We start from the raw sequence: 115343 nt of genomic DNA, 5'->3' as shown, positions 1-115343 counted from the left end.
GCGGGCGAATCTGCAGGTAATCAGCGCTGGCTTCTCAGCCCCACAGACTCGCTCGCGACGACGCTTTTTCAAATGGCCGATGCATGGTGATCCTGGACGAACGAGTAACGCGTTCGGCTCGACTGCTGTGACGGTTTCAGGAAACCAAGCAGGGCATTCTGGCTGTCACGGCAAGCCGCCTTGTGCTCCATGTCGAGAAAATGCCCGGTGGCCTGCAGCGTGGTGAAGGTGCTTTGTGCCACGTGGTTGCCGAATATCCGTGCGTCTTCGGCGGCGGTGTACTCATCCCATTCGCCGTTGAGGAACAGCACCGGCACGTTGATCCTTTTCGCCGCATTCAGATAGCACTGACGATCACTGTGCAACACGTCGTTGATGTGAAAGTGCATCTGCCCGTATTCGTGCTCGGCCAGACTGCTGACGTGGCGATAGTTGAAGCGCTTGAACAGTGACGGCAGGTGTTTGCCGATGGTGTTGTTGACCAGGTGCCCGACCCGGTCGCCGTCGCGCTGGCCGAGGTAATCGACACCGCGCTCCAGGTAATCCAGCATGTGCGCGTTGATCACCGGCGAGAACGAGCTGATCACGGCTTTTTCGATGCGCCGCGGCTGCTGGGCCAAGGCGACCAGGGTGGCCGCGCCGCCCCAGGAAAACGACAGCACGTGTTCGGCACCGAAATGGTCGATCAGCTCCAGCAGAATCTGCCCTTCGACTTCCTTCGTCAGATGTTTCTCGTGGCGGTTGTGGATTTTTGACCTGCCCGCGTAGGGCTGGTCGTAGCAAACCACGTTGAATTGCGGGTGCAGATTTTTCACGGTTTGAGCAAACGACGCAGTCGTGGCCATCGAGCCGTTGACCAGGATGATGGTCTTTTCTGCGGCGTCTGCGCGATAGAACTCCGTGTAAACCCGATACTGACCCTGTATATCCAGCACAGCGATTTCTGGCCTCATGTCATAAGACTCCTGGCAAGCAAGCGGGTATGCGCGCAAATAGAGATTGCACGAGCTTTGTGACAGGTAGGCATACGCCTGGAGTTTGGGGCCCATGTCGATCCGGAACGGCAGGTCGACGGGTATTATTATTGGCGGGCAGTCTGCCGGGGGAGGTGGAGCCTTTGAGGCTCTCTACCGGCAAAAAGGTTGCTTGGGTGTACTGCGTGACTCATCGGTCACAATTTGGCCGACGTCCTGATTCAAGCAGGGGGATCAGGATCGCGCAAGTGCCGTTGGTGAATTGTTCGACAACTTCTGCTGAGCGGTCGCCGGCTTAGAACAAATGGATCTCTTCGGTGCGCAATGTTCGGTACTCGCCCGGTTTTAGCGCGTTATCGAGCAACAGCGGGCCCATGGATTCGCGGTGCAGGCGCAACACTTTGTTGTTGAAGTGACCAAACATGCGCTTCACCTGATGGTATCGACCCTCGACGATGCTCAGACGCGCCGCCCTCGGGCCGAGCACTTTGAGTTGCGCCGGTTGCGTGGTCAGGTTTTCGAAGGCGAAGTAGATGCCCTCGGCAAACGTGACTGCATACTCCGGCCCGATCTCCTGTTCGGTCTCGACGTAATAGACCTTCGGCAGTTTGGTCTGCGGTTGGGTCAGGCGTCGCGACCAGCCGCCATCGTTGGTGATCAGCATCAGCCCGGTGGTGTTGAAGTCGAGGCGACCGGCGATGTGCAGGTCGTCCTTGTCCGGCTCGTGGATCAGATCGAGCACGGTCGGGTGCTGCGGATCGCGGGTGGCGCTGACGCACCCCGGCGGTTTGTGCAGCATGAAGTAGCGCGCCGGTTTACCCGGTTGCAGCAACTCCTCATCGACTTCGACGCGGCTGAATTCCAGCACTTCGCTGTGCGGGTCGCTGACGACTTTTCCGTCGATCCGCACACGCTTTTCCACCAGCAACAGGCGAACCTGCTGACGGTTGTAGCGGGGCAGGTTGCTGAGGAAACGGTCGACGCGCATGGTCAGGAATCGGCGGATAAAGGGGCGCGTATCTTACGGGATCGGCCGCCCCGCTGCTTGCAGTTGCGCCTCGACCTGCGCGCAGCGCGGGCACAGGCAGGATTTATTGCGCAGTTCGGCCGGCAGGGCTTCGAGCACTGCCGGGTCGATGCTCACGCCATAGCACCAGCAAGCCTGGTCGGCGGTGCGCGGGTCGGCCAGGGTGCAGTCGTTGCGGGCGCCGCAGGCCGGGCAGAGGTCGGGTTTAGCGTCGGTATCAGGCATAAGTCGAATGAGGCATTTCCACGCAGGTGCGGTTACGGCCGGTTTGTTTGGCTCGGTACATCGCATGATCGGCCCGGGACAGCAGCGTGTGCAAGGTGTCATCCGCTTGCAGGGTGGTGGCGCCGATGCTCACGGTCAGACTCAGGCTGTGGCCATCGTAGGAATACGCCTGTTGTTCGACGTGTCGGCGGATCTTCTCGGCAATCTTCTGACCGGTCTCAGCGTCGGTGTCCTTCAGCAATACGATAAATTCCTCACCGCCCCAACGGCAGACAATGTCGGAATGGCGCAGGCAACTTTGCAGGTCGCGGGCGAAGCCGATCAGCACCTGATCGCCGGCCATGTGCCCGTAGGTGTCGTTCAATGTTTTGAAGTGATCCAGGTCCAGCAACAGTGCCGTCAGGGGCTTCGGCTCGCGTTGCGCTTCGTGCAGGGCCTGCACGGCGAGCAGGTCGAAGCCGCGGCGGTTCGGCAATTCAGTGAGGCTGTCGAGCGTGGCCTGCGTCTGAATCTTGCGCTGATAACGCCGGATCACCCGATTGAGCAGGGCCAGCACGCCCAGCGTCACCAGCAGGCAGATCAGCAGATTGAGGTACAGCGACTGACGGATGTCACTGAGCGCGCCGTCCTCGCGCTTGTCGACGAACAGATACCAGTGCAACTCCGGGATGTAACGTACGTTGAGAAAATGTCCCTGACCGTGGGCGGAATATTCGTAACTGCCGCTGTGGGGCTTGGGTAACTGGCTGATCAGGCTTTTCATACTGGCGAGTTCGCTGAGGCTTTGCCCGATGTGCGCACCTTCCGGGCCGCCGCTGGCGCCGGTGAGCACCAGTCGCCCGAAGGCATCGACAAAGTAGACGCTGCGTTGATAACGCTGCTGGTACTTGTCGATGAGCTTGATCACCGCGTCCACCGTCAGGCCTACGCCCGCGGCACCAATGAAGCGGTTGTCGTAGTCGTAGACCTTGTAGTTGATGAAGAAAGTCAGGTTGTCCTTGTTGGCCAGATCCGGGTCGACGTTGATCTCGTACGGGTCTTTCATGTCGCGCACGCGGAAGTACCAGGCGTCGCGCGGCTCATCGATCCTGACCTGCTTGAGCACGCCTTTGGCGTGGTAGTACGTGTGGCTGCTGTCGGAGACGAAGAACGCGGTGTAGGCGCCGTAGTGGGTCATGACCTCGTCGAGGTAGCGGGTCATTTTTACCGGGTCTTTTTCGCCGTTCACCACCCAGTCGCGCATGAACGTATCGCGGGACATCATCGAGGAAATCAGGATCGGTCTGACGAGGTCTTTCTGGATTTCCGAATAAACGGTGTCGGATGTCAGCGGCAGTTCGGTGTTGACGATGCTGTCGCGGATCGACGCCCGTGAGGCGTAATAGCTGAGCAAGGAAGTGGCGAGGAAGCCGGCACCAAGCAGTGCGACCAGAGTCAGCACCAGCGAGCGTTGGGAGTACAGCGCAGATCTGTGCGGCATGGGCGGTTCCGTTGGCAGATGAGCCGATGGCAGCATTCTAGTGGCACTGCCGGGAAATAACTGCTCCATACGCGGCGCAAATGGTCGTTCCTGTATTTCCGGGCATTTGCACCGTTCAACGGTGGGGGCGGGCTTGCTCGCGAAGGCGGTTTTCCAGACACATGAATGTTGATTGGCCCACCGCATTCGCGAGCAAGCCCGCTCGCACAGGGGGATTCTCAGGGGGAGTGACACCGCTGATCTGAAGCTTGTCCGAGTCCGGCACTTGCCCCGGGCCTGACAGTCAAAACTGTGTCGGCTGCGCTGTCCTGCTGCGGTCGTGGGTCTTTCAGGAGGCCGTCATGCGTGTTCAGAAACTGTTTCGTCGAGTGTTGCTCGGTGCAGTGCTCGGGCTTGGGCTGTCCGGATGTTATTACTACGGGCCTCCCGCCGATGTTTACTACGCCGCTCCCTACTACTATCCCGGCTACTACTCACCTTATTACTACGGCGGATATTACGGCCCGCGCTACTACGGAGGCGCCCGTTACTATTACGGTGGTTACGGCTATCGCGGTGGTTATGGTCGCGGTTACCACGGCGGCGGCTATCACGGTGGACACCACTGAGCGACGGCTGAATGACAGTGTTTTGCAAATGAACAGGATTTCATCAATCACATGTTTCAACTTGTTACGGAAGCGCACCAGATTCGGAAAACGCTGTCAGATCATTCGTCAGTCACCGAATAACCGACTGATGCCTGCCAGCGTCGCTGGTGTGGCTCACTCGCGGTCCAGGAGGCCGCCATGTATCGACGAATTCTACTGCTTGCTGCGATGATGTTTTCCGTTGCCGGTTGCGCTCCCTACTCCTACGCAGATAGCTATTACAGCTCGGAGGTCTACACCTCACCCGCTCCGGCCTACTACAACACTGGTGGCACGTATTACAGCGGTGGCAGCACATATTACTCGGCACCGCGCTACTATCAGCCAGCGCCGCGTTACTACCAGCCCGCGCCAAGGTATTACTCGCAACCGCGCTACTACCAGCCGGCCCCGCGCTATTACGAGAGCCGTCGCTGGCACGACAATGATCGCGGGCGCTGGGACGGCCACCGCGGTGGTGGTTGGGACCGTGACCGCGGCGGCCGAGATCATCACGGTGATCGGGGTGACCACGGCGGGCGAGGCGGTCGCTGGTAATCATCCGCAAACAAAAAAGCGGCGCATTGAGCGCCGCTTTTTTTGTACCTGTTGAAAATTCGTATGTTGCTCCATCTCCTAGGAAGTTCTCGGAAGCCTCCTACAGTTTTATTTCTGAATAATTGTTAGCGTTTGTATGCGCCTATTGAAGCTGGAAGCTTTCAATTTACGGAGCTATATAAACACGGAAGTTTTTCAGGCATGCATTTACTTATCATTCATCAAAATTTTCCCGGTCAATTTCGCCATGTTGCATTGGCGGCGCGTCGAAAGGGTTTCAAAGTACTTGCAATTGGTCGTGATACGGCACCGGGTATTGCCGGGGTGAAACTGCTTCGGTATCGGTCCTCAATAAGAGACTCGAATAGTAGCCATGCTTATTTGCATGGATATCAAACGGCTGTGTTGGATGGGCAGCGTGTTTTGGTCTTGTTGAAGAAACTCAAACAACAGGGTTATCGACCCGATGTGATTGTTGCTCATCCCGGGTGGGGTGAAACGTTATTTATCAAGGATGTATATCCGGATGCACCACTGATTCACCTCTGTGAATATTATTATCGAGCGCAGGGGGCAGACTCAGGTTTTGATCCTGAATTTCCCCGTGCGTCGGACGCTTCCTCAAAATTAAGAATTTTGAACTCAATGCATCTGTTGAATCTGGAACAGTCTGATATTGGAATTGCCCCAACAGAGTGGCAACGAAGTCTTTTTCCGAAAAGCTATCAGTCCAAAATTCGCGTGATTCATGAAGGTGTCATCCAAACGCCTCATGCCGAGAAAGTTAAGGCTGTAACTTTACCCAGTGGCTGTGTACTTAAGGCACATCAGCCAATAGTGACGTACGTTGCCAGAAACCTTGAACCCTATCGTGGATTTCATACATTTATGAGGTCCATCAGCCATATTCAGGCTGAGTGTCCGACCGCTCAAATAGTCATTGTGGGTGGAGATGAAGTCAGCTATGGGCGGTGGCCTGTTGGGTATGAGAATTGGCGAGACAAGATGTTATCGGAGGTGGATTGCGATGTTTCCAATGTGCATTTCACCGGGAAGCTGCCTTACCAGAAATATAGAGCTGTTCTGCAAGTTTCAATGGTGCATGTTTACTTGACGTATCCGTTCGTTTTGTCTTGGTCCTTATTGGAGGCCATGTCGGCTGGCTGTGTGGTAGTCGCTTCTGATACAGCTCCGGTGAAGGAGGTCGTTGTTCACGGGGGTAATGGGATTCTTGTCGATTTTTTCCAGGTTGAATCAATAGCTGCCAATGTATGCAGCGTTTTAAATTATCCCGGTGATTTTGAATCTATCAGAAAAGCTGCGCGGCTAACGGCAAACAGTTTTGATGTCAGTGCTGGTCTGAAGGGCTATTTTCAGGTTTTTGAAGATGCGATGGCAGGTCGATTCTAACTAGAGTTTTCGTCATTTTAAAAGGGAGATTTGAAATGTTCAAAATGTCACGCAAGGAAGCCTTTAGACGTTGTAAAGCCTTACTGAAGTATGGTCTGGTTTTGCTGGTGTGCTATTGGGTGGTGGGTTTTTATATTGAATGGGAGGAGGCGGCAGAACGCAGGGCGATTTACCAAAAGGAACAAGGTGACTGCAGTAAAAAACTGGCGGGTATGGAACAGGTGCCAATACCGGGCGGGAGTCTTCTTGATCGGAGTCGGATACCCGGATTTTATTTCGGATCGAATTTGAGAAGTGACGGGTCATGTATTGCCGATACTCTCGAGGGTTCATTTTGGTGGACGGGTACCGAACTTCGTACGGAGTATGAGATGAGCGGGATAGAAAAGCCTTCCAGTTGGGGGTATTTCCGGCTTGCGGCGAGACTCTACACGCGGAAGGAGCGCACTGAGCCGCACAGGATGGGGTATCGACATGCAGATTGGCCGGATGATCTGATTGTGGAACTAAAAAATTATCCAGGATTAGAGCTTTGGCTTAATGCTCCTCCGCCTCATTTCAAGAATGAGTTTTCCATTACCACATTTGTTATGCGTAATTGGCGCCGGCATGACGGAACACCTCGGACGATAAGTTGTGATGGATTGAATCATCCTGGCGACAAGATTCAGGCCGCTGGTTTGGGCAAACAAGACTTGTTGAAGCTTAACAAAGAACAGTTGGAAAGTTTGGACTTTGGAGTGTTACAGACCTACTGCACAGTCGAGCTCTACAGTTTTGATTTCGCAGGTGGGGACGGACGTATCGGGCTGGACACAAGTTCGTTACTAGGTGCGCCTGAAGCGATTAAATTTGTAAGCGACTATCTTTCACGCTCCATAATTACAGGGAAGTAACTATGAGTTGTGTTTTTGATGATTTAGAAAAGTCAATGGTGCTACAGGTTGCGAATACTTCTGAGGGGATGTGGTTTGATCAGGATGCTGAGAGGTATATAGCATCTGAGGAACAGGGGCGAAACTGTGCTTCCTTTTATCGGGTGTTATCTAAAATCATTGGCGAAAAATTTTCTGAGGATATTCTCTTTGAGAAAGATGTAATTGATGTTTTGAAGAGTGCCAGACTTTGGCTTGATGTCGCAATTGATGCTAATGGTGGGCAGGGGGCTTACTCCGCTTTGATTCGCGCCTACACCATGCGGCAAGGAGAACTTCGATTACGTAAGAGGTTTACAGAATCGAAAATGCAGGCCTCCTCAAATCAGGTTGCAGTAAATTTCATGAATATACTGTTATATGGATCGGTTAAGGGCGATTTGGCTCCTTGGACAGTGCCCTCAATCAGTCAAATCGCAGGTATTGATGCGAGCGCTATTGGAGAGGTTTTATTCCTTGATGATCTTGGCAAAGACGATACCGCTACAAGCCGTAACGCAGGTTGGTCTGGAACCATCGGTTTCAGCCTGTTAGGTGGCAAACCCCCGTATGAAACCTGGAGATTGATTTCCGCAGGCGACCCTGGCTCAGAAATCAAAGGTAATCATGAACTGGCTAAAGCTAACAGGCTCGATGATTTCAAGAATATTCTATTTGCCATTGACTCATACAGTGTCGGCCTACGCGCTGCGGTCAATAACTTTGGTGTCAATGTGCTTGAGAGCGTGTTTTCGGTAGTGCCTGAGCAAATCAAAATTGCAATGGCCAGTGGAAACACCAATCCCTTGATCCAGTACGTGGTGAAAGGCACACCTGTTTCGCCTATCGTTGATCTGATCTTGCGATATGGCGTAAATGTTTTTTTTGACATGTTCAAGCGAACATACGACGGCGACTCTAATGCCGCGCCCACCACCGAGGAAACGTTTGCGTCCAATGTGTACGCATTTTTCTCAGCGTTTACACCAATTCAATCCCAAAGCATCGTTACCAAGACCATCAGCGAATATGGCAGTGCTACAGCATGGGCCAAGCTCGCCGCGCAAGACACACCGGTTGGCTTGGCTTTGCGCAATTCTCTGAAACAGCTAAGTGAAATAGTCATAGAAAAAGATGACGGTTTTCCCGGTCGTGGCTTGGAACTCTATGATCCTGCCACGGGTGAAGGCTTTATTACTGAGCAGTGGATTTTTGATCGCGCAGAAATGTTGGCCCGGTTGATATCCAGAACCCATGGTTCGTTCGGAGAAAACACACTGCAGAAGTTTTCCTATTCGGATATAGGCTCAGGCAAACAAGCGCCCATGACGACTGGCGTATCCAATCCGCTGGTGATGTTCGGTGACGACGGAGGGCGATCTTTCGGTGGTGCGATAAATGCCGATCATCTGTATGGCGGTGAGGGCAATGACTCGATCAGTGGACTGGCAGGTAATGACGTTATTGAAGGTGCTCGCGGTAACGACTCGTTAAGCGGTGGCGACGGCAATGACGCGCTATACGGGATGGCGGGTGATGATGTTTTGATCGGCGGCAAGGGTAACGATTCTCTGACCGGTGGCGAGGGTAATGATCGGTACGCGTTTTACAGTGGTGACGGAATCGATGAAATTTTCGATGCAAATGCTGATGGGCAGTTATTGATAAATGACCGTCCGATTCCCGCCCTCAAACGCAGTGCTCTTCTGAGCAACACATGGTTCACGCAAGACCGATCCATAACGTTGACGCTCATTGAAGAACTCACGGAAAACACACTGAACATCCGCTACGGCCAGGGCGATCTGATCGTAATCAAGCACTACAGGCCGGGAATGCTGGGTGTTCAGCTCCCCGACTTCGATGGCCACACCTTTTCAACACCCGATCTGGTTATCCAGGGTGACTGGAGAGCCGCCGATACGGACCCCAGTGTTCCCGGTGATCAGCTTTCCTACGATGACTTGGGTAACGTTGTGCTGTTGCCAAATGTAAAACAGAGGAATAAGGCCGACGCACTTTACGGATCACCCAAAGACGACATCCTCCTTGGGCTTGGCGGCTCCGATCGACTGTTCGGGCAAGCTGGAAACGATCAATTGTTTGGAGACAAACAGTCAACCCTTGAAAAAGCTCTGGCTGATGGTGTCGCCAAGGGGAAGGTCGGTCGTGGCGATTGGCTGGATGGTGGGCAGGGCGATGATCTGCTGGTGGGTACTGCCTCTGGAGACGTGCTGCTCGGTGGCAACGGTCGAGACACACTGGCTGGGGGGGCGGGTGATGACTTCTTGCACGGCGACGATACGACTGGGGTACTGGAGCAAAACTGGAAATATAAACGACATGAAGTCGTTCTTGCCCAAGGCGTCATCAGCTTGCGCACCACCTTCGACAAATCCTCCGTGAAAGATGCATTGGAAGGAGGCAACGACGTTCTGTACGGCCAAGGCGGGAGAGATGTTCTCTGCGGCGGTTGGGGCGAGGATGTGTTGGATGGCGGAACAGAAGATGATCAGCTGAGCGGCGACGGGGGCGACGACACCCTGACGGGCGGCAGTGGCAACGACACATTGTTCGGAGACAACCTTGATTGGGGTGGAGGACTCCAAAGCGGACACCATGGCAACGATCTGCTGGAGGGAGGCAGTGGCGACGACGCTCTCGCTGGCAACGGCGGTAGCGACGTCTTGTATGGCGGCCCCGGCAATGATGCCCTGAAGGGGGATGACGACGTATTGGATGGTGTGGCGGGTGACGCTAGTCATTTCTTCGGACGTGACTTTCTGGACGGTGGTGCGGGCGATGACACCCTTTGGGGCGGCGGTGCTGATGATTTGCTGTTTGGTGGGGCAGGAAATGACGAGTTGGTTGGCGATTACTACGACCATCCGATTCGCCACCACGGTGATGATTTCCTTGATGGCGGTATGGGTGACGACACGCTCCGAGGATTGGGTGGCTCCGACACTCTGATAGGCGGGCCGGGCGCTGATGCTCTGGATGGTGACCAGCCAAACCTGCAATCCGGCGGCACCAATGATGACCTCGTTCGAGGCGGTGCCGGAAACGACACCCTTTGGGGGGGCTTGGGCGCCGATACGCTTTACGGCGGTGATGACGATGACTTGATGTCTGGCGACTACGAGCAGACGCCTGAAAGCGAACAGGGTGCAGATTATCTGGACGGTGGTTCAGGCAACGACACGTTGCTGGGCGGCGGTGGAAACGACACGTTATTTGGCGGGGAGGGTGTGGACTACCTGCGCGGTGACTCAGGAAATAATGTGTTTGATGGCGGGGCCGGTAACGACTACCTGGAAGCGGGGGACGGGGATGATATTTACTATTTCGGCGCCGGTGATGGGCTTGATGTAGTTGTAGACGCCGGTGGCAACAATGTCATGAAGTTCGGAGCCGGTTTTTTTGCGGACAATCTGAAGATTGAAATTATCGATATTGAAATCGGTCTGGTATTGCGGCTGGCCAACGGAGTGGGTGACGCCGTTCTGATAAAAAATCACGAGACGTGGCGAGACTCAACTTTCAGTTTCAGTGATGGAGTGGTCTTGAGCTATCAGGATGTCATCAAAAAAACGCTTGCTCCGGTAGTTGTGATCGAACCGCCGGTAATGGAAGTGGTGGACAAGGCAGACATAGAAGAAACAGAAGACACGAGTGAATACAGCGGTATCGCAAGCGTTCCCGTCGAGTCAGCCATTGATGTTTCGAGCGAAGGAAATGAGGCTGAATTGGGTAATGGCATTGAAGGGGTGGAAAAATTCCTTGGGGAAATTCAAGGAAGACGTTCGAAAAACAGGCAAGCCACGGGTTTCACACTCAATGATCAAGGTGTCTGGGTCAGAAATCACATTTTCACGACTGATACGGGTTTCATCACTTATTCCGACTTGATTGACGAAAGCATCGAAAACGGATCCTTGTCTGACACACCGCAGTGGATGAACGCTCCATCTGGCAGAGCTGTGTACAGCGACAGGCAGACGAGCTCTGCATCCCACTCCTATTTCAAAAATACAAAGGTTGAGGGGGCAGCAAACCCATCGAACCATAAACCTCAATATTATCGATCTGGTTCGGGTAGCGGTTTTTCGTTTAAAACAGGAGACGTGCTGGTAGAGGATAGAAACAAGTCAGGGACTATTGAAGGTTGGTACATCTATCCTGCAGCAAGCTTCAACTCTGGCGAAACTGTCCGTAAAGAATTTCGCCGGGATGTAAAGACCGAAACCATCAAGCACAAGACTGTACAAGGTGACGCCGGCGGCGGACGAGTGAACCTGGAAGTCGGGAATACCTTTCATGGCGGTAAGGGTGATGACCTGGTAGTCGCTTATGCGCTTACCCCACTTGATTATGGTTCGGTAAATGACAGATTACCGGGGGCCATACTATCGGCTGGAGCGGGCAACGATACGCTGCTCGGATCCGAGGGGGCCGATTATTTAATCAGCGGTTCAGGGATTGATTGGCTCTACGGTGAAAATGGTGCCGATACCTACACTGTGCAAGCACACGCTGGCGCAACGACCATTATTGCGGATGTACTGAGTCCTGTTTTTCACCGCCCGGAAGTGGGTGTGACGGGGTGGAAAGACGAGTATGGGCTGATCGATCAAGATGTTGTCATTCTTCCAGATGGGGCAAGGCTGGAAGAGCTGCAGTTAAGTTGGGGGGCGGTGTTGATTGAAACAGTCAATATCGAATTGGCCCCCAATCCGTCACGTGACAACTATCGCCATCCACCTCGGGCGAAGATGCTCTATTCGACCCTCGATATCAAATGGGGGACTCAGCAGGTTCGTATCGTTTTACCCAATGCAGGGGATCTCCAGGGCTCCGGGATCGAAGTCATTAGGTTTGCCGACGGCACCAGCGCCAGCCTGAAGACTCTTCTGGAGTCTAGTCAACTGGGCCCTGCCCCGGATACTTACCATAATGCCGTCGTCATTGATAATGCGACGCCCGCCCAATCTATTCGAGATGCTCAAACGCTGCCGCTGGTGGGCGGTCACGGTAATGATTTGCTAACTGGTAGCTCTGGCGAGGATGTGCTGCTGGGTGGGCCAGGTAATGACACGTTGTCGGGCGGGGCGGGCGATGATGTTTATAAATATGATGGTCTTGGCAGGGACGTGATTGATAACTCGGGCGGTGGTATTGATGGAATCGATTTTTCAGATGTTGACTTGAATATCGGGCAATTGAAATTCCATCGCGAAGGTGATGATCTGGTAATAGTTGTGAATTACGGTGTTTCACCGAAGATGCGAGTGGCCAATCATTTTTCTGCAGGGGAAAGCGCCATCGGCTATATAAGGGTTAGAGGCGAAGGTAAAGCGACTCAGGACTATACTGCCACTGAAATTGCTGAACGTTTGCATCCTCTTCCTCCGTTAAGAGATGTGGAGGATATCTTGATTAAGAATAACGAGGAGTCGTCAATCGCTATTGCGGAAATAGTTAAGTTTTACGAGTTGAATGTTTAGGTTTAATACGGTCAGTTAAAGCTTGCCCGCGATAGGCGACAAGCGGGACTATCGCGGGCAGTTGCCAATTAATACTGCGACAGATCCGCCAACGGATGCCGACCTTCCCAGACCTTGTGAAAGTGCGCTTCCACCACCGCGTCCGGCACGGTATTGATGTCCGGCCAATGCCAGTGCGGTTTCTGATCCTTGTCGATCAGTCGCGCCCGCACCCCTTCACTGAATTCCGGATGCCGGCAGCAGTTGAGGCTCAGGGTGTATTCCATCTGAAAGACTTCGGCCAGCGACAGGTGGCGCGCACGGATGATTTGCTCCCAGACCAGGTGCGCGGTCAGCGGCGAACCCTCGCTCATGGTTTTCGCAGCACGGGCGATCAGCGGGTCGCTGCTGTCACGTTGCAGGCTGATGGCTTTCCAGGCGCAGGTGACGTCGCTGACGTCGAGCAGTTCGTCGATCTGCCGGCGGCGCGGCAACCACTGCGCCTCGGGCATCTGCCCCACGGCTTCCTGTTGCAGGGCCTTGAGCAGACTGTTGAGCTGCATGTCGGTCTGTTCTTGCCAGTTGAGTTGCAGCAGGCCTTCGATCAGCTGTGGTTGCTGCTCTTCAAGCAGAAAGCGGTCGGCCAGATCGAGGTCGATCGCATCACGCCCGTTCATGTGCGCTCCGGTCAGACCGAGGAACAAGCCGAGCTTGCCCGGCAACCGTGACAAAAACCAACTGGCCCCGACGTCCGGATACAGACCGATGGTGATCTCCGGCATCGCCAGGCGACTGCTCGGTGTGACGATCCGCGTGCTGGCGCCTTGCAACAGGCCCATGCCGCCGCCGAGCACGTAACCGTGGCCCCAGCAGATCAGCGGTTTGGGATAGGTGTGCAGGCTGTAGTCCAAGCGATATTCGGCGGCGAAAAACTGCGCGGCCAGCGGTGGGACTTCACCGGGATGGGCGCGACAGGCTTCCACCAGGCTGCGCACTTCGCCGCCGGCGCAGAACGCCTTGGCGCCGTTGCCGCGCAGCAATACGCAGACGATTTGTGGATCCTTGGCCCAGGCGTTCAACTTGTCGCTCAGGGCGTTGATCATCGGCAAGGACAGCGCATTGAGCGACTTTTCAGCGTCCAGGCTGGCGATCCCGAGGCGGGCGCCGTCGGTGCCGGTGAGTTCTTCGAAGTGCAGATTCATCGTGACCTCGATCGGGAATTTGAACGATCAGTATGATCGCTGTGTGGGAAAGTGCCGGATCTGCGTCAGATCAATTGACAAGCGTGGTCGGCTTTCCTAGGGTTCGCCCCATTGTTTTTGCCGGGTATGACCATGACTGCTGACGACCGTATCAAACTCGAACCGAGCTGGAAGGAGGCACTGCGTGCTGAGTTCGACCAGCCATACATGGCAGAGTTGCGCACTTTTCTGCAGCAGGAGCGGGCGGCCGGCAAGGAAATCTATCCGCCGGGACCGCTGATTTTCAATGCGCTGAATTCGACGCCGCTGGATAAAGTCAAAGTGGTGATCCTCGGCCAGGACCCGTACCACGGCCCGGGCCAGGCCCATGGCCTGTGCTTTTCGGTGCAACCCGGCGTGCCGGCTCCGCCGTCGCTGGTCAACATCTATAAAGAGTTGAAACGCGACCTGAACATCGACATTCCCAACCACGGCTACCTGCAGAGCTGGGCCGATCAGGGCGTGTTGATGCTCAACACCACAATGACCGTCGAGCGGGCCAATGCCAACGCGCATAAGGACAAGGGCTGGCAGTTCTTCACCGACCGGATCATTGAAGTGGTCAGCGAACGCCAGCCGCATTTGGTGTTCATGCTGTGGGGCGCGCATGCGCAGAGCAAGCAGAAGCTGATCGATGCGACCAAGCACCTGGTGCTGACGTCGGTGCATCCGTCGCCGTTGTCGGCTTATCGAGGCTTCCTGGGGTGTGGGCACTTCAGCCGGACCAACAAGTTTCTTGAGCAGAATGGTGAGGCGCCGATCGAGTGGCGGTTGCCGCCGGTTTGATCGGCTGAGTAAATCTGTGGCGAGGGAGCTTGCTCCCGCTCGGCTGCGCAGCAGCCGCAAAACCTGTGATTTCGGTGTGCCAGAAGCACCCGGTTCAAGGATTTCGGGTCTGCTGCGCAGCCCAGCGGGAGCAAGCTCCCTCGCCACAGTGACTCGGTGTTACTCGGGATTACGGTTCCAATACTTGAACAACGGCTCCGCCAGAAACAGCACAAACAGCAACCGCATTACCTGCATCGCCGTCACCAGCGGTACCGACAGTTGCAGGGTCTCCGCCGTCAGGCTCATTTCGGCGATTCCGCCGGGCATCATGCCCAGCGTCAGCGAACGCAAATCCAGGTGAGTCAGGGCACTCAGGCCCAACGCCGCCAATGTCGCGATCAACATGGTCAGTGCCGTGCCGATCAGCGTACGTCCCATGAATGACGGCGCGCGGCGGAAGAACTGTCGGTTGAAGTGACAGCCCAGCCCGCTGCCGATCAGCCACTGGCCGATCTGGCTGCCGCCATCCGGCAGGCCGATGTGCAAATCCCAGGCAATGCTCACCGTGGCACTGACCAGCAGCGGCCCGAACAGCCACGGATTGGGTTGACGCAAGCGTTGCCAGAGCCAGGCGAGCAGGGCGCCCGTGGGAAACAGAATCGCCAGCCAGCGCCAATCGACGTTGCCGGCGTGGGAAATTGGCGTGCCGTCGCCCAGCAGATACTTGAACGCAGCCGGCACGCACAGCACCACCACCAGCACCCGCAGACTTTGCCCCGCCGCCACATGGCTGAGCAGCGCGCCATTGCGTGCGCCGAGGTTGACCATCTCGCCTGAGCCGCCGGGCATGCTCGAGAAAAACGCCGTGGCACGATCCTCGCCGGTACGGCGCATCAACCACACGCCGACCACCGCCGACAGACTGGTGACCAGCGCACCGAAGAAGATCAAACCGAAGTGACTCAGCACCTGCTCCATCACCACCGGGGTGAAGTGCAGGCCGATACCGATGCCGACAATCCATTGGCCGCATTTGCGCCCGCCAGGGATCTCGGTCAATTGCCAGGGTGTCAGGCAGCGCACCAGGATGATCGCCAGCAGCGAGCCGACCATCCACGGCAGTGGCCAGCCGATCTGGCTGGCGATAAAACCGCCAAGCAGACCGACCAGCGGGGTGGCCCACCAGCTTCTGAGGGAAGAGCGATCAAACATCGGCGATGGCGCGTTGCGCTGCCGAGCGTTTGCGCCAGATGCGCAGCAGCGGCATCAGCAACATGATCGCGGTCAGGACCCAGACACCGAAGGTGATCGGGCTCGACCAGAGGATTTCCAGCGCACCGTTGGAGATCGACAGCGCACGACGCAGGTTCTGCTCCATCAGCCCACCGAGAATGAACCCGAGCAGCACCGGCGACAGCGGGAAATCCAGCTTGCGCAGGATGTAACCGAAGATGCCGATGCCGACCATCAGGAACAGGTCGAAGGTGGTCGCATGCACCGCGTACACGCCGATCCCGGTGATGATCGCGATCACCGGCACCAGTGCCCAGTTCGGCACGGCGAGGATGCGGGTGAAGATGCGGATCATCGGGATGTTGAGGATCACCAACATGATGTTGGCAATGAACAACGAGGCAATCAGGCCCCAGACGATGTCCGGTTGTTGTTGGAACAACAGCGGCCCTGGAGTGATGTTGTACAGCGACAGCGCGCCGATCATCACGGCGGTAGTGCCGGAACCGGGTACGCCGAGGGTCAGCATCGGCACCAGCGCGCCACAGGCCGAAGCGCCGATCGCGGTCTCCGGAGCGGCGAGGCCACGGGCGTCACCCTGACCGAATTTGCCGCCGGCACCGGCGATGCGTTTTTCGGTCATGTAGGCCACGGCACTGGCCAGCGTCGCGCCGGCGCCCGGCAACACGCCCATGATGAACCCCAGCAAGCCGCAACGGATGTTCACCACGAACACCGACGCCGCTTCCTTGAAGTTGAACATCATGCGCCCGGTGGCCTTCACCGCTTCCTGACCGCGATGGGTTTTTTCCAGCAGCAGGAGGATTTCACTGACCGAGAACAGACCCAGCACCAACACCACGAACTGGATGCCGTCGGTCAGGTGAATGTTGTTGCCGGTGAAGCGGTACACGCCGCTGTTGGCGTCGATGCCGACGGTCGACAGGAACAGCCCGATCAGCGCCGCAATAAAGGTCTTCAGCGGTCGATCGCCGGCCATGCCGCCGAGGCAGACAATCGCGAACACCATCAGCACGAAGTATTCCGCCGGGCCGAAGGCAATCGCCCATTTCGCCAGTAACGGGGCGAACAGCACCATGCCGCAGGTGGCGATGAACGCACCGATGAACGAACTCCACGCCGACAGCGACAGGGCGACACCGGCCAGACCCTGACGCGCCATCGGATAACCGTCGAGGGTGGTCATCACGGTGGAGGCTTCGCCCGGAATGTTCAGCAGGATCGAGCTGATCCGCCCGCCGTATTCGCAGCCCAGATACACCGCCGCCAGCAGAATCAGCGCCGACTCCGGTGGCAGGCCAAGGGCGAACGCGATCGGGATCAGCAGGGCCACGCCATTGATCGGACCCAGGCCCGGCAACAGCCCGACCACGGTGCCGATCAGCGTGCCGGTCAGGGCCGTGACCAGGTTGTACGGACTCAGCGCGACGCCGAAGCCCTGACCCAAGTAACCGAGAGTATCCATATCAGTTCTCCAGAACGTCGAGCAGGCCCAGAGGCAGCGGAACGTCCATCAGACGGTCGAACAGCAGGTACAGACCGATGGCCATCAACGTTGTCACCACGATGCTGGGCAGCCAGCGACCGCCGTACAGGCGCGCCATCGGGATGCCGATCAGGATGCTGCTGAGGATGAAGCCCAGCGGTTCGAACAGGCCGGCGAACACCAGCAGCAGGACGACGCAGATGCCGATCTTGGTCAGGGTTTGGCGATCCAGCGGTGGCTCGTCTTCGCTGTGTTTGATCGGTGCCGGGCGGAACACCATGTACAGCAGCGCCACGCCCATCAAGCCGAGCATCAGCAGGGGAAAGGCGCGCGGGCCGACCGGTTCATAAGAAAAAGCCGCTTGATACGGCCACGCCATCAGCGCCAGGCCGACGCAGGCCAGCAATAGCACCGAGGCGAAAATGCGTTGTAAGAGCATGGGAAACTCCTGTGCCGAGGCCTCGATGCGCGAGGCCACGGCGGCTAGAGAGAGACGATCACTGAATCAGGCCGAACTCTTTGGCCAGCACTTTGTAGTCCGCCACCTGTTTCTTCACGTAGGTGTCCAGCTCCGGGCCGGTCATGGCGAACGGGAACAGTTCACGTTGATCGCGCAGCTTGGCGAAGTCGTCCGAGGCCAGCAGTTTGTCGAAGGCGTCTTTCCACCAGGCGTAGTCTTCGTCGCTGACTTTTGGCCCGAGGTAGAAACCGCGCACCACCGGCCAGACGATGTCGTAGCCCTGCTCGCGAGCGGTCGGGATGTCTTTCATTTCCGGTTCGTCGATGCGTTTATCGGCGAACACCGCGAGCAGACGCATGTCACCGCTCTGGATGTGCGGCATGGAGTCGGAGATGTCGGTACTACCCACCTGGATGTGACCGCCAAGCAGCGCGGTGGCAATTTCGCCGCCGCCTTCGAGGGCGACGTAACGCAGGTCTCGCGGGTTGATTCCGGCGGCCTTGGCGATCAGTGCGGTCTGCATCCAGTCCTGACTGCCGACCGTACCGCCGGAACCGATCACCACTTTGCTCGGATCTTTCTTCAGCGCCTGAACGAGATCGTCGAGGGTCTTGTAGGGCGAATCGCTTTTCACCGCGATGGCGCCGTAACTGGTGCCGACGGCGGCCAGCCAGCGCACATTGGTTTCATCGAAACGACCGAACTTGCCTTGCGCCAGGTTCAGCAACGAACCGCTGGACCATGCCACCAGCGTCCCGGCGTCGGCCGGGCGCTGGGCCACCACCGCGTTGTAGGCCACCGCGCCGACACCACCGGGCATGTAGGTCACGCGCATCGGTTTGGTCAGCAGTTTTTCGTTGACCAGCGCGCTTTGCGCCAGTTTGCAGGTCAGGTCGAAACCGCCACCGGGAGAGGCCGGTGCGATGCATTCGGGGCGTTTTGGTTCGGCCATCAGTTGGCCGGCGAACAGCATGGCGCCGGCGGCTAGAGCAACTTTACGCAGTGATAAGTTCATCTATGTCTCCTTGGGAGTTGTTGTTATGGACGTACTGAATTACCAAAGGGCAACGCTATAGCTCACCAGCAGCCGCACTTCATCGGCATCGCGAGCGGAGTAGTTGGAACGGTAAGTGGCATTGCGCAGACGCACGGCAACATCCTTCAGCGCGCCGCTTTGTACTACATATTTGATCTCGGTGTTGCGCTCCCACTCTTTGCCTTCGTCGCCATTCTTGAGCTTGATGTTGTCACCGCTCAGGTAACGGCTCATGAACGACAGGCCCGGGATGCCGAGGCGGGCGAAGTCGAAATCGTAACGCGCCTGCCACGAGCGTTCTTCGGCGCCGGCGAAGTCATTGATCTGCACGAAGTTGACCAGGTACGGGTCGCTGCCATCGACATACGGGAACGCGCTGTCGCCGGACATGTGCTGATAACCGGCAGTGAACTTGTGGCCGCTCAGCGCATAGCTGACCAGACCGTTGAGCGAGCGGTTGTCGATCTCGCCACCGCGGGCCGCGCCCTGATCGTCACTGACCGCAAAGCGCAGGTCGGTGGCAAACGTGCCCGGCCCCATCGGCCGCGAGGCGACCAGACCGAAGAAGTGCTGGTTATAGACTTCGTCGAGCTGGGCGAAGTGGTAACTGCCGGTGATCTTGTCGGTGAACTTGTAGTCCACGCCGGCGAAATCGAAATGTTTGCCGGCCACGGTGCCAGCGAAACGGCTGTTCTTGTTGTTGAGGGCGATGTCCTCGAAATCGGTGCTGTCGCGATCCTTGGCTTTCTCCAGACGCCCGCCGGTGAAGGTCAGGTTCTTGATCTCTTTGGAGGTCAGCAAACCACCTTCAAAGGTCTGCGGCAGGATGCGTCCGTCATTCGGTTTGAGGATCGGCAGTTCCGGAATCAGGCTGCCGATTTTCAGTTCGGTGGCGGAGATTTTCACTTTGCCGGTCAGGCCGACTTTCGAATATTCGTTCGCCGCGCGTCCGTCATCGTGGGTCGGCAGCAGGCCGGTGCCGGTGCGATCCGGGCTCGAATCAAGTTTGACTCCCAACATGCCCAGCGCATCGACACCGAACCCCACGGTACCGTTGGTGTAACCCGATTGCAGATTGAGCATGAAACCCTGCGCCCATTCATCGCGCTTGGATTGCTGGGCACTGGTGCCATCGCGAAAGTCGCGGTTGAAGTACATGTTGCGGGTTTCGAAGGTGGCGGAACTGTCTTCGATGAAGTCGGCGTAGCTCAGCGGTGAAAAACCGGCGAGGGCAGCAGTGCTGGCGAGGGTGGCGTGGCGCAAACGAGAAGGACGAACAGGCTTGAGAGCCTTGGTCTGCAAGGACGGCATGCGGGTGTACTCCGTTTATTGTTCTTATTGGTCGAAAACGCATCGGGGCGTTTTTCGTATCGCTGTGTGGCAGCAGCGACGGCAGTCGGAACTGTCCGTGGGCGGACTCTAGCGGGCTAACCTTTCACTAACCTTTCAGCCGGATTTCGCGGTTTTCGGGCTTCACAGCGGCGGTTGCGGCTGTAAACTCCGCGGCAAAGAATGGCGTCGGCCATCCGTGAATGAGGTAACGATCCATGCGTGTCCTGCTCGTCGAAGACCATCTGCAACTGGCCGAAAGTGTCGCTCAGGCGCTCAAGAGCACCGGTCTGACCGTGGACGTATTGCACGATGGGGTGGCCGCCGACCTGGCGCTGGGCAGCGAGGAATACGCGATGGCGATCCTTGATGTCGGTCTGCCGCGCATGGACGGTTTCGAGGTGCTGGCGCGCTTGCGCGCACGCGGCAAGAACCTGCCGGTGTTGATGCTGACGGCGCGCAGCGATGTGAAGGACCGGGTCCACGGCTTGAATCTCGGCGCCGACGATTACCTGGCCAAACCGTTCGAACTGACCGAGCTCGAAGCCCGGGTCAAAGCTCTGCTGCGGCGCAGTGTGCTCGGTGGCGAGCGTCAGCAGCGTTGCGGCGTACTGGCCTACGATCTCGACACCCGGCGCTTCAGCCTCGGCGAAGAACTGCTCACGTTGACCTCTCGCGAACAGGCGGTGCTCGAAGCGTTGATCGCCCGCCCGGGACGGGTGATGAGCAAGGAGCAACTGGCCGCACAGGTATTTGGTCTCGACGAAGAAGCCAGCCCCGACGCGATCGAAATCTACGTGCATCGCCTGCGCAAGAAACTCGACGGTCAACCGGTGGCGATCGTGACTTTCCGTGGCCTCGGTTACTTGTTGGAAAGCCGCGATGCATAAGCCCAGCAGCCTGCGCTGGCGGTTGCTGTGGAACCTCGCGTTGTTGCTGGTGGTGTTGATGCTCGCCAGTGGTTTGAGCGCGTACTGGAACGGGCGCGAAGCCGCCGACACGGCCTACGACCGAACCCTGTTGGCCTCGGCGCGAACCATCGCCGCCGGCCTCTCGCAGCGCGACGGCACGCTCAGCGCCGACGTGCCCTACGTGGCCCTCGATACGTTCGCCTACGACAGCGCCGGGCGGATTTACTACCAGGTCAACGACATCCATCAGAAGCTGATTTCCGGCTACGAAAACCTCCCCGGGCCGCCACCCGGCACCCCGAGAACCGACAGCTATCCAGCGCTGGCGCGTTTCTATAACGCGACGTATCGCGGGCAGAACGTGCGTGTGGTCAGTCTGCTCAAGGCCGTCACCGAACCGAACATGAATGGCATGGCGGAAATCCGTGTCGCGGAAACCGACGAGGCGCGAGTCGCCATGGCTCGCAGTCTGGCGGCTGATACGCTGCTGCGCCTGGGCATGCTCGCGATCGGCGCCTTGTTGCTGGTGTGGTTTGCAGTGAGTGCGGCGCTACGTCCGCTGGAGCGTTTGCGCACGGCGGTGGAAGAACGACAGTCGGACGACCTCCGGCCGCTGCCGCTGGTGGAAGTGCAGCGCGAATTGTGGCCGCTGGTGCGTGCACTCAACCATTTCACCGAGCGTTTGCGCGGGCAGTTCGAACGGCAGGCGCAGTTCATCGCTGATGCCGCACACGAACTGCGTACGCCGCTGGCGGCGTTGAAGGCGCGGCTGGAGTTGGGGCTGCGTTCGACTGAACCGCAAACCTGGCGCAGTACCCTGGAATCCTCTGCGCAAAGCACCGATCGCCTGACCCATCTGGCCAATCAACTGCTGTCGCTGGCTCGCGTGGAAAACGGTGCCAGGGCGATCGCCGAGGGCGGCGCGCAACTGCTGGATCTGAGTCAATTGGCCCGCGAATTGGGCATGGCCATGGCACCCTTGGCGCATGCTCGTGGGGTCGCGCTGGCGCTGGAGGCGGATGAGCCGGTTTGGCTGCGGGGTGAACCGACGTTGCTCAATGAACTGCTGAGCAACCTGGTGGACAACGCGCTGGCGCATACGCCACCGGGCGGCAATGTGATTCTGCGGGTCGCGGCACCGGCGGTGCTTGAGGTTGAAGATGACGGGCCGGGGATTCCGCTGGAGGAGCGTGATCGAGTGTTTGAACGCTTCTACCGGCGCAATCAGCAAGTCGCAGGTTCAGGGTTGGGGCTGGCGATTGTCGGGGAAATCTGCCGGGCGCATCTGGCGCAGATCACGTTGCATGATGGCGAGCAGGCCGGTTTGAAGGTTCGAGTGAGTTTTATTGCCGGGTAAATGTGGTGTTGGTGCGGGCCTCTTCGCGAGCAAGCCCGCTCCCACATGAGATTTGTGTACGACGCAGAACCCATGTGGGAGCGGGCTTGCTCGCGAAGGGCGCGCCGCGGTTCCCAATCAGTAAAACATCGTCCGCGACTCTTCCAGATCCGCGCACAATTGCTTGTTCTCCGGATCGATCCCCAGTTTCCTGAACGCCGGCACACTGAGCGGATCAATCCGTGAAATCGGATGATCGCTGTCTTTGTGGCAATACAGACTCGCCACCTGCACCAGATCGACGTAATCGATGTGCGCCGAGTCGCGTTTGAAATCCAGGTACAGCCCCGGCAACGCCACCAGTTGCTCGGGAAACTCCCAGACCCGCAACAATTTGTCGCCCAACAGTGGATGAATGTGGTCGATCACATGGTTGAGGCTGACCGGGTCCGACAGCAGTTCGTAGTGATCTTCGGCGTAGGTCAGGATCGGCAGCACGCCGATCTGATGCACCAGTCCGCCGAGCGCTGCCTGATCAGGCTTGAGTTGGGTATGCCGACGGCACAACGCATAGCTGACACCGGCGATTTCCAGACTCTTGCGCCAGACTTCGCGCATCTTCTGTTCGACCACTTCGGAGCGGGCGTGGAAGATCTGTTCCATCACCAGACCGATCGCCAGGTTGCTGCTGTAGTTGACCCCCAGCCGGGTGATCGCGGTGTGCAGATCGGTGACTTCCTGGGTCGCGCGCAGCAACGGGCTGTTGACCACTTTGATCAGGCGCGCCGACAGCGCCGTGTCGCGGCCAATCACTTTGCTCAGGGTGCTGACGCTGATTTCCGGGTCTTCGGCGGCCTTGCGAATTTGCAGGGCCACTTCCGGTAACGTTGGCAGAACCAGGTCATCGTTATCGATGGCCTCAACCAAATCCTGTTGGACCTTATCCGCCAGCTCGCTCATGTGGACTCTCTAGGGTGTTGCAACAAAAGCTGCGATCAGCGCTGGATTTCGCGGTCGCGATCCAGTTCGTAGGGCAAGTCGAGCAAATGCAGGGCTGGCCCTTCGAGGGCGCCCAAGTGCAAATCACCCGCTTCGGCAGCTTCGGCCTGCAACACCGCCAGCAGTTCAATTTTTTCTTCGGCGTGGGCAGCAATCACCACTTCGCCGATGGCGCTGCCATGGCTTGGGGCGAATAGCGGGGTGCCCGGCTCCGGCAGTTCGCTCGCGTCCAGCTGCACGCGGTAGAGACGACGCTTGAGCTTGCCGAGGTACTGCATGCGCGCGACGATTTCCTGGCCGGTGTAGCAGCCTTTCTTGAAACTCACGCCACCGACGGCCTGCAGGTTGAGCATCTGCGGGATGAACAGTTCGCGGGTGGTCGGCATGACCTGGCCGATACCGGCGCGGATCTGCCCCAGCAGCCATTGGTTCAACTCGCCTTCAGACAGGGCGGCGGCCAATTTGGCCTTGATGGCATCGGCTTGATCGGCCGGTACCCAGAGTTCGGCGCGATCCGGCGAGACGCGAATCGCGATCAGGCCTGCGTTGCGCACCACGCTGTCGGTTTCGCCTGGCAGGTTCAGACCCAGGCTGGCCAACGCAGCGTCGCCGTGCTCCAGGCCAAAACGCACCCAGGCGGCGCTTTCGTCGGTCAGTTTGGATTTGGAGAACACCGCGTACTTTTTCAGATCCGCCAGTTGTGGCTCCAGCAGTTCGCTGGCCATCGCCAGCAGCACGCCGTCACCTTCGAGCAGAATGCGGAAGCTCGACTGCATCCGGCCTTTTTGCGTGCAGCGCGCGCCCAGGCTGGCCTGGCTGTCGCTGAGGTAATTGATGTTGCAGGTCAATTGGCCTTGCAGGAATTTGCCGGCATCCACGCCGCGAACCGCGAGTACGCCTTCATGAGACAGGGTGCAGAAAAAAGCAGAATCGGCCATGGGTCATCGCAGGGTAAAAAGTCTGGGGCACATCATAAGGGCGCGTTGTTGAAATGGGTAGTTGATAAAGGATCGGTGGTGCCCGACCAAAGCCGACTGTGCGACCCGCGTCGGGGCTGTATACTGCGCGCCTATTTGAGGAGGGCTCCATGGTCGAACAAGTTGAACTCAATCGCCTCTTCTGGCACAGCCGCCGTGGCATGCTGGAACTTGACGTGCTGCTGGTGCCGTTCGTGAAAGAGGTCTATCCGCACCTCAACCAGGTCGATCGCGACTTGTATGTCCGTCTGCTGACCTGTGAGGATCAGGATATGTTCGGCTGGTTCATGGAGCGCAGCGAGTCCGAAGACCCTGAGCTGCAGCGCATGGTGCGGATGATCCTGGACCGTGTTCAGCCCAAGTAACACGTTCGAATGCCGCTGGCATGCCTCACGGCAGTTGCTGGCGGCGTATCTGTTGGCCCAGGCGTTCGCTTTGGGTGCCTTGTTTCTTCTGTCGATTCCACTCTGGGCCAGTCTGCTCGGGGCTTTCGCCTGTCTGCTGCATGCCGCTTGGGTGGTGCCACGGCAGATTCTGCTGAAGCATCCGCAGGCTTTTTGCGGATTGCGCCGCGACGCCGATGGCTGGCAGTTATGGAATCAGGCGGGTGGCTGGCAAGCGGTTCAGTTGCGCCCCGACAGCCTGGCGTTGCCACTGATTGTGGTGCTGCGTTTTCGTTTGCGCGGGGAGCGGCGGGTGCGCTCGATCTGCGTGCCGCGAGACTCGCAGGCAGCCGATGTGCATCGACGCCTGCGGGTGCGGCTCAAGTTCAGCCGGCGTAGGTGGGCGGCACCAGAATAGTGTCGAGCGCCTCGGGCAGCAGGTTCGGGTAGTCGAGGGTGTAATGCAGTCCACGACTTTCCTTGCGTTCCATGGCCGAGCAGATCATCAGTTCGGCAACTTGCGCCAGATTACGCAGCTCGATCAGGTCGCGGCTGACTTTATAGTTGCTGTAGAACTCGTCGATCTCGTCCAGCAACAGACGCACGCGGTGCTGAGCCCGTTGCAGGCGCTTGTTGGTGCGCACAATGCCTACGTAGTCCCACATGAAACGACGCAGCTCGTCCCAGTTGTGGGCGATGATCACGTCTTCGTCGGAATCGGTCACCTGGCTGGCGTCCCACTCAGGCAGGGCGTTCGGCGCGGCGACGTCATCCAGTTGCGCAAGAATGTCCGCTGCCGCCGAGCGGGCATAGACGAAACATTCGAGCAGCGAGTTGCTGGCCATGCGGTTGGCACCATGCAGACCGGTGAAGCTGGTTTCGCCGATCGCGTACAGCCCCGGCACGTCGGTACGACCGTGCTGGTCGACCATCACCCCACCACAGGTGTAGTGCGCTGCCGGTACGACCGGGATCGGTTGCTTGGTGATGTCGATGCCGAAACCCAGGCAACGTTCGTAGACAGTCGGGAAGTGGCTTTTGATGAACGCTTCAGGCTTGTGGCTGATATCGAGGTAGACGCAGTCGACGCCCAGACGCTTCATTTCATGGTCGATGGCCCGGGCGACGATGTCGCGTGGCGCCAGTTCGGCACGTTTATCGAAACGCGGCATGAAACGTTCGCCGTTGGGCAGCTTCAGGTGCGCGCCTTCGCCACGTAGTGCTTCTGTGATCAGGAAGCTCTTGGCTTGCGGGTGATACAGGCAAGTGGGGTGGAACTGATTGAATTCCAGGTTCGCTACCCGGCAACCCGAGCGCCATGCCATGGCGATGCCATCACCGCAGGCGCCGTCGGGGTTGCTGGTATAGAGGTAGACCTTGGCCGCGCCGCCGGATGCGAGGATCACGAAGCGCGCGCCGTAGGTGTCGACTTCGCCGGTCGCGCGATTCAGCACGTATGCGCCGAGGCAACGCTCGCCGTCCATGCCCAGACGGCGTTCGGTGATCAGATCAACGGCAACCCGTTGCTCAAGCAACTCGATATTGGCGCGCTCTCTGGCCTGGGCGAGGAGGGTGGTGAAAATCGCTGCACCGGTCGCATCGGCTGCGTGGATGATGCGCCGATGGCTGTGACCGCCTTCACGGGTCAGGTGGAATTCGAAACCGCCGTCTTCGGTGCCGGACTGTTCGTCGCGGGTGAAGGGCACGCCCTGGTCGATCAGCCACTGGATGGCTTCGCGGCTGTGCTCGACGGTGAAGCGCACTGCGTCTTCATGGCACAGACCGCCGCCGGCGTTAAGGGTGTCGTCGACGTGGGATTCGACAGTATCGGTATCATCCAGCACGGCAGCGACACCGCCCTGGGCCCAATAGGTCGAGCCGTTGGCCAGATCGCCTTTGCTCAATACGGCAATGCGCAAGTGACCCGGCAGGGTCAGCGCGAGACTCAAACCGGCAGCGCCGCTGCCAATGACCAGAACATCGTGTTGAAACTGTTGGCTCATTTCAGGATTCCGCTCAAAGCGACCCGGATCGGGGGTGGCGCCAGACAGCTGGATCGGCGAGTCAAGACAGCCACACAGCCCACTAGTATATAGAGGGGGGGAGCGGCACAATAGCCGGGCTCGTATGGCATTGTGAAACTACTGTGACGACAAAAGCTTGACGCTTCGTCGGACGTTTTTTTCCGTCGTTTTGGGAAAAGGCGACTGTATCGAGGATGAAACAGGCTTTTTCCGCGCACGGTCGCTCAATGTCGCTTGAGCGCGGCTATAAATAATTGGAACTTTTGCCAGAGGCCCAAGATCAATAGTCCGTTGCCTGAAGCACGGGACAGTGTCGGCTTCAATGCAAAACCTGCGAATTGGGTTTTGCCGGCGAACCGATGACAAGATTATTCGCGCAGCCGGTTTATCCCGCGCTGCGTTTTTCGTGCGTGCCAAATCAGAGCCCGCAGGAAACTTGCCTGGAGGGGGAGAACTTTTGCGAAAAGCCCGAGTCTATGTTTGCAAGTCTGGTCGTTTAGTTATGCAAGCCTCCTCCATGCTTATCGAGGAGTGTTCATGCTAACCCAGGAAGAGGATCAGCAGCTGGTCGAGCGCGTTCAGCGTGGCGACAAGCGAGCTTTCGATCTGCTGGTGCTGAAGTATCAGCACAAAATTCTCGGGTTGATCGTGCGTTTCGTGCACGACACCCATGAAGCCCAGGATGTGGCTCAGGAAGCCTTTATCAAGGCCTACAGAGCGCTAGGAAACTTTCGCGGAGACAGCGCGTTCTATACGTGGCTTTACCGCATTGCCATCAACACGGCAAAAAACTATCTGGTTTCACGCGGCCGCCGGCCGCCGGATAGCGATGTAAGTTCTGAAGATGCGGAGTTCTACGACGGCGATCATGGCCTCAAGGATCTCGAATCACCGGAGCGCGCATTGCTGCGGGATGAGATCGAAGGCACCGTCCATCGAACCATTCAGCAACTGCCAGAGGATTTACGTACGGCTTTAACTTTACGTGAATTCGATGGTCTGAGTTACGAGGACATTGCGAGCGTCATGCAGTGTCCGGTGGGTACCGTGCGCTCCCGGATTTTCCGCGCCCGGGAGGCCATCGATAAAGCCCTGCAGCCGTTGTTGCAGGAAAACTGAGACAGCGGCGACAGCCAAGAGAGGAACGCCATGAGTCGTGAAGCCCTGCAGGAATCGCTGTCCGCAGTGATGGATAACGAAGCGGACGAACTGGAATTGCGTCGAGTGATCAATGCACTGGACGATGTTGAAACCCGTGAGACCTGGGCTCGTTATCAGATCGCTCGGGCAGCGATGCACAAGGATCTGCTACTTCCGCGTCTGGACATTGCTGCGGCAGTTTCTGCTGCGCTGGAAGACGAAACGGCTCCAGCCAAAGTATCCCGTGGCCCATGGCGCAATCTTGGCCGTCTGGCCGTTGCAGCGTCGGTGACTGTTGCGGTGCTGGCTGGTGTGCGCCTGTATAATCAGGACGAAATCGCTGGCGTCGAGCTGGCCCAGCAGTCCAATCAGCCTTCGCTGGTTGCGCCTCAGGTTAAAGGCCCGGCTGTTCTGGCAGGCTACAAGGAAAGCTCGGAAACCACAGGCCCGATGGCCAACGGCGTACTGCAAGGTCAGCCAGGCTGGCACGATCAGCGTCTGCCAGGCTATCTGCGTCAGCATGCCCAGCAGGCTGCACTGAAAGGTACTGAAAGCGCACTGCCTTATGCGCGTGCAGCAAGCATGGAAAACCGTTAAGGAGGATCATGCGCGCCATACCTCTACTTTCGCTTCTGCTTGGTGGCTGGTTCGTTGTTCCAGCCCATGCCGACGAGGCTCAGGACTGGTTGACCCGCCTGGGCCAGGCCGAGCAGCAGCAAAGCTTCCACGGCACTTTCGTATACGAGCGTAACGGTAGTTTTTCTACCCACAACATCTGGCATCGTGTCCAGAATGGCCAGGTCCGTGAGCGTTTGCTTCAGCTCGATGGCTCGGCTCAGGAAGTCGTGCGCGTTGATGGACATACTCAATGCGTCAGCGGCACCCTGATTGCGGGGTTGGGAGACTCACCCAACTCGAACGCTCGTTCGCTTGATCCCCAAAAGCTGAAAAACTGGTATGACCTTGCTGTCATCGGCAAGTCGCGCGTGGCCGGGCGTGATGCGGTCATCGTATCGCTTACGCCTCGTGACCAGCATCGCTACGGTTTCGAACTGCATCTGGATAAACAGACTGGTTTGCCACTCAAGTCGTTGCTGCTCAATGACAAGGGGCAGTTACTCGAGCGCTTCCAGTTCACCAGCCTTGATACCGCGGATGCCCCTTCTGACAAAGATCTGCAACCTGGCACCGAGTGCAAGGCAATCACCCTCGACAGTGACAAGGCCTCCGCCGTGAAGACGGCCCAGGTCTGGCATTCGGACTGGCTGCCTCCGGGGTTTGTGCTGACCAGCAGTACCTCGCACAAAGACCCGGAAACCAAGACTCAGGTCAGCAGCCTGATGTATGACGACGGGCTGGCGCGGTTTTCGGTGTTTCTCGAGCCGTTGAACGGCGCGACAGTCACCGATACCCGCACACAGCTCGGGCCGACCGTCGCTGTTTCCCGCCGCCTGACCACGCCTGAAGGCGAAATGATGGTGACGGTGGTCGGTGAAATACCCATTGGCACGGCCGAACGGATTGCCCTGTCGATGCGCAACGATGGCGCTGCAACCAGCAAGCAGTGAGCTGATTTCAGTCATTTCCACTTCTTCTTCGAGACGTAGATGAAATGTTTGCTCAGCATTTTCATTTGCAAATCACCCGAAAGTTTTTTATAGGTCAGAGCCTCACGGCTCTGGCCTTGTCTGTTGTTCCCGGAACAAAAATGCCGGCCCGCGGTTCCCGGTGTTCCTTGCTCCATATCGCTTAACCCTGCTCGTCGTAACGGGAGCTGTATGTCGATACTTAGCTTGAAGTCTTATCTCTCCATTTTCGCCACCGTGCTGGTGCTCGGTCAGGCCGTTCCCGCTGCCCAGGCGGCCGACTTGCCGGACTTCACCCAACTGGTTGAACAGGCCTCGCCTGCGGTGGTGAACATCAGTACCACGCAGAAACTGCCTGATCGCAAAGTGAACCAGCAGATGCCTGACCTGGAAGGCTTGCCGCCGATGCTGCGCGAGTTCTTCGAGCGTGGCATGCCGCCTCAGCAGCGTTCGCCACGCGGTGATCGCCAGCGTGAAGCGCAATCGCTGGGTTCGGGCTTCATCATTTCCTCGGATGGCTACATCCTGACCAACAACCATGTGATTGCCGATGCCGACGAAATCCTCGTGCGTCTGGCTGATCGCAGTGAAATGAAAGCCAAGCTGATCGGCACCGACCCGCGTTCCGACGTGGCCCTGCTGAAAATCGATGGCAAGGATCTGCCGGTGCTCAAGCTCGGCAAGTCCCAGGACTTGAAGGCTGGTCAGTGGGTCGTAGCGATCGGTTCGCCGTTCGGCTTTGACCATACCGTGACTCAGGGCATCGTCAGCGCCGTCGGCCGTAGCCTGCCGAACGAAAACTACGTGCCGTTCATCCAGACCGACGTGCCGATCAACCCGGGTAACTCCGGTGGCCCGCTGTTCAACCTGAATGGTGAAGTGGTCGGGATCAACTCGCAGATCTACACCCGTTCCGGTGGTTTCATGGGTGTGTCGTTCGCCATCCCGATTGACGTAGCCATGGACGTTTCCAATCAGCTGAAAAGCGGTGGCAAGGTCAGTCGCGGTTGGCTGGGTGTGGTCATCCAGGAAGTAAACAAGGATCTGGCGGAGTCGTTCGGTCTTGATAAGCCGGCCGGTGCGCTGGTTGCGCAGATTCAGGATGACGGTCCGGCAGCCAAGGGCGGCCTGCAAGTGGGTGACGTGATCCTGAGCATGAACGGTCAGCCGATCGTCATGTCCGCCGACCTGCCACACCTGGTCGGTGCGCTGAAGGCTGGCGCCAAGGCCAACCTCGAAGTGATTCGTGACGGCAAGCGCAAGAATGTCGAGCTGACAGTCGGCGCAATTCCGGACGAAGACAAAGAGCTGGCATCGCTACCGAAATCCGGCGCGGAAAGCAGCAGCAACCGCCTGGGTGTGTCGGTGGTCGAATTGACCGATGAACAGAAGAAAGCCTACGACCTCAAAGGCGGCGTGGTCATCAAGGACGTCCAGGATGGTCCTGCAGCCCTGATCGGTCTGCAGCCGGGTGACGTGATCACTCACCTGAACAACCAGGCCATCGGCTCTACCAAGGAGTTCGGCGAGATCGCCAAGGCGCTGCCGAAGAATCGTTCGGTGTCGATGCGCGTTCTGCGTCAAGGCCGGGCCAGCTTCATCACCTTCAAACTGGCTGAATAATCCGGTTGCAGTGAAATAAAAAACCGCCTCGAAAGAGGCGGTTTTTTTATGCCTGAAACAATGTTTCGAGGACGAAAACTCAGCCCATCATGTCCTTGATCATGCGCTCCTGCTCCATCAGCTCACGCTGGCGTGCATCGATCCGCGAGGACAGCGGGAAGTTGCTGCCAGCCTTGCGTTTGGCAAAATCGAGCTGCTGGATCGCCTGACGATAATCACCCACCAGCGCAAAGTATTCGGCGCGAGCCTGATGCAAGCCGATGATGTTCCCTGACAAGCCACGGGTTTCGGCAACCTGGTACCACACGTCCGGATCGTTCGGGCGGGATTTGAGCAGGCCTTCAAGGGCTTTCTCCGCGTCGGCGGTGCGATTCTGTTTCAGTAGCAGATCGACGCGAACCTGATTCAGCGGGTAGTTGCCCGGATATTGCGTGAGCATCCGGTCAACCCGCGTTTGCGCATCCGGCAGGCGGTTGTTGGTGATGTCCAGGTCGATCTGCGCGAGGTTGTAGATGATCTCGTTCGGCGACTTGGCCAGCAACTGCTTGAGATTCTCCCGCGCTTCATTGAGCTGAGCGCCTTTGATCTGTGCGATCGCCAGGCCATAGCGCGCCACGTCGTTTTTCGGGTTCTCGTCCAGTTGGGCGCGGAAGCGCTTGGCGCCCAGCCCCGGAGTTTCTTCATAGATCAGTTGGACGCGGGCACGAATCAACTGATAGCGCATGCTGTCTTCAATACCGCCCTGTGGTGCCTGCTCGGCGCGGTTGCGAGTGTCGGCGATACGCGATTCGGTGACCGGGTGAGTCAGCAGAAATTCCGGCGGCTTGGCGTCGAAGCGATACTGGCGCATCAGGCGCTCGAACATGGTCGGCATCGAACGTGGGTCGTAGCCGGCCTTTTCCAGGTTGAGAATGCCGATGCGGTCGGCTTCCTGTTCGTTCTGGCGCGAGAAGGTGCGTTGCGATTGAATCGCCGCGGCCTGAGTGCCGGCGATGGTCGCGATCCCGGCATCACCGCCCCCGGCGGCGGCAATCACGATCCCGGCGAGCAGCGCCGCCATCATCGGCACCTGCATCCGCTGCGAAGCCTCGACGCCGCGCGCGAAGTGGCGTTGCGACAAGTGAGCCAGTTCGTGGGCCAGTACCGAAGCGTATTCGCCTTCAGTCTGCGCGTTGAGGAACAGCCCGCCGTTGACCCCGACCACGCCACCCGGCGCCGCGAAGGCATTGAGTTGCGGGCTGTTGATCAGGATGAACTCCAGACGGCGGTCAGTCACCTGGCTGGTTTCCACCAGCTTGTAGACGCTGGACTCGACGTAGTCCTTGAGCTGCGGGTCGTTGAGTTGTGCAACCTGGCTGCGCAACATGGCCAGCCAGGCGCGGCCGAGCTGGTATTCCTGTTGCGGTGAGACAATGGCAGAACTGGCGTCGCCAAGTGACGGCAGATCGTCGGCAAAGCCTGGTGAGGCGAGCAGGCAAGCGAGCGTCAGCAGGGTAGGGCGCAGAAATGTCATGCACAAAGCCTTAGAAGACAAAGACCTTACTGTAGCCGGACACCGGGCTTGCGACCAGATATTCTAGGCAGCTCAATTACCCGAACCGGAGTGACGCGATGACCGACCCTGTAGCCCATGACTGTGAACTGGACGCCAGTGGTCTGAATTGCCCGTTGCCGTTGCTCAAGGCCAAAATGGAACTCAACAAGCTGCCCAGTGGCGCCGTGCTCAAGGTGATCGCCACGGATGCCGGCTCGCAGCGCGACTTCCGCACCTTTGCCCGTCTGGCCGGTCATACGCTGCTGCGCGAAGAAGACGAAGCAGGCGTCTACCGTTATTGGTTGAAGAAAGCCTGACACCGACAGCGTAAAAGACCTAAGGATTATTGATGTTCAAAGTGTTACGCGACTGGATTCAGCGCTACTTTTCCGATGAAGAGGCGGTGGTGCTGGCGGTGCTGCTGTTTCTCGCCTTTACCGCGGTGCTTACCCTCGGAGGGATGCTCGCGCCGGTATTGGCCGGGATGGTGCTGGCGTATCTGATGCAGGGGCTGGTGCTCGCTCTTGAGCGCATGCGCTTGCCTGGTGCGGCGGCGGTGGGGCTGGTGTTCGCGCTGTTCATGGGCGTGTTGCTGGTGTTCATCGTGGTGGTCTTGCCGCTGCTGTGGCATCAGTTGATCACGCTGTTCAACGAACTTCCGGGCATGCTCGCCAAGTGGCAGTCACTGCTGTTGCTGCTGCCGGAGCGCTATCCGCACCTGGTCTCCGACGAGCAGGTACTGCAGGCCATCGAAGCGGCGCGTGGCGAGATCGGCAAGTTCGGCCAATGGGCGCTGACCTTCTCGCTGTCGAGCCTGCCGCTGCTGGTCAACATCATGATCTATCTGGTACTGGTGCCGATCCTGGTGTTCTTCTTCCTCAAGGATCGGGCCATGATCGGCGAGTGGGTGCGCGGCTATCTGCCCCGTGAGCGGGCGCTGATCACCCGCGTGGCGCAGGAAATGAACCGGCAGATTGCCAACTACATTCGCGGCAAGGTCATCGAGATCGTGATCTGTGGCGGTGTGACCTACATCGCGTTCGTCGCCCTTGGCCTTAACTATGCGGCGCTGCTGGCGTTGCTGGTCGGGGTGTCAGTGGTGGTGCCGTACGTCGGCGCGGTGGTGGTGACCGTGCCGGTGCTGCTGATTGCCTTGTTCCAGTGGGGCTGGAGCGATCAGTTCATCTATCTGATGGCGGTCTACGGGATCATTCAGACCCTGGATGGCAACGTGCTGGTGCCGTTGCTGTTTTCCGAGGCGGTCAACCTGCACCCGGTAGCGATTATCTGCGCGGTGCTGTTGTTTGGCGGACTATGGGGATTCTGGGGAGTGTTCTTCGCGATTCCGCTGGCGACGCTGTTCAAGGCAGTGCTGGATGCCTGGCCGCGCAAGGAGCCGGTTGTAGCTCCGTTACTGTAAAGCCGGATTATTCTTTGAGGCTTATGGCCCCTTCGCGAGCAAGCCCGCTCCCACAGTTGACCGAGGTCTATGTGGGAGCGGGCTTGCTCGCGAAAGCGTCAGTGAAAACGACGCAGAAATATCAGGCCTTATTCAGGGCCTGAGCCGCAGCCAGCACCGCATCAACATGCCCCGGCACTTTCACGCCGCGCCATTCCTGACGCAGCACACCGTTCTTGTCGATCAGGAACGTGCTGCGATCAACGCCCAGGTATTCCTTGCCGTACAGCTTCTTCAGCTTGATCACGTCGAACAGTTGGCAAACGGCTTCATCCTTGTCGCTGATCAGCTCGAACGGGAATTCCTGCTTGCACTTGAAGTTCTCGTGGGATTTCAGGCTGTCGCGGGAAATACCGAAGATTTCCGTGTTGGCAGCCTGGAACGCCGCGTACTGGTCACGAAAACCCTGGCCTTCGGTGGTGCAGCCCGGGGTGCTGTCCTTCGGATAGAAGTAGATCACCACTTGCTTGCCCTTCAGGGCGGACAGGCTGACGGTCTGCCCGCTGGTGGCAGGTGCTTCGAAATCCGCAACCGGTTGGTCGATGACAACGGCCATGAAAGCTTCCTTACATTGGGTTTTGTGGGCGCCAAGGTTCGATCAGCGCATCCAGGTTCATCGCGTCGGCGAAGTCCAGGAACTGGTCGCGCAGCCAGCTGATCTGGGTGCCGGCCGGCAGCGTTACGGTGAACGTGGCGTTGAGCATGGTGCCGCCAGTCTGCGGGGCCTGATAGGTATCGCAGGTCAGGTTTTCCAGCTCGACGTTGTGATCCATGAAGAACTGGCACAACTCGTTGATGATGTCCGGGCGATACGCCGAGCTGACATAGGCCACGTACGGCAGGGCCTGTGGGCGATTTTCCAGCGCGGCACTGCGCACCACGTTGACGGTAAAGGCGTGGCGCTTGGCCAGGCCCGACAGGCTGCCTTCGAGACGGGCCAGGGCGTCCCAACTGCCGGAGATTTCCAGCACCAGGGCGCTGCATTCGCCATGGCGAGTCAGACGGGAGGTGACGACGGCGCAGCGATTTTCATGGCTGGCGCGGCACAGGACGTTAGTCAGCTCCATGGGGTTGGCGCCAAGGGCACTGATGACAAGGAATTGTTCGCGAACTGTGGGGGTGGACATGCAGCATTCCTAAAGCGATGAGCGGTCGGTAGGTCGATGGGCGTTGGCCGTCGGGATGCGTCTGCGCGTGCCGATTCAGAAAGCCCCGGGCCATGGCTCGCAATTCGCTCCAATATAGGCAGAGCGTGCAGCAGCGACACTGGAACGGGGCCTGGGTGGCCGACAGGGGAGGCTGGAGCCCGACGTACAAGCTGATCTGTACCGATCAAAGTCTGAAGGGTAGCGAAAACCGACGCCAAGGGGAATGGCGGCGCAGTACTTCGCTTGTGCAAGCATCTTGGCGCCAGTACCATTACCGCTCTCTTTTTCCGGCAGGAGCGGTTTCATGATTGCGGGCAGTATGGTGGCACTGGTCACTCCCATGGATGCACAAGGGCGTCTTGACTGGGACAGCCTCAGCAAACTCGTGGACTTCCATCTCAAGAACGGCACCCATGCCATTGTCGCGGTCGGTACCACCGGCGAGTCGGCAACCCTTGATGTAGAAGAACACATCGCCGTCATCAAAGCCGTGGTCAAACAGGTTGCCGGCCGTATCCCGGTGATCGCCGGTACCGGCGCCAATTCGACCCGCGAAGCCGTCGAACTGACCCGCAACGCCAAGGAGGCCGGCGCCGATGCCTGCCTGCTGGTGGTTCCGTACTACAACAAGCCGACCCAGGAAGGCCTGTACCAGCACTTCAAGCACATTGCCGAAGCGGTCGACATTCCCCAGATTCTCTACAACGTTCCCGGCCGCACCTCCTGCGACATGCAGGCCGAGACCGTGATTCGCCTGTCCACCGTGCCGAACATCATCGGCATCAAGGAAGCCACCGGCGACCTGAAACGCGCCAAAGCCATCATCGACGGCGTGAGCAAGGACTTCATCGTGCTGTCCGGCGATGATCCGACTGCTGTCGAGCTGATCCTGCTGGGCGGCAAAGGCAATATCTCCGTGACCGCCAACGTCGCCCCGCGCGAAATGGCTGATCTGTGCGAGGCTGCGCTGAATGGCGACGCCGACACCGCACGGGCAATCAACGAAAAACTGATGCCGCTGCACAAGGACCTGTTCATCGAAGCCAACCCGATTCCGGTGAAGTGGGCTTTGGTTGAAATGGGCCTGATGCACGAAGGCATCCGCTTGCCGCTGACCTGGCTGAGCGCTCCTTGTCATGAAACGCTTCGCACGGCCCTGCGCCAGTGCAGCGTCCTGGTTTAATTGAGGAAGTACAACGCATGAAGCGAATGGCCGGACTTTCCGCACTTGCCTTGATTATCTCCAGCACCAGTGGCTGCGGATGGGTCTGGGGCCCGGAAGGTTATTTCCGTGACCGTGGTAGCGATTACCTGGAAGCGCAACAGACTCCACCGATGCAACTGCCACCGAATGTCAGCACCTCCAAGCGTCTGGATCCGCTGTTGCCGATCCCGCGCAACGTGGCTGATGACACCGCCAAGGGCGAGTACGTGGTGCCGCGTCCACAACCGCTGTCGGCGATTGCCGACGCGACCGACTACTCGTTGCAGAAGAGCGGCGACTCGCGTTGGGTCATGGCCCAGCATCAGCCGGCCGAAGTCTGGCCAGTGGCGGTGCAGTTCTTCCAGGACAACGGTTTCCGTCTGGATGAACAGCGCCCGCAAACCGGCGAATTCACGACTAAATGGCAGCATTCCGACGAACTGTCCGCCGCCATGGCCAAGCGCCTGAGCGCAGCCGGTGTCGGTGCCGACAGCGAAACCCGCGTGCGGGTGCGTATCGAGCCAGGCGTGCAGCGCAACACCAGTGAGATCTACGTGGTCAGCGCCGAGCGTCCTGCCGGCAGCACCGCCGATGTCGATTTCACCAACCGTTCGGTCAACACTGGCCTGGACGCCGCGCTGGTCGACGACATGCTCGCGAGCATGAGCCGGATCTCCGAGAAGGGCGGTTCGGTGTCGATGCTGGCTTCTCGTGACTTCGATACCCCAAGCCGTGTCAGCCTCAGCGAAGACGGCAGCGGCAACCCGGTACTGAACGTCGGTCCGGACCTGGATCGTGCCTGGTCGAGCGTCGGTCGTGCGCTGGAGCAAGGTCAGTGGCGCGTTGAAGACATCAACCGCAGCCTGGGCCTGTACTACATCAACCTGGCCGAAAAAGCCGAGAAGAAAGACGACAAGCCTGGTTTCTTCAGCAGCCTGTTCGGCAGTGCGCCGACCAAGGAAGAAGTTGAAGCCCGCGCCGAGCGTTATCAGGTTCGCCTGAGCAAGGTCGGTGAAAACGTTCAGGTGACCGTCGAGAAGAACATCAACACCGTTGCGCCTGCCGATGTAGCGCGCAAAGTGTTGAGCGTGATTCAGGACAATCTGGGCTGATCACATGCGCTTTGCCGTTCTCGGCAGCGGTAGCCAAGGGAACGGCACGCTGATCGCCAGCGCTGATACGTATGTGCTGGTGGATTGTGGTTTTTCCCTGCGGGAAACCGAAAAACGCCTGTTGCGCCTGGGTGTGAACCCGGCGCAACTGAGCGCGATACTCGTAACCCACGAACATGCCGACCACGTGCATGGCGTGGGTTTGCTGTCTCGGCGCTACAATCTTCCGGTCTACCTCAGTCGCGGCACACTGCGCGGGATGCGCAAACCGATCGAACCCGCAGGCTTTCTGGCCGGCGGCGAGCAACTGCAGATCGGCGCACTGAACATCGGGGTCATTGCCGTGGCCCATGATGCGCAAGAGCCGACACAGTATGTATTCAGTGATAACGAGCAGCGGCGCTTCGGCCTGCTGACCGACCTGGGTTCCTACTGCGAGCGGGTGCTGGACGGCTATCGGGATCTCGATGCGTTGATGATCGAGTCCAACCACTGCCGCGACATGCTGGCCCGTGGTCACTATCCGTACTTTCTCAAGCAACGGGTGGGCGGCGAGCTGGGACATTTGAACAACCATCAGGCGGCATTCCTGGTGGCCGAGTTGGGGTGGCAGGGCTTGCAGCATCTGGTTCTCGCCCACCTGAGCAGCAAGAACAACCTGCCGCAGCTGGCCCGGCAATGTTTCGTCGACACCCTCGGGTGCGACCCGGACTGGCTGCAACTGGCCGATCAAGATTCAGGGCTCGACTGGCGCCATATCGCCTAGCCCATCTACTTAGCAAGCGGAGCCCATCATGGAAAAACGTGAAGAACTCTACCGCGGCAAAGCCAAATCGGTTTACAAGACCGACGACGCTGACCGCTTGATCCTGCTGTTTCGCAACGACACCTCGGCGTTCGACGGCAAGCGCATCGAGCAGCTCGACCGCAAAGGCATGGTGAACAACAAGTTCAACGCCTTCATCATGCAGAAACTCGAAGCGGCCGGCATTCCGACCCAATTCGACAAACTGCTGGGCGACAACGAGTGCCTGGTGAAGAAACTCGACATGATCCCGGTCGAGTGCGTCGTGCGTAACTACGCCGCCGGCAGCCTGGTAAAACGCCTGGGCGTCGAAGAGGGCATGAAGCTCAACCCGTACACCTTCGAACTGTTCCTGAAGGACGACGCCAAGGGCGACCCGTTCATCAACGAATCCCACGTCGTGGCATTCGGCTGGGGCACCGCCGAGCAACTGGCGCGCATGAAAGAACTGTCGCTCAAGGTCAACGAAGTCCTGAGCAAACTGTTCGACGACGCCGGCCTGCTGCTGGTCGATTTCAAGCTTGAGTTCGGCGTGTTCAGCGACGGCTCCATCGTCCTGGGCGACGAGTTCAGCCCGGACGGCTGCCGTCTGTGGGACAAGGACACCAAGAAGAAAATGGACAAGGACCGCTTCCGCCAGGGCCTCGGTGATGTCATCGAAGCCTACGAAGAAGTCGCCAAGCGTCTGGGTGTACCGCTTTAATCGACGCAAGCATCTGATAGCACGGAGAAAATTTGCGAAAGAGGGTTTGCTTTCCGCAGAAGTGTTGTTATGATGCGCGCCGTTGGAGAGATGCCAGAGTGGCCGAATGGGACGGATTCGAAATCCGTTGTACCTTCACCGGTACCTAGGGTTCGAATCCCTATCTCTCCGCCATACATAGAAAAAGCCCCGTAGCTGAGAAGCTGCGGGGCTTTTTTGTAACTGCGGGTTTTATCGAGCACCCGCCTCAGTCACTCACGGTTGCGAGTGCCCCAGCTTCTGTTTGATCAGGTCATACACTTGCTTGTGCGTCGAGTTGCGCAGGGTGTTGTCCTTGCAAGCCGAGGCCAGGAAGGTTTTCACTTCGTCCCTGGCGTGCGGATAGAGGCTGGCGACGTAGTCGGCTTCGTGCGTTTGGGTGCAGTTGAAGTGCTTGTCGTCTTTCGCTTTGTCTCTAGCCATGGTGCGGCTCCTTTTTTGAGTTGAATGTCATGTGGCGGAACAGGGCTGGATCGCCCCATACGCTGAAGAGCGTAGGGGCGCAAAAGTGCTTCGCCAGTGGGTCGGGCAAAAAAGGAAGACGCTGTAGGAAGCGGCGCCATATCGGCTGGCGGGTCAGATCTCCTTCACCGGTGTCTCCGCCTGCACACCCTTGATCAATTCGATCACATGTAAACAATCGGCCTTGTTCACATACGACTCGCCACTGGCGATCGTCTCGTGGTTGCCCGCCCGCAGCCTCCAGCGCCATTGGCCTTTGCCGGTGCTCGGGGTGCCTCTGGATTGGCGGTAGATCTCGAAATACATTCAGTTCGCTCCTTGCGATGGTGTTTGCGACAACCTGTGTGGCGCATCGTCGCAAGCCTAGCGGAGCGAGTTTTTTTCGCTATCGGGCATTTGTTTCCAATCGTTGGCAGATGTTTCTGAAGAGTGCGGACTAGAGCGCACGCATCGGCGTCTGGATTGGCCAAAATGTCGCCAATTCCACCTTGCAAGGCTATCGGCGCTACTGCTTAATACGGGACGGCTCATGGCGTCGAAAATCTTCGACGACCGACAATCACTATAAAAAGAGCACTCCATTGACTGAGCACGGAACGCCACAGGCCACACGGGTCAGATTATCGCTGGTTGTCCCCGTTTTTAACGAGGAGGACAGTCTCAATGCATTCATCCTGCGCATTGACGAAGTGTTTCAGCATCAGCCGTCGATCGAGCTGGAGCTGGTGTTCGTCAATGACGGCAGCACTGATGCCACGCTAGAGCGGCTGCTGGAGCGTCAGCAGCACGACGCGCGTCTGCGGATCGTCGATCTGAGCCGCAATTTCGGCAAGGAGGCGGCGTTGTCCGCTGGCCTGCAGACTGCCTCCGGGCAAATCGTCGTCCCCATCGACGCCGACTTGCAGGACCCGCCCGAAGTCATCCTGCAAATGATCGAGCGTTGGCGCGAAGGCTATGAAGTGGTGCTCGGTCACCGCATCAGCCGCCGCAGCGACACCTGGGCCAAGCAGACTTCGGCGCACTGGTTCTATCGCCTGCACAACAAGATCGCCGAGCAACCGCTGCCGGAAAACGTCGGTGATTTTCGTCTGATGGATCGTTGCGTGGTCGATGCCTTGCTGACTTTGCCCGAGTCCCGGCGCTTCATGAAGGGCCTGTTCGCCTGGGTCGGTTTTCGGACTACCCACGTTGATTACGAGCGGCCCGAGCGCGTGGCGGGGCAGAGCAAATTCAACGGCTGGCGGCTGTGGAATTTTGCCCTGGAAGGCATCACCAGTTTCAGTACCGAACCGTTGCGGATCTGGACTTACATCGGCGCCGCGGTATCGCTGGTGTCCTTCGCCTTTGCCAGTTTTATTGTGCTGCGCACATTGATCTATGGTATCGACATGCCCGGTTATGCCTCGCTGATGGTGGCCGTGACGTTCCTCGGTGGCCTGCAATTGATTGGCATCGGCGTACTCGGCGAGTACCTCGGCCGCACTTATATCGAATCCAAACGCCGGCCGGTTTTTCTGGTGCGTCGCGTCTACGACCCCAAGGACTGAAACATGGATCTCAAGGAAACCGATATCCTCGGCGACAGCATCGGTGAGCATTGGTATTACTGCTCCAAAGCGGCGGCGACTCGGCGTCTGCTCGGTGATGCACCGATCACACGGATTCTCGACGTGGGTGCCGGCTCGGGTTTTTTCTCCCACCACCTGCTGACTCGAACCGCTGCGCGCGAGGCGTGGTGCGTCGACATCAGTTACCCCTCCGATTCCGATGCGACCACCGCCGGCAAACCGGTGCATTACCGCCGCGACATCGAAGCCGTCGACGCTGATCTGGTGCTGCTCATGGACGTCCTGGAGCATGTCGATGACGACCGCGGTCTGCTCAAGGCTTACGTCGACAAGGTGCCGTCCGGCAGCCGTTTTCTGATGACCGTGCCGGCCTTCCAATTCCTGTGGAGTGGTCACGATGACTTTCTCGAGCACAAGCGCCGTTACACCCTGCCACAGTTTGAAACCCTGGCCCGTGACGCCGGTTTGAGCGTGCAGCGCGGTGCCTACTATTTCGGCGCGGTGTTTCCAATCGCGGCGGCGTTGCGCTTGCTGCCCAAAGGGCCGCAGGCCGCAGCGCCGCAGTCTCAGCTCAAGCGCCATCATCCGCTGGTCAACGGCGTGCTCAAGACGCTGTGCAGTCTTGAACTGCCGTTGATGGGCCACAATCGTCTGGCCGGCCTGAGCGTGTTTGTGCTGGCGCAGAAACCGTGACCTCAAGCGACAGGAAAGCGCTGATCCAGCGCGGTCTGCGCTTTGCCGTGACCGGTCTGTTCGTCACCGCGCTGCATGCGCTGGTGGCGGTGCTGTTCATCAATTTCGTTGCGCCTCAACCGCCGCTGGCCAACGGTGTGGCGTTTGCCGTGGCGACGGTGGTGTCTTACGTGATCAACACCACCTGGAGTTTCTCGGCCCGACTGCACGGCAGAACATTGCTGCGATTTTTATCGGTATCGGCGTGCGGTTTTCTGATGGCGATGTTTGTCGCCTGGGCCGCGCAGATGGCCGGGTTGAATTATCTGTTGGGCATCGTCGCGGTGGCACTGACGATTCCAGCGTTCACCTTCGTCTTGCACAATTTCTGGACCTATCGATGAGCCCCGCGCCAAAGCATTCGGTACTTTCTTTACTGCCGCTGATGTTTGGTGCGCTGATGTTTTTTGTCGTGATCGGGCCGCAGGCGCTGGATCCGCAAAACATTGCCTGGCTGGAGCAGGGCGATCCAGCGACGCATTATCTGGGTTGGGAATTCTTTCGGCATTCGCCCTGGACGTTTCCGGTCGGACTCAACCCGTTCTATGGGCTGGAACTGGGCAGTTCGATTATTTTTTCCGACTCCAATCCGCTGTTGGCGCTGCTGTTCAAACCCTTCAGCGCATGGCTGCCGGAGACCTTTCAGTATTTCGGAATGTGGCTGCTTGCGTGTTTTGTACTGCAAGCCTGGTTCGCCTGGAAACTGCTCGGGCTGATAACCGCCCAGCCGCTGATTCGCTTGCTGGGCACCGCGTTGCTGGTGTTTTCGCCGCCAATGTTCCTGCGCATGGGCGGACACCTTTCCCTTGCCGGACATTTTCTGATCCTCGCCGCACTGTATCTGGCCCTCCTGCCGAATCTGCATCGTCGCCGTCTGGCGTGGGGCACGCTATTGGCGGTGACAGCGTTGGTGCATGCGTACTTGCTGGCGATGGTCGCGCTGATCTGGGTGGCGGATCTGCTCGGCAAGACGTTCAGCCAACAATTGACCCGTCGCCAGAGTCTGATTGAAGGTGTGACGCTCTTCGCCCTGGTGAGTGTGTGTTGCTGGCAGGCAGGCTACTTTGCCATTGCCGATGGCGCGGCCTCCGGAGGTTTCGGTCTGTACCGAATGAATCTGCTGTCGCCCGTCGACCCGGCGGGCTGGTCGTTGATCCTGCCTGATCTGCCGAAGGCCAGTGGCGACTACGAAGGTTTCAATTACCTCGGCCTGGGCGTGCTGTTGTTGGCGCCGCTGTCGTTGATTGCCTGGCTGAGGAACAGGCAGGCCGTGAGCAATGAACTACGTGCCAGGCCCTGGCTGTTGCTGGCATTGTTTGGCCTGTTCCTGTTTGCCCTTTCAAACCAGATCGGAGTCGGCGCATGGACGGCTCACTACCCGCTGCCGAAAAAAATCATCGGCCTGGCGAATATCTTTCGTGCGTCGGGACGAATGTTCTGGCCCGTGTTCTATGCGCTGAGCCTGGCCCTGATTTTCCTGGTGGTGCGCGGTTATCGTCCGCGCGTGGCCATCGCTTTGCTGGCGTTGGCGGTGACGGTGCAAGTGGTCGACACCCGTAACGGCTGGATGGGCCTGAGGCAGGGCAAAACGGTCGCGCCAGCCTCGGTCTGGAGCACGCCGATGCAGGATCCATTCTGGGCCAGCGCGGCTGCGCATTACGCCAAGGTGCGTATTCTGCTGCCGCAGAATCAGCCGGATCGCTGGCAGATGGTGGCCGGTTTCGCAGCCACCCACGGCATGAAAACCGACGCAGTCTATCTGGGGCGCATGAGTACATCGGCGACGGCCGAGGCCCAACAGAAGGCTCGAGGCATGCTTGAGTCAGGTCAGTACGACACGGACTCGCTGTACATCCTCGACGATGAGGTGGTGCAGGCAGCCGCCAAAAGCATCAACAGCGACACCGACCTGCTGACACGAGTGGATGGCGTGGTAGTGCTCGCACCTGGCTGGAAACGTTGTGCGCAATGCCTGTCCGTCCATGATGAAGGACGGCAGATGTCGCTGATTCCACTTCTTCAACCCGGGCAGGCGCTGACGTTCAATCATAAAGCGCGGCAACTGGCCGACGGCTGGTCGACGCCGGAGAACTGGGGCACATGGTCACAAGGGCAGCGGGCGCAAATCGTTTTGCGGGTGTCGCCGCAAGCGCGTTCAATCGTCATCGATGCGTTGGCATTCATCCAGCCACAACACCCTGGCCAGCGGGTCATTGTGAGCTTGAATAGCCAGCAGGTGCTGTCCACGCAACTGACGCAATTCCAGGCTAACCGTCTGGACATTCCGATCAGTGCTGCGCTCAGTCAACGCCTGAAGGACGATGATCGACTGACGATCGAGCTGCAACTGCCGGACGCCATCAGTCCGCAGCAGTTGGGGCTCAACGACGATACAAGGGTCATGGCCCTTGGCATCAGGCAACTGACGGTAGATTGAGCCATCGTGGTGATGGACGCCGTACCCAAGGCCTTTCTACACTGCCCTCCAGTCTGGGACCGGGGGGCAATGGATGAATCGAAATGAATTACGCAAGGCCGACATCAACCTGATGGTGGTGTTCGAGACCTTGATGCTCGAACGCAACGTGACCCGGGCGGCGGAAAAGCTGTTTCTCGGCCAGCCGACCATCAGTTCGGCGCTCAATCGCTTGCGCGCGATGTTCAACGATCCGCTGTTTATCCGCGTCGGCCATCGCATGGAGCCGACTGCCCGGGCCGAGGAACTGTTCAAATACCTGTCGCCGGCCCTCGACTCACTGTCTGTGGCCCTGAGCCTGACCCACGACTTCGATCCGGCCGTGAGTAACATGACGTTTCGCATCGGCCTGTCCGATGACGTCGAGTTCGGTCTGTTGCCTCCGTTGTTGCGGGCGCTGCGCCAAGAGGCACCGAGCGTAGTGTTCGTGGTGCAACACGTCGACTACTGGCGCATCCCCGACCTGCTGGCCGCCGGCGACATCACCGTCGGCATCAGCCAGACCCGGGGCCTGCCGGCCAATGCCAAGCGCAAACTGCTGCGGCATATCCAGCCGAGCATCCTGCGCGCCGATGCCTCCGATTCGCCGCTGACCCTCGATGAATACTGCGCACGTCCGCACGTGCTGGTGTCGCATACGGCCAACATCAGCGGCTATGCCGATGAATGGCTCGCGGAAATCGGTCGTACCCGGCATGTGGTGTTGTCGGTGCCGCAATACAGCGCGCTGCCGGCGTTGCTGGCCGGCACCGACTTGATCGCCAGCCTGCCGGACTACACCGCCGAAGCCATGGCTGCCTCCGGGCTGCTGTTCAAGGAACCGTTCCCGTTCAAAACGCCGATGCTGGATCTGTCGATGGTCTGGCTCAGCCATGTCGACAGCGATCCGGCCGAGCGCTGGCTGCGCTCGCGGCTTGAGGCGTTCATGAGTGAACGGCCACTGACCGCGCCCTGACCCCCAACACAAATCTCTTGTAGGAGTGAGCCTGCTCGCGATGAGGGGGTGTCGGCCGACATTGCTGTTGTCTGACACCACGCCATCGCGAGCAGGCTCACTCCTACAAGGGTTTGCGTTCGTCCGGTCCGCCTGCTTTGCTCAATGGCAATGACCTCGGCTGGAGGCTTGTCCGATGAGCATTTCCCGTTCGTTGCTGCGTGGGCGCGGCAGTCTCGACAGTGGCAAGGTCGGCATGGTCGAGCTGTTTTTCGATCTGGTGTTTGTGTTTGCCGTGACTCAGCTCTCGCATTCGCTGCTCGCGCATTTGTCGATCCTGGGCGCGGTGCAGGTGGCGCTGTTGATGGTCGCGGTGTGGTGGGTGTGGATTTTTACCTCGTGGATCACCAACTGGCTCGACCCGGAAAAGTTGCCGATTCGCCTTGGCCTGTTCGGGCTGATGATCGCCGGTCTGTTGCTGTCGTCCTCGATCCCCAAGGCCTTCACTGAGCGCGGGCTGATGTTTGCCGCGGCGTTCGTGTTCATGCAGGTCGGGCGCACGCTGTTTGCGATCTGGGCGGTGCGCGGCGAGTCGTTGAGCATGACCCGCAACTTCCAGCGAATTCTGGCGTGGTTGATGCTTTCCGCAGTGTTCTGGATCGCCGGAGCCTTTCTCGACGGACAGCAGCGTCTACTGTGCTGGACGCTGGCGCTGTTGATCGAGCTGATCTCGCCTTCGCTGTATTTCTGGGTGCCGGGACTGGGGCGTTCGTCGTTGAGCGACTGGAACGTCGAAGGCAACCACATGGCCGAGCGTTGCGCACTGTTCGTGATCATCGCTCTGGGCGAGTCGTTGCTGGTCACCGGTGCGACTTTTGCCGAACTGACGCTGAGCCTCACCGGGGTCATCGCGTTTCTGGTGGCGGTACTGGGCAGCATCGGCATGTGGTGGGTGTACTTCGACAGCGGCGCCGAGCGCGCCCATCACCGCATCGCGCATTCGAGCGACCCGGGGCGCCAGGCGCGCATCGCCTACACCTACCTGCATGTGCTGATTGTTGCCGGGGTGATTGTCAGTGCGGTGGCCGACGAACTGGTGCTGGTGCATCCGGATCACGCCAGTGACGCCGGGATCCTGGTGATCGTGGGCGGGCCTTGGCTGTTTCTGTTGGGCAATGCGCTGTTCAAGTGGGTCATGTCCGACCGGCCGCTGCCGCCCTTGTCGCATGTGGCGGGGCTGGTGTTGCTCGCGCTGGCACTGCCGCTGGCGTTGCACCAATGGGTTTCGGCGTTGATGCTCGGGGCGCTGACCACGGCGATCGTGGTGCTCGTTGCGCTGTGGGAAAGCCTGGCATTGCGTCAGACACCGGCCTCGATAACCGCAGAAAAAGCCGCAGGAGAGTAGGGCGGTGCTGTGGTATACGTACGACCTTTCTGCCGACTGACTGGAGCACTTGAATGCCACACCTGCATTTGGAATACACCGCCAATCTGCCGCAACTCAATGCCGACATGGCGTTGATCCGGCTCAACAATACGCTGGTGGGTTCTGGTCAGTTCGCAGCGGAATTCGACATCAAGAGTCGCGCAGTCAAAGTCGAAACCTTCAAGGTCGGCACCGGTATGGGCGAGCGCGCCTTCGTTCATGTGAAGCTGGCGCTGCTCAGCGGTCGTTCGCCACAGGTCAAGAAGCAGCTCTCGGAGAGCCTGCTGGCGGTGTTGCAGGATCTGTGCGAGTGGCCGGCCGGGGTCGAAGTGCAACTGTGTGTGGAGTTGCTCGATATCGACCGCGATTCCTACACCAAGACCGCCATCGGCGTGTAGGAATCAGGCCGCTTCCAGCTCACTGCACACCTTGATCACCTGCTCGCGCAGCCAGACGTTGGCGCTGTCCTGATCGGCGCTCTGGCTCCACTGCATGTCGAGGGTGAACCCCGGCAGGCCGTTTGGCGCCTCGCAGTGATTGAACACCGCGTCGTTGGTCAGCAGGCGCTGGATGCGCCGGGGTAGGGTGAGGATGAAGTCGGTCCCGGTAATCATCTTCAATGCCGCGCTGTAGCTGTTGGAGCGCGCGACGATCTGCCGCTTTTGCGCCTGACGCGCCAGCCAGCCGTCGACCATGTTGGTGGTGGAGGTCCACGGTGTCGGGAACACGTGCCGCCGTTCGGTGAAGGCCTGCAGACTCAGCCGCGGTTCCAGCGGCGTGGCGCGTTTGTCGGAGACACAGACCAGATCATCTTCCAGCAGCATTCGCGACTTGAGGTCGGTGTGGCTGCGGTGGAAGTTGGGACCGAAACAGATCACCAGATCGAGGCTGCCGTCGCGCAATTCGTCGGCAGGCACGTCGGTCTCGAACTTGTGCATGTTGACCACCACCGGCAAATCGTCGAAGTCGAAACGCTTCAACAGGCGCGGCAACACCAGTTGCTCGAAGTATTCCGGGGCGCAGATATTGAAGGTCACCGCTTGCCGGGTCGGATCGAAGACCGGGGCGCCGGCGTGGCACAGGTTGATGCTTTCGAGGATCTTCTGCACATGGCCGTACATGGTGCCGGCCTTGTAGGTAGGACGCATGCCCGTGCGGGTGTTGATGAACAGCTCGTCTTCGAAACTGGTGCGCAGTTTTTTCAGGCAGTAGCTGACAGTGGACTGGCTGACGCACAGTGTCTCCGAGACATCCGTGACGCTGCTTTGCTCATACACGGCGATAAACACCATGAGGTCCTGCATGTCGAGCTTTCGAAGCAAGTTACTGTTCAGCATCCGTTCCGTCTCGCTGTGCTCCTTGCGCTGAATCCGCGCAAACGTGTGCGCATGATCGTAGCGGAACGATGGTGCCAGGACAAAGCCCTGTAGGACGTTTCAATGTCGCCAGTGGGACAGAAACTTTTAGCAACACGACGTCGGCAAATAAACCGCAAAAAGATGGCAACAGGCCTCTAGCCCGGCGATGGCATTTGGTTCAGCGGATGTGTCGGGCGTAGTGCCGAGGGTCAAAGCGCAGGACTATCAGCAACATCATCACCATCACTGCAGTCAGCGACCACCAGGCCCATTCGAAGCTGCCGAGCTGGTCGCGGATCATTCCGGCCAGCAGCGGCGAAAGCCCGGCGATCAAGTAGCCGATGCCTTGCACGAACGCGGTCAGGCTGCCGGCACGCTGCGGGTGGTCGAGGTGATCGAGCGAGACGATCAGGCTCATCGGAAACAAGCCGCCAATCCCCAGCCCCAGCAGGCACGGCCACAGCAGGCTGAGGTGTTGCGGGCTGAGGATCAGTCCGCAGAAGCCGCCGATGATCAGCAGCAACAACCCTGCCAGAACTGCCCGTCGATCACGGCTGCGGTTAGCGATGGCCGGCGTCACCAGCCCGGAAATCACCTCCATGGCCGTCAGAAAACCCAACAGCAAACCGGCGTGCTGTTCGCTCCAGCCTTGTTCCACGTAGTACGGCGCCAGCCAGGCGAGTACGCAGGTGTAGGACGCCGTGCCGAGGCCGAAGAAGATAGCGAGCAGCCAGGCGCGGGGATTACGCGTGAAGGATTGTTTTCCTACAGGGGTGTTCTGGATGGATGACGGGGGCGACTGTGTCCACCAGACCAGCAACGCGAGCAAGGCCAGTGCTGCCCAGATCGCCAGGCCTGTGCGCCAGCTGCCGGTCTGCACCAGCACCAGTGGCGAAAATGAGGCGGCCAGCGCGGCGCCGCCCATGATCGACGTGACATACAGGCCCATGCACAGCGCCACGTGGTCAGGGAAACGTAATTTGATCAGCGCGGGCATCAAGGCCTGAATCAGGGCGATACCCATTCCGGCCAGCACCGCGCTGCCAATCAACTGCGGTGCCGAATCGAGCACCAGTCGCGACAGTGTCGCCAGACCGATAATCCATAGCGACACGATCACCGTGCGTTGCTCGCCCAGCCGGCGGCTGATGCCGATGCCGAAAAACATCGCCAGCCCCATCGCCATCACCGGCAGCATGGTCAGCAGCGAAGCGACGCTGAAGCTCAGCGGGATATCGCCGCGAATCGCCGACAGCAACGGCCCGACGGCGGCCATGGAGGGGCGCAGATTGAGCGCGACGAGGATGATGCCGATCATCAGCCAGACAGCGGGACGGGAGGTAGCGCGGACGTTTTCCATCGGTAGACTCTGGATTGCGGAGGCTATCGATTAGGCCGCGGCCACGCGGTGCGGACAAATCAGATTTCCCGAGTGTTATTTAAAAACTAAATACTGCTCTCCTGGTAACGCGACATGGATCGTTACGCTCGGATTAATCTTGCGAACCTCGCTGTAAGACTATTCTTTCTCTCTGGCAGGACATTTCGTTACAGCTCTGGCCCAGCGCAGGCGCGTAAAACGCCGGCGGCGATATATACTGCGCGCCATTCTTCAAGGGAGAGCCGTGTGGCCATCGATATTCACTGGATTCGCGACAACGAAAGCCTCGCGCAGTTTTGCGCCGAGTGGCAGCAGCTGCCGTTCGTTGCCCTCGACACCGAATTCATGCGGGTCGACACCTTCTACCCGATTGCCGGTTTGTTGCAGGTCGGCGACGGCAAACGCGCCTACCTGATCGATCCGCTGACCATCGACGCCTGGCAACCGTTGGCGGCGTTGCTGGAAAATCCGGCGGTGCTCAAAGTCCTGCACGCCTGCAGCGAAGACCTCGAAGTGCTGTTGCGTCTGACCGGCAGCCTGCCGGCGCCGCTGTTCGATACTCAATTGGCAGCGGCCTACCTGAACCTCGGGTTCTCGATGGGCTATTCGCGGCTGGTGCAGGAAGTGCTCGGTATCGAGCTGCCGAAGGGCGAAACCCGTTCCGACTGGTTGCAGCGCCCGTTGTCCGACACTCAAGTCAGCTACGCCGCCGAAGATGCGGTGCATCTGGCGGAAGTTTTCGTACAGCTGCGACCGAAACTGTCCGACGACAAATTCGCCTGGGTGCTGGAGGATGGCGCCGAACTGGTGGCTAACCTGCGCCGCGAGACCGACCCATACGAGGTCTATCGCGAGGCCAAACTGGCGTGGAAACTGTCCCGTGCGCAACTGGCTGTGCTGCGTGAGCTCTGCGCCTGGCGTGAGCGTGAAGCCCGCGCGCGCAATCTGCCGCGCAACCGCATCGTCCGTGAACATTCGCTGTGGCCGCTGGCCCGCACGCAGCCGGACAACCTCGCCGCGCTGGGCAAGATCGAAGACATGCACCCGCGTACCGTGCGTCAGGACGGCGAATTTCTGCTTGATCTGATCAAGCGCTCTGGCAGTGTGGGGCCTGATCAATGGCCGCCAGCGGTGCCGGAGCCATTGCCGGTCGAAGCGGCGGCGCTGATCAAGCAACTGCGCGCCCTCGGCCAGGCCGAGGCCGAACGCCTGGGCATCGCGCCGGAACTGATGCTGCGCAAGAAAACCCTCGAAGCGCTGGTCAAAAGCGGCTTCCCCGAGGGCCCTTATCAATTGCCTGAGTCGCTGCGTGGCTGGCGCCGCGAACTCATGGGCCAGAAGCTGCTGGACAGCCTGGCCACCGCCGGAGAACAGCCTTGAAACGTATTTGCTCCATTTACCAAAGCTCGAAGAAACCCGGGATGTATCTTTACGTGCTCAAGAGCGATGCTCTGGAGCGCGTGCCCGAAGCGCTGATGGCGGCCTTCGGCAAGGCGAAGCATTCCTTTGACCTGGTGCTGACCCCTGAGCGCACGCTGGCGCGCGAGGACATCGTCGTGGTCCTGGAAAACCTCGACAAGCAGGGCTATCACCTGCAAATGCCACCGGCCGAGGACGAGTACATCGAACACCTGCCCGAAGAGTTGCTGCGACGCAACGACCCGGTCTGATCTGCGAGGCCCTGTTCTGGGCCTCTTGCCACCCTGGAACTGATTTTACGGCGACGACCGCCACGAAGGAGCACGGCTCTTTCGGCGGTTGCCTGCACGGTTTGCGAAAGGTTTGAAGATGCGCGTTCTGATTGCTGAACACGACCACGCGGTGTACGCCCGGCTGCTGCGTCAGGCGGCCCCCGAACTTGAAGTACTGACCAGTGGCGACTCTGCCGAACTGGCCCGTCAGGCTGCCGATTGCCCGGTGTGGCTGGGGCAGCCGGATCTGCTGGCGACCCTGCTGCGTCAGGGCCACCAGCCGCAATGGCTGCAATCGACCTGGGCCGGCATCACGCCGCTGCTCGCCGACGGCTTGCGCCGCGATTACCGCCTGACCCGTGCGGTGGGAATCTTCGGTCAGGTGATGGCCGAATACGTGCTGACCTACATGCTCGGTCACGAGCGGGAAGTGCTGGCGCGCCTGGTCAGCCAGGTCGAGCGCAAGTGGGACAATCGCACCGGCCAGAGTCTGGTCGGGCGCAAGGTGCTGATCGTCGGCACCGGCGATATCGGCCAGAGCGTGGCGCAGTTCCTGTTGCCGTTTGGCGTCGAGCTGTACGGCATCGCCAGCAGCGCGCGCGAGCAGGCGCCGTTCGTCGAGGTCGGCTCGATGGCGGATCTGCCACGGCTGGTGGGCGCGGTCGATTACGTGGTCAATCTGCTGCCGAATACCGAGCACACCCACGACATTTACGACGCGGCGCTGTTCAAGCAATTCAAGCCGACCGGGCTGTTCATCAACGTCGGACGCGGCGTGGCAGTGGTTGACGCGGATCTGGTGGAAGCCTTGAAGGAAGGGCATCTGGCGGGCGCAGTGATCGACGTCTGCCGTCAGGAGCCGTTGCCGCAACGCCATCCGTTCTGGACCGCCTGGGGCTTGTTGCTCACCGGGCACAGCTCGGCACCGACGTCGCCGGCGTTGATGGTGCAATTGTTTGTCGAGAATCTGAAGGCGTATCAGGCGGGTGAAGCGTTGCGCGGGGAAGTGGATTTCAACCGCGGATATTAAATCCACCGCGATACGTGTAGGAGTGAGCCTGCTCGCGATGAGGGTGTGTCAGTCGACATTGATGTTGTCTGACACACCCTCATCGCGAGCAGGCTCACTCCTACAGTGGTTTTTGCATGCTGGCTTACAGGGTGAAGTTGCCTTCAGCCACCAACTCGCTCAGCGGACGACGCGGGCTCGGCGTTTCACGGGCCTGCAGGTACTCGGCCAGCGTTGCCTTGTCGCCCAGCTTGCCGACAGCGACCGCCGCGTGCAGCGCATAACCTTCCGGAATATTCAGCTCCTTGCGGGTCAGCTCCTGATCGAAACCGGCCATGCCGTGGGTGTGCCAGCCGCTGATGCTCGCTTGCAGCGCCAGGTGGCCCCAGGCCGAACCGGTGTCGAAGGTGTGCCACAGCGCCGGGGTTTCTTCGCTGGCGCCGGGGGCGGTGAAGGTGGTTTTCGAAATCACGATCACCAATGCCGATGCGTGCTGCGCCCAGCTGCGGTTGAACTCGTTCAGCAGACCCAGGAAGCGCTCCCAGTTCGGCGTATCCCGACGCGCGTACAGAAAGCGCCACGGCTGCGAGTTGTAGGCCGATGGCGCCCAGCGTGCGGCTTCGAAGAAGCTCAGCAGGGTTTCTTCCGGGATCGCTTCGCCGGTGAAGGCGCGGGGCGACCAGCGCTCGGTGAACTGCGGGTGAATGGCGTAATCGGCAACGCGAGGGTTGGCACTCATCGAAAGATTCCTTGCTGTGTTTGAGTCATGAATTCGTGGCAAAACCCTACTGGGCGGCGATTCGCCTGACAAGCGGGATTTACCGACAGTCGCCAGCGCTTGGCCCGCAAGGCCGTGGGCACTAGACTGGCGGCCTTTACACCACCTGATGTTGATGCTTGAGCCATGGCCGCCAAAGTCGAACCGTTCTGGAAACGCAAAACCCTCGATCAACTGGATCACGAGGAATGGGAATCGCTGTGCGACGGCTGCGGTCTGTGCTGCCTGCAGAAACTCGAGGATGAAGAAGACAACAGCGTCTATTACACACGCATCGCCTGCAAACTGCTGGACCTGAAAACCTGCCAGTGCAGCGATTACCCGAATCGCATCAAGTTTGTCCCGGACTGCATCCAGCTCACTCCGGGCCAGGCCGAAGAATTCAAATGGCTGCCGCCGACCTGCGGTTATCGCCTGGTCAGCGAAGGCAAGGACCTGCCGCTGTGGCACCACCTGGTGTGCGGCGACCGTGACGCGGTGCACCACGAACGGATTTCCCAGTCCGGGCGCATGCTCGCCGAAGGCAGCGTGCCGGAGGATGACTGGGAAGATCACCTGATTTTCCGCGCCGGTTAAGCACCAAGGGTTCCAGGATTCAACAAGGAGTGTGTATGGCTGGGGGATTGCTGCGGGCATCGCTGATCGGTCTGCTGGCGCTAAGCGCGCCAGTGTGGGCGGCAAAGAAAGTCGATCTGGATTACCACGTACGCCTGCTGCCGCAAAGCGATCAGGCCGAAGTACGACTGACCCTGGCGAAAGGCGAAGCGGTGCGCAGTCTCGATTTCGACCTCGGCGACGGCAGCCACTACAGCGACTTCAAGGCCGACGGCCAGTGGCAGTTGACCCCGGGCAAGCAGGCACGTGGCCTGTGGCGTCCGAGCGGCGACAAGGCCAGCCTGACTTACCGCGTCAGCATCAGCCACGGCCGCAAGAGCGGCAGCTTCGACACGCGCATGACCCCGAACTGGGCTTTGCTGCGCGGTGATGACCTGGTGCCGCCGGCCAGGCTCGATCAGCAGGATGGCGTCGAGCTGGTGTCGCGCCTGCAATTCGAACTGCCCAACGGCTGGCAAAGCGTCGAAACCGCCTGGCCGCGTATCGGCAAGAACAAATTCCGCATCGACAATCCCTCACGGCTGTTCGACCGCCCGACCGGCTGGATGCTCGCCGGGCACCTCGGCAGCCGCCGCACGCGCCTGGGCGAAACCGAAGTCACCGTGGCCTCGCCGCAAGGGCAGGGCATGCGCCGCATGGATGTGCTGACCTTGCTGACGTTCGTCTGGCCGCAGGTGCAAGCGGTCTATCCCCGGCATCCGAAAAAACTGCTGATCGTCGGCGCCAACGACCCGATGTGGCGCGGCAGTCTCGGTGCGCACGAATCGATCTACATCAACACGCGGCTGCCACTGGTCAGCGAAAGCGGCAGCAGTGCGCTGGTGCGTGAGCTGGCGCAGGTGTTCGGCCGGATCAGCGACGAGCATCGCAGCGACTGGATCAGTGAAGGGTTTGCCGAGTATTACGCGATCGAACTGGTGCGCCGTGCCGGTGGCATGAGCGATGAGCGCTATCAGGCGTTACAGGAGAAATTGATTAGGGAAAGTCAGAAAGTCACGACCCTGCGCGGCGAGCAGATCAGCCCGGCGCAAGTTGCCAAAGCGGTGGTTGTGCTGCAGGAACTCGATCGCGAGATTCGCTTGAAGACGCGCAACAAGCGTTCGCTGGATGATGTGTTGCGCGGGGCGATGCATCTCGGGACTGTTGACACCAAGGCATTTGTGCAACTGGCCGAGAGTGTTCTGGGCGAATCCTCGAAAGTTCTCGATAGCGCATTGCTTCAGTAATACCGCCTTCGCGAGCAAGCCCGCTCCCACATTTGATCGCATTCCAACTGACGGAATCCGGTTCAATGTGGAAGCGGGCTTGCTCGCGAAGAGGCCGGAAGCCTCAACGAAAATCTCGAATCAACCCCCGGCTTTTGGTGATTTCACCGATGATCGCATTCCAACTGACGGAACCCGGTTCAATGTGGGAGCGGGCTTGCTCGCGAAGAGGCCAGAAGCCTCAACGAAAATCTCGAATCAAACGCCGGCTTTCGGTGATTTCACCGATGATCGCATTCCAACTGACGGAATCCGGTTCAATGTGGGAGCGGGCTTGCTCGCGAAGAGGCCAGAAGCCTCAACGAAGATCTCGAATCAAACCCCGGCTTTTGGTGATTTCACTGAATCATTACCAGTCACTGTGACCGTGCTGGTCGCTGCCTCGGCATTGGCCTTGAGCTTGCTCAGTTCTTCCCCGGCCCGTTCGATCTTCGCCCGGACGTTGTTCATGTCCTCGCGGCTTTTTTCCAGCAGGCTTTTCATCGAGCTGTGCCCGGTGATGCCACGGGCCATTGCCACGCCGCCAATCGCCACCTGAATCAGACCGAACAGGCCGCCACGGCGCAGGCCCTTGCCGACCATGATCACGCCACCGGCCAGCGAGCCGATGCGCTCCCAGCCCTGTACGTTCTGCTCGGTCGGGCTCTGGAACGGGGTGGAATCGATACGTTGGACGCGTTTGAGTTCGGTCATGATCTGTCTCCCAGGCAATGTGCAATAGATAGATAAGCTGACTGCCGCAGCGGCCGGCTCGTTCCATCGAATGTGCGACGTTTCAGCGGAATTTCGGCCCGGAGCGAGTATTCAGGCCCTTGGCCATGCGGTCGTAGAGCACGACGTTGACCGTGGCCGCCAGATTCATGCAGCCGGTGGTCGGGATGTACACGACGTCTTCGCACCAGTCGCGGATCTCTTTATCCAGCGAGCCGTCTTCCGGGCCGAAGATGTACAGCGCGCGATCCGGATGGGTGTATTCCGGCAGCGGGCGGGCGCCCTCGACCAGTTCCACGGCGACCGGGACGCAGTTGAGCGGAAGGATCTTTTTCAGATCGTCGATGCCGATCAGCGGGATGTCGTAGTGCACGCGCTTGGTGTCGGTGACGAAATCGGCGGCGCGTTCATAACGCTTGCCGGTGTAAAACACCGACGCCACGCCGTAACAGCCTGCGGCGCGCATCACCGAACCGACGTTCTCCGGTGATTTGGGGTTGTACAAACCAATGCAGCTGTAACGTTTGTCTGCCACGAGCGGGGTGCCTTCGGGAAAAAGAGGGCGATTATACGGGGATTGGGCAGTTGTGGTCAGATCAAGGATTACCGGTGCCCGAACGGCCGCCTTCGCGAGCAAGCTCGCTCCCACAGTGGTTTTGTGTATGACACCGATCCAGTGTGGGAGCGAGCTTGCTCGCGAAGGGGCCAGTCGGGCCAATGAAGAACTTTAATCTTCTTTCTTCATCAGCCCGGCGAGGGCGGCAAAGGGGTTATGCGTGGCCTTGGCGATTTTTGGCGTGCTCAGCGAGCCGTCGCCGAAATATTGCTGGTCGGTGTACCGCGAGTGTTCGTTGTCGTGGCAATACAGGCACAACAGTTCCCAGTTCGAGCCATCCTGCGGGTTGTTGTCGTGGTTGTGATCGCGGTGGTGCACGGTCAGTTCGCTCAGACGCTTGCCGGAAAACTCACGGGCGCAGCGGCCGCAGACGTGCGGATACATCTTCAGGGCCTTGTCGCGGTAGCCCATTTCCTTGTCGCGCTGGTTGTCGGCAAGGATGCGATCGAGCTTCGACGTGTTGGTCGGGGTGGACGAACTCATGGGTTCACCTTTGTAAAAAAGACTAATGACGGTTATGTGCAGAGTTTAGCTCAGCCCTTAAGCTTCTCGGCAATCCAGATCGTGTGGCGGGTGCCCTTGTTGCCGTGGGCGAAAACCTGCACTTCCTCGGCCTTGAAACCGGCCTTCTTCAATTTGTCGGAAAACTGCCGGTCGGCGCTGGCCGACCATACCGCCAGCACGCCCTTGGGCCGCAAGGCTTTGGCGCAGGCGTTAAGACCAGCGGCCGAGTACAGCCAGCTGTTGGCCTTCTGCGTCAGGCCTTCGGGGCCGTTGTCGACGTCGAGCATGATCGCGTCGAAGCCGTTCGGCTCGCTTTGCAACACTTTGGCCACGTCGTCCTGACGGATCACCGTGCGCGGATCGAGCAACGGTCGCCCGGACTTTTCACCGAGCGGCCCACGGTTCCACTCGACCACGCCGGGCACCAGTTCGGCGACCACCACTTCGGCACCCTTGCCCAGATGTTTGAGCGCCGAGGCAAGGGTGAAACCCATGCCCAGACCGCCGATCAACACTCGCGAATTCGGCCGGCCGGCGACCTTGCGGCAAGGGATCTCGGCCAGTGCATCTTCCGAACCGTGCATGCGCGTGTTCATCAATTGCCCGCCGTCGCCGCCCTGAATCTTGATGACAAAATCCTCGCCATACTCGAACAGGCACAGAGCGCCACCGTTGTCAGGGATCGGCGTGGTGTCGAGCAGAACGAAACGTTTCATGGAAATCTCTACAAAGGGGAAGGCAAGCAGGCCCGTTGGGAGTAGCCTGAGCGCAGACTAAAGGCCAAACGGAGCCCTTGATGAAGCGCACCATTCTAACGGTCATTGCCCTGGCCGCGCTCTCGATTACTGCAGTGCAGGCGCAGCAGACCATTCCGGTCAGCCCGACGCCGCAACCCGGCTCACCCGGCACCGCCACGCCGACGCCGTATCCGCAAATCACCCCGATCAGCGCACCGAAGGCCGGTGCCGGCAGTGGCAGCCCGCCGCTGGTGCCGATCGAAATGCCTAGCCCGCCGAGCAAGGATCAAGCGGTGCAGGGCATCGAACCGAGCGGCACCAAGGTCAAATCCCCGGGCGGTTAAATCTGTTGCGCCGCGAGTTGGCCGTCAGCCATGCGCAGGCGCTTGGACAGGGACACGGCAAGGGCGCGGATGATCTTGGCGGCGATCTTCGGTGCGTCGTTGAGCATCTTTTCCAGCGAATCCTTGCCCAGGTTGAGCAACTGACAGTTGCTCGCCGCGACGCAGGTCGCCGAACGGCGCTCACCATCCAGCACCGCCATTTCACCGAACGCCCGACCGCTGCGCAGGGTGGCCATGGTGATGACCTGACCGTCGGGGCCAGTCTTCTGCACGGCGACCTGACCGGTGTGGAGGATGCACATGAAACTGCCGGCATCGCCCTCACGGAAAATCGCTTCGCCCTCCGCCACGGTACTGATGCTGAAGTAGCCCGAGGCTGCGGCAAAGTCCGCCAGTTGCAATTGATCGAACAGGCCACAGTCCATCAGCCAGTCGCGAATTTCGTTGTTCAGCAGGGTGGGTTCTGACATGTCATTGCGGTCTTTATTGTTTTCACTGATTCCAGGCTTACACCGTCCCCTGTAGGAGCTGCCGCAGGCTGCGATCTTTTGATTTTGATTTTTGAAAGACAAGATCAAAAGATCGCAGCCTGCGGCAGCTCCTACAGGGGTTCATAGGTATCGGCCCCCTGGGTCTGGAGTTAAGACCCAAGTGACCGACGGAGTTCCTCAGGCCAGGCCCAAAACCTTGAACACAAACGCATATTCGAGCGCTACGTCACGTAATCCCTGATAACGCCCGCTCATTCCGCCATGCCCGGCACCGAGTTCGGTCTTGAGCAGCAGCAGATTGTCGTCGGTCTTGGTCGCGCGCAATTTCGCCACCCACTTGGCCGCTTCCCAGTACTGCACGCGACTGTCGTTGTAGCCGGCGATGACCAGGGTTGCCGGATAATTCTGCGCGGTGACGTTTTCGTACGGTGCATAGGCCTTGATCCGCTCGTAGACGTCCGGCTCTTCGGGGTTGCCCCACTCGTCGTATTCAGTGACGGTCAGTGGCAAGTCCGGGTCGAGCATGGTGTTGAGCACGTCGACGAACGGCACTTCGGCAATCGCCACGCCGAAGAGGTCCGGACGCTGATTCAGCACCGCGCCAATCAACAAGCCGCCAGCGCTGCCGCCGCTGATGGCCAGTTTTTCAGCGGTGGTGATGCCGTTGAGAATCAGGAATTCGGCGCAGGCAATGAAGTCGCTGAAGGTGTTGTGCTTGTGTTCCTGCTTGCCGGCGCGATACCAGGCTTCGCCCAGCTCACCGCCGCCACGCACATGGGCGATGGCGAAGGCCATGCCGCGGTCCAACAGGCTGAGGCGTGCGTGGGAGAACCACGGATCGAGGCTGGAACCGTAGGCGCCATAACCGTACAGATACAGCGGCACCGGTTTGCCGAGCATTTCGCGTTTCATCACCAGACTGATCGGCACCTGCGTGCCATCCGGCGCGGTGGCCCACAGGCGTTGGCTGATGTAGGCGTCGACGTCGAACGGACCGAGCACCGGGGTTTCTTTCAGAACGGTTTGCTCGCCGCTGGCCAGCAGCAACTGCCGAACCTGCGCCGGACGGTTCAACGCCTCGTAACGCAGACGGATGCGGTCGCTCTCGAACTCCAGACTGTTCTGCACATAGAGGCTGTAGGCCGCGTCCGGCAGTTGCACGCGATACGGCGTCTGGCCTTGCGGGTGAACTTCGATGATCGGCAAACCGCCTTCGCGCAGGCTCAGGGTCATGGCCGCGGTGTTCAGCGTCACGCCGTCGAGCATCACCGTGTCGCTGTGCGGGATCAGGTTCTGCCAGTCGGCTTCGCTCGGTACCGCACCGGTGTCCGGCGCCTGATACAGGGCGAAGTTGATGCCGTCGCGGTTGGTGCGGATGAACCAGGTCCACACGCCATCCAGCGCACCGTGGTCGACGTCGTATTCGTGATCCTCGACCCGTGGCGCCAGACAGGTGAAGGGCAGGTGCGGCTGATGCGCATCCAGTGCCCAGACTTCGCTGGTGGTCTTGCTGCCCAGGGTCAGCAGCAATTGCTGCTCGGAACTGGAGCGGTAGCAATGCAGGAAGAAGCGCCCGTCCGGTTCATGGAACACCTCTTCGGCGGCTGTGCCGTCGAGGCGATAGCGATACAGTTTGTGTGGGCGATGAGTGTCGTCGAGCACGCCAAAGAACAGCGTCAGGCTGTCGTTGGCCCAGGTCATGCTGCCGTCGCAGTCTTCGAACTCCAGTTCGCTGACCTTGTCGTTGGCCAGTTCCTTGACGAACAGCGTGTAGATCTCGTCGCCCGAGGCATCGACGCTGTAGGCCAGGCGCTGGTGATCCGGGCTGATGCTGAACGCGCCGAGCGAGAAGAAACCGCCATTGGCCAGCACGTTCGGGTCGAGCAGCAGTTGTTCGCGGCTTTCATCGAGGGTCAGGCTGTCGTCAGCCGGACGCGGGCAACGGTAATGCCGGGCGTACTCGTCACCCGCCGTGGTGCGGGTGTAATACAGATACGGCCCCCAGGGCGAGGGCAGGGACAGGTCGGTCTCGAGGATCCGGCCCTTGATCTCTTCGAACAGGCTTTCGCGCAGGCCGGCCTGATCGGCGGTCTGTGCTTCCTGATAGGCGTTTTCAGCCTTGAGGTAGTCGAGCACCGCGTCGGTGTCGCGTTCCTGCAGCCAGGCATACGGGTCGGCACCGGCAGCCTTGTGGGCGATCGGGGCGCGGAGGACGTGGGCGGATTCGGGCATGGAAGGCTCTCGGGCAATGTTCGGAATAAAGGTTTTCGCAGCTCTTGAAACCATCGCACTTCCCTGTGGGAGCGAGCTTGCTCGCGAAGGCGTCCTGTCAGATGACATTTGTTTCACTGACCCAACGCTTTCGCGAGCAAGCTCGCTCCCACAGGGTTTGCTGTTGGCCGTCTGGCATTGGGACAAGCCTGACGGGCGAAAAGTCGTTACTATAAGCGCCTCTTTGCCTGCCTTGCCATGGACACCATGACCGAGAACGACTATCTGATCGCCTGGGGCCTCTACGCCTTTGCCGCTGTGGGCTGCCTGTTGGTATGGATGCGCCTGACCCGCTGGATGTGGCGCTGGCTGCGCGAGCCGCTGCGGGTGCTGATGGCGGTGTTGCTGTTCAGCCCGACCATCATTGACCCGGTGAAAGCCAAGGTCGCACCGTCGATCGCCATTACCGCGCTGGATCTGGCCTTCAAGGTCGGCAACAACGCCTGGCGAGCGATTTCCGATCTGTTCATGTACGGCATGATTGCGTTCGGCATCTACCTGATTTTCGTGCTGATCCGCTTCCCGATCGAGCGTGCTTCCCGAGCGCGCCGCGAACAGGCCGAAGCCGCCAAGGCCGCGGCCCGTGCTGATGATCGCGACGACGATCAGCCGTTCGGTGGTGCCGGAGACGACCGTTACGGTCGCCCGCCGTTGCCGAACAATCCGCAACGCATGCGTGTCGAGCCGCGTCTGTAATCACGAGAGTCAGCACATGTGTGAACTACTGGGCATGAGTGCCAACGTGCCGACCGATATCGTGTTCAGCTTCACCGGCCTGATGCAGCGCGGCGGGCGCACCGGCCCGCACCGCGACGGCTGGGGCATCGCTTTCTACGAAGGTCGCGGCTTGCGCCTGTTTCAGGACCCGGCCGCGAGTTGCGAGTCGGAAGTCGCCAACCTGGTGCAGCGCTATCCGATCAAGAGCGAAGTGGTCATCGGCCATATCCGCCAGGCCAACGTCGGCAAGGTCTGCCTGTCCAACACCCACCCGTTCGTCCGCGAACTGTGGGGGCGTAATTGGTGTTTTGCGCACAACGGCCAGCTCGCCGACTTCACCCCGATCAAGAGTTTCTACCGCCCGGTGGGCGACACCGACAGCGAAGCGGCCTTCTGCGATTTGCTCAACCGCGTGCGTGCCGCATTCCCGGAACCGGTCGATATAGAAGTGCTGCTGCCCGATCTGGTCGCCGCCTGCGCCGAATACCGTAGCAAAGGCGTGTTCAACTGCCTGCTCAGCGATGGCGACTGGCTGTTCTGCTATTGCTCGACCAAACTGGCACAGATCACCCGGCGCGCACCGTTCGGTCCGGCGCGGCTCAAGGATGTCGATGTGATCGTCGATTTCCAGGCAGAAACCACGCCCAACGATGTGGTCACGGTGATCGCCACCGAGCCTTTGACCGAAAACGAAACCTGGACCCGTTACGAACCGGGCCAATGGAGCCTGTGGCGACGCGGCGAATGCGTCAGCCAGGGCACGACCGAATAAAGGATCTCTCCTCGATGTTGCTCAGTTATCTACGGCTGGTGTTGTTTGCGGCGGGCCTGTTGATCGGTGTCCAGGTGCCGGGGTTCATCAACGATTACGCCAAACGTGTCGAAGCCCATCTGATCGAAGCGCAGACCGGTTTGCGCGGTTTCCAAGGCACCGCCGAGCAGTTCTTCAAGGGCGACTTGCAGGCGCTGGTTGCACATTACCGCGCCAGTGACGATCCGGTGTTTCGCAGCGATGCCGACAGCCTGAGCACTTTGCTCGACCGGCAGTTGGCGCTGGATAAACAGTTCCAGGCCATGCAGGGCCCGTGGTACATCCGCTTCCTGCAAGTGGTGCTGGCCGCCGACCCGGACATTCGCAAGGAAACCTGGAACGGCTACAGCTACCAGATCCTGCTGACTCCGGAAGCGATGATCTGGGGCATGAGCGGCGCGTTGTTGCTGTCGTTCGGCATCGAGTGCCTGATTCGTCTGATTGACTGGGTGGTGCTCGGTGGCCGGCGTTTGCGCCAGAGCCGGCCGATTGAAGACCGCGACGTGCGCGGTCTTTAAGGACCGCGCGATCACTGTGGCGAGGGAGCTTGCTCCCGCCCGGCTGCGCAGCAGTCGTAAACCTATGAACTCAATTGTCCTGGATGATTAGGGTGTCTGGTTTTGGGCCTGCTTCGCAGTCCAGCGGGAGCAAGCTCCCTCGCCACAGGGTGTCAGGCACTCAAGACGATGTAGTTTTCACCAACCTTGCGCGCATACCCCTCCAGCACCTGCTGACACAACGTCACCATCTCCTCGACCCACTCCACGCCCACTCGCCACGACACCACCACTTGCAGATTCGGCGGCCGTTGGTCGATGTCGAGCAAGGTCAGTTCACCCCGCGCCAGTTCCTCGGCCACCAGCACCGGTGGCAGTACGCCAATACCAAAACCATCGCGCAGCAGCCGGGTAATCGCCGACACCGAGTTCACGCAGTTAAGCCGCGGCGCCAGCACACCGTTGGTCTGCATCAATGCCAGCAGATCCTGATGCGGTCGGGAGTTCTTCGAGTAGGTGATGATCCGTTCCTGCGCCAGTTCGCCGAGGTCGGCGTACTCGCGGTTGTAGATCGAATTGCTGGCGACGATCCAGCCCAGCGGATGGCTGGCCAGCTCCAGACTGCGCACGCTTTCGTGACGCACCAGATCGGTTTGCAGAACGATGTCGAGAAAGCCTTTTTGCAGCTGATCGCAGAGGTTCAGCGAGGTATCCGCCACCAGCTCGATTTCCACCCGTGGATACAAATCGGTCATCTGCGCCACCAACGGGCTGAGCCAGGTGTGGATCACCGTGTCCATCACGCCGATGCGCACCCGGCCAACCTTGCTCGAGCGGGTCTCGATCGATTGCTTCAGGGCTGACATCGTATCGAGCATCTGCTCGGCATAATCCAGCACTTTCAGGCCTTCGGGCGTCAGGCTGACGCCGCGTGAATCACGCAGAAACAGCTTCACCCCCAGTTCGCCTTCGAGCACCGCGATGCGGCTGGAAATCGACGCCTGGGTGGTGAACAGCTTGTCGGCGGTCAGGCGAAAACTCTTCAGCCGGGCGACCCAGACAAAGGTCTCGAGAAACTTCAGGTTCATGGCAACGGCTCGGGTGACAAATTTTTCTTATGCCTAAGGCGGGTTTTTATTCGTTGGACGCAGCAGGGCCGGGCGACGAAAAATCGGCGCATCCGGTTCCCACGATAGGCGTCGTCGGAACTTCGAACAAGACCAATAAAAGCCTGCGGAGACTTGCCATGCGTGCGCCCGACACCCTCGACCTCCCCAAGAGCACGGCCCGCCCCGGACCGTTCGACTGGTATCGCAACATCAATCAGCAGGAACGTCGCACCTTCTGGAGCTGCAAGATCGGCTATGGCCTGGACGGCATGGACACGCAAATGCTCAGCTTCGTGGTGCCGACCCTGATCGCCATGTGGGGCATCACTACCGGGCAGGCCGGGCTGATTCACACCAGCACCCTGATCGCCTCGGCCATTGGCGGCTGGGTCGCGGGGATTCTCTCCGACCGTATTGGCCGCGTGCGCACCCTGCAACTGACGGTGCTGTGGTTTGCCTTCTTCACCTTCCTCTGCGGTTTCGCGCAGAACTACGAACAGTTGCTGATCGCCCGGACCTTGATGGGCTTCGGCTTCGGCGGCGAATGGACCGCCGGCGCGGTGCTGATCGGTGAAGTGATCCGCGCCAAGGATCGCGGCAAAGCGGTGGGCATGGTGCAATCCGGTTGGGCGCTGGGGTGGGGGCTGACGGCGATTCTGTATGCGCTGCTGTTCTCGGTGTTGCCGCCGGAAGATGCGTGGCGAGCGCTGTTCATTCTCGGCATCGTCCCGGCAATTTTCGTGATCTTCGTGCGGCGTCTGGTGAAGGACCCGGAGATCTATCGCGAAGCCAAGGCTGCGCAAACTCCGCAGAACCCGGCGAAGTTCTACGAGATCTTCGCCCCCGGCATGCTGTTCACCACGTTCCGTGCGTCGCTGCTGACCACCGGTGCACTCGGCGGTTACTACGCGATCACTTCGTGGCTGCCGACCTTCCTCAAGAACGAACGCGGTTTGAGCGTGCTCGGCACTGGCGGGTATCTGGCGATGGTGATTGTCGGGTCCTACGTCGGCTATGTGATCAGCGCTTATCTGACCGATCTGCTCGGGCGTAAAAAGAATTTCATCCTGTTCGCGGTCGGCTCGTTCACCATTGTTCTGCTGTACACGCAGATGCCGGTAAGCAACGGGGTGATGCTGTGGCTGGGCTTTCCGCTGGGCTTCTTCGCTTCGGGAATTTTCAGCGGTATGGGCGCGTTTCTCACCGAGCTGTTTCCGACGCGGATTCGCGGTTCGGGGCAGGGCTTCTGCTACAACATCGGCCGGGCGCTGGCGGCTTTGTTTCCGCTGCTGATTGGCCTGCTCAGCCAGACAGTGCCGTTGAGCGTGGGTATCGGTGCGTTCGCGGCGGTGTCCTACGGCGTGGTGATTCTCGCGGCGTTGAGCCTGCCGGAGACCCGTGGCAAGCAACTGGATGCGCAGTAACTGATAACCTGCCGGGCAAGCGTCCTACAGACAAAAAGACAAGAAGCTACAGGAGTGTTCACCGTGAGCCGCCTGCTATTGAATTGCGACATCGGCGAGAGTTTCGGCAGCTGGACCATGGGTCTGGACGCCGAGGTCATGCCTTTCATCGACTGCGCCAACGTGGCCTGCGGCTTCCATGCCGGTGACCCGAGCATCATGCGCAAGACTGTCAGCCTGGCCCTGAGTCACGGCGTGCAGATTGGCGCGCACCCGGCCTATCAGGATCTGGTCGGTTTCGGCCGGCGTTCCATGGCCTATTCCGCTCAGGAACTGCAAGACATCCTGCATTACCAGATCGGCGCGCTCGACGGCATTTGCCGTGCGCAGGGCGGGCGGGTCAGTTACGTCAAACCCCACGGCGCGATGTACAACGACATGATGGCCAACCCGGCGCAATTGCGCGCGGTGATTGAGGCCGTGGCGGCTTACGATCGCAGCTTGCCGCTGATGTTGATGGCCACCCGCGATAACGCGGCGGCGCAGCAACTCGGTGACGAATACGGCGTGACCCTGTGGTTCGAAGCCTTCGCCGACCGCGCCTACGACAGCGCAGGTCGACTGGTTTCGCGGCAACTGCCGGGCGCGGTGCATCACGAGCCAGAAAAAATCATCGAACAGGCCCTGACCATCGCCCGTGGCGGTGACCTCGTCGCCAGTGACGGCAGCACGCTGCACCTGCAGGCCAACACCTTGTGCGTGCATGGCGACAACGCCAGTTCGGTGGCTGCCGTGAAGCGCATTCGCGAGGCCCTGAATCAGCAGAGCGCGCCATGAACCCACGGATTGAAGTGGTGGCCCTGGACTGCCTGATGCTGCGCCTGTTCGATGAAATCGCCGAAACCAACATGCCGTGGATGCTCGCTGCCAGTGAGCGCCTGCGCACGGTATTTGGCGCGCAATTGATTGATCTGGTGCCGTCCTACACCACGCTGATGGTGCATTACGACCTGACGGTACTGAATCCGAATCAGGCCCGTGAATTGATCGCTGAAGCGTTGATCGACCTGTCGCCGAACGCTCGAACCAGCGGCCAGTGCCATGTGTTGCCGGTCTGGTACGACCTGAGTGTCGGCCCCGAACTGAGCCTGCTGGCGCAGCGCAGCGGGTTGGCGGTGGAGGAGGTGATTCGTCGGCACAGCGCTCGCGAATATCAGGTGTTCGCCCTTGGCTTCGCGCCGGGATTTGCCTTCATGGGGCTGGTGGAAGAAATCCTCGCCGCGCCACGCCTGGACACCCCACGCAAGAAAGTCGCGGCCGGCAGCGTCGGTATCGCCGAGCGGCAGACCGCGGCTTATCCGGTGGTGTCACCCGGTGGCTGGAACCTGATCGGCCGCACCCCGATGAAACTGTTCGACCGCCTTCGCGACGGCTACAGCCTGATGCAACCCGGCGACACCGTGCGTTTCGAAGCGGTGAGCCATGCCGAGTTCATCAACCTGGGCGGCGATGACACGCCACTGGAGGCGCTGGCATGAGCCGACTGACGATTGAGGCCAGCACGCCGCTGTGTTTGTTGCAGGACGCCGGGCGTTTTGGCGTGCGCCATTTGGGCGTGACCCAGGGCGGCGCCTCGGATTGGAGTTCGATGAGTTGGGGCAATTGGTTGCTCGGCAATGCGCTGGATCTGCCGGTGATCGAAATCACCCTCGGCGGGTTTGCCGTAGTGGCGCAGCAAGATTGCCTGCTGGCGTTGGCCGGGGCGGATCTCGGCGCGCAGATCGATGGGCAGGCGCTGGCGCCGTGGCGCAGTTTCAAGCTCAGCAAAGGGCAAACCTTGAAGTTCAGCCAACCGCTGCTCGGCGCCCGGGCGTATCTGGCGGCGCCCGGCGGTTTCGACGCGCCGCAGGTGCTGGGCAGCAGTGCCACGGTGGTGCGCGAAGAACTCGGTGGATTAGATGGTATGGGGTTACCGCTGACCAAGGGCGCGACATTGAGTTATCGCGGTGCGGCTCTGCAGGTGCGTGAAGTGCCGCTGGCGCATCGACCTGATCTGCGCCTCAATGCGCCGCTGGATCTGGTGCTCGGCGCACAGATTGGTCAGTTCAGCGGGCAGAGTCTGTTCGATGTGTTCAACAGTCCGTGGACGCTCGACAGTCGCGCCGACCGCATGGGCATTCGCTTGTTGGGCAAGGCGTTGCAGTATCAGGGCCGGCCAATGATTTCCGAGGGCATTCCGCTGGGCGCGGTACAGGTGCCGCCGGATGGGCAGCCGATTGTCTTGCTCAATGATCGGCAGACGATTGGTGGCTATCCACGTTTGGGAGCGCTGACGCCGTTGGCGCTGGCGCGATTGGCGCAGTGTCTGCCGGGGGCGCAGGTACGGTTGAGGCCGGTGGTGCAGGACGTGGCGCACCGGGAGCATGTCGAGTATTTGCGGCGTTTTCGAAATAGCTGAGAGCTTCGCGAGCAAGCCCGCTCCCCCAGGGGAATGCATTCCAAATGTGGGAGCGGGCTTGCTCGCGAAGGGGCCATCACGGCTAACGAAGATTATTTCGACAGAAACCGCATCCCTTCCTCAAGCCCGCGCAGGGTCAGAGGATACATTTGATCCTCGATCAAATCGCGCACGATATTGGTCGACGAGGTATAGCCCCAGGTGTCCTTCGGATACGGGTTGATCCAGATGAGCTTCTTGTACTTTTCCATGAAGCGCTGCATCCACACGTAGCCCGGCTCTTCGTTCCAGTGCTCGACGCTGCCGCCGGCCTGGGTGATTTCGTAGGGCGCCATGGCGGCGTCACCGATGAAGATCACTTTGTAGTCGGCGCCGTACTTGTGCAGCAGATCCTGCGTCGAGAAACGCTCGGACGTGCGGCGCATGTTGTTCTTCCACACCGACTCATAAATGAAGTTGTGGAAGTAGAAGTACTCCAGATGCTTGAACTCGGTCTTGCAGGCCGAGAACAATTCCTCGCAGATCTTCACGTGCGCATCCATCGAGCCGCCGATGTCGAACAGCAGCAACAGCTTTACCGTGTTGCGCCGTTCGGGGCGCATCTGGATATTCAGCAGGCCGGCGTCCTTGGCGGTGTGGTCGATGGTGCCGTCGATATCCAGCTCTTCCGCCGCACCCTGACGGGCGAACTTGCGCAAGCGACGCAGGGCGACCTTGATGTTGCGCGTGCCCAGCTCCACCGAATCGTCGAGGTTCTTGTACTCGCGCTGATCCCAGACCTTGACCGCTTTGCCCTGACGCTTGCCGGCGTCGCCGACGCGGATGCCTTCCGGGTTGAAGCCGCCGGAACCGAATGGGCTGGTGCCGCCGGTACCGATCCATTTGTTGCCGCCGGCGTGACGTTCCTTCTGTTCTTCCAGACGTTTCTTGAACTCTTCGATCAGCTTGTCCAGGCCGCCGAGGGACTGGATCGCCGCGCGTTCCTCGTCAGTCAGCGAACGCTCGAATTCCTTGCGCAGCCAGTCTTCGGGAATCAGCGCCTGCAAGTGATCGTCGAGTTTTTCCAGGCCATTGAAGTAGGCGCCGAACGCACGGTCGAACTTGTCGAAATGCCGTTCGTCCTTGACCAGAATCGCCCGCGACAAGTAGTAGAACTCGTCCATGTCGGCGAAGGTCACGCGCTGTTTCAGCGCGTTGATCAGGTCGAGCAGCTCGCGCACCGACACCGGCACCTTGGCGGCACGCATTTCATTGAACAGGTTGAGCAGCATGACGATGCCCTTATCGAGAGCCGCGACGGCTCATGAACGCCAGGCGCTCAAGCAACTGCACGTCCTGCTCGTTCTTCACCAGCGCACCGGCCAGCGGTGGAATGGCCTTGGTCGGATCGCGTTCGCGCAGCACCGCTTCGCCAATGTTGTCGGCCATCAGCAGCTTCAGCCAGTCGACCAGCTCCGAGGTCGACGGCTTCTTCTTCAGACCCGGCACCTTGCGCACGTCGAAGAACACGTCCAGCGCTTCGCTGACCAGGTCCTTCTTGATGTCCGGGTAGTGCACATCGACGATTTTCTGCAGGGTGCTGCGGTCCGGGAAGGCGATGTAATGGAAGAAGCAGCGGCGCAGGAAGGCGTCCGGCAGCTCTTTCTCGTTGTTCGAGGTAATGATGATGATCGGGCGCTTCTTGGCCTTGATGGTCTCGTCGATTTCGTAAACGTAGAACTCCATCTTGTCGAGTTCTTGCAGCAAGTCATTGGGGAACTCGATGTCGGCCTTGTCGATCTCGTCGATCAGCAGGATCACCCGCTCTTCGGACTCGAAAGCCTCCCAGAGCTTGCCCTTCTTCAGGTAGTTGCGCACGTCGTGGACTTTTTCGTTGCCCAGTTGCGAGTCGCGCAGACGGCTGACCGCATCGTACTCGTACAGGCCCTGATGGGCCTTGGTGGTGGACTTGATGTGCCAAGTGATCAGCTTGGCGCCGAACGATTCGGCCAGTTGCTCGGCGAGCATGGTCTTGCCGGTGCCCGGTTCGCCCTTGACCAGCAGTGGCCGCTCCAGGGTGATGGCGGCGTTGACCGCCAGCTTCAGGTCATCGGTGGCGACGTAGGCCTGGGTGCCTTCGAACTTCATCTGCTAATCCTCGAACGGTAACGCCGACCTGCACGGGCAGGGCGGGGCGAAAAAATCGGATGCCCCGACTATAACGCGCAGCCCGGTCGACTGTGAACGCAGACGGCTTATTCAGTCTCTGAATGGAGCGTCACATGTTGACTCAGTTTCGGCCGATAGCCAGCATTCAGGGCTTGCTGATTTAGCGATAGCCTCCAGGATGCCCACTAAATCTGTGGCGAGGGAGCTCGCTCCCGCTGGGCTGCGAAGCAGCCCATTATCTGATGAAGGACGTGCATGATGTTACCGATGAAACGCCCCCGCCTGTCGGCGGTTCGTGTCTGGTCTGATTTTTGTCTGGAACTGACCTTTATCGATGATCAGCGATGGGTGGTCGATTTGAGTCAAGATCTTCAAGACGGTCCAGGACTCCAGCCATTGCTGGACCCTGAGATATTCGCCTCTGTAATCCTGGGCGATCACGGCTGGAGTGTGGAATGGCCGGAACCGGATATTCAGATCGGCGCAGATACACTCTATTTGGAAATGCTGGCGCAGCGCTCTAGCCCGCATCCGGCTTAGGCCGCTCATACCGCGCATTGAAAGCCTGAATGAAGCCATTGCGTAAAATCTGCAAAAACGCTTCGAACGCGCTGATATTTTGCTGGTGCACGTTGCCACTGAGTTCGACCTTGGTGGCGAACTGGTTTTTGGCCTGGTTCTTCAGCACGGTTTCCGTGCCGCCGACGATGGCCTCCCAGACTGAGCGGAAGATGCTCTTGTCCTTGTTCTCCACGTCTTGCTGCCAGTTGAAGACTTCGACGTCGCGCAGCAGCGGCTTGATGTAGCCAGTGACCTGGGCTTTTTTCGCCTGGGCTTCGATGACCACGTCACCATGCCCGGCGTTGAAGTCGAACTTGCCGTAGGCCGAGGCGAAGTCGTTCAAGCGCTTGAGTTCGATGTCGCGGGCACGCAGGCGGAACTGGAAGTCCTCGAAATTGCTCAGCGGATCGAAAGTCGCCGTGGTTTCCAGCGGTGCCTGGCCGAGCAGTTTGGCCTTGCCTTCGAAACGGGCGTCGCGTTTACCCTGTTTGTCGACCACGTTGGTCAGGTTGTAGATGCTCGCTTCGACATTGCTGGCGTTCATGTTGACCGGCGGTTTGGAATTGAAATTGCGGAAACTGATCTTGCCATCGTGGATCTGTACTTCGTCGAGGGTGATCGGCAGCAGCTTGCCCAGTTGTGCCCGCCAGTCAGTGCCTTTACCGGTCTGTGAATTCTGTTTGTTGGGGCCGCCATCGACGAAGTTGATCTCGGGATTGAAGAATTGCACCTGCGCTACCACGGCATGGTCGTACCACAGCGAGTGCCAACTGACCGCCAGATCGATCACGGGCGCGTTGACGAACGGCACCGGTACCTTGCCGTCGACCTTGACGATTTTCAGGCCGTTAATCCGGTAGGCGCCGCGCCACAGGGCCAGATCGACGTCGGTGACCTGGCCACGGTAATCGCCCATGTCGGCCAGTTTGTCGTTCAAGTAATCGCGCACCACGTAGGGCAGGGCGATGTGCAGGACGATCAGCAGCACAACGACGACGGCAAAAATCCCTAATGGCCAGCTGTAGCGACGCTTCATGGCAACAATTCCCGAACGATGTAAGCGATTGACTGTAGCGCGGCGCAGACGTTCGACCCGACTGGACTGTGTCCGGCAACAGGCATACCTTGAAAGGCTGAATTCAACGCTGCATAAGGACCCAGCCATGAGCCGTATTTTCGCTGACAACGCCCATTCCATCGGCAATACGCCGCTGGTGCAGATCAACCGCATCGCGCCGCGCGGCGTGACCATCCTGGCCAAGATCGAGGGGCGCAACCCCGGTTATTCGGTCAAGTGCCGGATCGGCGCGAACATGATCTGGGACGCCGAAAGCAACGGCAAACTCAAGCCGGGCATGACCATTGTCGAGCCGACATCGGGCAATACCGGCATCGGTCTGGCCTTCGTTGCCGCCGCCCGTGGTTACAAATTGATGCTGACCATGCCGGCCTCGATGAGCATCGAGCGGCGCAAGGTGCTCAAGGCACTTGGCGCAGAACTGGTACTGACTGAACCGGCTAAGGGCATGAAAGGCGCGATCGATAAGGCCGCCGAAATCGTTGCCAGCGACACTGGCAAATACTTCATGCCGTCGCAGTTCGATAACCCGGCCAACCCGGCGATCCATGAAAAAACCACCGGCCCGGAAATCTGGAACGACACCGACGGCGCCGTTGATGTGCTGGTGGCCGGGGTCGGGACCGGCGGAACCATCACTGGCGTTTCGCGGTATATCAAGAATACCCAGGGCAAACCGATTCTGTCGGTGGCGGTGGAGCCGGTGTCTTCGCCGGTGATCAGCCAGGCACTGGCGGGTCAGGAGATCAAACCGAGCCCGCACAAGATTCAGGGGATTGGCGCCGGTTTCGTGCCGAAGAACCTTGACCTGTCGATGGTCGACCGGGTGGAGCAGGTCACCGACGAAGAATCCAAGGCCATGGCACTGCGCCTGATGCAGGAAGAGGGGATTTTGTGCGGTATCTCTTGCGGCGCGGCCATGGCCGTAGCAGTGCGCCTGGCGGAGACCCCGGAAATGCAGGGCAAGACCATCGTGGTGATTCTGCCGGACTCCGGTGAGCGTTATCTGTCGAGCATGCTGTTCAGCGATCTGTTCACGGAACAGGAGAATCAGCAGTAATCGAATTGATGCAGATCAGTCGGGATTCAGGAACCTTATGCTAATAAATGCTTTGTTGCGCAATTCTTAACACTGAATCTTTGGTTCAGCGGGTGTTGCCCCACGCCGGTAGTGTTTATCATTGCCGGCTGCCATGCCTGGTGAAGGGCAATGCGCAGCGTTGTCTTTATTCAAGGAGTCGTTGATGACCTTTTCGTTAGCCGCCAAGGTGTTGGTGTTGCTGCTGTTTGTGGGCAGCATCCTCTATGTGCATTTGCGCGGCAAGGCGCGTCTGCCGGTACTGCGTCAGTTCGTCAACCACTCGGCGCTGTTCGCCCCGTACAACGCGCTGATGTACCTGTTTTCCGGCGTGCCGTCCAAGCCGTACCTGGATCGCAGCAAATTTCCGGAACTGGATGTGCTGCGTGATAACTGGGAAACCATTCGCGACGAGGCCATGCACCTGTTCGACGAGGGCTATATCCGAGCTGCCGAAAAGAACAATGACGCCGGTTTCGGCTCGTTCTTCAAGAAGGGCTGGAAGCGTTTCTACCTCAAGTGGTACGACAAACCGCTGCCATCGGCCGAGACCCTGTGCCCGAAAACCGTGGCGCTGGTCAGTGCGATCCCTAACGTCAAAGGCGCGATGTTCGCGCTGTTGCCGGGTGGCAGCCACCTGAACCCGCACCGCGATCCGTTCGCCGGTTCCCTGCGCTATCACCTGGGCCTGTCGACGCCGAACTCCGACGACTGCCGGATCTTCGTTGACGGTCAGGTCTACGCCTGGCGCGACGGTGAAGACGTGATGTTCGACGAGACCTACGTGCACTGGGTCAAGAACGAAACCGATCAGACCCGCGTCATCCTGTTCTGTGACGTCGAACGACCACTGAGCAACCGCCTGATGACTCGCATCAACCGCGCCATCAGCGCCTGGCTGGGGCGTGCCACCGCCCCGCAGAACCTTGACGACGAACGTGTCGGCGGAATCAACCAGGCTTACGCCTGGAGCAAGAACTTCAGCGACCGGTTCAGCGGTGTGGTCAAACAGTGGAAGCGCCGCAATCCCAAGGCCTACCGCGTCCTGCGCCCGGTGCTGGCAGTGGTGGTGTTGACGTTGCTGGGGTATTGGCTGTTTGGTTGAAGCCGGATGTTGAAATGAAAAAACCGCTCCTTGTGAGCGGTTTTTTATTGTCTGTGAGTCAGCGGCGCCCGGCGAGAACGTTGGGTTCGTCTTCAATGCCTGCAATCAGTAGCTGCAGAAAGCGCTGCTGATTGGCTGATAGCCCGGATGACACAATCTTTTCTTCTGTTTTGATTGATCTTTTCTTAGCGGGGGATTTCTTGACTGATTTGCGCATGCTCCCTCCCTTATTGATCATTACTTGAGCTGTTTTCACGATACTTTACTCTCCACTGCGAGGACAAGACGACCTTCCAAATCAAATTTGAAGCCGAGCTTTGTATAAACAGGAATTGCTCCCTGCATCGGCTCCTGGACTTCAATGAACTTGCTGCCGATTATTTGGGCGAACTCATCGATGACCATCATTGCCAAGGTTCCGATACGATTTTTCAGCGGGTGAGAATCTCCGGGTCGCCCTTCCAATCGTACGATTCGAATACGTTGGCGGCTTTTGTTCGGATTGACGAAACACAGTCCGCAGAGCTGTTCTTCGAACCAGATTGCGATATCCAGCGACAGGGGTTCTCGTGATTTCCATGCGGCAACCTCTCGCCAGCAAAAAAGTGGATTCTCCCAGAGCTCGAACGCGCTCAGTGCTATGGCGTCGATGGCTTCGAAGCGTACTTTTGACAAGTCTTGCCGCGCTGGTAGCTGCAATAGAGCTTTGGCGATGCTTGCCTGTTTCCTGGCCTGCGACCTGTGCAACTGATACCGCAAATTCGTCCGTTCCCTTGGCATGTGATTTCGAGCATTCCCTGTCTCCCCATCAATGGGCCTATCCGTTGCTCATCAGCCTATGCGCCAGCCTTCGACCTGTCCCTGCTGGCCCTTTGTCCAAATCGTTGCAATCCATGTCCCACGCTGGTTATAGTCGGCGCTCGTGAATCAGCTGATTCACTCTCCAAACCCTTCAAAAAAGATCAGCCCAATGCCTGCATCCCTCATCAACGCGGTAGTCGATTCAGCGGTCAACGCTGGCGTCGTGCCGTGCGGGAATCAGCAGCCAGGGCAGATCAGTCATTACCCTCCACCTGTCAGTAGCACGCCGGTGTGCGCAGTCGTATCACCGCCGGGCGTTGGCGTTTCGGGCTGATCGGCAATCTTTGCTGACCCCTGCGCCCGCCAGAACAACTACTGAATTTCAGCTTCGGCTGAGTTGGCTATTGGCCTGACTACAGGTGGTATTCATGTTTGTCCTTTCGAAAAAATCCGCGCTCGCGGCGACGTCCACGAGCCTGTTCGTTCTGCTGTGGAGCAGCGGGGCGATCTTCTCCAAATGGGGGCTGGCCCACGCTTCGCCCTTTGCCTTTCTGCTGATTCGCTTTGTGATCGCCCTGTGTGGGTTGCTGCTGTTGGCGCCGCTGCTCAAGTTGAAGCTGCCCAAGGGCGGTCGGCCGATGCTGTTTGCGCTGGCTACGGGCGTAGTGTTGTTGGGGGCGTATCAGATTTTCTATCTGCTGGCGCTCAACACCAAAGTCACGCCGGGGGTGATGGCGACCCTCATGGGCGTACAGCCGATCCTCACCGTGGTGTTGATGGAGCGCCAGCGCTCGGCGAGCCGGATGTTCGGCCTGGCGCTGGGGCTGGCCGGGCTGATCATGGTGGTTTATCAGGGGATCGGACTGGCGGGGATGTCCTGGGCAGGGATGCTGTTCGGCCTGCTGGCGCTGGCGAGCATGACCCTCGGCTCGATCATGCAGAAACGCATCACCGACAATCCCCTCGGTACGCTGCCGGTGCAGTACCTGGCCGGGCTGTTGTTGTGCGGGATCTTTGTGCCGTTTCAGCCGTTCCACTTTGAACACAACGCAGGCTTCATTGTGCCGGTGTTGTGGATGGGGCTGGTGGTGTCGGTGCTGGCGACGCTGTTGCTGTATCGCCTGATCGCCCGCGGCAATCTGGTGAATGTCACCAGTCTGTTCTATCTGGTGCCAGCGGTGACGGCGGTGATGGACTACCTGATTTTCGGTAATCGTCTGGCGGCATTGAGTGTGCTGGGGATGCTGTTGATCATTGTCGGGCTGGCGTTTGTGTTCCGTAAATCCGCTTGAAAACCACAAGGCTGCCCCGGGCATTTTCAGTGTCTGGGCCGGCCTCTTCACGAGCAAGCCCGCTCCCACCATTGGAATGCATTCCTCCTGTGGGAGCGGGCTTGCTCGCGAAGACTGACTTGTTAACCCCGCAAATCAGCGGACGGTTACGGCAGCGGGCTTCACCACCGCAGGCTTCAACACCAACCACAACGCCAGCGCAATCAACACCCCACCATAAACATGCGCCATCGACAATGGCTCATCCAGCAACAGCGCCCCCCACAACACGCCGAACGGCGGGATCATGAAGGTCACGGTCATCGACTTCACCGGGCCGATCGAACTCATCAGGCGGAAATAAATGATGTAGGCGAATGCGGTGCAACCCAGGCCCAGGCCCAGCAGCGACAGCCAGACACTCCAGCCACCCCAGCTCGCCGGAGGCTGCGTGATCACGCTGTAGCCGAACAACGGCAACAGGAACAACGTCGCGCCGAGCATGCTGCCCACGGCCGAAAGCCGGCTGTCGAGGCCACCGGCATGATCCAGCCAGCGTCGCGTCAGGAACCCGGCAAAGCCGTAGCAGGTGGTGGCGAGCAGGCAGGCGAGGGCGCCCATCAGCAGTTGCAGATCGAACGCCACGGGACCGGCGCGGGTCAATACGCCGACGCCGAACAGGCCGAGGAATACGCCGCCAAATTTGGCCGCGGTGAGCTTTTCACTGAAAAACAACGCACCAATCAACACACCCATCAATGGCGTGGTGGCGTTGAAGATGGCCGAGTAGCCGGCGGGCAACACTTGGGCCGCGACCGAGTACAGCGTCGCCGGAATCCCCGAGTTGATCACCCCTAGCAGCATCACCGTTTTCAGCTTGCCCTTGAAATCCCAGCTGATGCGCATCAGGCCGAGAATCACCAGCAGCCCCACAGCCGCAATCGACACGCGAAAGAACGCGGTGGGAATGGTGCCGATTACCGGGGCGATGATGCGCATGAACAGAAAGCTCGCACCCCAGATCGCTGCCAGCGACAACAAACGAAAGATATCGACAGGGCTCACGGTGGGTACTCCTTCCTTGATGGGGACGAGAGTGTTGCCGAGCGCCCCGACGATGGCAACCGCTAATCGGGCATTTAATTTCGCACTCAGAGCACGAAACGCGTCACCAGACCATTGAGGTCGATCGCCAGCCGTGACAGTTCCTGACTGGCGGCAGAGGTCTGGGTGGCGCCGGCGGCGGTCTGGGTCGAGAGGTCGCGGATGGTCACCAGATTCTGGTCGACTTCACGCGCCACCAGCGCCTGTTGTTCGGCGGCACTGGCGATTACCAGGTTGCGCTGGTTGATCTGCGAAATCGACGCGGTGATTTTCTCCAGTGCCTGACCGGCGCTGTTGGCCCGACGGAGTGTGTGGCTGGCTTGCTCGGCACTGCTTTGCAGCGCTCCGACGGTGGCACCGGTGCCTTGTTGGATACTGCTGATCATCAACTCGATTTCTTCGGTGGAGTTCTGCGTGCGTTGTGCCAGCGAGCGCACTTCATCGGCGACCACCGCAAAGCCGCGTCCGGCTTCACCGGCGCGCGCCGCTTCGATGGCAGCGTTGAGCGCCAGCAGGTTGGTTTGCCCGGCGATGCCGCGAATCACCTCCAGCACCTTGCTGATGTCCTGGGCCTGCGTGGCCAGGCCTTCGGCTTGCTCGGAGGCGCCGAGTACTGCGCCAACCAGTTCCTGAATCGAACTGATGGTCTCGCTGACCTGCACATGTCCGTGCTTGCTGTCCTCGTTCGAGGCTTCGGACGCCTCGGCACTGGACACCGCGTTGGCGGCGACTTCATCCACTGCCGTGCTCATCTCGGTGACGGCCGTGGCGGCCTGCTCGATCTGGTCGTTTTGCTGTTGCAGGCCACGGGTGCTCTGTTCCATCACCGAACTCATTTCCTCGGCGGCGGAGGCCAGTTGTTGCGCCGATTCGCTGATGCCCCGGATGGTCGAGCGCAGATTGCCTTGCATCTCGGCGAGGGCCGAGAGCAACTGCGCCGCCTCATCGCGACCGTTGTCGGCGATCTGGCCGCTGAGATCGCCGGCGGCAATTTTTTGCGCGACGTTCAGCGCCTGATTGATCGGTGTAGTGATGCTGCGGGTCAGCAACCAGGCGAGCAGCAGGGTGGCGATCAGGGCGACAACGATGATCGTCGCGACAATCCACAGCGCTCGCTGGTACATCGCAGCCGCGGCCCGGGCGGCGGCTTCGGCGCCCTGCTGGTTAAGGCTGATCATCTGCTCCAGAGTCTTGTCGAGCACTTTGCCCTGCGGGGCCAGATCATTGTTCAGGCGGTTGTAGGCCTGTTCGTTTTGCCCAGCGTCAATCTGGCTGATGATCTGGTCGAGAATGCTCAGGTACCGGGTGATGTCGGCGTTCAAACCGTCGAGCATCACGCGTTCCTGATCGCTGGCGAGTAAGGCTTCATGGCTTTTCAGGCGCTTGAGCAATTCTTCGCGCTGCACCTGGATCAGGCCTTTGCTGCGCTCACGCACGGCCGGTTGGGTGCTGGTGATCAGGCGCAGAGATTCGAGGCGGATGCTGGCGATATTCGCTGCGGCGTCATGAATGCTTTCGATACTCGGCATCCACGATTCTTCGATGACCGCGGCGCTTTCACGCAGGGTTTTCATTTGACCCAGGCCGAACAGGCCTACGATCACCAGCAGACCGGCCAGCACGGCAAAACTCAAACCAGCGCGCAAACCGATGCGCAGATTGCGGATAGACATCAAAGTGCTCCTTGATCTATGGGGGAGAAGTCGTCCTCGTGGGCCGAGGATCTTGTTGTGGGGCGGGTGCTGGCGGGCTGTATATCAAAGTGCCACTATTTTGGTAAGACCAATCGGTACGCTGTCCTGCCCCGCAATTGCCAACAGGGGCAAGGCCGCAAGCCAGAGGCCTGTCCTTGTGATTGGATCCGAAAGCCAGAGAATTCGCGGTCTGGCGCGGGAATGCCGAGCAGACCGAACGAGTGATTAATTGACCGAACGGTCATCTGAAAAAACTTTGATAAAAACTGTGTCGCTGTACAGCGCTGACGCGCATTTGGCAGAAATTGCACTTCTCCTGCGCGTGCATCCGTGGCTAAGCTCAGGCACAGATTTCCACATGCACGCAGAGGTCTCATCTATGCCGCAGCAATGGCCAGCCGCCGACATCGCCCGCATGATCCTCGATGGCTTTGACGATTACCGCGAGCATTTCCGGCGGATTACCGACGGCGCCCGCGAGCGCTTCGAGCAGGCACGCTGGCAGGAGGCGCAGACCGCGTCGGCGGCGCGGATCAACCTCTACGAAGAAAAGGTCGGCGAAACCATCGCCCGCCTGCGCGAGCATTTCGACGATGAGACGCTGATGAATGTCAGCAGTTGGCCGCTGGTGAAAAGCGCCTACATCAGCCTTATCGACCTGCGCTTCGACGATGAGCTGTCCGAGACCTGGTACAACTCGATCTTCTGCGGGCTGTTCAGCCACGACCTGATCAGCGACGGCTGCATGTTCATCCACACCACCCGGCCGAGCCTGCGCCGCGCCCGCGCTGCGCAAACCCGCACCTACAAGCCGCAAGGGCAGCTGTCGTCGATGCTCGCCAGCATTTTTGCCGACTATCGCTTCAGCGAGGATTACGCCGATCTGCCCGGCGACCTGCAGCGCCTCGAAGCACAGTTGCGCGAGAATCTGCCGGACTGGGTGTGCAAGGATCCGGAACTGAGCGTCGAACTGTTCTCCTCGGTGCTGTACCGCAACAAGGGCGCGTACCTGGTCGGGCGCATCTACACCCGCGACGAGCAGTGGCCGCTGGTGATTCCATTGCTGCACCGTGAGGGTCGGGGGATTCAGATCGACGCGCTGATCACCGACGAAGCCGACGTGTCGATCATCTTCTCCTTCACTCGCTCGTACTTCATGGTCGATGTGCCGGTGCCGGCGGAGTTCATCGGCTTCCTGCGGCGCATTCTGCCGGGCAAGCACATCGCCGAGCTGTACACCTCGATTGGTTTCTACAAGCACGGCAAATCCGAGTTCTACCGAGCGCTGATCAATCATCTGGCCAACACCGACGACCAGTTCATCATGGCCCCCGGCGTGCGCGGGATGGTCATGAGTGTGTTTACCCTGCCGGGCTTCAACACCGTGTTCAAGATCATCAAGGATCGTTTCTCGCCGTCGAAAAACGTCGACCGGGCGACGGTGATCGAGAAGTACCGACTGGTGAAAAGCGTCGACCGCGTCGGGCGCATGGCCGATACCCAGGAGTTCGCCGATTTCCGTTTTCCGCTGAGCAAGTTTGATCCGGCCTGCCTGGAAGAACTGCTCGAGGTCGCGCCGTCGACGGTCTCGGTTGAAGGCGACACGGTGCTGATTCGCCACTGCTGGACCGAACGCCGCATGACCCCGCTCAACCTTTACCTGGACAACGCCAACGAAGCTCAGGTGCGCGAGGCACTGGAGGATTACGGCCTGGCGATCAAGCAACTGGCGGCGGCCAACATTTTTCCCGGCGACATGCTGCTGAAGAACTTCGGCGTCACTCGTCACGGCCGGGTGGTGTTCTACGACTACGACGAGATCTGCTTTCTGACCGAAGCCAATTTCCGTCACATCCCGGCGCCGCGCACACCTGAAGACGAAATGGCCTCGGAACCGTGGTACTCGATCGGGCCGCTGGATGTGTTCCCGGAAGAGTTTCCGCCGTTCCTGTTCGCCGATGCCGGGCAGCGCAAACTGTTCGATCAGTTGCATGGCGAGTTGTATAACGCTGATTACTGGAAGGGTTTGCAGGAGGCGATTCGGGCGGGGAAAGTCATCGATGTGTTTCCCTACCGCCGCAAAGGATTGGATAACGAATAATCCCGGAGCATGACGAACTTGTGGCGAGGGAGCTTGCTCCCGCCGGGCTGCGAGGCGGCCCTGAAACCATCCACCGCGTCCTGTCAGTGACATCCCGACAACCGGATTACGATTGCTGCGCAACCGAGCGGGAGCAAGCTCCCTCGCCACAGTAGGAGGCAAATCTGCGACAATCGCCCCCCTGCATAAACAGACGACCGAATTGCGTACCCGATGACCGACGAATCGCCCTCCATCGACAAACTGCTGAAAAACCTCGATCACGCCATGTTCGCCGACCGTCACCGGCTGCGGCGGCAGTTGCTCGAGCTGCGCAAGAAGCCCGACGAGGCCAAGCTGGCCCAGTGGGTGGCGCGCATGCAGGCGTCCTGCGATCAGGTGCTGGCGCGCCGTGCCAGCCTGCCGGTGATTCGTTATGACGACAGCCTGCCGATTGCCGCCAAGCGCGACGAAATCAAGGCTGCGCTGGAGAAGCATCAGGTCCTGATCATCGCCGGCGAAACCGGCTCGGGTAAAACCACCCAGTTGCCGAAAATCTGCCTGGAAATCGGTCGCGGCCAGCATGGTCTGATCGGTCATACACAGCCGCGCCGAATCGCTGCGCGCAGTGTCGCCAGCCGGGTGGCCGAAGAACTCGGCACACCGCTGGGTTCGCTGGTCGGCTATCAGGTGCGCTTCGAAGATCAGAGCGATTCCAACACCCTGATCAAACTGATGACTGACGGCATCCTGCTGGCGGAAACCCAGAACGATCGCTACCTCGAGCGCTACGACACGATCATCGTCGACGAAGCCCACGAACGCAGCCTGAACATCGACTTCCTGCTCGGTTACCTGAAAACCCTGCTGCCGCGTCGCCCGGATCTGAAGGTCATCATCACCTCGGCAACCATCGATCTGGAGCGCTTCTCCAAGCATTTCGATGATGCGCCGATTGTCGAGGTGTCCGGGCGGACTTTCCCGGTGGACACCTGGTATCGCCCGCTGACCCTGGAGCAGGACGAAGAGGGCAACCGCGTCGAGGACGACCTGACCGTGGATCAGGCGATCCTCGCCACCCTCGACGAAATCGCCGCCTATGAGCGCAGCGAGCGCCGCAGCCCCGGCGATGTGCTGGTGTTCCTGCCCGGCGAGCGCGAGATTCGCGACGCCGCCGACATGCTGCGCAAAGCCCAACTCAAGCACACGGAAATCCTGCCGCTGTACGCGCGCCTGTCGCCGGCGGAGCAGCAGCGGATTTTCCAGTCGCATCCGGGGCGGCGCGTGGTGCTGGCAACCAACGTCGCCGAGACTTCGTTGACCGTGCCGGGCATCCGTTACGTGATCGACAGCGGCACCGCGCGCATCAGTCGCTACAGCTATCGCGCCAAGGTGCAGCGCCTGCCGATCGAAGCGATTTCCCAGGCCAGCGCCAATCAGCGTAAAGGTCGCTGCGGCCGGGTCGAGCCGGGGATCTGTGTGCGCCTATACAGCGAGGAAGATTTCCTCGGTCGCCCGGAATTCACCGATCCGGAAATTCTGCGTACCAACCTTGCCGCCGTGATCTTGCAGATGCTGCACCTGCGCCTCGGTGAGATCACCGCGTTCCCGTTCATCGAGCCGCCGGACGGCAAGGCGATCAGCGACGGTTTCAATCTGCTGCAAGAGCTTTCGGCGGTGGATCGCAACAGTCAACTGACCCCGCTCGGTCGCCAGTTGGCGCGCCTGCCGGTGGACCCGCGCATGGGCCGCATGCTGCTCGAAGCGGCGAAGCTCGGCAGCCTGCAGGAAGTGTTGATCGTCGCCAGTGCCATGTCGATTCAGGACCCGCGCGAGCGTCCGCCGGAGCGTCAGCAAGCAGCGGATCAGGCCCATGCACAATGGAAAGATCCCGATTCGGACTTCGCCGGACTGGTCAATCTGTGGCGTGGTTTTGAAGAGCAACGCCAAGCGCTGACCGCCAGCCCGCTGCGCAACTGGTGCCGGAAGAATTTCCTCAATTACCTGCGCCTGCGCGAGTGGCGTGATTCCCATCGCCAGTTGAGCCTGATCTGCCGCGACATGCAGTTGAGCCTCAACAAGGAACCGGCGGATTACCCGAAACTGCACAAAGCCGTGCTGGTCGGCCTGCTCAGCCAGATCGGCCAAAAAACCGAGGACGGCGATTACCTAGGCGCCCGTCAGCGGCGCTTCTGGATTCACCCGTCGTCGGGCATCGGCAAGAAGCGTCCGCAATGGCTGATGACCGCCGAACTGGTGGAAACCACCAAACTCTACGCGCGCATGGTCGCCAAGATCGACGCCGACTGGATCGAGCCGCTGGCCGGGCACCTGATCAAGAAAAATCACTTCGAACCGCACTGGGAGAAGAAGCGCGGCCAGGTCGTGGCCTACGAGCAGATCACCCTGTTCGGGCTGATCGTGGTCGGTCGCCGCCCGGTGCATTACGGCCCGGTGGACCCGGTGGTTTCGCGCGAGCTGTTTATCCGCGAAGGTCTGGTGCGTGGCGAGATTCAGTCGAAAGCCAAGTGCCTGACCGCCAACAAGCAGTTGCTCGAACAGCTCGACGAACTGGAAGCCAAGGCCCGGCGCCGCGATATTCTTGCCGACGAAGAAACCCTCTACGCGTTCTACGATGCGCGTTTGCCGGCGGAGATTCACCAGACCGCGACCTTCGACAGCTGGTATCGGGTCAACAGCCAGAAAGACCCGCAACTGCTGATCATGCGCGAAGAGGACGTGCTGGCCCGCGAGGCCACTGAAGTCACCGCGCGCGACTACCCGGACACGCTGCACATCGGCGATCTGGAACTGGCGCTCAGCTACCACTTCGAACCCAATCACCCGCGCGACGGCGTGACCCTGCGCGTGCCGGCACCGCTGCTGCCGATGCTGCCGCCGGAACGCCTGGAATGGCTGGTGCCGGGGCTGATCGAGGCCAAGTGCATTGCCCTGGTACGCAACCTGCCGAAAGCCTTGCGCAAGAACTTCGTGCCGGTGCCGGACTTCATCAAGGCGGCGTTGCAGCGCATGACCTTCGCTGAAGGTTCATTGCCGCAAGCGCTGGGTCGCGAACTGTTGCGCATGACTGGCGCGCGGGTCAGCGATGAGGCGTGGGCGGAAGCCGCGCAGCAGGTCGAAAGCCATCTGCGGATGAACCTGGAAATCGTCGACGGCCAGGGCAAGTTCCTTGGCGAGGGCCGCGATCTGGCCGAGCTCACCGCGCGTTTCGCCGAAGCCAGCCAGGCGGCTTTGGCGGTGCCGCAGAGTGCGAAAAGTCAGCAACCGGTGGAGGCCAAGGTATTTGCTCCGGTGGCGGAAAAGACCCAGCAGAAGATTGCCGGACTGTCGATGACGGTGTATCCGGCGCTGGTGGAAGAGGGCGGCACAGTCAAGGAAGGGCGCTTCTCGACCCCGGCCGAAGCCGAGTTCCAGCATCGCCGCGCCTTGCAGCGGCTGCTGCTGCAGCAACTGGCGGAACCGGCGAAGTTCCTGCGCAGCAAATTGCCGGGCATCACTGAGCTGGGCCTGCTCTATCGCGAGTTGGGCCGGGTCGATGCGCTGGTCGAAGACATTCTGCTGGCCAGCCTCGACAGCTGCATTCTGGAAGGCGAAGACCCGTTGCCCCGTGACGGCGCCGGGCTGGCGGCATTGGCCGAACGCAAGCGCGGCAGCTGGACCGAACACGCCGAGCGCGTGGCGCGGCTGACGCTGGAGATCCTCAAGCTGTGGCACGGTCTGCAAAAGCGCTTCAAGGGCAAGATCGATCTGGCTCAGGCCGTGGCGCTGAATGACATCAAGCAGCAAATCAGCAACTTGGTGTATCCGGGTTTCGTCCGGGAAACGCCGATGCAATGGCTCAAGGAGTTGCCGCGCTACCTGAAGGCGGTCGAGCAGCGTTTCGAGAAACTCGGTGCGCAGGTGCAGAAGGATCGAGTCTGGAGCGGCGAACTGGCCGGCCTCTGGACGCAATACCAGACCCGCGCCGCCAAGCATGCGCAGGAAGGCAAACGCGATCCGCAGCTGGAGCTCTACCGCTGGTGGCTGGAGGAATACCGGGTGTCGCTGTTCGCCCAGCAGTTGGGGACGAAAGCACCGATCTCGGACAAACGTCTGAGTAAGCAGTGGAGTCAGGTCGAGGCCTGATCCATAGCCTTGCACAATCCCTCTTGTGGGAGCTGGCTTTTGTGGAGAGGGGATTTATCCCCGATGGGCGGCGAAGCCGCCCCACAAGTGACCCTCTCAGTTCATCAGTTTTGATGAGTGTGCTGATTTGGCGACTGCTTCGCAGCCGATCGGGGATAAATCCCCTCGCCACACAGACAGACCCCACCTTGGAAGAAGCGTTGTGCTTGAGAAAGGCGCCAAAACCTTGGGTTTATGGCAAACTTCGCGACCATAAATGCCGTTTTCGCGACCCAGAGCCTTTGGCGAGTTCGCGGATCGGACTAAAAGATGCCAGGTCAGCGTCCCCGGACGGGAATAGACCCTTTGTGTGTTGGTACGTCGGTGCCAGCGCTTTCTGCCTGAACAGATTAGAGAAACGACCATGCATAACGTCGTCATCAGCGGCACCGGCCTGTACACCCCGGCCAACAGCATCTCCAACGAAGAGCTGGTGCAGTCTTTCAATACCTATGTTGCGCAGTTCAACGCCGACAACGCCGACGCCATCGCCAGCGGTGAAGTCCAGGCGCTGACCGAATCCAGTGCTGCATTCATCGAAAAAGCCTCGGGCATCAAGAGCCGCTTTGTCATGGACAAGGACGGCATCCTTGATCCTGCGCGCATGGCCCCACGCCTGCCGGAGCGTTCTAACGACGAATGGTCGGTCCTGTGCCAGATGGCTATCGGCGCCGCCGAACAGGCGCTGCAACGTGCCGGCAAGACCGCTGCCGACATCGACGGCGTGATCGTCGCCTGCTCCAATCTGCAACGCGCTTATCCGGCCATCGCCATCGAAGTCCAGGAAGCGCTGGGCATTCAGGGTTTCGGTTTCGACATGAACGTGGCCTGCTCCTCGGCGACCTTCGGCATCCAGGCCGCGGCCAACAGCGTGCAACTGGGCCAGGCCCGGGCGATCCTGATGGTCAACCCGGAAGTCTGCACCGGTCACCTGAACTTCCGTGACCGCGACAGCCACTTCATCTTCGGTGACGCCGCGACGGCGGTGATCATCGAGCGCGCTGACCTGGCGACGTCCAAACACCAGTTCGACGTGGTCAGCACCAAACTGCTGACCAAGTTCTCCAACAACATCCGCAACAACTTCGGCTTCCTCAACCGCGCGGCGGAAGAGGGCATCGGCGCCCGCGACAAGCTGTTCGTGCAGGAGGGCCGCAAGGTGTTCAAGGACGTCTGCCCGATGGTCGCCGAGCTGATCGGTGAGCACCTGGAGGAGAACAAACTCAACGTCGGCGACGTCAAGCGCTTCTGGCTGCACCAGGCCAACCTGAGCATGAACCACCTGATCGTGCGCAAGCTGCTGGGCCGTGAAGCCACCGAAGAAGAAGCGCCGGTTATTCTCGACACCTACGCCAACACCAGCTCTGCCGGGTCGGTGATTGCCTTCCACAAATATCAGGACGATCTGGCCAGCGGTTCGCTGGCGGTATTGAGCTCGTTCGGCGCCGGTTACTCGATCGGTAGCGTGATTCTGCGCAAGCGCTGAGTGCGCTTGAAAAGATCGCAGCCTGCGGCAGCTCCTACACTGATCTCTGTAGGAGCTGCCGCAGGCTGCGATCTTTTGCTTTCGACCATCTGAAAACGAGGCGTGCATGGCCGCAACCGACGACACCCAACTGCTCGAACGTCTGCTCGCGGGTGAGCAAAAAGCGTTCAAGGAACTGGTCAGCACCTACCAGAGCGCCATGCGCGCCGTGGCTTACGCGATTGTCGGTCAGCGCCATGTCGAAGAAGTGGTGCAGGACGCCTGGCTTTCGGTGGTGCGCCATATCGGCAGCTTCGAGGGTCGTTCCAGTCTCAAGACCTGGCTGCTGACCATCACCGCCAATTCCGCCAAAAGCCGTTACAAACAAAACCGCCGCGAAGTGTTGATGGATGATCTGCCGTCTCCCCACGGCACCATCGACGACGATCGCTTCTCTCCCGGTGACGGCCATTGGCTGGTGGCGCCATTCGCCTGGCATCAGGACACCCCGGAAGCCTTGCTCACCGAAAGCGAACTGCGTGATTGCCTGGAGCACACCCTGCTCAGCCTGTCGGAACTGCAAAGCAGCGTGTTGCTGTTGCGCGAACGTCAGGGGCTGGAACTGGAAGAGATCTGTAATCTTCTGGAGATCTCGCTCTCCAATGTCCGTGTGCTGCTGCATCGTGCGCGGCTGAAAGTCTTCGCCACGGTGGAGCATTTTGAGGAGACCGGCGAATGCTGACCTGCAAGGAACAAGTAGCGCGCTCCAGCGATTATCTCGATGGCCAGTTGAGCTTTCGCGAGAAACTGCTGGTGCGCCATCACCTGATGTTCTGCCCGAACTGTCGGCGGTTCATTCGTCAGATGCGTTTGATGCAGGCGACCCTGAAGGCGCTGCCGGAGAAGCCGCAAGAGGGTGTGGATGCGCTGGCCGAACGCCTGGCCGAGCAGCGCCGAAAAGATAGTCTTCTGTAGACGCTGAACCATTGTGGCGAGGGAGCTTGCTCCCGCTGGGTCGTGAAGCGGCCCTCGCTTTACTTAGAAGCAGAGGACTGCTTTGCAATTCGGCGGGAGCAAGCTCCCTCGCCACAGGTAAGATAAAAATAGCCAGGCGCGGGACGAAACGAACGGATGATGGGGATCGTCCCGCCCGCGTCAGGCTAGAGGGTGACGCGTTTTAGAACTTGGCTTCGGCATCCAGTTGCAGCGTATTGATATCGGAGTCGGTCTTCTTCAGGCTGGCGTTGGTGTAGTCCGAGTTGGCCATGAAGTAGGTGGCACCCAGGGTGAAGTTCTTGTCCAGCTCGTAGCTGACTTTCAGCTTGCTGCCGCGCGAACCGGTGTAGCCGTTGGCGAAGTCGGAGTCAGTGAAGGCACCGACCACCGCATTACGCTGCACGTCGCGGTAGTTGTAGTCGATCCCGAAGCCGTAAACCTTGGTCTTGACGCCGGCCAGCCAGCCAGTGTCCTGGTCGTTGCTGGCGTCTTTGTTGTTGACGTACTGACCGTAGATCGACAGCGGTACTGGCAGGTTGGCGATGTCCAGTTGACCAAAACCTTCATACAGTTTGAAGGTTTCGTTCGGGCTGTTGCCGTTGACGGCCAAGGCACATGGCGCAGTGACGGTGCCGGTGGTCGGGCAGGCGCTGTCCTTGTCATTGTCGTAGGAATAGAGGCTGCCGCCCAGGGTCAGTTTCAGGCTGTCGGTCAGTGCGAAGCGACCGCCCAACTGGCCAGCGTACAGACGCAGGTCGTGCTTGAACTGCACGCCTTCGCCGTCGACGTTGTCCTTGAGGGTGTAGTGGCCTGCGCTGCCGAACAGTTCGGTGCTGCCGTTCAGCGGATACTTGTAGGTGACGGCCAGACCTTCCGGGTTGATGTCGCTGTCCCAGATGATGTCGCCCATGCTGACCCACGGCTGGTTCATTTTACCGGCGATCAGGTGCAAGTTCTTGATCGCGTCAGGGTGATAGTCGACGTAACCCTGGTCGAGCCAGATCTGCTTCTTGTCGAAGTAGTTGTTCAGGTCCTGGTTGGTGGAGCGGGCGTCGTCGCTGCTGCCGGTGGCAATACGGATACCGGTGTCCACCTGCGGGTTGATTTCGGTGTAGGCACCCAGACGGGCACGAATGCGCTGACGGTCCTGGTCCTTGCTGTTCGGCACGCCGTCGTTCTTTACGGTCTCCTGACGGAAACGCACGTCACCCTTGAACTGGGTCTTGGCAGCCCAGGCAAGTTTCTGGTCGAAAGAGCTCAGTTCGTTGGTTTTCTTCGCGGTCGCCGCGATTTGCTCGTTGGTCTCTTGCTGCGCCTGCTGCGCGATTTGCTGAGCCTTCTGATCCTGGGCCAGTTCGGTTTGCAGTTCGAGGTACTGCGCCTGGGTGATGGAACCGTTAGCCTTGAGCATGTCGAGCAGTTTGGCGTCGACTGCGGCACTGGCCGGAACACTCATGGCCAGCAACAGGCCACCGCACAAGGCCGCCGCAGTTTTTGTGGAAGCAAGACGCATAGCAATCTCCGAAGATGAGAGGGGATGGCTGAACCATCCTGGGCACACCGACGCGCACGTCGGAAAACAGTGTCCGGGTAGAACCCGGCGCTCTAAAAACAGGAGCGAGTATCGCGATGGTTTATGACAGAGCAGTGGCTAAGTGATGTCATGTCGATGACGATACAAAGGTGTCGTGAACTATTGATCTAGAGCGCTGTCGTCCGAATGCTCGTGTGCAAAGGGCAGCGATAAGCGATACTCGCGCGGCTTTGATGCCTGGAAGTGGAGAGTCAGTTGATGCCGTTGCAACGCCTGCAAAGCCTGTCAGAAATCGCCCCTGCGACTTGGGATGCACTGGTGCCCGAGACCCAGCCGTTTCTGCGCCATGCCTTTCTCTCGGCGCTTGAAGACAGCGGCAGCGTTGGCCCGCACACGGGTTGGCAAGCCGAGCATCTGCTGCACGTTGAAGGCGGTCGGTTGATCGCCGCGTTACCCAGTTACCGCAAGTGGCATTCCTACGGCGAGTACGTGTTCGATCACGGTTGGGCCGATGCCTGCGCCCGGGCGGGCATCGATTACTACCCCAAACTGCTGACGGCGGTGCCGTTCAGTCCGGTCAGCGGCCCGAGACTGTTGGCGGCGAATGTCGAGGATGGATTCGAATTGCTCAAGAGCCTGCCGGGCTATCTGGAAATCGAAGAGCTTTCCAGCGCGCACATCAATTTCACCGACCCCTTCACCGACGCCGCCATGGCCGAGCAGCCGGGCTGGCTGCAGCGCATCGGCTGTCAGTATCACTGGCAGAATCGCGGTTACCGGGACTTCCAGGATTTTCTCGACGTGCTCAGTTCGCGCAAGCGCAAGCAGATGCGCAAGGAACGCGAACAGGTGGCGGGGCAGGGCTTCGAGTTCGAATGGTTGACGGGGCGCGAGCTGGACGAGTCGCAATGGGATTTTGTCTACGCCTGCTATGCCAACACTTACGCCGTGCGCCGCCAGGCGCCCTATCTGACGCGCGAGTTCTTCAGCCTGCTGGCCGCGCGGATGCCGGAGGCGATTCGGGTGGTCTTCGCCAGACAGGGTTCACGGCCGGTGGCAATGGCCTTCAGTCTGGTCGGGGGCGACAGCTTCTATGGGCGCTACTGGGGGTGTCTGGCCGAGTTTGACCGGCTGCATTTCGAGACGTGTTTCTATCAGGGCATGGATTATGCGATTGCCCACGGATACCAGCGTTTTGATGCCGGTGCGCAGGGCGAGCACAAGCTGATTCGCGGCTTTGAACCGGTGATCACTCATTCGTGGCACTACCTGCGCCATCCCGGATTGAAAGCGGCGGTGAAGGATTTCCTGCAGCAAGAGCGAGCGGGCGTCCTCGCCTATGCCGAAGAAGCAAAAACAGCCTTGCCCTACCGCCAAACCTAGATCCCCTGTAGGAGCTGCCGAAGGCTGCGATCTTTTGATCTGGTTTTTTGAACATCAAGATCAAAAGATCGCAGCCTTCGGCAGCTCCTACAAAGGGAGCTCAGGCATCCCTCAGGTTTCTTCTTTACCCAGCCAGCGATAGATTCCGCCGCCCACCACCGCACCTAGCAGTGGTGCTACCCAGAACATCCACAACTGCGCGATCGCCCAGCCGCCGACCATCAGCGCCGGGCCGGTGCTGCGCGCCGGGTTGACCGAGGTGTTGGTGACCGGGATCGAGATCAGGTGGATCAGCGTCAGGCCCAAACCGATGGCGATCGGTGCGAGGCCCGCCGGGGCGCGTTTGTCGGTGGCACCGAGGATGATGATCACGAACATTCCGGTCATCACCAGTTCGGTGACAAACCCGGCCGCCATCGAGTATTTGCCCGGTGAGTGCTCACCGTACCCGTTGGAGGCCAGGCCGGCGGCGATGTCAAAACCCTCCTTGCCACTGGCGATGTAGTAGAGCAGGGCAGCGGCGAGTATCCCGCCCACTACCTGGGCGATGATGTAGGCCGGCAGCTCCCTCGCCGGAAACCGCCCGCCGACCACCAACCCGACCGACACCGCAGGATTGAGGTGACAGCCACTGATGTGACCGATGGCGAACGCCATGGTCAGCACCGTCAGACCAAACGCCAGGGCCACCCCCAGCACTCCAATGCCCAACGGCGAAGACGCTGCAATGACCGCGCTGCCACAGCCACCCAGAACCAGCCAGAACGTACCCAACAACTCCGTGACTGAACGTTTGAACAGAGACATGAGAGAGTCCTTGATAGCCCATGCTATCGAGACTGTATTGCGTTGTGCTTCCCTGCAGATTTACGACAGGTTCCGTGCTGGAGCCTTGGCTGAGTACAGCAGGCTTTGGGTGGATTTCCAGCAGGCATGAAAAAACCGCCAGAGCCCGTGGTTAGAGGCCTGTGGCGGTTCTCGATGTATTGTGGGAGGGGGCTTGCTCCCGAATGCGGTGTGTCAGACAAATGTTCGGTACTGACACCCCGCTTTCGGGAGCAAGCCCCCTCCCACATTGGAGTTGTATTGATCCAATAATCAATCGATTCCGACAAACCCTCCGGTCTGGTGCGCCCACAACCGCGCATACAGGCCGCGATGCGCCAGCAGTTCGGCGTGGGTGCCGCTCTCGGCGATCTTGCCGTTTTCCAGCACCACCAGCCGATCCATACGGGCGATGGTCGAGAGGCGGTGAGCAATGGCAATCACGGTTTTGCCTTGCATCAGGGTTTCCAGGCTTTCCTGGATCGCCGCTTCCACTTCCGAGTCGAGTGCCGAGGTCGCTTCGTCCATGATCAGGATCGGCGCGTCCTTGAGCAACACCCGGGCAATCGCGATGCGCTGGCGCTGACCGCCGGACAGCTTCACCCCGCGCTCGCCGACGTGCGCATCGAAACCGGTGCGACCTTCAGCGTCCGACAGTAACGGAATGAACTCGTCGGCGCGGGCCTTGTGCACCGCGTCCCAGAGCTCGGCGTCGGTGGCGTCAGGCTTGCCATACAGCAAGTTGTCGCGGATCGAGCGGTGCAGCAGGGAGGTGTCCTGCGTGATCATGCCGATGCGTGCGCGCAGGCTTTCCTGGCCGACTTCGGCGATGTTCTGCCCATCGATCAGAATACGTCCGCCCTCGACGTCGTAGAGGCGCAGCAGCAGGTTGACCAAGGTCGATTTGCCGGCGCCGGACGGCCCGATCAAACCGATTTTCTCCCCCGGTTTGATGGTCAGGTTGAGGTCGCCGATGATGCCTTTCTTCTTGCCGTAGTGAAAATCCACATGCTCGAAACGCACTTCGCCACGGGCCACCGCCAGCGGTTTGGCCTGTTCGCGATCAGTGACGCTGACCGGTTGCGAGATGGTCTGCAGACCGTCCTGGACCATGCCGATGTTTTCGAAGATGCCGGTGACTACCCACATGATCCAGCCGGACATGTTGACGATGCGGATCACCAGACCGGTGGCCAGGGCAATCGCGCCGACGGTGATCAGCGACTGCGTCCACAGCCACAGCGCCAGCGCGGTGGTGCCGACGATCAGCAGGCCGTTCATGGTGGTGATCGCCACGTCCATGCTGGTCACCACGCGGCCGGCCATCTGCGCCTTGACCGTCTGTTCTTCGATGGCTTCCTTGGCGTAGTGCTGTTCGAAATTGGTGTGGGCGAACAGCTTCAGGGTGGCGATGTTGGTGTAGCCGTCGACGATCCGCCCCATCAGTTTCGAGCGCGCGTCGGAAGCTTCCACCGAACGCTCTTTCACCCGCGGCACGAAGTAATACAACGCGCCGATGTAGGCAGCGATCCACGTCAGCAGCGGGATCATCAGGCGCCAGTCGGCTTCGGCGAACAGCACCAGCGAACTGATCGCGTAGATCACTACATGCCACAGCGCATCCACCGCTTGCACCGCCGAATCGCGCAGCGAGTTGCCGGTCTGCATGATGCGCTGGGCGATACGCCCGGCGAAGTCGTTCTGGAAGAAATTCAGGCTCTGCTTGAGCACGTAACTGTGGTTCTGCCAGCGGATCATGCTGGTCATCCCCGGGCTCAGGGTCTGATGCACCAGCAGATCGTGCAGGCCGAAAAAGATCGGCCGCAGCACCAGCGCAACCACCACCATCCACGTCAGTTCGAGGGCGTGGTCGCTGAAGAAATTCGGGTTGGGCGTGCCCTGGGCGAGGTCGATGATGCGGCTCAGGTAGCTGAACAGCGCCACTTCGATCAACGCGGCAAACAGGCCAACCACCAGCAGAGCAGCGAAGCTCGGCCAGACTTGTTTCAGGTAGTAGGTATAGAAGGGCCAGACACGATCTGGAGGGGACGCCGTCGGAGCGTCGCGGAATATGTCGATCAGTTGTTCGAAACGGCGATAGAGCATCAGATAACCGCCCGGAAGCCGGGCTCTCCTTTTATCGGTGTGAGCGGCGTGGCGTCAGGCCAGCGCCGCTCGATACGCCCTGTACGGCTTAGTCGATGACTTTGGCCGACTTGATGATCACAGGGTCGACAGGCACGTTTTGCATGCCGCTTTTGGTGGTGGTTTGCGAGTTGACGATGACGTCGACCACGTCCATGCCTTTGACCACCTTGGCGAACACCGCGTAACCGGCGTCGCGACCTGGATCAAGGAAAGCATTATCGGCTACGTTGATGAAGAACTGGCTGGTGGCCGAATCCGGGTTCGAGGTGCGCGCCATCGACAGAGTGCCGCGAACGTTATGCAGGCCATTGCTGGCTTCGTTCTTGATCGGCGCTTTGGTGTCTTTCTGCTGCATCTGTGGAGTGAAACCGCCGCCCTGAGCCATGAAACCCGGGATCACACGGTGGAAAATGGTGTTGGTGTAAAAGCCGCTGTTGACGTAATCCAGAAAGTTCTTGGTACTGATCGGCGCCTTGACCGAATCCAGTTCGATTTCGATCTGACCGTTGGTGGTGTCCAGCAGCACGTGCGGTGCTTTGGCAGGCGTGGCAGCCATCAGGTTGGCGGCAAACAGCACAGTACCAGCGGCGAGGGCGAGTTTTTTCAGCATGGGTCAGTGATCCTGAGATTGAGTGTCGGCTGCGGTGAGAAACTCCAGCAGCATTTGGTTGAAGCGTTGGGGTTGATCGAGCGGGGTGGCGTGGCGCGAATCGGCGATCACCACCAGCCGCGCATTCGGCAGCAGTTTTACATAGGTTTCTTTCAGCGCGACGGGTGTGTAGTCACGGTCGGCGCTGACGATGAGGGTTGGACAGGAAATTCTCGAAAGTCGTTCCTGAACGCCCCAGCCAACAATCGCGTCGAAGCTGGCGAGATAAGCACGTTTGTCGTTTTTTGCCCAGCGCTCGGACATTTTTTGCCGCAGTTCGGCCTGCTCAGGCTTGGGAAAAAGTTTGCTGCCCAAGGCCTTGCCGATGGTCACAAGGCTGAGTACGCGCATCAGACTCCAGCGCTTGAACCACTGCCAATAGTCGTCGCGACTGCGGATTTTGACTTCGGGAGCGCTGTTGACGATGGTCAGGCTTTTCAGCATGTGCGGCTGATCGACGCCGAACTGAAAGCCGATCATCCCGCCCATCGACAGCCCGACATAGTGCACCGGGCCGAGGTTCAGGTGTTCGATCAGTGCCAGCAGGTCTGCGCTGAAACCGGCGATGCTGTAGCGCTCGCGAGGTTTGTCCGAGCGACCGTGACCGCGAATGTCCGGAACGATCACCCGGTAGTGCGCCGACAGCGCCGGGATCTGCATTTCCCAGTCCAGGGTGCTCGAACCGAGCCCGTGAACCAGCAGCAACGGCGTACCGTGGCCATATTCCTCGTAGTGCAGGTTGCAACCTTCATGCTCGAAATAGGCCATCGGTGAACTCCGTGTCAGGCTTGTTCAGGGGCGGCGAACGGTGCGTCCAGCGGCAAGGTGTCGAAGGTGCGCAGCAGTTCGATGAGGATCTGTGTCGCCGGGCCCAGCGGTTTGTCCTTGTTCGAATACAGATAGAAGCTCGGGTTGCGGCTGCCGCCCTGATCCAACGGTAGCAGCTTGAGCGTGCCTTCCTTCAATTCCCGTTCGATCATGTGCCGCGGCAGCCAGGCGAAGCCCAGACCGCTGCTGACGAACGTGGCAGCGGTGGCGAGGCTGCCGACCGTCCAGCGCTGTTCGGCGCCAAGCCAGCCGACGTCGCGCGGCTGCTGGCGACCGGAGTCGCGAATCACCACCTGCATCTGGGTTTCCAGATCCTGGAAGCTCAGTTCGCGATTGAGCCGATGCAGCGCGTGATCCGGGTGGGCGACCGCGACAAACTCGACGTCGCTCAATTCCGCACCGAGGTAGCCGGGAATGCTCAGGCCGGTGATCGCCAGATCGGCGACCCCTTCGAGCAATACCTCTTCGACCCCCGACAACACCTCTTCGCGCAGCCGCACGCGGCAGCCGCGACTCTGCGGCATGAACGCGGTCAACGCGCGGACGATGCGTGCGCTCGGGTAGGCGGCATCGACCACCAGCCGCACTTCGGCCTCCCAGCCCTGTTCCATGTGGTGGGCGAGGTCTTCCAGCTGGCTGGCCTGTTTCACCAGTTGGCGCGAGCGGCGCAGCAGCACGCCACCAGCCTCGGTGAGCACCGCTTTACGTCCGTCGATGCGCAGCAACGGCACACCGAGCTGGTCCTGCATACGGGCGACGGTGTAACTCACCGACGATTGCGAACGGTGCAAGGCCTCGGCGGCCTGGGCGAAGCCGCCGTGGTCGACCACGGCTTGCAATGTTCGCCATTGATCAAGGGTCACGCGGGGCGCTTTCATCAATAGCTCCTCTTGTCCTAAGCTGGCCGTCCCTCATGGAGACTGGCGAATGAAAAAATTCTGTTGTGTGTTGCTGGCGCTGCTGCCGCTGACGGCGTTTGCTTACCCGATCGACGTGCAGAAAAACCTCAATGGCTTGAAGATCGACTACGAAACCCACGATACCGACAAGGACATCGGCTCGATTCGGGTCGCCAACTACGGCGACGTGGACGCTACCTGCAAAGTCGTATTCAACAATGGTCCGGAAGCACCCCGTACGCGCAACATCGAAATCCCGGCCCGCAAGCATACGAACGCCACGGCCAAGTTCTCCCGCGAGATCATCAGGCTGCGCATCGACCTGAGCTGCAGCCCGAAATAACACCGCGTTCTATTGTGGGAGCGGGCTTGCTCGCGAAGGCGGTGTACCAGACACATTAATGGTGAATGACACACCGCCTTCGCGAGCAAGCTCGCTCCCACAGGGTACAAGCTGCATCTAAACGAATTATTCGATGCTTTGCAGCAATTATTTGCGCTTTTTCATCGATGCAACCCTGTTTAACCTCCATTCCATCGACCTACAACATTCTCGGATGGAGGCTACACACCATGTCCCGCGTTCTGATCATCGAAAGCAGTGCCCGCCAGCAAGACTCGGTTTCCCGTCAACTGACCCAGACCTTCATCAGCCAGTGGAAATCCGCGCACCCCAACGATCAGATCACCGTGCGTGACCTCGCCGTGAACCCCGTTCCACACCTGGACATCAACCTGCTGGGCGGCTGGATGAAGCCCGCCGAGCAGCGCAACGCCAACGAACAATTGTCGCTGGATCGATCCAACGAATTGACCGATGAATTGCTCGCCGCCGACGTACTGGTGATGGCCGCGCCGATGTACAACTTCGCGATCCCGAGTACTCTCAAGGCCTGGCTCGACCACGTGCTGCGTGCCGGCGTGACCTTCAAGTACACCGAAACCGGCCCGCAAGGCCTGCTCAGCGGCAAGCGTGCCTATGTGCTCACCGCTCGCGGCGGCATCTATGCCGGCGGCCCGGCCGACCATCAGGAACCGTACCTGCGTCAGGTCATGGGCTTCATCGGCATCCACGACGTGACCTTCATTCACGCCGAAGGCATGAACCTGGGCGGCGATTTCCAGGAGAAGGGCCTGAATCAGGCCAACGCCAAACTGTCCCAGGTCGCTTGACAGGTTAATCCCCAGATAATCGCCGATTGTTCTAGTGACCCGGCGCAACCCCTTCAAGGCCTACGCGCATCGAACCTCCCTTTGCACTTGTTGCTCCTGAGTGCTGTAGCCCGATTGAACGCTTTAGCGAGATCGGGCTTTTTTTTTGCCTGCAATTATCTGAGCAACGTGTAACCCCTGTGGGAGCAGGCTTGCTCGCGAAGGCGGTGTGTCAGTCAACTATTCGTCGACTGACACGATGCTTTCGCGAGCAAGCCCGCTCCCACAGGGTTCAGTGTTGCCTGAGGTTCGCGGTCTGGCGTAAAAACCGCTATCGTCGCCGCCATTCGAAACAGAGGCGACCATGGGCTATCTACTTTTTGTCACGCTGATTCAGGCGTTTTCCTTCAGTCTGATCGGCGAGTACCTGGCGGGGCACGTCGACAGCTACTTTGCGGTGCTGGTGCGCGTGTTGCTGGCCGGGCTGGTGTTCATTCCGCTGACCCGCTGGCGCTCGGTGGAACCGGCGTTCATGCGCGGCATGCTGCTGATCGGCGCGTTGCAGTTCGGCATCACCTACGTCTGCCTGTACCTGAGCTTCCGCGTGCTGACGGTGCCGGAAGTGTTGCTGTTCACCATCCTCACGCCACTGCACGTGACGTTGATCGAAGATGCGTTGAACCGGCGCTTCAACCCTTGGGCGCTGGTCGCCGCACTGGTGGCGGTGGGCGGCGCGGCGGTGATTCGTTTCGACAGCATCAACCCGGACTTCTTCATGGGTTTCCTGCTGCTGCAACTGGCCAACTTCACCTACGCCGCCGGGCAGGTGCTGTACAAGCATCTGGTGGCGAAACACCCAAGCGATCTGCCGCATTACCGGCGTTTCGGCTTCTTCTACCTCGGCGCGCTGGCGGTGGTGTTGCCGGCGTTTCTGCTGTTCGGCAAAGCCAACTTCCTGCCCGAAGCGCCGCTGCAATGGGGTGTGTTGCTGTTCCTCGGCCTGGTCTCGACGGCGCTGGGGATGTACTGGTGGAACAAGGGCGCGTGCATGGTCAACGGCGGCACACTGGCGGTGATGAACAACCTGCATGTGCCGGTGGGCTTGCTGCTGAATCTGCTGATCTGGAATCAGCATGAGGAACTGGGAAGGTTGTTGCTTGGCGGCAGTGTGATTCTGGCGGCAGTGTGGATCAGCCGGTTGGGCATCCGCAATTCCCAAGCCACCGCATAACCCCTGTGGGAGCGGGCTTGCTCGCGAAAGCGGTGCGTCATTCAACGATTATGTTGACTGACCTGACGCCTTCGCGAGCAAGCCCGCTCCCACAGTTTTGATCGGTGGCGTTACATGAGGTGTTTCTGCGGCTCGGGAATGCTCGCCGCCCCCAACACCGCCGGCAACAACCCCGTCCGCAAATCCCCGCCACTCGGCTGCTGATACAGGCTCAACCCGAACTCCGGCAGCACCGCCAGCAGATAATCGAAAATATCCCCCTGAATCCGCTCGTAGTCGGCCCACACCGTGGTGGTGGTGAAGCAGTAGATTTCCAGCGGAATGCCCTGCGCGGTGGTCTGCATCTGGCGGACCATGCAGGTCATGTTCGGCTGAATTTCCGGGTGGCTCTTCAGATAGGCCAATGCGTAAGCGCGGAAGGTGCCGATGTTGGTCATGCGCCGGCGGTTGGCCGACATTGCCGCCACATTGCCCTGCGCCTCGTTCCACGCCTTGAGCTCGGCTTTCTTGCGGGCCATGTAACCGGTCAGCAGGTGCACCTGGGAGAGCTTTTCTTCTTCATCATCACGGATGAAGCGCACGCCGCTGGCGTCGATGAACAGGCTGCGTTTGATCCGTCGCCCACCGGACTGCTGCATGCCGCGCCAGTTGCGGAACGATTCGGACATCAGGCGCCAGGTCGGGATCGAGACGATGGTCTTGTCGAAGTTCTGCACCTTGACCGTGTGCAAGGTGATGTCGACCACGTCGCCATCGGCGCCGACTTGCGGCATTTCGATCCAGTCACCGACCCGCAGCATGTCGTTGCTGGTCAGTTGCACGCTGGCGACGAACGACAGCAGCGTGTCCTTGTAGACCAACAGAATCACCGCCGACATCGCACCCAGACCGGAGAGCAGCAACAGCGGCGAACGGTCGATCAGCGTGGCGACGATGATGATCGCACCGAACACGTACAGCACCATTTTCGCCAGTTGCACATAGCCCTTGATCGAGCGGGTGCGAGCGTGTTCGGTGCGTGCGTAGATGTCCAGCAGCGCATTGAGCAGGGCACTGACCGACAGCAGCAGGAACAGGATGGTGAAGGACAGCGCCACGTTGCCGAGGAAGGTCATCGCGGTTTTGCTCAGTTCCGGCACCAGATGCAGGCCGAACTGGATCACCAGCGACGGCGTCATCTGCGCCAGGCGCTGAAACACCTTGTTGTGGCGAAAGTCGTTGATCCAGTGCAACGCCGGTTGGCGCCCGAGCATGCGGCTGGCATGCAGGATCAGATAGCGCGCCACTCGTCCGAGGACCAGCGCGATCACCAAGAGCAGCATCAGCACCAGGCCGGATTGCAGGAACGGGTGCTGTTCGAGGGCACCCCAGAGGTCTTGGGCGTTGAGCCAGAGCTGTTTGAAATCCATGTGAGCAACGATTCTTCTGTAAGACGCGATAGGCGATTAGAGCATTTAAGACGCTGTGTATTACCGTTGGAGACAAATCGAGCAACAAAAAAGCCACTGATTACGCCCGTTTGTATAAAGAAACTCGGCCTGAGCGCTCGAAACCGGTAACCTATGCAGCTGTTTTTTTGCATATCTTCGAGGTAGCACCCGTGTTTTCCCAATTCGCCCTGCACGAACGCCTGCTCAAAGCCGTGGCCGAGCTGAAATTTGTCGAGCCAACGCCTGTGCAAGCAGCGGCCATTCCGCTGGCGCTCCAGGGGCGTGACCTGCGGGTGACGGCGCAAACCGGTAGCGGCAAGACCGCCGCTTTTGTCCTGCCGATCCTCAACCGCCTGATCGGCCCGGCCAAGGTTCGCGTCAGCATCAAGACCCTGATCCTGCTGCCGACCCGCGAACTGGCCCAGCAGACCCTGAAAGAAGTTGAACGCTTCTCGCAGTTCACCTTCATCAAGTCCGGCCTGATCACCGGCGGTGAAGACTTCAAGGTGCAAGCGGCGATGCTGCGCAAGGTACCGGACATCCTGATTGGTACCCCGGGCCGGATGATCGAGCAACTCAACGCCGGCAACCTCGACCTCAAGGAAGTCGAAGTGTTGGTGCTCGACGAAGCCGACCGCATGCTCGACATGGGTTTCGCCGAAGACGTGCAGCGTCTGGTCGACGAGTGCCCGAACCGTCAGCAGACCATGCTGTTCTCCGCCACCACCGGCGGTTCCGGTCTGCGTGAAATGGTCGCCAAGGTGTTGAACAACCCTGAGCACCTGCAGCTCAACGCGGTCAGCCAACTGAACTCGACCACCCGTCAGCAGATCATCACCGCCGACCACAACCAGCACAAAGAACAGATCGTGAACTGGCTGCTGGCCAACGAGACCTACCAGAAGGCCATCGTCTTCACCAACACCCGTGCCATGGCCGACCGCATCTACGGCCGTCTGGTGGCTCAGGAATACAAGGCGTTCGTGCTGCACGGCGAGAAAGACCAGAAGGATCGCAAACTGGCGATCGATCGTCTGAAGCAGGGCGGTGTGAAGATCCTGGTAGCGACCGACGTCGCGGCCCGTGGTCTGGACGTTGATGGCCTGGATCTGGTGATCAACTTCGACATGCCACGCAGCGGCGACGAATATGTGCACCGCATCGGTCGTACCGGCCGCGCCGGTAACGACGGTCTGGCGATCTCGCTGATCTGCCACGGCGACTGGAATCTGATGTCGAGCATCGAGCGCTACCTGAAGCAGAGCTTCGAGCGCCGCACCATCAAGGAAGTCAAAGGCACCTACGGCGGACCGAAAAAGGTCAAGGCCTCGGGCAAAGCCGTCGGCGTGAAGAAGAAAAAGACCGACGCCAAGGGCGACAAGAAGAAAACCGCCGCCAAGACCCCGACCAAGCGCAAGAGCGCCAACCGTCCGAAGCCGGATTCGCTGGTGAGCAGCGACGGCATGGCCCCGCTCAAGCGTCGCAAGCCGGCTGAGCCAGCGGCTGAGTAAGGCGTTTTCGCAGGCAATAAAAAACCCGGACAGTGTCCGGGTTTTTTTATGCGCAGGGTTTATCAGTTCCCCAACTGTCCGCTGGTATCCGCGTCAAAGCGCTGTTTGGCGCGATCTGCCGCCGGTTTAAGCAAGGCGAGCAGCGCGGCTTCGCTGTACAACCGCGAGTCGCCCAGCTCTTTCGGCGTCGGCTCGATCGGGATCAGTACATCCTCACCGTCAGCGTGCAGCCAGATCGCCACGACGTGCAGCGCAGAGACAAACAGCACCCGTAGTTCAACGGTTTTGCCCTGCAATTGCGGCGCCTGTTCCGCCAGTTTCAGCGCGCCCACGGTGTCGGCGGCCCGGGTGCCGTGGTTCAGCGAAGCGAACTCGACATGGCCACGCACCTCGGCCAGTTGCGCATCGGCAATGCTCACGCCGTCGGCAAATACCAGGTAATGCCATTCACCGATGCGTGCGTCTTTCAGACCCTTGCCCTGGCTCAGATCGTCCAGCGTCAGCGAGTAGCCGCGATAGGCTTCGCTGAGGCTGACTTTGGCCGGTGTCGCATTGGCGAACTGGCGGTTGATACCGAAGCCCTGGTTTTGCAGCGCGGCTTGCAGCACCGGACGCAAAGTCTGTACGCCGTTGGAAGGCGCCTTTGGATAAGTCAGTTGCATGATGTCGCCCTCCTAGTTTTTCGCGGTGAAGTAAGTGTGAGTCCAGTTGCCGCCGCCGTTGTACGAACCGGGGAACGCGTTCAGCGCGCGAGTCGAGTAACCGTAGATCGAGTCGGCGACCAGCACGTAGTTGCCGTTGGTGCCGTAGATCGCCAGAAAGTGCGCGCCACCACCGTACCAGGCGCAACGCAGGCCGACCGGGCGACCCATGTTGATCTGGTTCTGAATGGCCGACATCTGCAGCGAACCCTGATTCATCCCGTTGTAGCTGCGGGTGGTTTGCAGGGCCGAATCCAGATAGCCGTAGACGTTGCACGGACCTGGCTGGTTGCAGCAGTTACGATCCAGTTGGGTGCTCGCGACCCCGCACTGTGTCCAGTTCCCGGTGCCGTAGTAGTTGCCGACCGAAGCGGAAACGGCGGCCCAGCACCAGTTGGTCTGCGTCTGTTTCTGCATGGTGAAGTTGAGGTTGGCGGCGGCCAGTGCAGCGCTTTGCGCAGTGGCTTCAACCTCGACCAGTTGCGGGTCGAGCAGGTGGCCGACGAGGCACCTTGGCAGGCTCTCACCGGTGAATGATGTTGCTTGAGTGGTTAACATTTTTTCAGTCCTCCATGAATGAAAACAAGCGTCCAGCTTGTGATTGTGTTGCGGTATTGCCGAGCGATCGGTGGTTAACGGTTTTCATCTGCGATGAACGGTGCCGATCTCCTTGCTCGATGTAACCATAGTCTGGATATGCGTTTATGCAAGAAAATAAATGCACAAATGCATTTTTAAGGGCAAAAGATCGCAGCCTGCGGCAGCTCCTACAGGGTTCGGTGTAGGAGCTGCCGAAGGCTGCGATCTTTAGATCTTGCTTTAGCTCTCGGTTTTTTTCTCGGCCGAATCCAGCTCTTTCAAGCGCTGATCAATCAACTGGCATTTGTCCGGCAGATCGGCGCTGGCCGTGCCCAAGTCCATCTTCTGCAACTCGGCATTGATTTCCTTGGCCTTGGCCGGATTCTGTTCGGTGAGCTTGGCCACTTCCTTGGCCAGTTGTTCGCGTTTGGCGGTGGCCTCTTCTGGTGTGCAGGCCCAGACCGGCAGGGCGCAGGCTAGGGTGGCGGCGAGGGTGAGCTTGAGCAGGGTTTTCATGGGGGCAGGCCTCCGTTCCGGGTAAGGCGGGTTAATCGGTGGAGGGGTTTGGCCTGAAGAAAGTTCAGTCCTGTTTGTTCTGTTCAACCCAGGTGCTGGCGTCGTTGTTGTTGAATCGAAAATGTCGATAACTCCCGCAAAATATCAACTTTGTGCGCTAAACCCCGTGCTAGAGCGGTTGCTGAAATAGTCGCATAACGGGTTGTTGACGTCAGAATGATGGCAATCTACCATCGAGATGTCACATTAATATCAATGTGCGGTTTCGAGGGATCGAACAGACTTATCGCAGACCGATTCTGTGATGGTTTTGCAACGCTTTGGACGTTCTGACCCAAGCGCGCCCTAAATCCCCTAATTCAGATCCTCACTCTGTCGGCATGATTCATTTGGCCGGGTAGGGACTGCTTTGCCTGTCGATTTTGCCGATCAATCAGCTACACGCGATGAGACTTTCAACATGGATGTTCGCCACTACGCCTTCGCCGCGCGTCAATCTTGCAGTATCGAAACCCGTGAGCACTTTTGGGGGATGCCCAAGCGCGGACTTGCATTGCTGCTGGCGAATGTCATGTTCTGGCAACCGATGTGGGCGCAGGCGGACGGGATCGTGGTGGCCAACTCGAACACCTCGCTGGACCGGGCCGGCAATGGCGTGCCGATCATCAACATCGCCACGCCCAACGGCAGCGGTCTGTCGCACAACCAATTCCATGACTACAACGTCGGCGCGCAGGGCGTCATCCTCAACAACGGCGCCACTCAAACCTCCGCCACACAACTGGGTGGCCACATCATCGGCAACCCGAACCTGAAAAACAGCGGCTCGGCGCAAGCAATTCTCAACGAAGTCATCAGCGGGAACCCGAGTCAACTGCGTGGTTACACCGAAGTGGCGGGGCAGTCAGCGCGGGTGATCGTCGCCAACCCGTATGGCATCACCTGCAATAGTTGCGGTTTCATCAACGCACCGCGCGTAACGCTGACCACCGGCAAACCGGTGCTGGATGGCGCGGGCCGGCTGGATCGTTTTCAGGTTGATCAAGGCTCTGTGGCGATCGAAGGCGCAGGCCTCAACGCCAACAACGTCGACCGCTTCGAAATCATCACCCGCAGCGCAAAGATCAACGCTGAGCTCCAGGCGCAGAACCTGACCATCGTTGCCGGGCGCAACGACGTCAACGCACAGACCTTGAACGCCACGGCACGCGCCGATGACGGTAGCACCAAACCGCAACTGGCGATTGACTCCTCGGCACTCGGCGGGATGTATGCCGGGGCGATCAAACTGGTGGGAACCGAGGCTGGGGTCGGCGTGAAACTGGCGGGTAACGTTGCCGCCAGCGGTGGCGATATCCAGATTGATGCCAACGGCCAGCTCACGCTGGCGCAGGCCTCTGCCACTACGTCAGTCAATGTCAAAGCTGCGAGTCTCGACGCGCAAGGCCCTATCTACGCTGGTGCCGGCCTCAATGTACAAACCAAAGGCAACCTGACTAACCGGCAAACCCTCGCGGCTCGCGACAGCATCAACCTCAGCGCCGGTGGGCAACTGAACAACGCCGGAGCTATCGAGGCGGGCGTCAATGCCGACGGCAGTCGCAACACACATGGCGACCTGAAACTCAATGCGCAGAATCTTGAAAACCAAGGTAAGAGCCTGACTGCCAGCCGCAACCTGACGGTAATCGCGGCGCAGACCCTGAACAACCAGGGCGGCTTGCTCAGCGGGCAAACTACTGCAGTGACGGCGGGAACACTGGACAACCGTAACAACGGACGTGTGTTGAGTCGCGGCACCCTGAATGTGAAGGCCAATCAAGTGCAGAACATGGGGGGGCTGATCAACAGTGCAGGCGATTTACAGGGCGTCGTCGGCCAGCTCGACAACAGCGCTGGTGAGATTTCCAGCACGCGCACGACGCGTCTCAATGGCCTGACTCTGAACAATCGCAGCGGCCGGATTCTAGGTGACCTGGGGCTCGATATTGATCTCGGCGGGGCGCTGGATAACCGTGACGGCATGCTCGGCTCAGGTCAGGTTCTGTCTCTCAAGGCGGGCAGTTTTGACAACCGTGACGGTGGCGTTGTAGTCAGCGATAACGGCCTTGTCCTGCGCATCAATGGCCTGCTCGACAACCGTGACAAAGGTGAAATCACCACCAAGGGCTCTATCGACGCGCAAACCGGCAGTCTCGACAATCGCACGGGCAAGGTCATTGGCAAAAACTCGCTGGCACTGCGCGGTGACAGCGTCGACAACCGAGGAGGGATCATCCAGGCTGACAAGCAACTGAATCTGCAAATCAATCGATTGGATAACCGTGACAAGGGTCAGATCACCGGTAAAGCGGCGATGACCTTGCAGGGTAATTATCTTGATAACAGCGGCGGTCTTTTTAGTGCGGTCGGCCCTGTGACTCTCACACTCGATGAGGTGCACAACGCTCAGGGACGGATCTCCAGCCAGGCTGACTTGCTCGCTACCATTGGCCTGTTGCAACAACAGGGCGGTGCACTGGTTGCGCAGGGCAATCTGAGCCTGATCGGCAACAGCCTCGACAATCGTAACGGCGGACTGGTCGGTACCACCAAGGCATTGAAGTTGAACGTCGACCAGGTCGACAACCGCGCGGGTGAACTCTCTGCCACGCTGTTGATGGATATCAGCGGCAAGCGTCTGGATAACGCTGACGGCGGCAAGCTGCTCGCCGGTGCGGATCTGACACTGGCAGTGGCTACATTGAATAACCAGAGCAAAGGGCTGATCAGCGCCAAGGGTGCTACCGGGCTTATCGGCAGCTCGCTGAACAACTCAGGCGGCAGGCTGGAAAGCCTCAAGGGTCTGATCATCACCCTCGACGACGCCATGCTCAATATCCAGGGCCTGATCAGTAGCGAAGGTACATTGACCGTCGCTGCCAATCGTATCGACAACAGTGCCGGTAGCTTGGGCAGTGCCGGCGCACTGGCGCTGACCACGCAGGGTGAAGTGATCAATCAGGACGGTTCTCTTTCCACTGACGGCACGTTGAACCTGCGCAGTGGCAGTCTGGATAACAGCCGCAATGGATCGGTCTCGGCCAAGGACGTCACGCTGATCCATACCGGCGATATGGATAACAGTCAGGGCGGCCACTTGATCAGCGGTGCGTCGCTTGAACTCAAGGCCAATCAGGTCAACAACGCTGGCGGACGGATTGCCAGTCAGCAAGCCATGACGGTGTCGGTCACCGGACTCAATCAGCAGGCTGGCGAGTTGTTCAGCAAAGACAGCCTTTCCCTGGATCTGAACAACGGTGATTTGGATAACCGCAACGGCTTGATCAACGCCCCCGGAACGCTATTGCTGAAAAACCTTGCTGGCGTGAACAACCAGGGCGGGGAAATCTCCAGCCGACTGGCCTTTACGCTTGCCGTCAATGAGCTTGATAACAGTCAAGGCAAGCTCCTGAGCCAAGAAGGTCTGACGCTGCGTATTGCGCACGCACTGAATAATCTCAAAGGTGTGATTTCGGCCGCTGCGGTCGATGCTCAAAGTAACAGTCTGGATAATGCCGAGGGCTTGATCAGCAGCCACGGACGTCTGGAACTGGCTGTCGGCAAAGACTTGAACAACCATGCCGGAACGTTGATCGCCGACGGGCAGTTGCTGCTTGAGGTCGGCACGCTGGATAACCGTGCCGGCAGTATCGCCAGCAAAACGAATGCTTTGCTCGCGGTCAGAAAACTGGATAACCGCCAAGGCAAGCTGATCGCCACCGGTACGCTCGGCCTGAATGCCGAGACACTTGATAATCGCCAGAGCGGTCTGCTGGGTGCAACGCAGGACGTGACCCTCAATGTCGGCGATGTCGACAACCGAGGGGGAGAAATCACCAGCAACACCCAAGTATCGATAACCGGTGACAAACTCGATAACAGCGACGCCGGCAAGATGTTCGCAGGACAGGCGCTGGCCCTCACTGTCGATCAATTGTTCAATCGCAATGACGGATTGATCAGCAGCCGATCCGTGCTGAACCTGCAAGGCCGCACGCTGGATAACAGCGGTGGCAACCTGCTGAGTTTGCACGCGGCCCGATTGGACCTGAGCGGGGCATTCGATAACAGCCGGGGCAAGGTCAGCAGCGAAGGCGAATTGACGGTCAATACAGCGCAACTGACAAACGCCCTTGGCAGTCTGTCGAGTGCAGGGGATCTGACGGTCAACAGTCAGGGCGCGGTCGATAACCAGGGCGGCAACATGGTCACCAACGGCGCGCTCGGTCTCGTCAGTACCCGCCTCGATAATCACCAAAAAGGCACTATCAGCGCCAAAGGCGCGGTCACCGTGACCACGGGTGCGTTTGACAACAGTCAGTCCGGACAACTCAACAGCGCCAGTACGGTAAATCTGAACGCCGGCCAGGTGAGCAACAGCGATGGCGGGCGCATCGGCAGCGAAGGTGCGTTGACGGCCTCGGTCAGCGGACTGGATCAGCAGGGTGGGCAGTTGTTCAGTAAGCAAAGCCTGATTCTGGATATGAATAACGGTCAGTTGAATAATCAGAACGGCTTGATCAACGCTCCGGGTGCCTTGCTGCTCAAACAACTTAATGGGGTCAACAATCAGGGCGGTGAAATTTCCAGTGCGCAAGCGTTTACCCTGATTGCGCAAAACTTCGATAACAGCAACGGCGGCAAGCTTCTGAGCGGTCAGGGCCTGATCGTGCGCATCGCTAATGCCCTGGATAACGTCAAAGGCGTGATCGGCGCCGCTGCAATCGATCTCCGTAGCGCCAGTCTGAACAATAGCGGTGGCAGTCTGGTCAGTCGCGGCAATCTCGACCTGACCGTGGACGGTTTGTTGCGCAATGATGCCAGGGGCCTGATCAACGCCGAGCAAGCGCTGCACCTCAACAGTGCTGACTTGAACAACGAGGGTGGCGCGATATTGGCCAAGGACGCGATTACGCTCGATGCGATGGCCCTGAACAACCGGGGCAATGGTCTGATCAACAGCCTGGGTGCGTTGAGCGTGACCGCTACGACGCTGGACTCAAGCAACGGAGGTGAGGTTTCCGCCAAGGGTGATATCAATCTCAAGTTGACTGCACTGACCCAAAATGGCGGTCGTCTGTTGGGTGACAACGCGATCAGCGTCGATCTGGCGGAGGGCGATTTCGACAATCGCAACGGATTGCTCACTGCCAAAGGTCCTTTGACGCTCGAGCGTCTGCGTGATCTGAACAACGAGGGTGGCGAGATCTCCAGCGCGTTGGCGTTTGACGTAATCGCTCGAGCGTTGAACAACAGCAGCGGCAAGTTGATCAGCGGCCAGAAACTGACGGTCAGCGGTACCGAGTTGATCAACCGCAAGGGCTTGATGTCTGGCTGGGAAAGTCTCGCGGTCAAAGGTGCCAGCCTGGATAACCGCGACAGTGGCACGCTCTCCAGCCGCAATGGCGATGTGGGCGTCGAGCTGACAAGTGGATTGCTCAATAGTCATTCAGGTGCGTTAGTCAGTCACGGCAGCCTGAACGTCAAGGCGAGTGAGCTGGATAACAGTGATAAAGGCATTCTCAGCAGCGCGGCGGGGCAAACCCTGACATTGAGCGGGACACTCAACAACAATCAGGGGGGTCTCATCGACAGTGGCGTGGCGCTCGATATCAGCAGTGCGGCATTGACCAATGCCGGCGGTACGATCAATGCGCAACAGGTGATCAACGTCAACGCCACAAGCGTCGACAACAGTACTGGCCAGATCGCTGGCAATGCAGCGATTACCCTTGACCTGCTCGGACAACTGAACAACAACGCCGGCAAACTGGCGGGTGCCGGCCCTGTACGGATCACCGGCGTTACTGACCTGAGTAACCGCAGCGGGCAACTGGTCAGCAAAGGTAACCTCAGCCTGCTGACCGGATCGTTGGACAACAGCAACAAAGGCACCATTGCCGCCAACGATGATTTGCAAATCACAGCCAGCGGCGCGGTGCTCAATCATTCCGATGGATTGATCTATAGCCAGAACGCCGGGCTGCAATTGAAGGCGGCCAGTCTGGCCAACGGCAAAGGCGCAATCCAGAGTCAGAGTGGCCTGGCACTTGATGTCAGTGGCGACCTGGATAATCAAAGTGGCAGAGTCATCGCCGAAACGGGTGCGGTCAGTGTCAACGCCTCGAATATCGATAACCGTGGCGGCGTACTGGCGAGCATCAAGGGCGCATTACAAGCGCGCACTGTTGGCGTGTTGCGCAATGGTGTCGACCTGAACGATAACCATCAGGGCGGCATTATCCAGGCACAGGGCCTGACCCTCACTGCGTTGGCAGGGCTGGACAACAATGGCGGACGGATCTCCGCGCAGGCGGCGGACGCCAGCATTGTCACGGCCGCGCTGGATAACCGTAACGGCGGGCTCTACGCCACAAATCTGCTCAGGGTGACTGGCACTCGCCTGCACAACGGCGGCGGACAAATCGCCGGTAATCGTATCGATCTGGATCTGCTCAATGATTTGAACAACCGTGGCGGTGTCGTGGAAAGCGACACGACTCTGTCGGTGAAGGCAGCCAGTCTGGATAACCAGGGTGGCAAGCTGCGGTCGCTAGCCAACAGTGGCAAAACGGCGTTTCAGATTGGCGGCCTGCTGGACAACCGCAATGGTGTGCTTGAAACCGGCAACACCGACCTCACGCTGGCAGTCGGCAGCTTCTTGAACAGCGGTGGCCAACTGCTGCACCTGGGCGATGGTACGTTCGATATCTCCACTGCCAATGTCACCGGCGCCGGCGGCAGCATCGTCACCCGTGGCGGCCTGACGCTCAACGCCGACACCTGGAGCAACTCCAGCGTGATTCAAGCGGGTCGGCTGAACGTCAACGTCAACAACTTCAGTCAGACTGCCAGCGGTCAATTGCTGGCCTCGACGCATCTGCAAGGGCGTGGTGGTAACTGGGTCAATGACGGACTGATTGCCAGCGACGGCAGCATGGATCTGCAACTGGGCGGCAGTTACGGTGGTAACGGTCGGGTTTCAAGCGTAGGCGACCTCACATTCGGTGCCGCCCACTTGACGGTCAATGAGGGCGCCAGTGTTGCCGGTGGCGGTCTGACCAAGCTCAACGTGGGCGGTCAAGTCACCAATATGGGGCGCCTGACATCCGCTGATGCGCTGGAAATCAGGGCCGGTGCGGTCAGCAATCTTGGTACGCTGGCCAGTGCCAAAAACCTCCTGATCAACGCCCAGACACTGACCAATAACCGCATTCGAGCCAATCAGGGATCGCTGCTTTTCAGTGGCGCTCACATGAACCTGCAAGTCGGCACGCTGACCAACACCTACAGCGACGTTTACAGCCTGGGCGACATCAATGTGCTTGGTTACAACGGTGCAGACCGGGCGGCTCGCGTCGACAATCTGTCCGGGCGTATCGAATCCACCGGCGATATGTCATTGAAGTCGTCAGTGGTGAACAACAAGATGGAGAACTTCAGCGTCATCACCACCGAGGGCGATTCTTCGTCCATTGGTGTGCGCTGCTTCAACTGTGATTCGGCGCGTCCCAAACACATGGAAGACGTCGATTCGCACCTGGTTTGGCAGCAGACGTTCAACGTGACAGTTTCTGGTGATGCCGATGCTTCGAGCATCACCGCCGGACGTAATCTGAGTGTGACCGGGTCGGAATTCGTCAACTCCAATTCCACGGTATCCGCCGCGTCCGACATCACCATCAATGTCGATACCTTCAACAACTCCGGCAGTTCGCTGGGCAGTTATTCGTCGCTCAAGTACATCACCAACAAAGCGCCGAACGACGCGTTGTGGAATCAGATCGTCAATTACAACAGCCACAACGACGCGAGCTACAACAAGGACATCCGTTTCTGGACTGCCGGTGGCGCGGAGTCATCAGTGACTCCATGGCTCAGAAATAATCCCCATATCCTCGAGACCAGTACCCAATACATAGGCACTTATGGAAAAGATGCGACTGGCGGCGGATACATTACCTTTGGTGCATCCCAATATGCCTCCGGCGTACGTGTCCAGGCACCTGCCGCGATTATCAACGCCACGCCGTTCCAGACGGTCATTACCGAGTCGACCGACAAAAGCTATGTACCGGCCATTGTGCAGGCGGGTGGCAGCGTGGTCGTCAATGCGACCAACAAAATCACCAACGGCGAACTGCGTTCGTACACGGCAACCGCGGGTGGTCCGGCGAAAACGGCCGATACCCGAACCGGCGCTGGGACCCAACCCACAGTGATCAGCCTGAATCGCCAATTGCCACCGGATCTGGCTCAACAGCAGGTCAACCCGTTGGCGTTACCCGGGTTTGAATTGCCCGGTGGTCAGAACGGACTGTTTCGTCTGAGTGGTCAGGGCGCCACTTCGGGAGGCACGGCACCGCTTCCTGGCGCACAGAACTGGACCATCGGTGGCGCATCCGTTACAACAACGCAACGTCAGGCGGACTTGCCTTCTGGCGGGCGTACATTGACCATCGACCCGATCAATGCGGTCGGCGCAGCGGATCGCCAACTGACTACAGCGGACCGTACAGGTCTACAGCCGACCACCGGCGCAAGCGCGATCGATGCCAGCATCAACGATGGCTCCGGTACTTTGATCGGTGCACCGAATACGTCGCCCAAGGGTAATGTCAGCCAGACCCTGGCTCGTGTTCAGGGCCTGCCGAATACACCTGCGCCGTCGAACGCGCACAAATATCTGATCGAAACCAACCCGGTTCTCACCGAACTTAAACAATTCATGAGTTCGGATTACCTGTTGGCCAATCTGGGATACGACCCGGATCAAAGTGCCAAACGGCTGGGTGACGGTTTGTACGAACAGCGTCTGATTCAGCAGGCGGTGGTCGAGCGCACCGGGCAGCGCTTCATCGATGGTCAGACCTCCGACGAAGGACTGTTCAAGTACCTGATGAACAATGCGATCGCCAGCAAGGATCAGCTCGACCTGTCGGTGGGCGTGACGCTCACCGCCGAGCAAGTGGCGGCGCTGACCCACGATATCGTCTGGCTTGAAGAGCACGAAGTGAACGGCGAGAAAGTTCTGGTGCCGGTGCTTTATCTGGCTCAGGCCAATAATCGGCTGGCACCCAATGGCGCGCTCATCCAAGGCGCAAACGTCAAGTTGATTGCCGGTCAGGATCTACAGAACGCCGGAACCCTGCGTGCCAGCAATAACCTGACGGCCGCCGCCGGCAATGATCTGGTCAACAGTGGCCTGATCGAGGCGGGCAACCGTCTCGACTTGCTGGCGGGCAATAACATCGTCAACAAATCGGGCGGCATCATCACCGGGCGCGGTGTGAACCTGGTGTCGGTCAAGGGCGACATCATCAATGAGCGCACAGTCACCAGCAGCGGTTTCGCATCCCAAGGATACTCGCAGCACCGCGAGTACCTCGATAACGCATCACGCATCGAAGCCACCAATGACCTGAAAGCCAGCGCCGGTCGCGACTTTATCAGCACGGGCAGTGCACTGGTCAGCGGTCGTGATACGAGCATCGAAGCGGGACGTGATGCGAGCATTCTTTCGGCGCAAAGCAACAATTCCGCGTTTACCGGTGCCACGACCAGCAGTGTTCATCAGGTGGGTTCGACCGCGACGGCGGGCCGCGATTTTTCGGTCAACGCCGGACGCGATCTGACGGTTATCGGCAGCCAGATCAGTGCCGCTCGCGACATTGAAATGAGCGCCGACCGTGACCTGCTGATTGGCTCGGCCGAAGAGGAATCACATTCTTACTACAAGTCGAAAAAGGTTACGGCACAGGAAGACCACATCGATCAGATCGCCAGTTCGATCAGTGCCGGCGGCAAGGCCGGGTTCGTCGCCGGGAAAGACCTGACCGTGGTGTCGAGTCGCATCACCGCTGGCGATGAGGCGTATCTGGTCGCTGGCAATGACCTGGAGGTGCTGGCGGCTGAGGACTACGACTACTCGCTTTACGACAAAAAGAAAAAGGGCAGCCTGGGGCGCAAGGAAACCCGTCATGACGAGGTGACCAAGGTCAAGTACGTCGGCAGCGAAATCAGCAGTGGCGGTGATTTGACTCTGGTCAGTGGTGGTGATCAGCGATATCAGGCAGCCAATCTGAACGCCGGCAAAGATATGACCATCAGCAGCGGCGGTGATCTGACGTTTGAAAGTGTCACCGACCTGGAAAAAGAGAGCCACGAGAAGAGCAAAAGCAGCCTCGCCTGGACATCGGCCAAGGGCGCTGGGCAAACCGATGAGACCGTTCGCCAGAGCCATCTGCTGGCGGCCGGGGATATCATTATCAAGGCCGCCGGCGATATCCGTATCGACGTCAAGGAGGTCACGCAGAAATCCGTGGCCGACAGCATCGACGCGATGGTCAAAGCTGACCCGCAACTGGCCTGGCTCAAGGACATGCAGGACCGCGGCGATATCGACTGGCACATGATCAAGGAAGTGCATGACCAGTGGGACTACCAAAGCTCGGGAATGGGCATGGGGACTGCCATTGCTGTCGCAATCATCGTCACGGTGCTGACAGCCGGTGCCGCGAGCGCTGCGATCGGCGGGATGGCTTCCGGAACGGGTTCGACCTTCGCTGCCGCGACGGCAACCACCGCTGCTGGCGCTGGTAACGTCGCCTTGACTGCCGTCATCACGTCGATGGCCAGTACCGCAGCGGTCAGCGCCATCAACAACAAGGGCAATCTGGCCGACACACTGAAAGATGTGCTCTCGGAAGAAAACATCAAGAGTTACGTCACAGCGGCGATCATTGCCGGTGCCGGTTCTTATACCGGTGAGTGGGGCACCAAGATCGGACCGCAAGGTAACAAGATCACAATCAGTGTCACTGAGCGACTAAAGGCATTTGCGGTCAATACGGCCCTGAAGGGTCTGCTGACCGGCGACGGCAGTGACAAGTCGTGGCTGACCATTGCCGGTACCGGCGCGCTGGCAGAGATTTACGCGTACTGGACCGGTCGTGGCCCGGATGTCCGTTCGGGTGAGGACCGAGCGGGAGGCCCCAAGGTTGATCAACTGGACGGCGGACTGGTGGCTCGCGAGTGGGTGGCAGGCGAGTGGATCGAGGGCAAGAACATCGGCCTGAACGATTCCTGCACCTCATTGCTGGCGGTCTGCCACGGTACGTTGATCAGCAACATTGCCAACTCGGTGCCGGGCATGAATGCGTTTGCCACGCTGCACGACACCTGGATGAACAAGCTGATTATTGCCAAAGATGGCGTGAACATGACCTGGTGGGAAAATCTCGGCACGATGCCGCCGGCATTGGCCGTCAACTACGGCGCGCTCTATGACAAATACCGGCCGTTGATCGAACAGACCAAGCGTGAATCCAGGGAGTAACGCTTGGGGCTGATTTGGGCAGCTTGTCTCAACCCCGTCTTGATGGCGGGGTTGAGCTAGTCGATGAGTCTTATTTCCCGTGACAGCAGGAGGATTTACCTGAGGTCTCATACCGATCATGATGCCGCACCCACTCCATGATCTCGTCCTCATTCCTGCCCTTGGGCGTGAGGTCGAGGTAGTTGTAGGCACCGACCAGCATGTCCAGACCGCGGGCATAGGTTGAGTAGGTGTGGAAAATGTCGCCCTTTGCATCACGATAAAACACGCTGAGGCCGGGCATTTCTTCCTCGGCACTGTCAGTCTTTTCGTAGTTGTACGTAGCCTTTCCTGCAGCGACATCTTCAGCGCGGGCACACACGCCAAAGTCGTAGTTGAAATCGGAACCGTCTGACGAGACCCAGTCGAATTTCCAGCCCATGCGCCGCTTGAAGGCCTGGAACTGTTCAAACGGTGCGTGGGAAACCGCGACCATTGCGATGTCGTGGTGGGCCAGGTGCAGATTGGCGCCGTCGATGTGGTCGGACAGAAACGAGCAGCCCTGACAGCCTTCCTCCCAATCCTTGGCAAACATGAAGTGGTAAACGATCAGTTGACTGTGTTTGCCGAACAGGTCGGCCAGTTTCAGCTCGCCGTGTGAGCCGTGAAATCGGTAGTCCTTGTCGACTTTGACCCAGGGCAACGCGCGGCGTTTGGCGCTGAGGCGGTCGCGTTCCTTGGTGAAGGCCTTTTCTTCGGCCAGATGTTGCTTGCGCGCAGCGAGCCATTCTTCTCGCGATACCACCGGATGATTCTCGACGTTCATGATGATTTCTCCTGCGGGGGTTGAAACCGTCTTTGTCAGACTAGTCGTTTAACACACGATCAATTCGACAGGCCGCCGGTCGGTCGCCGCAAAAAAAATGCGGCTGAACGGCTGCGGCACGGTCGGGTCACAACCTATGACAGCGCCCCAAATCACGCGCACCGGAGGTTGAATCAGGATGACGACTTATAACTGGGATTTGATTGAACGCTTGCTGCATGAAGTGCAGAACAGTGCAGGCGAGAGTTTCGCGCCGCGAAAATATGCCGAGGACTATGCGGCGCAGAAAGCCAGTGCAGGCGAGCCGATCGAGAATCTGGATCACCTGAAAACGGTGGCCTGCGAATATGAAGGCTTGTTGCTCGATCGTGGATTTATCGAACCGCGTCCGGATCATATGGGCAGTACCGGCAGCAATTTCATTCTGACGCCACGCGGATCAAGTCTGCTGAGCCTTATCGACAGCAGCATTCCGGGCAATGATCATCCTCGGCAAGTACTGGATGAGCAGGTGGATGCGCTGGATGAGGCGACGTTTGATGAGGTGGCTTCCAAGGCGCAGATTGCCTGATAGCCTTTTGT

The 115343-nt window shown here is 59.4% G+C and carries 101 protein-coding genes, 1 tRNA gene and 1 pseudogene; 57 read left to right on the top strand and 46 right to left on the bottom strand.

Annotation, left to right across the window (positions count from 1 at the left end; translation table 11 throughout):
- Nucleotides 1-68 precede the first annotated feature (68 nt).
- The 4 genes from AC27VU_RS09830 to AC27VU_RS09815 form a co-directional block, all read right to left on the bottom strand.
- Nucleotides 69-953, bottom strand: coding sequence for an alpha/beta fold hydrolase (locus tag AC27VU_RS09830; protein WP_103485693.1), 885 nt, complete (start codon nt 951-953; stop codon nt 69-71).
- Between the two features lie 316 nt (nt 954-1269).
- Nucleotides 1270-1962, bottom strand: coding sequence for a pseudouridine synthase (locus tag AC27VU_RS09825; protein ID WP_488723945.1), 693 nt, complete (start codon nt 1960-1962; stop codon nt 1270-1272).
- A gap of 33 nt (nt 1963-1995) precedes the next feature.
- Nucleotides 1996-2226: a cysteine-rich CWC family protein gene (locus AC27VU_RS09820; protein ID WP_262141223.1), complete on the bottom strand. Its 231-nt coding sequence runs from the start codon at nt 2224-2226 to the stop codon at nt 1996-1998.
- Nucleotides 2219-3706, bottom strand: a complete 1488-nt coding sequence (locus tag AC27VU_RS09815) for a sensor domain-containing diguanylate cyclase (RefSeq protein WP_003222519.1) — start codon at nt 3704-3706, stop codon at nt 2219-2221. Before AC27VU_RS09815 ends, AC27VU_RS09820 begins: the two co-directional genes overlap by 8 nt.
- A 341-nt stretch (nt 3707-4047) precedes the next feature.
- On the opposite strand from AC27VU_RS09815, the gene AC27VU_RS09810 reads away from it, so the two are divergent.
- The 5 genes from AC27VU_RS09810 (at nt 4048) to AC27VU_RS09790 (ending at nt 12724) form a co-directional block, all read left to right on the top strand.
- A complete protein-coding gene (locus AC27VU_RS09810) occupies nt 4048-4314 on the top strand; it encodes a hypothetical protein (RefSeq protein ID WP_003222522.1) in 267 nt (88 codons plus the stop codon).
- A gap of 180 nt (nt 4315-4494) precedes the next feature.
- Entirely contained in the window at nt 4495-4893 is a 399-nt protein-coding gene (locus AC27VU_RS09805) for a hypothetical protein (protein WP_003222524.1), read from the top strand.
- A 201-nt stretch (nt 4894-5094) separates the two neighbouring features.
- Entirely contained in the window at nt 5095-6303 is a 1209-nt protein-coding gene (locus tag AC27VU_RS09800; RefSeq protein WP_488723944.1) for a glycosyltransferase family 4 protein, read from the top strand.
- Between the two features lie 35 nt (nt 6304-6338).
- Nucleotides 6339-7199, top strand: coding sequence for a hypothetical protein (locus tag AC27VU_RS09795; RefSeq protein ID WP_488723943.1), 861 nt, complete (start codon nt 6339-6341; stop codon nt 7197-7199).
- Between the two features lie 2 nt (nt 7200-7201).
- A complete protein-coding gene (locus AC27VU_RS09790; protein WP_488723942.1) occupies nt 7202-12724 on the top strand; it encodes a calcium-binding protein in 5523 nt (1840 codons plus the stop codon).
- A 68-nt stretch (nt 12725-12792) separates the two neighbouring features.
- On the opposite strand, the gene AC27VU_RS09785 is transcribed toward AC27VU_RS09790, so the two are convergent.
- Nucleotides 12793-13905, bottom strand: coding sequence for an enoyl-CoA hydratase/isomerase family protein (locus AC27VU_RS09785; RefSeq protein WP_103485699.1), 1113 nt, complete (start codon nt 13903-13905; stop codon nt 12793-12795).
- A gap of 132 nt (nt 13906-14037) precedes the next feature.
- On the opposite strand from AC27VU_RS09785, the gene ung reads away from it, so the two are divergent.
- Nucleotides 14038-14730: a uracil-DNA glycosylase gene (ung, locus tag AC27VU_RS09780; RefSeq protein WP_003222534.1), complete on the top strand. Its 693-nt coding sequence runs from the start codon at nt 14038-14040 to the stop codon at nt 14728-14730.
- 159 nt (nt 14731-14889) lie between these two features.
- Here ung and AC27VU_RS09775 read toward each other — a convergent pair whose 3' ends face one another.
- From AC27VU_RS09775 to AC27VU_RS09755, 5 genes are read right to left on the bottom strand one after another with little or no spacing between them, the layout of a single operon-like run.
- The gene (locus AC27VU_RS09775) at nt 14890-15924 is read right to left on the bottom strand and encodes an AbrB family transcriptional regulator (RefSeq protein WP_488723941.1); all 1035 of its coding nucleotides are present in this window, start codon (nt 15922-15924) and stop codon (nt 14890-14892) included.
- The gene (locus tag AC27VU_RS09770; protein WP_003222538.1) at nt 15917-17431 is read right to left on the bottom strand and encodes a tripartite tricarboxylate transporter permease; all 1515 of its coding nucleotides are present in this window, start codon (nt 17429-17431) and stop codon (nt 15917-15919) included. The genes AC27VU_RS09775 and AC27VU_RS09770 overlap by 8 nt, the downstream gene beginning before the upstream one ends.
- Nucleotide 17432: 1 nt before the next feature.
- Nucleotides 17433-17891, bottom strand: coding sequence for a tripartite tricarboxylate transporter TctB family protein (locus tag AC27VU_RS09765; RefSeq protein ID WP_201135575.1), 459 nt, complete (start codon nt 17889-17891; stop codon nt 17433-17435).
- Between the two features lie 58 nt (nt 17892-17949).
- On the bottom strand, nt 17950-18927 hold the full coding sequence (locus tag AC27VU_RS09760; RefSeq protein ID WP_488723940.1) for a Bug family tripartite tricarboxylate transporter substrate binding protein: 978 nt from the start codon (nt 18925-18927) through the stop codon (nt 17950-17952).
- A 39-nt stretch (nt 18928-18966) separates the two neighbouring features.
- Nucleotides 18967-20259 carry an OprD family porin gene (locus AC27VU_RS09755; RefSeq protein ID WP_488723939.1) on the bottom strand — a complete coding sequence of 431 codons (1293 nt, stop codon included), beginning with the start codon at nt 20257-20259 and terminating at the stop codon, nt 18967-18969.
- A 236-nt stretch (nt 20260-20495) separates the two neighbouring features.
- Here AC27VU_RS09755 and AC27VU_RS09750 point away from each other — a divergent pair, with 236 nt between their 5' ends.
- Nucleotides 20496-21167, top strand: coding sequence for a response regulator (locus tag AC27VU_RS09750; protein ID WP_003222545.1), 672 nt, complete (start codon nt 20496-20498; stop codon nt 21165-21167).
- Nucleotides 21160-22545, top strand: a complete 1386-nt coding sequence (locus tag AC27VU_RS09745; protein ID WP_003222546.1) for a sensor histidine kinase — start codon at nt 21160-21162, stop codon at nt 22543-22545. Before AC27VU_RS09750 ends, AC27VU_RS09745 begins: the two co-directional genes overlap by 8 nt.
- Nucleotides 22546-22662: 117 nt before the next feature.
- Here AC27VU_RS09745 and AC27VU_RS09740 read toward each other — a convergent pair whose 3' ends face one another.
- Nucleotides 22663-23484, bottom strand: coding sequence for an HDOD domain-containing protein (locus AC27VU_RS09740; RefSeq protein ID WP_400496100.1), 822 nt, complete (start codon nt 23482-23484; stop codon nt 22663-22665).
- 35 nt (nt 23485-23519) lie between these two features.
- Nucleotides 23520-24461, bottom strand: a complete 942-nt coding sequence (ygfZ, locus tag AC27VU_RS09735) for a CAF17-like 4Fe-4S cluster assembly/insertion protein YgfZ (protein ID WP_488723938.1) — start codon at nt 24459-24461, stop codon at nt 23520-23522.
- A 149-nt stretch (nt 24462-24610) separates the two neighbouring features.
- On the opposite strand from ygfZ, the gene AC27VU_RS09730 reads away from it, so the two are divergent.
- Nucleotides 24611-24865 carry an FAD assembly factor SdhE gene (locus AC27VU_RS09730; protein WP_003222550.1) on the top strand — a complete coding sequence of 85 codons (255 nt, stop codon included), beginning with the start codon at nt 24611-24613 and terminating at the stop codon, nt 24863-24865.
- Nucleotides 24849-25301, top strand: a complete 453-nt coding sequence (locus AC27VU_RS09725) for a protein YgfX (protein WP_103485632.1) — start codon at nt 24849-24851, stop codon at nt 25299-25301. Before AC27VU_RS09730 ends, AC27VU_RS09725 begins: the two co-directional genes overlap by 17 nt.
- Here the strand turns inward: AC27VU_RS09725 and nadB are convergent.
- Nucleotides 25270-26886, bottom strand: coding sequence for an L-aspartate oxidase (gene nadB / locus AC27VU_RS09720; RefSeq protein WP_003222555.1), 1617 nt, complete (start codon nt 26884-26886; stop codon nt 25270-25272). The two genes, AC27VU_RS09725 and nadB, sit on opposite strands and share 32 nt — an antisense overlap.
- Before the next feature lie 558 nt (nt 26887-27444).
- On the opposite strand from nadB, the gene rpoE reads away from it, so the two are divergent.
- The 4 genes from rpoE to AC27VU_RS09700 all read left to right on the top strand — a co-directional run bounded on the left by rpoE (nt 27445) and on the right by AC27VU_RS09700 (nt 31256).
- Nucleotides 27445-28026, top strand: a complete 582-nt coding sequence (rpoE, locus tag AC27VU_RS09715) for an RNA polymerase sigma factor RpoE/AlgU (protein WP_003172477.1) — start codon at nt 27445-27447, stop codon at nt 28024-28026.
- 30 nt (nt 28027-28056) lie between these two features.
- On the top strand, nt 28057-28644 hold the full coding sequence (locus AC27VU_RS09710; RefSeq protein ID WP_003222558.1) for a sigma-E factor negative regulatory protein: 588 nt from the start codon (nt 28057-28059) through the stop codon (nt 28642-28644).
- Nucleotides 28645-28652: 8 nt separating this feature from the next.
- On the top strand, nt 28653-29615 hold the full coding sequence (locus AC27VU_RS09705) for a MucB/RseB C-terminal domain-containing protein (RefSeq protein ID WP_473019021.1): 963 nt from the start codon (nt 28653-28655) through the stop codon (nt 29613-29615).
- A 210-nt stretch (nt 29616-29825) separates the two neighbouring features.
- Complete coding sequence (locus tag AC27VU_RS09700; RefSeq protein ID WP_003222562.1) at nt 29826-31256, top strand: DegQ family serine endoprotease; 1431 nt, start codon at nt 29826-29828, stop codon at nt 31254-31256.
- Between the two features lie 79 nt (nt 31257-31335).
- Here AC27VU_RS09700 and AC27VU_RS09695 read toward each other — a convergent pair whose 3' ends face one another.
- Nucleotides 31336-32769 (bottom strand): M48 family metalloprotease, encoded by a 1434-nt coding sequence (locus tag AC27VU_RS09695; RefSeq protein WP_003222564.1) that lies wholly within the window; start codon nt 32767-32769, stop codon nt 31336-31338.
- A gap of 98 nt (nt 32770-32867) precedes the next feature.
- Between AC27VU_RS09695 and AC27VU_RS09690 the strand changes: the two genes are divergently transcribed.
- On the top strand, nt 32868-33107 hold the full coding sequence (locus tag AC27VU_RS09690; RefSeq protein WP_003222566.1) for a sulfurtransferase TusA family protein: 240 nt from the start codon (nt 32868-32870) through the stop codon (nt 33105-33107).
- A 32-nt stretch (nt 33108-33139) separates the two neighbouring features.
- Nucleotides 33140-34210, top strand: coding sequence for an AI-2E family transporter (locus tag AC27VU_RS09685; protein WP_003222568.1), 1071 nt, complete (start codon nt 33140-33142; stop codon nt 34208-34210).
- Between the two features lie 121 nt (nt 34211-34331).
- Here AC27VU_RS09685 and AC27VU_RS09680 read toward each other — a convergent pair whose 3' ends face one another.
- Both AC27VU_RS09680 and AC27VU_RS09675 read right to left on the bottom strand, forming a co-directional pair.
- Nucleotides 34332-34805, bottom strand: a complete 474-nt coding sequence (locus AC27VU_RS09680) for a peroxiredoxin (RefSeq protein WP_003222570.1) — start codon at nt 34803-34805, stop codon at nt 34332-34334.
- Between the two features lie 10 nt (nt 34806-34815).
- Nucleotides 34816-35376 (bottom strand): glycine cleavage system transcriptional repressor, encoded by a 561-nt coding sequence (locus AC27VU_RS09675; protein ID WP_003222572.1) that lies wholly within the window; start codon nt 35374-35376, stop codon nt 34816-34818.
- Between the two features lie 325 nt (nt 35377-35701).
- Here AC27VU_RS09675 and dapA point away from each other — a divergent pair, with 325 nt between their 5' ends.
- The 5 genes from dapA to AC27VU_RS09650 all read left to right on the top strand — a co-directional run bounded on the left by dapA (nt 35702) and on the right by AC27VU_RS09650 (nt 39395).
- The gene (gene dapA, locus AC27VU_RS09670) at nt 35702-36580 is read left to right on the top strand and encodes a 4-hydroxy-tetrahydrodipicolinate synthase (protein WP_488723937.1); all 879 of its coding nucleotides are present in this window, start codon (nt 35702-35704) and stop codon (nt 36578-36580) included.
- A gap of 17 nt (nt 36581-36597) precedes the next feature.
- Complete coding sequence (gene bamC / locus AC27VU_RS09665; protein ID WP_003222574.1) at nt 36598-37713, top strand: NlpB/DapX family lipoprotein; 1116 nt, start codon at nt 36598-36600, stop codon at nt 37711-37713.
- A gap of 4 nt (nt 37714-37717) precedes the next feature.
- Nucleotides 37718-38479 carry an MBL fold metallo-hydrolase gene (locus tag AC27VU_RS09660; RefSeq protein WP_102354439.1) on the top strand — a complete coding sequence of 254 codons (762 nt, stop codon included), beginning with the start codon at nt 37718-37720 and terminating at the stop codon, nt 38477-38479.
- 28 nt (nt 38480-38507) lie between these two features.
- Nucleotides 38508-39221, top strand: a complete 714-nt coding sequence (purC, locus tag AC27VU_RS09655) for a phosphoribosylaminoimidazolesuccinocarboxamide synthase (RefSeq protein WP_003222578.1) — start codon at nt 38508-38510, stop codon at nt 39219-39221.
- 84 nt (nt 39222-39305) lie between these two features.
- Nucleotides 39306-39395: transfer RNA gene (locus AC27VU_RS09650), tRNA-Ser, on the top strand.
- An 81-nt stretch (nt 39396-39476) separates the two neighbouring features.
- On the opposite strand, the gene AC27VU_RS09645 is transcribed toward AC27VU_RS09650, so the two are convergent.
- Nucleotides 39477-39683, bottom strand: a complete 207-nt coding sequence (locus tag AC27VU_RS09645) for a hypothetical protein (RefSeq protein WP_003222579.1) — start codon at nt 39681-39683, stop codon at nt 39477-39479.
- A 153-nt stretch (nt 39684-39836) separates the two neighbouring features.
- Nucleotides 39837-40028: a YegP family protein gene (locus AC27VU_RS09640; RefSeq protein ID WP_003222582.1), complete on the bottom strand. Its 192-nt coding sequence runs from the start codon at nt 40026-40028 to the stop codon at nt 39837-39839.
- A gap of 275 nt (nt 40029-40303) precedes the next feature.
- On the opposite strand from AC27VU_RS09640, the gene AC27VU_RS09635 reads away from it, so the two are divergent.
- The 7 genes from AC27VU_RS09635 (at nt 40304) to AC27VU_RS09605 (ending at nt 47256) form a co-directional block, all read left to right on the top strand.
- The gene (locus AC27VU_RS09635; RefSeq protein ID WP_488723936.1) at nt 40304-41269 is read left to right on the top strand and encodes a glycosyltransferase family 2 protein; all 966 of its coding nucleotides are present in this window, start codon (nt 40304-40306) and stop codon (nt 41267-41269) included.
- Between the two features lie 3 nt (nt 41270-41272).
- On the top strand, nt 41273-41983 hold the full coding sequence (locus AC27VU_RS09630; RefSeq protein WP_488723935.1) for a class I SAM-dependent methyltransferase: 711 nt from the start codon (nt 41273-41275) through the stop codon (nt 41981-41983).
- Complete coding sequence (locus AC27VU_RS09625; RefSeq protein ID WP_488723934.1) at nt 41980-42366, top strand: GtrA family protein; 387 nt, start codon at nt 41980-41982, stop codon at nt 42364-42366. Before AC27VU_RS09630 ends, AC27VU_RS09625 begins: the two co-directional genes overlap by 4 nt.
- On the top strand, nt 42363-44459 hold the full coding sequence (locus AC27VU_RS09620) for a DUF6311 domain-containing protein (RefSeq protein ID WP_488723933.1): 2097 nt from the start codon (nt 42363-42365) through the stop codon (nt 44457-44459). The genes AC27VU_RS09625 and AC27VU_RS09620 overlap by 4 nt, the downstream gene beginning before the upstream one ends.
- Nucleotides 44460-44532: 73 nt before the next feature.
- Nucleotides 44533-45453 carry a LysR substrate-binding domain-containing protein gene (locus AC27VU_RS09615; protein WP_103485624.1) on the top strand — a complete coding sequence of 307 codons (921 nt, stop codon included), beginning with the start codon at nt 44533-44535 and terminating at the stop codon, nt 45451-45453.
- Between the two features lie 175 nt (nt 45454-45628).
- Complete coding sequence (locus tag AC27VU_RS09610; RefSeq protein WP_488723932.1) at nt 45629-46837, top strand: low temperature requirement protein A; 1209 nt, start codon at nt 45629-45631, stop codon at nt 46835-46837.
- Between the two features lie 53 nt (nt 46838-46890).
- The gene (locus AC27VU_RS09605) at nt 46891-47256 is read left to right on the top strand and encodes a 5-carboxymethyl-2-hydroxymuconate Delta-isomerase (protein ID WP_488723931.1); all 366 of its coding nucleotides are present in this window, start codon (nt 46891-46893) and stop codon (nt 47254-47256) included.
- A 3-nt stretch (nt 47257-47259) separates the two neighbouring features.
- On the opposite strand, the gene AC27VU_RS09600 is transcribed toward AC27VU_RS09605, so the two are convergent.
- Nucleotides 47260-48195 carry a LysR family transcriptional regulator gene (locus AC27VU_RS09600; RefSeq protein ID WP_488723930.1) on the bottom strand — a complete coding sequence of 312 codons (936 nt, stop codon included), beginning with the start codon at nt 48193-48195 and terminating at the stop codon, nt 47260-47262.
- A gap of 199 nt (nt 48196-48394) precedes the next feature.
- A complete protein-coding gene (locus tag AC27VU_RS09595; protein WP_488723929.1) occupies nt 48395-49576 on the bottom strand; it encodes a cyanate transporter in 1182 nt (393 codons plus the stop codon).
- Between the two features lie 267 nt (nt 49577-49843).
- Here AC27VU_RS09595 and rnd point away from each other — a divergent pair, with 267 nt between their 5' ends.
- The 3 genes from rnd to AC27VU_RS09580 all read left to right on the top strand — a co-directional run bounded on the left by rnd (nt 49844) and on the right by AC27VU_RS09580 (nt 52318).
- Nucleotides 49844-50977, top strand: a complete 1134-nt coding sequence (gene rnd / locus AC27VU_RS09590) for a ribonuclease D (protein WP_103485622.1) — start codon at nt 49844-49846, stop codon at nt 50975-50977.
- Complete coding sequence (locus AC27VU_RS09585) at nt 50974-51267, top strand: YcgL domain-containing protein (protein ID WP_201138480.1); 294 nt, start codon at nt 50974-50976, stop codon at nt 51265-51267. The genes rnd and AC27VU_RS09585 overlap by 4 nt, the downstream gene beginning before the upstream one ends.
- Nucleotides 51268-51385: 118 nt before the next feature.
- Complete coding sequence (locus AC27VU_RS09580) at nt 51386-52318, top strand: D-2-hydroxyacid dehydrogenase (RefSeq protein WP_003222601.1); 933 nt, start codon at nt 51386-51388, stop codon at nt 52316-52318.
- A gap of 124 nt (nt 52319-52442) precedes the next feature.
- Here the strand turns inward: AC27VU_RS09580 and AC27VU_RS09575 are convergent, their stop codons facing one another.
- The gene (locus AC27VU_RS09575; RefSeq protein WP_003222603.1) at nt 52443-53036 is read right to left on the bottom strand and encodes a nitroreductase family protein; all 594 of its coding nucleotides are present in this window, start codon (nt 53034-53036) and stop codon (nt 52443-52445) included.
- 165 nt (nt 53037-53201) lie between these two features.
- Between AC27VU_RS09575 and AC27VU_RS09570 the strand changes: the two genes are divergently transcribed.
- On the top strand, nt 53202-53651 hold the full coding sequence (locus tag AC27VU_RS09570) for a YcgN family cysteine cluster protein (protein ID WP_003222605.1): 450 nt from the start codon (nt 53202-53204) through the stop codon (nt 53649-53651).
- Between the two features lie 35 nt (nt 53652-53686).
- A complete protein-coding gene (locus tag AC27VU_RS09565) occupies nt 53687-54916 on the top strand; it encodes a hypothetical protein (protein ID WP_488723928.1) in 1230 nt (409 codons plus the stop codon).
- A 354-nt stretch (nt 54917-55270) separates the two neighbouring features.
- Here AC27VU_RS09565 and AC27VU_RS09560 read toward each other — a convergent pair whose 3' ends face one another.
- From AC27VU_RS09560 to AC27VU_RS09545, 4 genes are all read right to left on the bottom strand, one after another.
- Nucleotides 55271-55648, bottom strand: a complete 378-nt coding sequence (locus AC27VU_RS09560; protein WP_488723927.1) for a YgaP family membrane protein — start codon at nt 55646-55648, stop codon at nt 55271-55273.
- Between the two features lie 82 nt (nt 55649-55730).
- On the bottom strand, nt 55731-56201 hold the full coding sequence (locus AC27VU_RS09555; RefSeq protein ID WP_007911337.1) for an RNA methyltransferase: 471 nt from the start codon (nt 56199-56201) through the stop codon (nt 55731-55733).
- Nucleotides 56202-56393: 192 nt separating this feature from the next.
- Nucleotides 56394-56765, bottom strand: a complete 372-nt coding sequence (locus AC27VU_RS09550) for a YajD family HNH nuclease (RefSeq protein WP_003222612.1) — start codon at nt 56763-56765, stop codon at nt 56394-56396.
- Between the two features lie 50 nt (nt 56766-56815).
- A complete protein-coding gene (locus AC27VU_RS09545) occupies nt 56816-57502 on the bottom strand; it encodes a spermidine synthase (protein WP_003222615.1) in 687 nt (228 codons plus the stop codon).
- Nucleotides 57503-57582: 80 nt separating this feature from the next.
- Here AC27VU_RS09545 and AC27VU_RS09540 point away from each other — a divergent pair, with 80 nt between their 5' ends.
- Nucleotides 57583-57867 (top strand): superantigen-like protein SSL4, encoded by a 285-nt coding sequence (locus AC27VU_RS09540; RefSeq protein ID WP_473019029.1) that lies wholly within the window; start codon nt 57583-57585, stop codon nt 57865-57867.
- Here AC27VU_RS09540 and AC27VU_RS09535 read toward each other — a convergent pair.
- Together AC27VU_RS09535 and AC27VU_RS09530 are read right to left on the bottom strand one after the other, a co-directional pair.
- Nucleotides 57864-58337, bottom strand: coding sequence for a cyclic nucleotide-binding domain-containing protein (locus tag AC27VU_RS09535; RefSeq protein ID WP_103484422.1), 474 nt, complete (start codon nt 58335-58337; stop codon nt 57864-57866). The two genes, AC27VU_RS09540 and AC27VU_RS09535, sit on opposite strands and share 4 nt — an antisense overlap.
- A gap of 198 nt (nt 58338-58535) precedes the next feature.
- Entirely contained in the window at nt 58536-60590 is a 2055-nt protein-coding gene (locus AC27VU_RS09530) for a S9 family peptidase (protein ID WP_488723926.1), read from the bottom strand.
- Nucleotides 60591-60827: 237 nt separating this feature from the next.
- Here AC27VU_RS09530 and AC27VU_RS09525 point away from each other — a divergent pair, with 237 nt between their 5' ends.
- The 3 genes from AC27VU_RS09525 to AC27VU_RS09515 are packed head-to-tail and all read left to right on the top strand — an operon-like array spanning nt 60828 to nt 62675.
- Nucleotides 60828-61325 (top strand): hypothetical protein, encoded by a 498-nt coding sequence (locus tag AC27VU_RS09525; RefSeq protein ID WP_007969598.1) that lies wholly within the window; start codon nt 60828-60830, stop codon nt 61323-61325.
- A 16-nt stretch (nt 61326-61341) separates the two neighbouring features.
- A complete protein-coding gene (locus AC27VU_RS09520) occupies nt 61342-62118 on the top strand; it encodes a class II glutamine amidotransferase (protein ID WP_003222625.1) in 777 nt (258 codons plus the stop codon).
- A 14-nt stretch (nt 62119-62132) separates the two neighbouring features.
- Nucleotides 62133-62675 carry a DUF2937 family protein gene (locus AC27VU_RS09515; protein ID WP_003222626.1) on the top strand — a complete coding sequence of 181 codons (543 nt, stop codon included), beginning with the start codon at nt 62133-62135 and terminating at the stop codon, nt 62673-62675.
- A 152-nt stretch (nt 62676-62827) separates the two neighbouring features.
- Here the strand turns inward: AC27VU_RS09515 and AC27VU_RS09510 are convergent, their stop codons facing one another.
- Nucleotides 62828-63742 (bottom strand): LysR family transcriptional regulator, encoded by a 915-nt coding sequence (locus AC27VU_RS09510; protein ID WP_226501588.1) that lies wholly within the window; start codon nt 63740-63742, stop codon nt 62828-62830.
- Nucleotides 63743-63900: 158 nt separating this feature from the next.
- Here AC27VU_RS09510 and AC27VU_RS09505 point away from each other — a divergent pair, with 158 nt between their 5' ends.
- From AC27VU_RS09505 to AC27VU_RS09490, 4 genes are all read left to right on the top strand, one after another.
- A complete protein-coding gene (locus AC27VU_RS09505) occupies nt 63901-65187 on the top strand; it encodes an MFS transporter (protein WP_003222629.1) in 1287 nt (428 codons plus the stop codon).
- Between the two features lie 63 nt (nt 65188-65250).
- Complete coding sequence (locus tag AC27VU_RS09500; protein WP_488723925.1) at nt 65251-66003, top strand: 5-oxoprolinase subunit PxpA; 753 nt, start codon at nt 65251-65253, stop codon at nt 66001-66003.
- A complete protein-coding gene (gene pxpB / locus AC27VU_RS09495; RefSeq protein WP_488723924.1) occupies nt 66000-66704 on the top strand; it encodes a 5-oxoprolinase subunit PxpB in 705 nt (234 codons plus the stop codon). The genes AC27VU_RS09500 and pxpB overlap by 4 nt, the downstream gene beginning before the upstream one ends.
- Nucleotides 66701-67624 (top strand): 5-oxoprolinase subunit C family protein, encoded by a 924-nt coding sequence (locus AC27VU_RS09490; protein WP_488723923.1) that lies wholly within the window; start codon nt 66701-66703, stop codon nt 67622-67624. The genes pxpB and AC27VU_RS09490 overlap by 4 nt, the downstream gene beginning before the upstream one ends.
- 92 nt (nt 67625-67716) lie before the next feature.
- Here the strand turns inward: AC27VU_RS09490 and AC27VU_RS09485 are convergent, their stop codons facing one another.
- Nucleotides 67717-68895 (bottom strand): vWA domain-containing protein, encoded by a 1179-nt coding sequence (locus AC27VU_RS09485; protein WP_003222635.1) that lies wholly within the window; start codon nt 68893-68895, stop codon nt 67717-67719.
- A 10-nt stretch (nt 68896-68905) separates the two neighbouring features.
- A complete protein-coding gene (locus AC27VU_RS09480) occupies nt 68906-69751 on the bottom strand; it encodes an AAA family ATPase (RefSeq protein ID WP_003222636.1) in 846 nt (281 codons plus the stop codon).
- Between the two features lie 279 nt (nt 69752-70030).
- Here AC27VU_RS09480 and AC27VU_RS09475 point away from each other — a divergent pair.
- Nucleotides 70031-70297 (top strand): annotated as a pseudogene (locus AC27VU_RS09475) (DUF2442 domain-containing protein); the annotation flags it as partial.
- Here the strand turns inward: AC27VU_RS09475 and AC27VU_RS09470 are convergent.
- Entirely contained in the window at nt 70293-71369 is a 1077-nt protein-coding gene (locus AC27VU_RS09470; protein WP_003222643.1) for a DUF748 domain-containing protein, read from the bottom strand. The pseudogene AC27VU_RS09475 and the gene AC27VU_RS09470 overlap by 5 nt on opposite strands.
- A 127-nt stretch (nt 71370-71496) precedes the next feature.
- Here AC27VU_RS09470 and cysK point away from each other — a divergent pair, with 127 nt between their 5' ends.
- Together cysK and AC27VU_RS09460 are read left to right on the top strand one after the other, a co-directional pair.
- Nucleotides 71497-72471: a cysteine synthase A gene (cysK, locus tag AC27VU_RS09465; protein WP_488723922.1), complete on the top strand. Its 975-nt coding sequence runs from the start codon at nt 71497-71499 to the stop codon at nt 72469-72471.
- 184 nt (nt 72472-72655) lie between these two features.
- Nucleotides 72656-73594 (top strand): aspartyl/asparaginyl beta-hydroxylase domain-containing protein, encoded by a 939-nt coding sequence (locus tag AC27VU_RS09460; protein WP_103521574.1) that lies wholly within the window; start codon nt 72656-72658, stop codon nt 73592-73594.
- A gap of 58 nt (nt 73595-73652) precedes the next feature.
- Here AC27VU_RS09460 and AC27VU_RS09455 read toward each other — a convergent pair whose 3' ends face one another.
- Nucleotides 73653-73811 carry a hypothetical protein gene (locus AC27VU_RS09455; protein ID WP_003222649.1) on the bottom strand — a complete coding sequence of 53 codons (159 nt, stop codon included), beginning with the start codon at nt 73809-73811 and terminating at the stop codon, nt 73653-73655.
- 35 nt (nt 73812-73846) lie between these two features.
- Complete coding sequence (locus AC27VU_RS09450; RefSeq protein ID WP_262143064.1) at nt 73847-74374, bottom strand: hypothetical protein; 528 nt, start codon at nt 74372-74374, stop codon at nt 73847-73849.
- Between the two features lie 449 nt (nt 74375-74823).
- Between AC27VU_RS09450 and AC27VU_RS09445 the strand changes: the two genes are divergently transcribed.
- On the top strand, nt 74824-75687 hold the full coding sequence (locus AC27VU_RS09445; protein WP_103484432.1) for a DMT family transporter: 864 nt from the start codon (nt 74824-74826) through the stop codon (nt 75685-75687).
- Nucleotides 75688-75822: 135 nt separating this feature from the next.
- Here the strand turns inward: AC27VU_RS09445 and AC27VU_RS09440 are convergent, their stop codons facing one another.
- Both AC27VU_RS09440 and AC27VU_RS09435 read right to left on the bottom strand, forming a co-directional pair.
- Nucleotides 75823-76731 carry a DMT family transporter gene (locus AC27VU_RS09440; RefSeq protein ID WP_103484433.1) on the bottom strand — a complete coding sequence of 303 codons (909 nt, stop codon included), beginning with the start codon at nt 76729-76731 and terminating at the stop codon, nt 75823-75825.
- A gap of 86 nt (nt 76732-76817) precedes the next feature.
- Complete coding sequence (locus AC27VU_RS09435; RefSeq protein WP_400505695.1) at nt 76818-78443, bottom strand: methyl-accepting chemotaxis protein; 1626 nt, start codon at nt 78441-78443, stop codon at nt 76818-76820.
- A gap of 400 nt (nt 78444-78843) precedes the next feature.
- On the opposite strand from AC27VU_RS09435, the gene aceK reads away from it, so the two are divergent.
- From aceK to AC27VU_RS09410, 5 genes are all read left to right on the top strand, one after another.
- The gene (gene aceK, locus AC27VU_RS09430; RefSeq protein WP_003222658.1) at nt 78844-80565 is read left to right on the top strand and encodes a bifunctional isocitrate dehydrogenase kinase/phosphatase; all 1722 of its coding nucleotides are present in this window, start codon (nt 78844-78846) and stop codon (nt 80563-80565) included.
- A gap of 213 nt (nt 80566-80778) precedes the next feature.
- Nucleotides 80779-84690 carry an ATP-dependent RNA helicase HrpA gene (gene hrpA, locus AC27VU_RS09425; RefSeq protein WP_488723921.1) on the top strand — a complete coding sequence of 1304 codons (3912 nt, stop codon included), beginning with the start codon at nt 80779-80781 and terminating at the stop codon, nt 84688-84690.
- A 403-nt stretch (nt 84691-85093) separates the two neighbouring features.
- On the top strand, nt 85094-86215 hold the full coding sequence (locus AC27VU_RS09420) for a beta-ketoacyl-ACP synthase III (protein ID WP_210557876.1): 1122 nt from the start codon (nt 85094-85096) through the stop codon (nt 86213-86215).
- Nucleotides 86216-86321: 106 nt separating this feature from the next.
- Nucleotides 86322-86936 carry an RNA polymerase sigma factor gene (locus AC27VU_RS09415; RefSeq protein ID WP_003222662.1) on the top strand — a complete coding sequence of 205 codons (615 nt, stop codon included), beginning with the start codon at nt 86322-86324 and terminating at the stop codon, nt 86934-86936.
- Entirely contained in the window at nt 86930-87169 is a 240-nt protein-coding gene (locus AC27VU_RS09410) for an anti-sigma factor family protein (RefSeq protein ID WP_003222664.1), read from the top strand. The genes AC27VU_RS09415 and AC27VU_RS09410 overlap by 7 nt, the downstream gene beginning before the upstream one ends.
- A 202-nt stretch (nt 87170-87371) precedes the next feature.
- On the opposite strand, the gene AC27VU_RS09405 is transcribed toward AC27VU_RS09410, so the two are convergent.
- Nucleotides 87372-88703 (bottom strand): putative porin, encoded by a 1332-nt coding sequence (locus AC27VU_RS09405; protein WP_003222666.1) that lies wholly within the window; start codon nt 88701-88703, stop codon nt 87372-87374.
- A 279-nt stretch (nt 88704-88982) separates the two neighbouring features.
- Between AC27VU_RS09405 and AC27VU_RS09400 the strand changes: the two genes are divergently transcribed.
- Complete coding sequence (locus tag AC27VU_RS09400) at nt 88983-90107, top strand: GNAT family N-acetyltransferase (protein WP_488723920.1); 1125 nt, start codon at nt 88983-88985, stop codon at nt 90105-90107.
- 111 nt (nt 90108-90218) lie between these two features.
- On the opposite strand, the gene aqpZ is transcribed toward AC27VU_RS09400, so the two are convergent.
- The 5 genes from aqpZ to AC27VU_RS09375 form a co-directional block, all read right to left on the bottom strand.
- Nucleotides 90219-90914 (bottom strand): aquaporin Z, encoded by a 696-nt coding sequence (aqpZ, locus tag AC27VU_RS09395; RefSeq protein WP_488723919.1) that lies wholly within the window; start codon nt 90912-90914, stop codon nt 90219-90221.
- Between the two features lie 291 nt (nt 90915-91205).
- Complete coding sequence (locus AC27VU_RS09390; RefSeq protein ID WP_223007649.1) at nt 91206-93038, bottom strand: ABC transporter ATP-binding protein; 1833 nt, start codon at nt 93036-93038, stop codon at nt 91206-91208.
- Nucleotides 93039-93126: 88 nt separating this feature from the next.
- The gene (locus AC27VU_RS09385) at nt 93127-93690 is read right to left on the bottom strand and encodes a peptidylprolyl isomerase (RefSeq protein WP_262143615.1); all 564 of its coding nucleotides are present in this window, start codon (nt 93688-93690) and stop codon (nt 93127-93129) included.
- Nucleotides 93691-93693: 3 nt separating this feature from the next.
- Nucleotides 93694-94497, bottom strand: coding sequence for an alpha/beta fold hydrolase (locus AC27VU_RS09380; RefSeq protein WP_488723918.1), 804 nt, complete (start codon nt 94495-94497; stop codon nt 93694-93696).
- A 14-nt stretch (nt 94498-94511) separates the two neighbouring features.
- Nucleotides 94512-95435, bottom strand: coding sequence for a PA3225 family LysR-type transcriptional regulator (locus AC27VU_RS09375; RefSeq protein WP_025110609.1), 924 nt, complete (start codon nt 95433-95435; stop codon nt 94512-94514).
- 49 nt (nt 95436-95484) lie between these two features.
- Between AC27VU_RS09375 and AC27VU_RS09370 the strand changes: the two genes are divergently transcribed.
- The 3 genes from AC27VU_RS09370 to AC27VU_RS09360 all read left to right on the top strand — a co-directional run bounded on the left by AC27VU_RS09370 (nt 95485) and on the right by AC27VU_RS09360 (nt 97839).
- Nucleotides 95485-95799, top strand: coding sequence for a 3-phosphoglycerate kinase (locus AC27VU_RS09370; protein ID WP_201138464.1), 315 nt, complete (start codon nt 95485-95487; stop codon nt 95797-95799).
- A gap of 230 nt (nt 95800-96029) precedes the next feature.
- Complete coding sequence (locus AC27VU_RS09365; protein WP_488723917.1) at nt 96030-96629, top strand: FMN-dependent NADH-azoreductase; 600 nt, start codon at nt 96030-96032, stop codon at nt 96627-96629.
- A gap of 343 nt (nt 96630-96972) precedes the next feature.
- On the top strand, nt 96973-97839 hold the full coding sequence (locus tag AC27VU_RS09360) for a carboxylate/amino acid/amine transporter (RefSeq protein ID WP_488723916.1): 867 nt from the start codon (nt 96973-96975) through the stop codon (nt 97837-97839).
- A gap of 110 nt (nt 97840-97949) precedes the next feature.
- On the opposite strand, the gene AC27VU_RS09355 is transcribed toward AC27VU_RS09360, so the two are convergent.
- A complete protein-coding gene (locus AC27VU_RS09355) occupies nt 97950-99248 on the bottom strand; it encodes a mechanosensitive ion channel family protein (protein ID WP_488723915.1) in 1299 nt (432 codons plus the stop codon).
- Between the two features lie 191 nt (nt 99249-99439).
- Here AC27VU_RS09355 and AC27VU_RS09350 point away from each other — a divergent pair, with 191 nt between their 5' ends.
- On the top strand, nt 99440-100780 hold the full coding sequence (locus AC27VU_RS09350; RefSeq protein WP_003222685.1) for a DEAD/DEAH box helicase: 1341 nt from the start codon (nt 99440-99442) through the stop codon (nt 100778-100780).
- Between the two features lie 62 nt (nt 100781-100842).
- On the opposite strand, the gene AC27VU_RS09345 is transcribed toward AC27VU_RS09350, so the two are convergent.
- The 3 genes from AC27VU_RS09345 to AC27VU_RS09335 form a co-directional block, all read right to left on the bottom strand.
- The gene (locus AC27VU_RS09345) at nt 100843-101442 is read right to left on the bottom strand and encodes a hypothetical protein (protein WP_488723914.1); all 600 of its coding nucleotides are present in this window, start codon (nt 101440-101442) and stop codon (nt 100843-100845) included.
- Nucleotides 101443-101454: 12 nt separating this feature from the next.
- A complete protein-coding gene (locus tag AC27VU_RS09340) occupies nt 101455-102039 on the bottom strand; it encodes a papain-like cysteine protease family protein (RefSeq protein ID WP_488723913.1) in 585 nt (194 codons plus the stop codon).
- 261 nt (nt 102040-102300) lie between these two features.
- Nucleotides 102301-102576 (bottom strand): hypothetical protein, encoded by a 276-nt coding sequence (locus tag AC27VU_RS09335; RefSeq protein ID WP_262948082.1) that lies wholly within the window; start codon nt 102574-102576, stop codon nt 102301-102303.
- 460 nt (nt 102577-103036) lie between these two features.
- On the opposite strand from AC27VU_RS09335, the gene AC27VU_RS09330 reads away from it, so the two are divergent.
- Nucleotides 103037-113956, top strand: coding sequence for a two-partner secretion domain-containing protein (locus AC27VU_RS09330; protein ID WP_488723912.1), 10920 nt, complete (start codon nt 103037-103039; stop codon nt 113954-113956).
- Between the two features lie 70 nt (nt 113957-114026).
- On the opposite strand, the gene AC27VU_RS09325 is transcribed toward AC27VU_RS09330, so the two are convergent.
- The gene (locus AC27VU_RS09325; RefSeq protein WP_488723911.1) at nt 114027-114761 is read right to left on the bottom strand and encodes a DUF899 domain-containing protein; all 735 of its coding nucleotides are present in this window, start codon (nt 114759-114761) and stop codon (nt 114027-114029) included.
- 178 nt (nt 114762-114939) lie between these two features.
- Here AC27VU_RS09325 and AC27VU_RS09320 point away from each other — a divergent pair, with 178 nt between their 5' ends.
- The gene (locus AC27VU_RS09320) at nt 114940-115332 is read left to right on the top strand and encodes a transcriptional regulator (RefSeq protein WP_488723910.1); all 393 of its coding nucleotides are present in this window, start codon (nt 114940-114942) and stop codon (nt 115330-115332) included.
- The last annotated feature ends 11 nt before the right edge of the window (nt 115333-115343 follow it).

Source organism: Pseudomonas sp. 14P5.3.2 (genome assembly GCF_057799175.1).
Note: the sequence above shows the minus strand (reverse complement) of the source record. Positions and strands in the feature narration are given on the sequence as shown.

Coding starts and splice junctions, on each gene's coding strand:
- AC27VU_RS09825 (WP_488723945.1), bottom strand. CDS start 1,962: ATGCGCGTCGACCGTTTCCTCAGCAACCTGCCCCGCTACAACCGTCAG.
- AC27VU_RS09455 (WP_003222649.1), bottom strand. CDS start 73,811: ATGCGCAAATCAGTCAAGAAATCCCCCGCTAAGAAAAGATCAATCAAA.
- AC27VU_RS09595 (WP_488723929.1), bottom strand. CDS start 49,576: ATGGAAAACGTCCGCGCTACCTCCCGTCCCGCTGTCTGGCTGATGATC.
- AC27VU_RS09385 (WP_262143615.1), bottom strand. CDS start 93,690: ATGCTGAAAAAACTCGCCCTCGCCGCTGGTACTGTGCTGTTTGCCGCC.
- AC27VU_RS09410 (WP_003222664.1), top strand. CDS start 86,930: ATGCTGACCTGCAAGGAACAAGTAGCGCGCTCCAGCGATTATCTCGAT.
- AC27VU_RS09400 (WP_488723920.1), top strand. CDS start 88,983: ATGCCGTTGCAACGCCTGCAAAGCCTGTCAGAAATCGCCCCTGCGACT.
- AC27VU_RS09365 (WP_488723917.1), top strand. CDS start 96,030: ATGTCCCGCGTTCTGATCATCGAAAGCAGTGCCCGCCAGCAAGACTCG.
- AC27VU_RS09490 (WP_488723923.1), top strand. CDS start 66,701: ATGAGCCGACTGACGATTGAGGCCAGCACGCCGCTGTGTTTGTTGCAG.
- AC27VU_RS09610 (WP_488723932.1), top strand. CDS start 45,629: ATGAGCATTTCCCGTTCGTTGCTGCGTGGGCGCGGCAGTCTCGACAGT.
- hrpA (WP_488723921.1), top strand. CDS start 80,779: ATGACCGACGAATCGCCCTCCATCGACAAACTGCTGAAAAACCTCGAT.
- AC27VU_RS09810 (WP_003222522.1), top strand. CDS start 4,048: ATGCGTGTTCAGAAACTGTTTCGTCGAGTGTTGCTCGGTGCAGTGCTC.
- AC27VU_RS09540 (WP_473019029.1), top strand. CDS start 57,583: ATGAAGCGCACCATTCTAACGGTCATTGCCCTGGCCGCGCTCTCGATT.
- AC27VU_RS09360 (WP_488723916.1), top strand. CDS start 96,973: ATGGGCTATCTACTTTTTGTCACGCTGATTCAGGCGTTTTCCTTCAGT.
- cysK (WP_488723922.1), top strand. CDS start 71,497: ATGAGCCGTATTTTCGCTGACAACGCCCATTCCATCGGCAATACGCCG.
- aceK (WP_003222658.1), top strand. CDS start 78,844: ATGCCGCAGCAATGGCCAGCCGCCGACATCGCCCGCATGATCCTCGAT.
- AC27VU_RS09700 (WP_003222562.1), top strand. CDS start 29,826: ATGTCGATACTTAGCTTGAAGTCTTATCTCTCCATTTTCGCCACCGTG.
- AC27VU_RS09620 (WP_488723933.1), top strand. CDS start 42,363: ATGAGCCCCGCGCCAAAGCATTCGGTACTTTCTTTACTGCCGCTGATG.
- AC27VU_RS09755 (WP_488723939.1), bottom strand. CDS start 20,259: ATGCCGTCCTTGCAGACCAAGGCTCTCAAGCCTGTTCGTCCTTCTCGT.
- AC27VU_RS09420 (WP_210557876.1), top strand. CDS start 85,094: ATGCATAACGTCGTCATCAGCGGCACCGGCCTGTACACCCCGGCCAAC.
- AC27VU_RS09705 (WP_473019021.1), top strand. CDS start 28,653: ATGCGCGCCATACCTCTACTTTCGCTTCTGCTTGGTGGCTGGTTCGTT.
- AC27VU_RS09785 (WP_103485699.1), bottom strand. CDS start 13,905: ATGAATCTGCACTTCGAAGAACTCACCGGCACCGACGGCGCCCGCCTC.
- AC27VU_RS09730 (WP_003222550.1), top strand. CDS start 24,611: ATGGTCGAACAAGTTGAACTCAATCGCCTCTTCTGGCACAGCCGCCGT.
- AC27VU_RS09390 (WP_223007649.1), bottom strand. CDS start 93,038: ATGCTCTATCGCCGTTTCGAACAACTGATCGACATATTCCGCGACGCT.
- AC27VU_RS09330 (WP_488723912.1), top strand. CDS start 103,037: ATGGATGTTCGCCACTACGCCTTCGCCGCGCGTCAATCTTGCAGTATC.
- AC27VU_RS09690 (WP_003222566.1), top strand. CDS start 32,868: ATGACCGACCCTGTAGCCCATGACTGTGAACTGGACGCCAGTGGTCTG.
- AC27VU_RS09480 (WP_003222636.1), bottom strand. CDS start 69,751: ATGAAGTTCGAAGGCACCCAGGCCTACGTCGCCACCGATGACCTGAAG.
- aqpZ (WP_488723919.1), bottom strand. CDS start 90,914: ATGTCTCTGTTCAAACGTTCAGTCACGGAGTTGTTGGGTACGTTCTGG.
- AC27VU_RS09515 (WP_003222626.1), top strand. CDS start 62,133: ATGTTGCTCAGTTATCTACGGCTGGTGTTGTTTGCGGCGGGCCTGTTG.
- AC27VU_RS09615 (WP_103485624.1), top strand. CDS start 44,533: ATGAATCGAAATGAATTACGCAAGGCCGACATCAACCTGATGGTGGTG.
- AC27VU_RS09770 (WP_003222538.1), bottom strand. CDS start 17,431: ATGGATACTCTCGGTTACTTGGGTCAGGGCTTCGGCGTCGCGCTGAGT.
- AC27VU_RS09510 (WP_226501588.1), bottom strand. CDS start 63,742: ATGAACCTGAAGTTTCTCGAGACCTTTGTCTGGGTCGCCCGGCTGAAG.
- AC27VU_RS09790 (WP_488723942.1), top strand. CDS start 7,202: ATGAGTTGTGTTTTTGATGATTTAGAAAAGTCAATGGTGCTACAGGTT.
- AC27VU_RS09795 (WP_488723943.1), top strand. CDS start 6,339: ATGTTCAAAATGTCACGCAAGGAAGCCTTTAGACGTTGTAAAGCCTTA.
- AC27VU_RS09535 (WP_103484422.1), bottom strand. CDS start 58,337: ATGTCAGAACCCACCCTGCTGAACAACGAAATTCGCGACTGGCTGATG.
- AC27VU_RS09580 (WP_003222601.1), top strand. CDS start 51,386: ATGCGCGTTCTGATTGCTGAACACGACCACGCGGTGTACGCCCGGCTG.
- AC27VU_RS09470 (WP_003222643.1), bottom strand. CDS start 71,369: ATGAAGCGTCGCTACAGCTGGCCATTAGGGATTTTTGCCGTCGTCGTT.
- AC27VU_RS09710 (WP_003222558.1), top strand. CDS start 28,057: ATGAGTCGTGAAGCCCTGCAGGAATCGCTGTCCGCAGTGATGGATAAC.
- AC27VU_RS09460 (WP_103521574.1), top strand. CDS start 72,656: ATGACCTTTTCGTTAGCCGCCAAGGTGTTGGTGTTGCTGCTGTTTGTG.
- AC27VU_RS09750 (WP_003222545.1), top strand. CDS start 20,496: ATGCGTGTCCTGCTCGTCGAAGACCATCTGCAACTGGCCGAAAGTGTC.
- ung (WP_003222534.1), top strand. CDS start 14,038: ATGACTGCTGACGACCGTATCAAACTCGAACCGAGCTGGAAGGAGGCA.
- AC27VU_RS09375 (WP_025110609.1), bottom strand. CDS start 95,435: ATGAAAGCGCCCCGCGTGACCCTTGATCAATGGCGAACATTGCAAGCC.
- AC27VU_RS09550 (WP_003222612.1), bottom strand. CDS start 56,765: ATGAGTTCGTCCACCCCGACCAACACGTCGAAGCTCGATCGCATCCTT.
- ygfZ (WP_488723938.1), bottom strand. CDS start 24,461: ATGGCCGATTCTGCTTTTTTCTGCACCCTGTCTCATGAAGGCGTACTC.
- AC27VU_RS09575 (WP_003222603.1), bottom strand. CDS start 53,036: ATGAGTGCCAACCCTCGCGTTGCCGATTACGCCATTCACCCGCAGTTC.
- purC (WP_003222578.1), top strand. CDS start 38,508: ATGGAAAAACGTGAAGAACTCTACCGCGGCAAAGCCAAATCGGTTTAC.
- AC27VU_RS09660 (WP_102354439.1), top strand. CDS start 37,718: ATGCGCTTTGCCGTTCTCGGCAGCGGTAGCCAAGGGAACGGCACGCTG.
- dapA (WP_488723937.1), top strand. CDS start 35,702: ATGATTGCGGGCAGTATGGTGGCACTGGTCACTCCCATGGATGCACAA.
- pxpB (WP_488723924.1), top strand. CDS start 66,000: ATGAACCCACGGATTGAAGTGGTGGCCCTGGACTGCCTGATGCTGCGC.
- AC27VU_RS09815 (WP_003222519.1), bottom strand. CDS start 3,706: ATGCCGCACAGATCTGCGCTGTACTCCCAACGCTCGCTGGTGCTGACT.
- AC27VU_RS09605 (WP_488723931.1), top strand. CDS start 46,891: ATGCCACACCTGCATTTGGAATACACCGCCAATCTGCCGCAACTCAAT.
- AC27VU_RS09765 (WP_201135575.1), bottom strand. CDS start 17,891: ATGCTCTTACAACGCATTTTCGCCTCGGTGCTATTGCTGGCCTGCGTC.
- AC27VU_RS09355 (WP_488723915.1), bottom strand. CDS start 99,248: ATGGATTTCAAACAGCTCTGGCTCAACGCCCAAGACCTCTGGGGTGCC.
- AC27VU_RS09435 (WP_400505695.1), bottom strand. CDS start 78,443: ATGTCTATCCGCAATCTGCGCATCGGTTTGCGCGCTGGTTTGAGTTTT.
- AC27VU_RS09805 (WP_003222524.1), top strand. CDS start 4,495: ATGTATCGACGAATTCTACTGCTTGCTGCGATGATGTTTTCCGTTGCC.
- AC27VU_RS09335 (WP_262948082.1), bottom strand. CDS start 102,576: ATGAAAACCCTGCTCAAGCTCACCCTCGCCGCCACCCTAGCCTGCGCC.
- AC27VU_RS09520 (WP_003222625.1), top strand. CDS start 61,342: ATGTGTGAACTACTGGGCATGAGTGCCAACGTGCCGACCGATATCGTG.
- AC27VU_RS09600 (WP_488723930.1), bottom strand. CDS start 48,195: ATGCTGAACAGTAACTTGCTTCGAAAGCTCGACATGCAGGACCTCATG.
- AC27VU_RS09630 (WP_488723935.1), top strand. CDS start 41,273: ATGGATCTCAAGGAAACCGATATCCTCGGCGACAGCATCGGTGAGCAT.
- AC27VU_RS09415 (WP_003222662.1), top strand. CDS start 86,322: ATGGCCGCAACCGACGACACCCAACTGCTCGAACGTCTGCTCGCGGGT.
- AC27VU_RS09545 (WP_003222615.1), bottom strand. CDS start 57,502: ATGAAACGTTTCGTTCTGCTCGACACCACGCCGATCCCTGACAACGGT.
- AC27VU_RS09340 (WP_488723913.1), bottom strand. CDS start 102,039: ATGTTAACCACTCAAGCAACATCATTCACCGGTGAGAGCCTGCCAAGG.
- AC27VU_RS09450 (WP_262143064.1), bottom strand. CDS start 74,374: ATGCCAAGGGAACGGACGAATTTGCGGTATCAGTTGCACAGGTCGCAG.
- AC27VU_RS09565 (WP_488723928.1), top strand. CDS start 53,687: ATGGCTGGGGGATTGCTGCGGGCATCGCTGATCGGTCTGCTGGCGCTA.
- AC27VU_RS09405 (WP_003222666.1), bottom strand. CDS start 88,703: ATGCGTCTTGCTTCCACAAAAACTGCGGCGGCCTTGTGCGGTGGCCTG.
- bamC (WP_003222574.1), top strand. CDS start 36,598: ATGAAGCGAATGGCCGGACTTTCCGCACTTGCCTTGATTATCTCCAGC.
- AC27VU_RS09775 (WP_488723941.1), bottom strand. CDS start 15,924: ATGTTTGATCGCTCTTCCCTCAGAAGCTGGTGGGCCACCCCGCTGGTC.
- nadB (WP_003222555.1), bottom strand. CDS start 26,886: ATGAGCCAACAGTTTCAACACGATGTTCTGGTCATTGGCAGCGGCGCT.
- AC27VU_RS09640 (WP_003222582.1), bottom strand. CDS start 40,028: ATGTATTTCGAGATCTACCGCCAATCCAGAGGCACCCCGAGCACCGGC.
- AC27VU_RS09685 (WP_003222568.1), top strand. CDS start 33,140: ATGTTCAAAGTGTTACGCGACTGGATTCAGCGCTACTTTTCCGATGAA.
- AC27VU_RS09745 (WP_003222546.1), top strand. CDS start 21,160: ATGCATAAGCCCAGCAGCCTGCGCTGGCGGTTGCTGTGGAACCTCGCG.
- AC27VU_RS09645 (WP_003222579.1), bottom strand. CDS start 39,683: ATGGCTAGAGACAAAGCGAAAGACGACAAGCACTTCAACTGCACCCAA.
- AC27VU_RS09560 (WP_488723927.1), bottom strand. CDS start 55,648: ATGACCGAACTCAAACGCGTCCAACGTATCGATTCCACCCCGTTCCAG.
- AC27VU_RS09320 (WP_488723910.1), top strand. CDS start 114,940: ATGACGACTTATAACTGGGATTTGATTGAACGCTTGCTGCATGAAGTG.
- AC27VU_RS09695 (WP_003222564.1), bottom strand. CDS start 32,769: ATGACATTTCTGCGCCCTACCCTGCTGACGCTCGCTTGCCTGCTCGCC.
- AC27VU_RS09505 (WP_003222629.1), top strand. CDS start 63,901: ATGCGTGCGCCCGACACCCTCGACCTCCCCAAGAGCACGGCCCGCCCC.
- AC27VU_RS09760 (WP_488723940.1), bottom strand. CDS start 18,927: ATGAACTTATCACTGCGTAAAGTTGCTCTAGCCGCCGGCGCCATGCTG.
- AC27VU_RS09800 (WP_488723944.1), top strand. CDS start 5,095: ATGCATTTACTTATCATTCATCAAAATTTTCCCGGTCAATTTCGCCAT.
- AC27VU_RS09530 (WP_488723926.1), bottom strand. CDS start 60,590: ATGCCCGAATCCGCCCACGTCCTCCGCGCCCCGATCGCCCACAAGGCT.
- AC27VU_RS09525 (WP_007969598.1), top strand. CDS start 60,828: ATGGACACCATGACCGAGAACGACTATCTGATCGCCTGGGGCCTCTAC.
- rpoE (WP_003172477.1), top strand. CDS start 27,445: ATGCTAACCCAGGAAGAGGATCAGCAGCTGGTCGAGCGCGTTCAGCGT.
- AC27VU_RS09370 (WP_201138464.1), top strand. CDS start 95,485: ATGAAAAAATTCTGTTGTGTGTTGCTGGCGCTGCTGCCGCTGACGGCG.
- AC27VU_RS09820 (WP_262141223.1), bottom strand. CDS start 2,226: ATGCCTGATACCGACGCTAAACCCGACCTCTGCCCGGCCTGCGGCGCC.
- AC27VU_RS09675 (WP_003222572.1), bottom strand. CDS start 35,376: ATGTCCACCCCCACAGTTCGCGAACAATTCCTTGTCATCAGTGCCCTT.
- AC27VU_RS09680 (WP_003222570.1), bottom strand. CDS start 34,805: ATGGCCGTTGTCATCGACCAACCGGTTGCGGATTTCGAAGCACCTGCC.
- AC27VU_RS09740 (WP_400496100.1), bottom strand. CDS start 23,484: ATGAGCGAGCTGGCGGATAAGGTCCAACAGGATTTGGTTGAGGCCATC.
- AC27VU_RS09380 (WP_488723918.1), bottom strand. CDS start 94,497: ATGGCCTATTTCGAGCATGAAGGTTGCAACCTGCACTACGAGGAATAT.
- AC27VU_RS09570 (WP_003222605.1), top strand. CDS start 53,202: ATGGCCGCCAAAGTCGAACCGTTCTGGAAACGCAAAACCCTCGATCAA.
- AC27VU_RS09445 (WP_103484432.1), top strand. CDS start 74,824: ATGTTTGTCCTTTCGAAAAAATCCGCGCTCGCGGCGACGTCCACGAGC.
- AC27VU_RS09345 (WP_488723914.1), bottom strand. CDS start 101,442: ATGCAACTGACTTATCCAAAGGCGCCTTCCAACGGCGTACAGACTTTG.
- AC27VU_RS09485 (WP_003222635.1), bottom strand. CDS start 68,895: ATGCTGCTCAACCTGTTCAATGAAATGCGTGCCGCCAAGGTGCCGGTG.
- AC27VU_RS09325 (WP_488723911.1), bottom strand. CDS start 114,761: ATGAACGTCGAGAATCATCCGGTGGTATCGCGAGAAGAATGGCTCGCT.
- AC27VU_RS09830 (WP_103485693.1), bottom strand. CDS start 953: ATGAGGCCAGAAATCGCTGTGCTGGATATACAGGGTCAGTATCGGGTT.